This is a genomic window from Serratia bockelmannii (assembly GCF_051803255.1).
In the GTDB taxonomy this organism is placed as follows: Bacteria; Pseudomonadota; Gammaproteobacteria; order Enterobacterales; family Enterobacteriaceae; genus Serratia; species Serratia bockelmannii.
This window is the reverse complement of sequence record NZ_CP196512.1, coordinates 3,121,492-3,236,834: the sequence shown is the minus strand read 5'-3', so window position 1 is coordinate 3,236,834 and position 115,343 is coordinate 3,121,492. Positions and strand designations below refer to the sequence as shown.

87 protein-coding genes and 4 pseudogenes (2 of these 91 only partly in view) are annotated in these 115,343 nt (G+C 58.3%); 43 read left to right on the top strand and 48 right to left on the bottom strand.

Annotated elements, in window-relative coordinates; translation table 11 throughout:
• Positions 1-68: the start of a glutathione S-transferase family protein gene (locus ACSJLU_RS15390; RefSeq protein ID WP_049203978.1), read on the bottom strand. Its footprint begins 550 nt before the window's first position; only the first 68 of its 618 coding nucleotides appear in the window; it begins with the start codon at positions 66-68; its stop codon lies off the left edge, out of view.
• A gap of 98 nt (positions 69-166) precedes the next feature.
• On the opposite strand from ACSJLU_RS15390, the gene ACSJLU_RS15385 reads away from it, so the two are divergent.
• The 5 genes from ACSJLU_RS15385 to ACSJLU_RS15365 all read left to right on the top strand — a co-directional run bounded on the left by ACSJLU_RS15385 (position 167) and on the right by ACSJLU_RS15365 (position 5,060).
• Positions 167-1,078, top strand: a complete 912-nt coding sequence (locus ACSJLU_RS15385) for a LysR family transcriptional regulator (RefSeq protein ID WP_380824812.1) — start codon at positions 167-169, stop codon at positions 1,076-1,078.
• A 147-nt stretch (positions 1,079-1,225) separates the two neighbouring features.
• A complete protein-coding gene (locus tag ACSJLU_RS15380) occupies positions 1,226-2,023 on the top strand; it encodes an alpha/beta hydrolase (protein WP_060660544.1) in 798 nt (265 codons plus the stop codon).
• Between the two features lies 1 nt (position 2,024).
• Positions 2,025-2,396: a RidA family protein gene (locus tag ACSJLU_RS15375; protein ID WP_033643621.1), complete on the top strand. Its 372-nt coding sequence runs from the start codon at positions 2,025-2,027 to the stop codon at positions 2,394-2,396.
• A gap of 58 nt (positions 2,397-2,454) precedes the next feature.
• Positions 2,455-3,642, top strand: coding sequence for an amino acid aminotransferase (locus ACSJLU_RS15370; protein WP_380824816.1), 1,188 nt, complete (start codon positions 2,455-2,457; stop codon positions 3,640-3,642).
• 20 nt (positions 3,643-3,662) lie between these two features.
• Positions 3,663-5,060 (top strand): amino acid permease, encoded by a 1,398-nt coding sequence (locus ACSJLU_RS15365; protein WP_025303372.1) that lies wholly within the window; start codon positions 3,663-3,665, stop codon positions 5,058-5,060.
• Positions 5,061-5,110: 50 nt separating this feature from the next.
• On the opposite strand, the gene paaY is transcribed toward ACSJLU_RS15365, so the two are convergent.
• The 13 genes from paaY to paaA all read right to left on the bottom strand — a co-directional run bounded on the left by paaY (position 5,111) and on the right by paaA (position 16,405).
• Positions 5,111-5,707, bottom strand: coding sequence for a phenylacetic acid degradation protein PaaY (gene paaY / locus ACSJLU_RS15360; protein WP_021505794.1), 597 nt, complete (start codon positions 5,705-5,707; stop codon positions 5,111-5,113).
• A gap of 12 nt (positions 5,708-5,719) precedes the next feature.
• Complete coding sequence (gene paaX, locus ACSJLU_RS15355; RefSeq protein ID WP_043140497.1) at positions 5,720-6,658, bottom strand: phenylacetic acid degradation operon negative regulatory protein PaaX; 939 nt, start codon at positions 6,656-6,658, stop codon at positions 5,720-5,722.
• A gap of 79 nt (positions 6,659-6,737) precedes the next feature.
• On the bottom strand, positions 6,738-8,045 hold the full coding sequence (paaK, locus tag ACSJLU_RS15350; RefSeq protein WP_016927188.1) for a phenylacetate--CoA ligase PaaK: 1,308 nt from the start codon (positions 8,043-8,045) through the stop codon (positions 6,738-6,740).
• Positions 8,046-8,060: 15 nt separating this feature from the next.
• Positions 8,061-9,266: a 3-oxoadipyl-CoA thiolase gene (gene pcaF, locus ACSJLU_RS15345; protein WP_380824820.1), complete on the bottom strand. Its 1,206-nt coding sequence runs from the start codon at positions 9,264-9,266 to the stop codon at positions 8,061-8,063.
• Positions 9,263-9,703, bottom strand: a complete 441-nt coding sequence (paaI, locus tag ACSJLU_RS15340; RefSeq protein ID WP_016927190.1) for a hydroxyphenylacetyl-CoA thioesterase PaaI — start codon at positions 9,701-9,703, stop codon at positions 9,263-9,265. Before paaI ends, pcaF begins: the two co-directional genes overlap by 4 nt.
• Complete coding sequence (locus tag ACSJLU_RS15335) at positions 9,700-11,232, bottom strand: 3-hydroxyacyl-CoA dehydrogenase (protein ID WP_380824822.1); 1,533 nt, start codon at positions 11,230-11,232, stop codon at positions 9,700-9,702. The genes paaI and ACSJLU_RS15335 overlap by 4 nt, the downstream gene beginning before the upstream one ends.
• Before the next feature lie 2 nt (positions 11,233-11,234).
• Positions 11,235-12,026: a 2-(1,2-epoxy-1,2-dihydrophenyl)acetyl-CoA isomerase PaaG gene (gene paaG, locus ACSJLU_RS15330; RefSeq protein WP_380824825.1), complete on the bottom strand. Its 792-nt coding sequence runs from the start codon at positions 12,024-12,026 to the stop codon at positions 11,235-11,237.
• A gap of 3 nt (positions 12,027-12,029) precedes the next feature.
• Positions 12,030-12,803, bottom strand: coding sequence for a 2,3-dehydroadipyl-CoA hydratase PaaF (gene paaF, locus ACSJLU_RS15325; RefSeq protein ID WP_127146039.1), 774 nt, complete (start codon positions 12,801-12,803; stop codon positions 12,030-12,032).
• 8 nt (positions 12,804-12,811) lie between these two features.
• Positions 12,812-13,870, bottom strand: a complete 1,059-nt coding sequence (gene paaE, locus ACSJLU_RS15320) for a 1,2-phenylacetyl-CoA epoxidase subunit PaaE (protein ID WP_127146038.1) — start codon at positions 13,868-13,870, stop codon at positions 12,812-12,814.
• A gap of 13 nt (positions 13,871-13,883) precedes the next feature.
• Complete coding sequence (gene paaD, locus ACSJLU_RS15315; RefSeq protein ID WP_025303365.1) at positions 13,884-14,381, bottom strand: 1,2-phenylacetyl-CoA epoxidase subunit PaaD; 498 nt, start codon at positions 14,379-14,381, stop codon at positions 13,884-13,886.
• Positions 14,382-14,390: 9 nt separating this feature from the next.
• Positions 14,391-15,149 (bottom strand): 1,2-phenylacetyl-CoA epoxidase subunit PaaC, encoded by a 759-nt coding sequence (paaC, locus tag ACSJLU_RS15310; RefSeq protein WP_025303364.1) that lies wholly within the window; start codon positions 15,147-15,149, stop codon positions 14,391-14,393.
• An 8-nt stretch (positions 15,150-15,157) separates the two neighbouring features.
• Complete coding sequence (gene paaB / locus ACSJLU_RS15305; protein WP_004935173.1) at positions 15,158-15,445, bottom strand: 1,2-phenylacetyl-CoA epoxidase subunit PaaB; 288 nt, start codon at positions 15,443-15,445, stop codon at positions 15,158-15,160.
• Positions 15,446-15,466: 21 nt separating this feature from the next.
• Positions 15,467-16,405, bottom strand: a complete 939-nt coding sequence (paaA, locus tag ACSJLU_RS15300) for a 1,2-phenylacetyl-CoA epoxidase subunit PaaA (protein ID WP_033647856.1) — start codon at positions 16,403-16,405, stop codon at positions 15,467-15,469.
• Between the two features lie 317 nt (positions 16,406-16,722).
• On the opposite strand from paaA, the gene paaZ reads away from it, so the two are divergent.
• On the top strand, positions 16,723-18,789 hold the full coding sequence (gene paaZ, locus ACSJLU_RS15295) for a phenylacetic acid degradation bifunctional protein PaaZ (protein WP_049295901.1): 2,067 nt from the start codon (positions 16,723-16,725) through the stop codon (positions 18,787-18,789).
• A 43-nt stretch (positions 18,790-18,832) separates the two neighbouring features.
• On the opposite strand, the gene ACSJLU_RS15290 is transcribed toward paaZ, so the two are convergent.
• Both ACSJLU_RS15290 and ACSJLU_RS15285 read right to left on the bottom strand, forming a co-directional pair.
• On the bottom strand, positions 18,833-19,726 hold the full coding sequence (locus ACSJLU_RS15290; protein WP_025303361.1) for a Kdo hydroxylase family protein: 894 nt from the start codon (positions 19,724-19,726) through the stop codon (positions 18,833-18,835).
• Between the two features lie 479 nt (positions 19,727-20,205).
• Positions 20,206-21,759 carry a sensor domain-containing diguanylate cyclase gene (locus tag ACSJLU_RS15285; protein ID WP_127146036.1) on the bottom strand — a complete coding sequence of 518 codons (1,554 nt, stop codon included), beginning with the start codon at positions 21,757-21,759 and terminating at the stop codon, positions 20,206-20,208.
• A 160-nt stretch (positions 21,760-21,919) separates the two neighbouring features.
• Here ACSJLU_RS15285 and ACSJLU_RS15280 point away from each other — a divergent pair, with 160 nt between their 5' ends.
• Positions 21,920-22,114 (top strand): hypothetical protein, encoded by a 195-nt coding sequence (locus tag ACSJLU_RS15280; protein WP_043140533.1) that lies wholly within the window; start codon positions 21,920-21,922, stop codon positions 22,112-22,114.
• A gap of 15 nt (positions 22,115-22,129) precedes the next feature.
• Here ACSJLU_RS15280 and yjdN read toward each other — a convergent pair whose 3' ends face one another.
• Positions 22,130-22,549 (bottom strand): VOC family metalloprotein YjdN, encoded by a 420-nt coding sequence (gene yjdN, locus ACSJLU_RS15275; protein WP_025303359.1) that lies wholly within the window; start codon positions 22,547-22,549, stop codon positions 22,130-22,132.
• Between the two features lie 176 nt (positions 22,550-22,725).
• Positions 22,726-23,646 carry a Kdo(2)-lipid IV(A) acyltransferase gene (locus ACSJLU_RS15270; protein WP_043140536.1) on the bottom strand — a complete coding sequence of 307 codons (921 nt, stop codon included), beginning with the start codon at positions 23,644-23,646 and terminating at the stop codon, positions 22,726-22,728.
• A 628-nt stretch (positions 23,647-24,274) separates the two neighbouring features.
• Between ACSJLU_RS15270 and ACSJLU_RS15265 the strand changes: the two genes are divergently transcribed.
• The 3 genes from ACSJLU_RS15265 to ACSJLU_RS15255 all read left to right on the top strand — a co-directional run bounded on the left by ACSJLU_RS15265 (position 24,275) and on the right by ACSJLU_RS15255 (position 25,220).
• On the top strand, positions 24,275-24,472 hold the full coding sequence (locus tag ACSJLU_RS15265) for a glycine zipper domain-containing protein (RefSeq protein WP_025303357.1): 198 nt from the start codon (positions 24,275-24,277) through the stop codon (positions 24,470-24,472).
• Between the two features lie 14 nt (positions 24,473-24,486).
• On the top strand, positions 24,487-24,735 hold the full coding sequence (locus tag ACSJLU_RS15260) for a GlsB/YeaQ/YmgE family stress response membrane protein (protein WP_004935146.1): 249 nt from the start codon (positions 24,487-24,489) through the stop codon (positions 24,733-24,735).
• Positions 24,736-24,830: 95 nt separating this feature from the next.
• A complete protein-coding gene (locus ACSJLU_RS15255) occupies positions 24,831-25,220 on the top strand; it encodes a YidB family protein (protein WP_025303356.1) in 390 nt (129 codons plus the stop codon).
• Positions 25,221-25,223: 3 nt separating this feature from the next.
• Here the strand turns inward: ACSJLU_RS15255 and ACSJLU_RS15250 are convergent, their stop codons facing one another.
• Complete coding sequence (locus ACSJLU_RS15250) at positions 25,224-26,156, bottom strand: LysR family transcriptional regulator (protein WP_043140541.1); 933 nt, start codon at positions 26,154-26,156, stop codon at positions 25,224-25,226.
• 110 nt (positions 26,157-26,266) lie between these two features.
• Here ACSJLU_RS15250 and ACSJLU_RS15245 point away from each other — a divergent pair, with 110 nt between their 5' ends.
• On the top strand, positions 26,267-27,319 hold the full coding sequence (locus tag ACSJLU_RS15245; protein ID WP_342096426.1) for an SDR family oxidoreductase: 1,053 nt from the start codon (positions 26,267-26,269) through the stop codon (positions 27,317-27,319).
• 44 nt (positions 27,320-27,363) lie between these two features.
• Here the strand turns inward: ACSJLU_RS15245 and ACSJLU_RS15240 are convergent.
• From ACSJLU_RS15240 to ACSJLU_RS15230, 3 genes and pseudogenes are all read right to left on the bottom strand, one after another.
• Positions 27,364-28,370, bottom strand: a pseudogene (locus ACSJLU_RS15240) (NAD(P)H-quinone oxidoreductase).
• Positions 28,371-28,523: 153 nt separating this feature from the next.
• Positions 28,524-28,733, bottom strand: coding sequence for a hypothetical protein (locus ACSJLU_RS15235; protein ID WP_004935132.1), 210 nt, complete (start codon positions 28,731-28,733; stop codon positions 28,524-28,526).
• Between the two features lie 510 nt (positions 28,734-29,243).
• Positions 29,244-29,621: a hypothetical protein gene (locus ACSJLU_RS15230; RefSeq protein WP_025303352.1), complete on the bottom strand. Its 378-nt coding sequence runs from the start codon at positions 29,619-29,621 to the stop codon at positions 29,244-29,246.
• Positions 29,622-29,996: 375 nt separating this feature from the next.
• Between ACSJLU_RS15230 and cspE the strand changes: the two genes are divergently transcribed.
• Together cspE and dsrB are read left to right on the top strand one after the other, a co-directional pair.
• Positions 29,997-30,209 (top strand): transcription antiterminator/RNA stability regulator CspE, encoded by a 213-nt coding sequence (cspE, locus tag ACSJLU_RS15225; protein ID WP_004935122.1) that lies wholly within the window; start codon positions 29,997-29,999, stop codon positions 30,207-30,209.
• A 314-nt stretch (positions 30,210-30,523) separates the two neighbouring features.
• Positions 30,524-30,724, top strand: a complete 201-nt coding sequence (dsrB, locus tag ACSJLU_RS15220) for a protein DsrB (RefSeq protein WP_004935117.1) — start codon at positions 30,524-30,526, stop codon at positions 30,722-30,724.
• Between the two features lie 217 nt (positions 30,725-30,941).
• On the opposite strand, the gene rcsA is transcribed toward dsrB, so the two are convergent.
• Entirely contained in the window at positions 30,942-31,571 is a 630-nt protein-coding gene (gene rcsA / locus ACSJLU_RS15215) for a transcriptional regulator RcsA (protein ID WP_025303351.1), read from the bottom strand.
• 795 nt (positions 31,572-32,366) lie between these two features.
• Here rcsA and ACSJLU_RS15210 point away from each other — a divergent pair.
• Positions 32,367-33,008 (top strand): GNAT family N-acetyltransferase, encoded by a 642-nt coding sequence (locus tag ACSJLU_RS15210; RefSeq protein ID WP_080352506.1) that lies wholly within the window; start codon positions 32,367-32,369, stop codon positions 33,006-33,008.
• 12 nt (positions 33,009-33,020) lie between these two features.
• On the opposite strand, the gene ACSJLU_RS15205 is transcribed toward ACSJLU_RS15210, so the two are convergent.
• Complete coding sequence (locus ACSJLU_RS15205) at positions 33,021-34,436, bottom strand: pyridoxal phosphate-dependent decarboxylase family protein (protein ID WP_049296076.1); 1,416 nt, start codon at positions 34,434-34,436, stop codon at positions 33,021-33,023.
• A gap of 101 nt (positions 34,437-34,537) precedes the next feature.
• Here ACSJLU_RS15205 and ACSJLU_RS15200 point away from each other — a divergent pair, with 101 nt between their 5' ends.
• Positions 34,538-35,413, top strand: a complete 876-nt coding sequence (locus tag ACSJLU_RS15200) for a LysR substrate-binding domain-containing protein (RefSeq protein WP_342096425.1) — start codon at positions 34,538-34,540, stop codon at positions 35,411-35,413.
• Here the strand turns inward: ACSJLU_RS15200 and ACSJLU_RS15195 are convergent.
• Positions 35,410-36,795, bottom strand: a complete 1,386-nt coding sequence (locus tag ACSJLU_RS15195; protein ID WP_147823948.1) for a CoA transferase — start codon at positions 36,793-36,795, stop codon at positions 35,410-35,412. The genes ACSJLU_RS15200 and ACSJLU_RS15195 overlap by 4 nt on opposite strands.
• Before the next feature lie 724 nt (positions 36,796-37,519).
• Between ACSJLU_RS15195 and ACSJLU_RS15190 the strand changes: the two genes are divergently transcribed.
• Both ACSJLU_RS15190 and mgtA read left to right on the top strand, forming a co-directional pair.
• On the top strand, positions 37,520-38,218 hold the full coding sequence (locus ACSJLU_RS15190; protein ID WP_025303346.1) for an MgtC family protein: 699 nt from the start codon (positions 37,520-37,522) through the stop codon (positions 38,216-38,218).
• Positions 38,219-38,459: 241 nt separating this feature from the next.
• Complete coding sequence (mgtA, locus tag ACSJLU_RS15185) at positions 38,460-41,159, top strand: magnesium-translocating P-type ATPase (protein WP_025303345.1); 2,700 nt, start codon at positions 38,460-38,462, stop codon at positions 41,157-41,159.
• 48 nt (positions 41,160-41,207) lie between these two features.
• Here the strand turns inward: mgtA and ACSJLU_RS15180 are convergent, their stop codons facing one another.
• The 4 genes from ACSJLU_RS15180 to ACSJLU_RS15165 all read right to left on the bottom strand — a co-directional run bounded on the left by ACSJLU_RS15180 (position 41,208) and on the right by ACSJLU_RS15165 (position 44,177).
• A complete protein-coding gene (locus ACSJLU_RS15180) occupies positions 41,208-41,981 on the bottom strand; it encodes a DUF3307 domain-containing protein (RefSeq protein ID WP_025303344.1) in 774 nt (257 codons plus the stop codon).
• A 2-nt stretch (positions 41,982-41,983) separates the two neighbouring features.
• Positions 41,984-42,580, bottom strand: coding sequence for a hypothetical protein (locus ACSJLU_RS15175; RefSeq protein ID WP_025303343.1), 597 nt, complete (start codon positions 42,578-42,580; stop codon positions 41,984-41,986).
• 212 nt (positions 42,581-42,792) lie between these two features.
• On the bottom strand, positions 42,793-42,972 hold the full coding sequence (locus ACSJLU_RS15170; RefSeq protein WP_019453520.1) for a hypothetical protein: 180 nt from the start codon (positions 42,970-42,972) through the stop codon (positions 42,793-42,795).
• Between the two features lie 95 nt (positions 42,973-43,067).
• A complete protein-coding gene (locus ACSJLU_RS15165; protein ID WP_043140567.1) occupies positions 43,068-44,177 on the bottom strand; it encodes a YbdK family carboxylate-amine ligase in 1,110 nt (369 codons plus the stop codon).
• A gap of 151 nt (positions 44,178-44,328) precedes the next feature.
• Between ACSJLU_RS15165 and ACSJLU_RS15160 the strand changes: the two genes are divergently transcribed.
• The 3 genes from ACSJLU_RS15160 to arsC all read left to right on the top strand — a co-directional run bounded on the left by ACSJLU_RS15160 (position 44,329) and on the right by arsC (position 46,461).
• Positions 44,329-44,655 carry a metalloregulator ArsR/SmtB family transcription factor gene (locus tag ACSJLU_RS15160; protein ID WP_025303341.1) on the top strand — a complete coding sequence of 109 codons (327 nt, stop codon included), beginning with the start codon at positions 44,329-44,331 and terminating at the stop codon, positions 44,653-44,655.
• Positions 44,656-44,725: 70 nt separating this feature from the next.
• Positions 44,726-46,015: an arsenic transporter gene (locus tag ACSJLU_RS15155; RefSeq protein ID WP_025303340.1), complete on the top strand. Its 1,290-nt coding sequence runs from the start codon at positions 44,726-44,728 to the stop codon at positions 46,013-46,015.
• A 14-nt stretch (positions 46,016-46,029) separates the two neighbouring features.
• Entirely contained in the window at positions 46,030-46,461 is a 432-nt protein-coding gene (gene arsC, locus ACSJLU_RS15150; protein ID WP_025303339.1) for a glutaredoxin-dependent arsenate reductase, read from the top strand.
• A 25-nt stretch (positions 46,462-46,486) separates the two neighbouring features.
• Here the strand turns inward: arsC and ACSJLU_RS15145 are convergent, their stop codons facing one another.
• Genes ACSJLU_RS15145 through fdhD form a run of 3 tightly spaced genes read right to left on the bottom strand, consistent with a single transcriptional unit; the run spans position 46,487 to position 49,302 of the window.
• Positions 46,487-47,449, bottom strand: a complete 963-nt coding sequence (locus ACSJLU_RS15145; protein ID WP_439041002.1) for a Dyp-type peroxidase — start codon at positions 47,447-47,449, stop codon at positions 46,487-46,489.
• A gap of 34 nt (positions 47,450-47,483) precedes the next feature.
• On the bottom strand, positions 47,484-48,401 hold the full coding sequence (locus tag ACSJLU_RS15140; RefSeq protein WP_025303337.1) for a bestrophin family protein: 918 nt from the start codon (positions 48,399-48,401) through the stop codon (positions 47,484-47,486).
• A gap of 58 nt (positions 48,402-48,459) precedes the next feature.
• Positions 48,460-49,302, bottom strand: a complete 843-nt coding sequence (gene fdhD / locus ACSJLU_RS15135) for a formate dehydrogenase accessory sulfurtransferase FdhD (protein ID WP_025303336.1) — start codon at positions 49,300-49,302, stop codon at positions 48,460-48,462.
• A gap of 933 nt (positions 49,303-50,235) precedes the next feature.
• Here fdhD and ACSJLU_RS15130 point away from each other — a divergent pair.
• The 13 genes and pseudogenes from ACSJLU_RS15130 (at position 50,236) to umuC (ending at position 61,971) form a co-directional block, all read left to right on the top strand.
• Positions 50,236-51,180: an alpha/beta hydrolase family protein gene (locus ACSJLU_RS15130; RefSeq protein WP_049209434.1), complete on the top strand. Its 945-nt coding sequence runs from the start codon at positions 50,236-50,238 to the stop codon at positions 51,178-51,180.
• A gap of 278 nt (positions 51,181-51,458) precedes the next feature.
• Positions 51,459-52,400: a LysR family transcriptional regulator gene (locus ACSJLU_RS15125; RefSeq protein ID WP_025303334.1), complete on the top strand. Its 942-nt coding sequence runs from the start codon at positions 51,459-51,461 to the stop codon at positions 52,398-52,400.
• Positions 52,401-52,663: 263 nt separating this feature from the next.
• A pseudogene (locus ACSJLU_RS15120) lies at positions 52,664-52,855 on the top strand (DNA polymerase V); the annotation flags it as partial.
• A gap of 14 nt (positions 52,856-52,869) precedes the next feature.
• Positions 52,870-53,115 carry a hypothetical protein gene (locus tag ACSJLU_RS15115; RefSeq protein ID WP_049295892.1) on the top strand — a complete coding sequence of 82 codons (246 nt, stop codon included), beginning with the start codon at positions 52,870-52,872 and terminating at the stop codon, positions 53,113-53,115.
• An 84-nt stretch (positions 53,116-53,199) separates the two neighbouring features.
• A pseudogene (locus ACSJLU_RS15110) lies at positions 53,200-53,655 on the top strand (recombinase family protein); the annotation flags it as partial.
• Positions 53,656-53,730: 75 nt separating this feature from the next.
• The gene (locus ACSJLU_RS15105) at positions 53,731-54,102 is read left to right on the top strand and encodes a hypothetical protein (RefSeq protein ID WP_126502249.1); all 372 of its coding nucleotides are present in this window, start codon (positions 53,731-53,733) and stop codon (positions 54,100-54,102) included.
• Positions 54,103-54,415: 313 nt separating this feature from the next.
• Positions 54,416-54,595 (top strand): annotated as a pseudogene (locus ACSJLU_RS15100) (SOS response-associated peptidase family protein); the annotation flags it as partial.
• 194 nt (positions 54,596-54,789) lie between these two features.
• Positions 54,790-55,218 carry a translesion error-prone DNA polymerase V autoproteolytic subunit gene (gene umuD, locus ACSJLU_RS15095; protein WP_049209475.1) on the top strand — a complete coding sequence of 143 codons (429 nt, stop codon included), beginning with the start codon at positions 54,790-54,792 and terminating at the stop codon, positions 55,216-55,218.
• A 95-nt stretch (positions 55,219-55,313) separates the two neighbouring features.
• Positions 55,314-57,851, top strand: coding sequence for a TonB-dependent receptor (locus ACSJLU_RS15090; protein ID WP_380824848.1), 2,538 nt, complete (start codon positions 55,314-55,316; stop codon positions 57,849-57,851).
• A gap of 168 nt (positions 57,852-58,019) precedes the next feature.
• Positions 58,020-58,532, top strand: coding sequence for a sigma-70 family RNA polymerase sigma factor (locus ACSJLU_RS15085; RefSeq protein ID WP_025303329.1), 513 nt, complete (start codon positions 58,020-58,022; stop codon positions 58,530-58,532).
• A 17-nt stretch (positions 58,533-58,549) separates the two neighbouring features.
• Positions 58,550-59,467, top strand: coding sequence for a FecR domain-containing protein (locus ACSJLU_RS15080; protein WP_049204970.1), 918 nt, complete (start codon positions 58,550-58,552; stop codon positions 59,465-59,467).
• Positions 59,468-59,717: 250 nt separating this feature from the next.
• The gene (locus ACSJLU_RS15075) at positions 59,718-60,449 is read left to right on the top strand and encodes an energy transducer TonB (protein ID WP_261464319.1); all 732 of its coding nucleotides are present in this window, start codon (positions 59,718-59,720) and stop codon (positions 60,447-60,449) included.
• A gap of 205 nt (positions 60,450-60,654) precedes the next feature.
• A complete protein-coding gene (gene umuC, locus ACSJLU_RS15070; RefSeq protein ID WP_197837132.1) occupies positions 60,655-61,971 on the top strand; it encodes a translesion error-prone DNA polymerase V subunit UmuC in 1,317 nt (438 codons plus the stop codon).
• A gap of 27 nt (positions 61,972-61,998) precedes the next feature.
• Here umuC and aceE read toward each other — a convergent pair whose 3' ends face one another.
• Complete coding sequence (gene aceE / locus ACSJLU_RS15065; RefSeq protein ID WP_025303325.1) at positions 61,999-64,674, bottom strand: pyruvate dehydrogenase (acetyl-transferring), homodimeric type; 2,676 nt, start codon at positions 64,672-64,674, stop codon at positions 61,999-62,001.
• 154 nt (positions 64,675-64,828) lie between these two features.
• Between aceE and ACSJLU_RS15060 the strand changes: the two genes are divergently transcribed.
• The gene (locus tag ACSJLU_RS15060) at positions 64,829-65,266 is read left to right on the top strand and encodes a MarR family winged helix-turn-helix transcriptional regulator (protein ID WP_025303324.1); all 438 of its coding nucleotides are present in this window, start codon (positions 64,829-64,831) and stop codon (positions 65,264-65,266) included.
• Here ACSJLU_RS15060 and ACSJLU_RS15055 read toward each other — a convergent pair whose 3' ends face one another.
• Entirely contained in the window at positions 65,267-66,346 is a 1,080-nt protein-coding gene (locus ACSJLU_RS15055; RefSeq protein ID WP_089181047.1) for a transketolase-like TK C-terminal-containing protein, read from the bottom strand.
• A 491-nt stretch (positions 66,347-66,837) separates the two neighbouring features.
• On the opposite strand from ACSJLU_RS15055, the gene ACSJLU_RS15050 reads away from it, so the two are divergent.
• From ACSJLU_RS15050 to ACSJLU_RS15020, 7 genes are all read left to right on the top strand, one after another.
• Positions 66,838-68,001, top strand: coding sequence for a colicin-like pore-forming protein (locus tag ACSJLU_RS15050; RefSeq protein ID WP_439041001.1), 1,164 nt, complete (start codon positions 66,838-66,840; stop codon positions 67,999-68,001).
• Between the two features lie 304 nt (positions 68,002-68,305).
• Positions 68,306-69,487, top strand: coding sequence for an MFS transporter (locus ACSJLU_RS15045; protein WP_049209473.1), 1,182 nt, complete (start codon positions 68,306-68,308; stop codon positions 69,485-69,487).
• A 98-nt stretch (positions 69,488-69,585) separates the two neighbouring features.
• A complete protein-coding gene (locus ACSJLU_RS15040) occupies positions 69,586-70,542 on the top strand; it encodes a diiron oxygenase (RefSeq protein ID WP_025303320.1) in 957 nt (318 codons plus the stop codon).
• 14 nt (positions 70,543-70,556) lie between these two features.
• Positions 70,557-71,468, top strand: a complete 912-nt coding sequence (locus ACSJLU_RS15035; protein ID WP_025303319.1) for a class I SAM-dependent methyltransferase — start codon at positions 70,557-70,559, stop codon at positions 71,466-71,468.
• 21 nt (positions 71,469-71,489) lie between these two features.
• Positions 71,490-78,620 carry an amino acid adenylation domain-containing protein gene (locus ACSJLU_RS15030; protein ID WP_439041000.1) on the top strand — a complete coding sequence of 2,377 codons (7,131 nt, stop codon included), beginning with the start codon at positions 71,490-71,492 and terminating at the stop codon, positions 78,618-78,620.
• The gene (locus ACSJLU_RS15025) at positions 78,620-94,666 is read left to right on the top strand and encodes an amino acid adenylation domain-containing protein (protein ID WP_380824856.1); all 16,047 of its coding nucleotides are present in this window, start codon (positions 78,620-78,622) and stop codon (positions 94,664-94,666) included. The genes ACSJLU_RS15030 and ACSJLU_RS15025 overlap by 1 nt, the downstream gene beginning before the upstream one ends.
• Before the next feature lie 146 nt (positions 94,667-94,812).
• Complete coding sequence (locus tag ACSJLU_RS15020) at positions 94,813-95,547, top strand: thioesterase II family protein (protein WP_049204955.1); 735 nt, start codon at positions 94,813-94,815, stop codon at positions 95,545-95,547.
• 50 nt (positions 95,548-95,597) lie between these two features.
• Here ACSJLU_RS15020 and ACSJLU_RS15015 read toward each other — a convergent pair whose 3' ends face one another.
• The 4 genes from ACSJLU_RS15015 to ACSJLU_RS15000 all read right to left on the bottom strand — a co-directional run bounded on the left by ACSJLU_RS15015 (position 95,598) and on the right by ACSJLU_RS15000 (position 99,389).
• Complete coding sequence (locus ACSJLU_RS15015; RefSeq protein WP_049204953.1) at positions 95,598-96,014, bottom strand: RbsD/FucU family protein; 417 nt, start codon at positions 96,012-96,014, stop codon at positions 95,598-95,600.
• A gap of 48 nt (positions 96,015-96,062) precedes the next feature.
• Entirely contained in the window at positions 96,063-96,827 is a 765-nt protein-coding gene (locus ACSJLU_RS15010) for an SDR family NAD(P)-dependent oxidoreductase (protein WP_380824859.1), read from the bottom strand.
• A gap of 21 nt (positions 96,828-96,848) precedes the next feature.
• The gene (locus ACSJLU_RS15005; protein WP_016927236.1) at positions 96,849-98,084 is read right to left on the bottom strand and encodes an MFS transporter; all 1,236 of its coding nucleotides are present in this window, start codon (positions 98,082-98,084) and stop codon (positions 96,849-96,851) included.
• 270 nt (positions 98,085-98,354) lie between these two features.
• The gene (locus tag ACSJLU_RS15000) at positions 98,355-99,389 is read right to left on the bottom strand and encodes a LacI family DNA-binding transcriptional regulator (RefSeq protein ID WP_127146025.1); all 1,035 of its coding nucleotides are present in this window, start codon (positions 99,387-99,389) and stop codon (positions 98,355-98,357) included.
• A gap of 297 nt (positions 99,390-99,686) precedes the next feature.
• Between ACSJLU_RS15000 and kynA the strand changes: the two genes are divergently transcribed.
• Positions 99,687-100,529: a tryptophan 2,3-dioxygenase gene (kynA, locus tag ACSJLU_RS14995; protein ID WP_025303311.1), complete on the top strand. Its 843-nt coding sequence runs from the start codon at positions 99,687-99,689 to the stop codon at positions 100,527-100,529.
• A 23-nt stretch (positions 100,530-100,552) separates the two neighbouring features.
• Positions 100,553-101,020, top strand: a complete 468-nt coding sequence (gene sbmC, locus ACSJLU_RS14990; protein ID WP_043138732.1) for a DNA gyrase inhibitor SbmC — start codon at positions 100,553-100,555, stop codon at positions 101,018-101,020.
• 97 nt (positions 101,021-101,117) lie between these two features.
• Here sbmC and ACSJLU_RS14985 read toward each other — a convergent pair whose 3' ends face one another.
• From ACSJLU_RS14985 to tssF, 10 genes are all read right to left on the bottom strand, one after another.
• A complete protein-coding gene (locus ACSJLU_RS14985) occupies positions 101,118-101,816 on the bottom strand; it encodes a hypothetical protein (RefSeq protein WP_043138728.1) in 699 nt (232 codons plus the stop codon).
• Between the two features lie 53 nt (positions 101,817-101,869).
• Positions 101,870-102,247 (bottom strand): hypothetical protein, encoded by a 378-nt coding sequence (locus tag ACSJLU_RS14980; protein ID WP_380824869.1) that lies wholly within the window; start codon positions 102,245-102,247, stop codon positions 101,870-101,872.
• 175 nt (positions 102,248-102,422) lie between these two features.
• Positions 102,423-102,911 (bottom strand): hypothetical protein, encoded by a 489-nt coding sequence (locus ACSJLU_RS14975; RefSeq protein WP_071826121.1) that lies wholly within the window; start codon positions 102,909-102,911, stop codon positions 102,423-102,425.
• Position 102,912: 1 nt separating this feature from the next.
• Positions 102,913-107,334, bottom strand: a complete 4,422-nt coding sequence (locus ACSJLU_RS14970; RefSeq protein ID WP_380824872.1) for an RHS repeat-associated core domain-containing protein — start codon at positions 107,332-107,334, stop codon at positions 102,913-102,915.
• 2 nt (positions 107,335-107,336) lie between these two features.
• Positions 107,337-107,777 (bottom strand): DcrB-related protein, encoded by a 441-nt coding sequence (locus ACSJLU_RS14965; protein WP_025303306.1) that lies wholly within the window; start codon positions 107,775-107,777, stop codon positions 107,337-107,339.
• A gap of 54 nt (positions 107,778-107,831) precedes the next feature.
• Positions 107,832-109,760: a type VI secretion system Vgr family protein gene (locus tag ACSJLU_RS14960; protein WP_380824876.1), complete on the bottom strand. Its 1,929-nt coding sequence runs from the start codon at positions 109,758-109,760 to the stop codon at positions 107,832-107,834.
• A gap of 142 nt (positions 109,761-109,902) precedes the next feature.
• Complete coding sequence (locus ACSJLU_RS14955; protein ID WP_089196000.1) at positions 109,903-111,348, bottom strand: serine/threonine protein kinase; 1,446 nt, start codon at positions 111,346-111,348, stop codon at positions 109,903-109,905.
• 49 nt (positions 111,349-111,397) lie between these two features.
• The gene (gene tssH, locus ACSJLU_RS14950) at positions 111,398-114,052 is read right to left on the bottom strand and encodes a type VI secretion system ATPase TssH (protein ID WP_380824879.1); all 2,655 of its coding nucleotides are present in this window, start codon (positions 114,050-114,052) and stop codon (positions 111,398-111,400) included.
• Between the two features lie 56 nt (positions 114,053-114,108).
• The gene (tssG, locus tag ACSJLU_RS14945; RefSeq protein WP_049206010.1) at positions 114,109-115,179 is read right to left on the bottom strand and encodes a type VI secretion system baseplate subunit TssG; all 1,071 of its coding nucleotides are present in this window, start codon (positions 115,177-115,179) and stop codon (positions 114,109-114,111) included.
• Positions 115,176-115,343, bottom strand: partial view of a type VI secretion system baseplate subunit TssF gene (gene tssF, locus ACSJLU_RS14940; protein WP_025303301.1) — the 3' end only. It continues 1,719 nt past the right edge of the window; 168 of the gene's 1,887 nt are visible here — the last part of the coding sequence; its start codon lies off the right edge, out of view; its stop codon occupies positions 115,176-115,178. The genes tssG and tssF overlap by 4 nt, the downstream gene beginning before the upstream one ends.

Below are 115,343 nucleotides of genomic sequence, written 5' to 3'. Positions count from 1 at the left end.
CGCAGCAGCAACGCCACGCGATGAACGTGGCCGGAAAGCGGGGTGCCGTAGAGTGTGATGGTGGACATGGCGTTTCTCCTCAGTGCTTTTTGTCAGCATACTCTTGCGTTGAACGAGCGAAATCCGGCAATGTGGAAATTGATAATTTCACTTTTCGGAAGAATCTATGGATCGGTTAGACGAGTTGGCGATCTTCGTGGCGGTGGTGCAGCAAGGCAGCCTGGCGGCGGCCGGGCGCAAACTGCGGCGTTCGGCGCCGGCGATCACCCGGGCGATCGCCGCGCTGGAACAGCGTTTCGGTACCCGATTGGTGGAGCGAACGACCCGGCGGCTGGCGCCCACCGAAGCGGGTATGCGGCTGTTGGAACGCGCGCAACAGCTGCTGCAGGATTATCAGGCGGTGGTGCAGGATACCGCCGAAGCGCAGCTGAGCGGCTTGCTGCGCGTCACTTCGCCGGTGCAGTTCGGCCGCCGCTATGTGGCGCCGGTGGTGATGGCGTTTCTCGATGATTACCCGCAGATGCAGATCGAAATGGTATTGAACGATCGCAATCTCGATCTGATTGACGAAGGATTGGATATCGCGGTGCGCATCGGTCATCTGCAGGACTCTTCGCGCGTGGCGCGGCGGCTGGGGCAGGTCAGCCGGGTGACGGTCGCCAGCCCGGATTACCTGGCGCGCTGCGGTGAACCGAGCTCACCGGCGCAGCTGGCGGAACATGCCACTATCGTCGGCACCCAGCGGCCGTCGCTGCGCGAATGGCGCTTCGGCCCGCAGGAAAACGGCGAGCGGGTGCGATTGACTCCCCGGCTATTGCTCAACGACGTGGAAGCGCAACTGCTGGCGGTGCGCGCCGGCAAGGGCGTCGCCCGGTTGCTCTCGTATCAGGTGGCGGACGATTTGGCCGCCGGTACGCTGGTGCGGCTGTTGACGGATCACGAGCCGTTGCCTATGCCGGTACAGCTGGTGGCGCAGCAGGCGCAGCACATGCCGCTGAAGGTGCGCGCCTTTTGGGATTATGCATTTGAACGGCTCAGCGCCTTGCCGCAAATTCAGCCGGGTGGGCGGGGGAAATAAGCGCAAAAAGTTTCATGGGTTAAACTTTTTCATTATTCATCAGGTTTTATTTTACCGGGCGCGCATTGCTGATGCGCCCGTCTTGACAATAATGTTGCCGGTGCTAATAGTTAATTCACATCTTAAATAATAAACGAAGTTTAATATATGAAACCACTTGCGGGGAGTTATGACAACGGCGCCACGGTGGATAATGAAGCGGCTATTTTGACTTCATTTCAAACCCGCAGCGCGGCTGTTTATAAACAGACGCGCCATGAAAATAATATTGCTTATGGCAACGGTGAACGCGAAACATTTGATTGGCTCTATTCTGCAAAGCAGCATCAGGGGACGTTAATTTTTATTCACGGCGGCTATTGGCAATTTTGCGATAAGGCGGATTTCGCCTTTATCGCCGCCGGGCCGCTGGCGTTGGGTTTTGACGTGGTGTTGGTGGAATATGCGCTCGCACCGGCGGTGGATCTCGACGAAATATGCCGACAGATCGGAATGGCGCTGGATGCCATTCAGCGCCGCCTGCCGCCGCACTACGCCCATCCGGTTTATCTGTGCGGCCATTCCGCCGGCGGGCAGCTGGCGGCGCTCTGGCAGCAGCATGCGTTGGTGGATGCCGTCTTTCCCATCAGCGGCCTGTTCGAGCTGGCGCCGCTGCAACAAAGTTATGTCAATCGGGCGCTGCAGTTGACCACGCGGCAAATTGAAACGCTCAGCCCGGCGCGCCGCCTGCCGACGCGCGGCAAGCCGCTTACGCTGTATTACGGCGCATTGGAGCTGCCGGAACTGAGAGGTCAGTCGCAACACTATCATGCGGCGCTGCGCCAACGCGGGCTGCCGGCTGAACTGGTCGCGGTGCCAGGCGCCAACCATTTCACCATCCTGGATGCGTTGTTCGCCGCCGACGGCGCGCTGCTTCGCCAACTTGACCACCACGGGAACCACTGACATGCGCGAGATTGTAGAGACCGGGCTGCCGGATATCGGCCAGCCTTTTTCCTGGGCCACCCGGGGCGGCGGCATGCTGTTTACCGCCCACGGCCCGGTGCGGGCGGACGGCAGCATCGACACCGGCGCGCCGGAGCGACAGATTGCGCTGACCTTCGATAACCTGGCGCAGACGCTGAAGGCGGCGGGCAGCCACAGCGATAAGGTGCTGCAGGTGATCGTGTATCTTACCGACGTTAACGACGTTAAATGGCTCGATGATATTTACCGGAAATACTTTAATTATCCTTATCCCAATCGCTCCACGGTTATCGTCGAGAAATTGGTGGTGCCCGGAATGAAAATAGAAATTACCGTCAGCGCCATCGCCTGATTTAATTTCTTCTTAAGTTCGCCTTTATATTAATTCAATAACGAGTTAAGGATGTGTCATGTTTAAACAGATTGCACCTTCCGCGGCCGATCCTATTATGTCGCTGATGGAAGCCTATTTGCAGGACCCCAATCCGCAAAAAGTGAATTTAGGCATTGGTCTGTATTACGACCGACAGGGGAATATTCCGCTGATGCGCGCGGTTGAGGCGGCCGAACAGCGATTGTTGGCGCTGCGTCGCCCACATGGCTATCCGCCGATCGAGGGTTCGTCGCAGTTTGCTCGCCAGGTGCAGACGCTGCTGTTCGGTGAGCAACAGGCGGCCGAGATCGCCACGGTGCAGACCGTCGGCGGCTCCGGCGCGTTGAAGCTGGCGGCGGATTTTTTGCGCCACTTTCTGGCGCGCGGTGAAATTTGGGTGTCCGATCCCACCTGGGCCAATCACTGGGCGATTTTCGAAGGCGCCGGGCTGCGGGTGAATACCTATCCCTACTTTGATGAAGCGGCGGGCGGCCTGCGTTTCGCCGCCATGCTCGACGCGTTGGACAGCCTGCCGCCGGGCAGCGTGGTCCTGTTGCATCCTTGTTGCCATAACCCGACCGGCACCGATCTGACGGCGGAGCAGTGGCGCGCCACGCTCGCCGTGCTGCAGCGACGCAGCCTGCTGCCGCTGTTCGATATCGCCTATCAGGGCTTCGGCGACGGGCTGGAGGAGGACTGCTTTGCGTTGCGCGAAGCGCTGAAAACCGATCTGCCGTTTTTGGTCTGCAATTCGTTTTCCAAAAACGTCGCGCTGTACGGCCAGCGTCTGGGCGCGCTGTCGGTGCGCTGCGCCGACGCGGAAAATGCCGCCAACGTCAAAGGGGCGTTAAAAACGCTGATCCGCCGCAGCTACTCCTGCCCGCCGACGCACGGCAGCCAGATCGTGGAAACCCTGCTCGGCGACGCCGAACTTGGCGAGCTTTGGCGCAATGAGCTGGCAGAAATGCGCTCGCGCATCAAGCAAATGCGTGAACAGCTGGCCGCCGGGCTGGCGCAGGGTGGCTCTTCGCTGGATCACCGGCGTATTCGCGATCAGCGCGGCATGTTCAGCTATACCGGCCTGAACGAAGCGCAGCTGCAGACCCTGCGGCTGCGCTATGCCATCTATCTGGTCTCGCCCGGCCGCATGTGCCTGCCGGGGCTCAATCCCGGCAACATTGACTATGTGACCGCCGCCATTCTCGACGTCACCCGTACCGCCTAACTCCGCTCGGGAACCCAGCCATGCCACAGATGAATGATTTTGAGCATATCGCCCGCCGTCAGGGCGGGTTGAACAAGCATCTTACCGCCGGGCAGATGTCGATGCTGGCGATCGGCGGCGCCATCGGCACCGGGCTGTTTCTCGGCAGCGCCTACGCCATTCAGATGGCGGGACCGTCGGTATTGTTGAGCTACCTGATCGGCGGCGTCATTGCGCTGCTGCTGATGGGCAGCCTGGCGGAGATGACCTCCGAACACCCAACGCCCGGCTCGTTCGGCGACTACGCCGAATTCTATCTCGGCCCGCTGTTCGGTTTTCTGGTGCGTTATTCTTACTGGTCCTGTGTGGTGCTGGCGGTGGGTACCGAAGTCACCGCCATCGGCATGTACATGCAGTTCTGGTTCCCGGCGACGCCGACCTGGCCGTGGGTGCTGCTGTTCTCGGCGGCGGTGATCGTCGTCAACGTGATCGGGGTGAAGTCGTTCGGCCAGGTGGAATACGCGCTGTCCACCGTCAAAGTGACGGCGATCGTGGCGTTTATTCTGATCGGCATCGGCATTCTGGCATTCTCGGGCAACCCGGCCTACGGCCTGCGCAACCTGACCGCCGGCGGCTTCATGCCGTTTGGCGTCAAGGGCATGTGGTTCGCGGTGATCGTGTCCATCTTCAGCTACCTGAGCATTGAAATGATTGCGGTGGCCGCCGGCGAGGCGAAAAATCCGGTGATTGCGGTGAAGGCGGCGTTCAAGGGCACCATCGTGCGGCTGTTCATCTTCTACATGCTGTCGATCGCCCTGATGCTGGCCATCGTGCCCTGGCGCCAGTCCGGCACCGGCGAAAGCCCGTTCCTGATGGCGATGAACGTGATCCATCTGCCCGCCGCCGCCGGTATTTTCAACTTTATCGTGCTGGTGGCAGCGCTGTCGGCAATGAACAGCCAGCTGTACATCACCACCCGCATGATGTTCTCGCTGTCGCGTGCCGGGCAGGCGCCGGCGGCATTGGGGCGCGTCAGCCGGCGCGGCATTCCGGTCAATGCGTTGGCGATGTCGTGCATCGGTATCGTGGTGTCCATCGTGCTGAGCCTGGTGGCGCCGGAAACCTCGTTCGCCGCCATGATGTCTATCTCGGTGTATGGCGCCTGCTTTACCTGGCTGATGATTTTCGTCACCCACCTGTTCTTCCGCCGCCGGCATCGGCAGACCCACCTGAAGTTCCGCATGTGGGGCTTTCCCTATACCACCTTGCTCGGCGCCGGGCTGATGGCGGCGCTGATGATCTCGACGGCGTTTACCGAATTCTTCCGCATGACGCTGTGGTTCGGCATTCCGTTCACCTTGCTGCTGGTGGTGGCTTATCACTTCCAGAGCCGCCGCGCGGCTACACCGTCGCCGTTCAAGGCGCCGGAGGTGGAGTAATGAGGTGGAGTAATAAGGGGAGGGGCTGAGGCGCATCTCAGCCCCGGGGATTAAAGCTGGCTTTTCGGGATCAGGTGGTCGCCGAAGCTCAGGCGTTGGCGGCCCGGTTCGATTTCGGTCAGCGGCGCCACTTCGTGCAGCGAGGATTTGCAGCGCTGTACCAGATCCTGATACTCGCGGGTGCCGGCGATCTTCCAGGCCAGCTCCTGTTCGGTCAGATCGCGCAGCACGCGCGCCGGGCTGCCGACCACCAGCTTGTTGGCTTCGATCACCGCCGCGGCTTTGACGAACGCCATCGCGCCGACGATGGTGTTCTCGCCGATCTCCGCACCGTCCATCACCACCGCGTTCATGCCCACCATCGCGTTGCGGCGAATGCGGCAGCCGTGCAGGATGGCGCCGTGGCCGATATGGCCGTCTTCTTCCACCACCGTGTCCTGCTGCGGGAAGCCGTGCATCACGCAGTTGTCCTGAATATTGGCGCCGTCGCAGATTACCAGGCGGCCAAAATCGCCGCGCAGGCTGGCGTTCGGGCCGATATACACGTGTTTGCCGACGATCACGTCGCCGATCAGCACCGCCGTCGGGTGCACGTAACTGCTGGGGTCGACGACCGGCGTCAGGCCGTCAATCTGATACACAGGCATAGCGTGAGTTCCTTAAAATGTAGGGTCGCGCGGCAGGCCGCCGAAGCGCCGATAGTAGCCGGCGGCCGGTGCGGGCAGGGCGCCGATGGTGGTCTCCGCCAGCGCGCTGACGTACTCCGTCGCGGCGCGATCGACCTGCTGATAGAGATTGATGCACAGATTACGGGCGATTTGGCCCTCCCACTGGGCGGGCAGCAGCGCGTCCGGCAGCAGCGGATCTTTCAACACCACGCGACGGAAGAAGTGAATCAATAATAGCTTAATCTGGAAACCGCGCAGCGGCGTCAGCGCCGCCGGGTCGACTTCGCGCAGCAGCGCCATCAGCGGCCGGAAGGAGACGATAAACTCGTGATAGCCGGCCGCCACATCGCTGAGCGACCAGCAGTCGGCCACCAGTTTCTGCAGCGTTTGCTCGGAGCGGTTGTAGGGGTAATCGGCGCGAAAGTAGATCACCTGCTCACTGGCGTTCAATTCGCCGAGCAGCGCCGTCACGTCGGTTTGCGCATGGGTGGGGGCGGCCATCAGATTGTTGGCGATCTGCCCGAACCCGAGCCAGCCCAGCTCTTTTTTCAGCCGCGCGCGCGCGTTTTTTTCGGCGCATTCCAGCAGCAACAGCTCCCACTTGCCGTCCCAGGCGGGCTGCTCGCGCAGATAGATTTTCGATTCGGCGTGGCGGAACTGGCGCATTCCCTGCTCGGTCACGCGGTAGAAGCTGCGGCGGCCGATTTTCTCCACCGCCAGCCAACCCTCTTTCTGCAGGCGGAACACCGAGGTGCGCACGAAGCGATCGCCGAAACCGAAGGCCTCCAGCAGCGCGCTCAGGCTGCCGAGCCACACTTCGCCGCCGCGGTGGCTGAGCGCGTCGCCGTACAGCGAAATGATCAGCGAGGTGCCGCTGATCGGCTGCGCGTCGACGGCATGGCGAATGAACTCATCCAGTTTATGTTCCATATTTTTCCATGGGTTAGCCTTCGATGAGCCATAACATTACGCCTAATTTGGGGCGGCGTCATCCGTGACGCCGTGCGCCTCAGCGCGGCCGCAGATCGACCACGCGCTGCGCCTTGCCTTCCGAGCGCGGAATATCGCCGCAGTTGGCGATGCTGACGTCGGTGCTGACGCCCACGATCGATTTGATGTGGTGGCGCAGCTGGTGGCAGATATCGCAACGCTGCTGGTGGCTGAGGCTGAGCGCCGACTCCTTGAGCTCGACGCGCACCGCCAGCGTGTCCAGATGCCCGCTGCGGCTGACCTGCAGCTGGTAGTGCGGAGACAGCTGCTCGAACTGCATGATCTGCTCTTCCACCTGCGACGGGAAGACGTTGACACCGCGAATGATCAGCATGTCGTCGGAGCGGCCGGTGATCTTGCCCATGCGGCGCATCTGGCGCGCGTCACCCGGCAGCAGCCGAGTAAGATCGCGGGTGCGGTAGCGGATAACCGGCAGCGCCTCTTTAGTCAGGGTGGTGAACACCAGTTCGCCGTGCTCGCCGTCCGGCAGGGCAATGCCGGTTTCCGGGCAGATGATCTCCGGCAGGAAGTGGTCTTCCCAAATGGTCGGGCCACCGCCGCTCTCCAGACACTCCATCGCTACGCCCGGCCCCATCACTTCCGACAGGCCGTAAATATCCAGCGCCTTGATGCCCATGCGGGTTTCGATTTCGTGGCGCAGGGCTTCGGTCCAGGGTTCGGCGCCGAACACGCCGAGCCGCAGCGAGCAGCCGCGCGCATCGCCGCCCATTTTGCGCTCCAGTTCGTCGATCAGCGTCAGGCAATAGGACGGCGTCACCATGATGATGTCGGGCTTGAAGTCGAGGATCAGCTGCGCCTGGCGCTCCGTCTGGCCGCCGGACATCGGGATCACCGTCGCGCCGAGCCGCTCTGCGCCGTAGTGCGCGCCGAGGCCGCCGGTGAACAGGCCGTAGCCGTAGGCGACGTGCACCTTGTCTTTGGCGGTGGCGCCGCCGGCGCGCAGGCAGCGGGCGACGATATCGGCCCAATTATCGATGTCGCGCTGGGTGTAACCGACCACCGTCGGGCGGCCGGTGGTGCCCGAGGAGGCGTGGATGCGCACCACCTGTTCCATCGGCACCGCGAAGGTGTCGAACGGGTAGTTGTCGCGCAGATCCTGCTTGGTGGTGTAGGGGAAGCGCGCCAGATCGCTCAGCTGTTTGAGATCGTCGGGGTGTACGCCGGCCTGGTCGAATTTGCGTTTGTACATCGGCACATTGTCGTAGGCGTGGTGCAGCGTCCACTTCAGACGCGCCAACTGCAACGCTTCAATCTCATCGCGCGAGGCGAATTCGATCGTTTCGAGGGGCTGTGGATTTATTGTCATGGTTAGCCTCAGGGGTCAGACACGCTCAATGATCATGGCGATGCCTTGGCCTACGCCGATGCACATGGTGCACAGGGCGTAGCGGCCGGCTCGCCGTTCCAGTTCAAACAGGGCGGCTAGCGCCAGGCGCGCGCCGCTCATGCCCAACGGATGCCCCAGAGCGATCGCGCCGCCGTTGGGGTTAACCTGTGGGGCATCGTCCGGCAGGCCAAGCTGGCGCATCACCGCCAACGCCTGGGCGGCGAACGCTTCGTTCAATTCGATGACGTCCATCTGCGCCAGGCTCAGCCCGGCGATCTCCAGCACCTTGCGGGTGGCCGGCAGCGGGCCGATGCCCATCAGCCGCGGCTCTACGCCGCAGGTGGCGGTGGCGACGATGCGCGCCCGCGGCGTCAGGCCTTGGCGTGCTGCCATCGCTTCAGAGGCGACGATCAGCGCCGCCGCGCCGTCGTTCAGGCCCGAGGCGTTGCCGGCGGTGACGCTGCCGGGCTGACGGAACGGGGTTTTCAGCGCCTGCAACTGCTCGAAGGTGGTGTCGGCGCGCGGGTGTTCATCCTGGCTGAACAGGGTGACCGCGCCTTTTTTACCGGTGAGGCTGACCGGCGCTATCTCCTGCGCCAGGTGACCCAGCGCCTGCGCCCGGGCGGCGCGCTGCTGGCTGCGCAGCGCAAAGGCGTCCTGATCGGCGCGGCTGATGTTGAACTGCGCCGCGACGTTTTCGGCGGTCTCCGGCATCGAATCGGTGCCGAACTCGGCCTGCATCCGCGGATTGACGAAGCGCCAGCCGAGGGTAGTGTCGTACAGCTGCGTCTGGCGGCTGAAGGCGCTGTCGGCCTTGCCCATCACCAGCGGCGCACGGGTCATCGATTCCGCGCCGCCCGCCAGCAGCAACCCGGCGTCGCCGGCCTTGATGCTGCGTGCCGCCATCGCCAGCGCATCCAGGCCCGAACCGCACAGGCGGTTCACCGTGGTGCCGGAAACGCCGATCGGCACGCCGGCCAGCAGCAGCGCCATGCGTGCCAGGTTGCGGTTGTCTTCCCCGGCCTGGTTGGCGCAGCCGAGGATCACGTCGTCCAACTGCGCCCAATCCGCCTGCGGATGGCGTTCCAGCAGCACGCGCAGCGGCAGGGCGGCGAGATCGTCAGCGCGCACCTGGGCCAGCGCGCCGCCATAGCGACCGATCGGGGTGCGCACGCCGTCGCAGATAAATGCCTGATTCATGCCTGATCTCCTAAAATACTGTGGCCGAGGCGGTGCGCGCGGCCGCGGAACCAGGCGACGGTTTTGCCCAGTTGGTTGACGATCTCGACGTCGTACAGCCCGGTGGCTTTGCCTTGGTGGCGCACCGCCGCGCTGGCGGTGAGGCGATCGCCGGCCAGTGCCGGGCGGACGAAATCGATGCTGCAGCCGGAGGCCACCGCCGCCAATCCCTGGCTGTTGCAGGCGTAGGCGAAGGCGGTATCCGCCAGGCTGAACAGCTGGCCGCCGTGGCAGGTCTGGTGGCCATTGAGCATCTGCGGGCCGACGGTCATGCTGACCTGTGCGTACCCTGCATCGACGGCGTCGATATGCATCCCCATCGCCTGAGCGCAGGTATCTTGCTGGAACATCTGTTCGGCGCAGCGCTGAGCCAGCGCGCGCGGCGTATTGGCGTTCATCGTTCGGCTCCTGAGAAAGAGGCGGGGGAAGCGTAGCGGCGCAGCAGCGGCATCGGGCGATAGCGCGCTTCGCCGTAATAGCGTTGCAGGTTTTCCAGCGTCGTCAGAATGTGGCGCCAGCCGAGTGCGGCGCCCCAGGCCAGCGGGCCGCGCGGATAGTTGACGCCGCGCAGCATCGCCAGATCGGTATCTTCGGCGCCGGCGACGCCTTTGTTCACCACGTCGAGCGCTTCGTTGGCCAGCATGGCCAGAGTGCGCATCGTCAGCAGGCCGGGATAATCCGGCAGTTGAATGACCTGCTTGCCGAGGGACTGCAGCAGGCGAATCGCGTTGGCATTGTGTTGCGCGCCGTTTTGCGCAGCGCAGCTGATGGCGATGGCGGAGGCATGCGCATAGTCGGCACAGAGATCGAACAGCACCACGGGCGTTCCACGTTCGTCGGCCAGTTGGCCGGCGGTTTTACCATTGGTTAACATCATTGTAACGTCGTCGATCGTGAGGTACGGGCTGGTCTGGCCAGGTTGTTTGATCGCCCCCGCATTTTCGATCAACAGTTCCGCCAAATCGGCCAGCGAAGACCAGTCGCCGTGCAGCGTGACGCGTTGCGGCGGCGCGGCCTGCGCCGGCGGCGCAAAGGCGATCATCTCTGCGGCGGGCCGTTGCGCGTCGTAGCGGTAGAAGCCGCGGCCGGATTTGCGGCCGAGATGTCCGGCGGCCACCAGCTCCTGCTGCACCAGTGAGGGGGTGAAGCGCGGATCCTGGTAGAAGGCCTGATACACCGAGTCGGTCACGGCGTAATTGACGTCCTGGCCGATCAGATCGGTCAACTGCAGCGGGCCCATGGCGAAGCCGCCGGCGTCGCGCATGACTGCATCCAGGGTGGCGGCGTCGGCCACCCGTTCCTCCAGCGCGCGCAGGGTTTCGGCGTAGAATGGCCGCGCCACGCGGTTGACGATAAATCCCGGCGTCGAGCGGCATACAACGCTCTGCTTACCCCAGCGCTGCGCCAGGGCCTGCAGCGCGGCGAGGGTCTCTACCCCGGTCTCCAGACCGCTGACGATCTCCACCAGCTTCATCAGCGGCGCCGGGTTGAAGAAGTGCAGCCCGGCCATGCGCGCCGGGCGCTGCAGTGCCCCGGCGATGGCGGTGATTGACAGCGAGGAGGTATTGCTGGCGAACAGCGCCGTGGGCGAGCAGACCGCTTCCAGATCGCGGAACAGGCTCTGCTTGATCGCCAGATTTTCCGCCACCGCTTCAATCACCAGTGCGCAGTCGGCCAGCTGCTCGAGCGAATCGGCGCATTCGAGGCGCGCCAGCAGCGCTTCGGTGGTCGCGGCGTCGGCCTTGCCGCCGTCGACCCGCTGGCGCAGGCGGCGAGCGAGATCGTCGATCGCGCGCTGGGCGGCGGCGGGCGCGATGTCGAACAGCCGCACCGGATGGCCGGCGGCAGCGGCCACCTGGGCGATGCCGATGCCCATGGTGCCGGCGCCGATCACCGCCACCTGGCCATTAAGAAAGGGCGCGTTCATGGCTATTTCCCGCTGAAATTTGGCGTGCGTTTGGCGAAGAACGCGCTGACGCCTTCGCGATAGTCGTCGCTGCGGCCCCCCAATCGCTGCAGATCGCGCTCCAGATCGAGCTGTTGATCGAGGCTGTTGGTGGCCGAGCTGTAGAGGGCTTTCTTGATTAGCCCCAAACCGTAGGTCGGCTGGGTGGCCAGATGGCGCGCCAGCGTTTGCGTGCGGTCGGCCAATTCATCCGCCGGCACCACCTGCCAGATCATGCCCCACTCCAGCGCCTGCTGGGCGCTGATTTTGTCACCCAGCAAGGCCATGCCCATCGCGCGGGCGTGGCCGGCCAGCCGTGGCAGGAACCAGCTGCCGCCGGAATCCGGCACCAGCCCCAAACGGCAGAACGACTGAATAAAGCTGGCGTTGTCGGCGGCGATGACGATATCGCACGCCAGGGCCAGCGCGGCGCCGGCGCCGGCCGCCACGCCGTTGACTGCGCATACCACCGGTTTCGGCAGGGCGGTCAGGCGGCGGATCAGGGGGTTGTAGAAACGTTCGACCGACAGGCCGAGATCCGGCGCCTGTTGATCGGTGCTGACGTTGCGATCGTTGAGATCCTGCCCGGCGCAGAAACCGCGCCCGGCACCGGCGATCAGCAGGCAGCGCACGCTGTCGTCGCGCTCGGCTTGCGTCAGCGCTTCGCTCAGCTGGCGATGCATTTCGTCGTTAAAGCTGTTGAGCCGATCCGGCCGGTTGAGGGTCAGCGTCAACACGCCGGCGTCGAGATGGCTGAGAATCAATGCGTTATCCATAAATCAGCGCCCCTGATAGTTTGGCGTACGTTTTTCGAAAAAGGCGGCGATGCCTTCGCGGCGATCGTCGGTGGCGGCCAGGGTGACAAATTGCTGACGCTCCATCGCCAGCCCCTGGCTAAGGCCGATTTCCTCGGCCTGTTTCAGCGCCTGTTTGGCGGCGCGCAGCGCCAGCGGCGCCTGACGGCTGATGCGATCGGCAATCTGCTGCGTGCGTTCCAGCGTCAGGGCATCGACGCACACTTCGCTGATAAGGCCAGCCTGCAACGCAGTGCGGGCGTCGATGGCTTCGCCGGTCAGCACCATCTGGCTGGCGCGCGCCTTGCCGACGCAGCGGATCAGGCGCTGGGTGCCCCCGGCGCCCGGCATCAGGCCGAGGGTGATCTCCGGCAGGCCGAAGCGGGCGCTTTCGCCGCCGATGGCGATGTCGCAGGCCAGCGCCAGCTCGCAGCCGGCGCCCAGGGCATAGCCGTTCACCGCCGCCAGCAGCGGCTTGCTGAACTGCGCCAGACGCTGCCACAGCTGCGGACGGCGATCCGCCAGCGCGGCCGGCAGATCCTGCTGTTGCAGTTCGCGCAGATCGGCGCCGGCGGCGAAAAAGCGCGCCGCGCCGGCGATCACCACGGCGCCCACGCCGCTGTCGGCATCTGCCTGCTCCAGACGGGCAACCAGCTGTTCCAGGCACGGCGTGCTCAGGGCGTTGCGCGCCTCCGGGCGGTGCAGCGTCAGCGTGACCACGCGGTGTTGCTGCTGATGCAAAATAAAGGGGGTATCCATCGCGGCTCCTAGACGTCGAAGTCCAACACCACGCCGTCGCCTTTCGGCCACGACTGGCAGCTCAATACGTAGCCCGCCGCCAGCTGATCCGGCTCCAGGCTGTAGTTGACGCCCATCTCCACCTGGCCGGCCTTCAGACGGCATTTGCAGGTGGCGCACACGCCGCCTTTGCAGGCGTAGGGCAGATCGGCGCCCTGGCGCAGCGCGGCATCGAGAATGCTGTCGTCCTGTTCGCCGATCTCGATATCCAACCGGCGGCCGTCGAGCAGGATCGCCACCCGGGTAGCGTTGCGATCGCCGCTGTGGCGCGGGCGGGTGACCAGGCCGCTGGTGTTGAAGCGTTCGCTGTGGATGTGATTGGCCGGTACGCCGGCCTGCTCCAGCACGGTTTGCGCGTCGTCCATCATCGATTCCGGCCCGCAGATAAAGGCGTGGTCATAGTCGCGGAAATCCAGCAGCGCGCCGCCGATCGCCGCCAGGCGTTCACGGTCGATGCGGCCGCTGAGCAGCGGGCTGTCGAGACTTTCCTGGCTGAACAGGTACAGCGGCTGAAAACGCTGCGGGTAGCGGTTTTTCAGATCCGACAGCGCCTCTTTGAACATCATTGAACGGCTGTTGCGGTTGCCGTAGATCAGGGTGAAGCTGCTGCCCGGTTCGAGCAGCAGCGTCGCCTTGATGATCGACAGCATTGGCGTGATGCCGGAGCCGGCGGCGATCGCCAGGTAGTTGCCGTGGCGCTCTGCCTGCGGCTGGTAGCCGAAGCGCCCCTGCGGCACCATCACCTCCAGTGCGTCGCCGACTTTCAGCATGCGGTTGATGAAGCCGGAGAAACGGCCCTGATCAATCGCTTTTACGCCGATCTGCAGCAGGCCTTCCTGCGGCGAACTGCAGATGGAGTAGCAACGCCGCAGTTCTTCGCCGTTGACTAGCGCCTTGAGCGTCAGGTGCTGGCCGGGGGTATAGCGGTATTGGTTTTGCAGCTCTTCAGGCACCCGCAGGGTGATGGCTACGGCGTCAGGCGTTTCGCGCTCGATGGCGGCGACGCTCAGGCGATGAAAGACCGTCATGGTGTCAGCGCTCCTATATGCATTTGAAATAGTCGAACGGTTCCCGGCAGTCGCAGCAGCGGTACAGCGCTTTACAGGCGGTGGATCCGAACTCGCTGATCTTCTCGCTGTGGGTGCTGCCGCAGCGCGGGCAGGCGACCGGGCCGTGGGCATGCGGCCGATCGCAGGTGTGGCCCTGCGGGGGCGCTACGCCGTATTGCCGCAGCCGCTCGCGGGCGTCGGCGTTCATCCAGTCGGTGGTCCAGGCCGGGCTGAGGCGAATGTCCACCTGCACCGGGCTGAAACCGGCGGCCGCCAGCCGCTGCTCGATAGCGTTGAGCAAAAATTCGGTGGCCGGGCAGCCGGAATAGGTTGGGGTGAAGGTCACGCGCCAGCCGCTGCCGTCGCGTACCACGTCGCGCACCATGCCCAAATCGGTGATCGACAGCACCGGCAGCTCGGGATCGCTGATCTGCTGCAGGCAGTGCCAAATCTGCGGGATTTCGGCGGGTTGCAAACGAGTGACGTTCATCGCGGCCTCCTACCACTGACTGTTTGGGTAGGCGCGCTGCAGGAACTGCATCTCCGCCAGCAACGGGCCGAGGTGTTCGCTGTGCTGACCTTGCTTGCCGCCGTGACGGAACGCCTGCTCGGCGGGCAGCGCCAGCGTCGCCTGCCGCAGCGTCTCTTCCACCTGCGCTAGCCAGGGGGCCTGCAGCGTGCGCGGATCGACGGCGATGCCTTGTTCCGCCAACGCCAGTTCCAACGCGTCGGCGTGGAACAGCTCGGCGGTAAAGCGCCACAGGTTATCCAGCGACTGTTGGATCTTGCGGTGGCTGATGTCGTTGCCGTCACCGAGGCGGATCATCCAGCCGTGGCTGAAGCGCAGGTGATAATCGGCCTCCTTCAACGATTTGGCGGCGATGGCGGCGATCTGCGCATCGCGGCTGCGGCTCAGCGCCTGGTGCAGCTGCACGTGGTAGGCGTCGAGCAGGAACTGACGCACCAGCGTGTCGTTGAAACCGCCGTTCGGCTGTTCCGCCAGCAACAGGTTATGAAACTGGCGTTCGTCGCGGCCGAAGGCCAGGCTGTCTTCGCTGCAGGGCGGGCCGGCCAGTTCGGCGGCGTAGCCCAGGAAGTGGCGCGCCTGGCCGAGCAGATCGAGACCGATGTTGGCCAACGCCAGATCGATTTCCAGTTCGGGCGCGTGGCCGCACCAGGCGCACAGACGCTGGGCGAGGATCAGAGGCGTGTCGCCCTGGCGGAGCAAATAGCTGATGCGCGGATCGTTAACCGTCATGGTCGCCTCTACATGTTCTTGATGCCGTCGGGGATGGTGTAAAACGTCGGATGACGGTAGATCTTGTCTTCGGACGGATCGAAGAACGCGCCGCGATCTTCCGGCTGCGAGGCGATCAGATGGCGCGATTGCACCACCCAGATCGAACAGCCTTCGTTGCGGCGCGTGTAGGCGTCGCGGGCGTTTTCCAGCGCCATTTGGTCGTCGGCGGCGTGCAGGCTGCCGACGTGGCGATGCGCCAACCCTTGTTTGCTGCGGATAAACACTTCATACAGCGGCCATTCAACGTGGCTCATGATCTCGGTTCCTTATGTTGGCTATGCGGCGGAAGCGGCGTTTTTCGCGGCGTGGGCCATGGCGCCGTCGCGCACCCAGGCGCCGTCTTCCCAGGCGCGGCGTTTGGCCTGCAGGCGTTCGTGGTTGCATTGGCCGCGTCCTTTGATCACTTCATGCAGTTCGCTCCAGTCGATCTCGCCGAAGCGATAGTGGCCGGCGGCCTCGTCCCAGGTAAGACTCGGGTCTGGCGCCGTCATGCCCAGCGCCTCAAGCTGCGGCACGGTGTTGTCGACGAATTTCTGCCGCAGCTCATCGTTGCTGTGGCGTTTGATTTTCCACGCCATGCTCTGGGCGCTGTGAGGGGAGTCGGCGTCGCTCGGGCCGAACATCATCAGCACCGGCCACCAGAAGCGATCGATAGCGTCCTGCAACATGGCACGCTGCGTGTCGCTGCCGTTGGCCATCGCCATCACCGCCTCGTAGCCCTGGCGCTGGTGGAAGCTTTCTTCTTTGCAGATTTTCACCATCGCCCGCGCATAGGGGCCGTAGGAGGCGCGGCACAGCGCTACCTGGTTGACGATGGCGGCGCCGTCGACCAGCCAGCCGATCACGCCGATATCCGCCCAGTTGAGCGTGGGGTAATTGAAGATGGAGGAATACTTCATCTTGCCGTCGAGCATCTTTTGGTAGATGTCCTGGCGCGAACAGCCGAGGGTCTCGGCGGCGCTGTAGAGGTACAGACCGTGGCCGGCCTCATCTTGCACTTTGGCCAGCAGCACCGCCTTGCGGCGCAGCGTGGGGGCGCGCGTCAGCCAGTTGGCTTCCGGCAGCATGCCGATGACTTCCGAGTGGGCGTGTTGGCCGATCTGCCGAATCAGGTTCTGACGGTAGGCGTCCGGCATCCAGTCTTTGGCCTCAATGGCGATATCCGCCGCGATCTTGTCGTCGAAATGCTGCTGATATTGTGCGTCAGTTGTCATGCTCGCCTCTTGGTGATTCGTGTTTTTCACATTAGATATAAAAATGTGAATCACTTTAACTAACCATAAGGCTACAAGCTGATAACAAAAAGATCAAACGAGATTCATGTGGTTTTGCGAGCTCACTCACAAGGTTTTTTGTTATTTTATTGATTTAATTTGATAAATAAAATAATCAATTCCGTATTAATGACAGGGTAAGCGGCTTGAAAACGGGTTTTGTTCTGTTTTTGTTAAAATTTGATTTGGCGTTGACTGGCATTTATGTGATACGTAATTAAGCTGTAGGGTGAAAATTTATGAATTTTGGAGGGCACATGCAGCAGTTACACAGTTATCTATCTGGCGCCTGGGTGTATGGGCAGGGAGAGGGCCGCGAGATCCGTCACGCCGTGACTGGCGAAGCGCTGTACCAGGTCTGCTCCGACGGCCTGCCGTTAGCGGCGAGCCTGAGCTATGCCCGCAGCCACGGCGGCCCGGCGCTGGCGAACATGACATTCCAGCAGCGCGCCCAGATGCTGAAAGCGGTGGCCAAACACCTGCTGGCGCATAAAGAGGCGCTGTATCAGATTTCCTATCAAACCGGTGCGACGCGCAGCGACGGCTGGGTCGATATCGAAGGCGGCATCGCCACGCTGTTCGCCTATGCCGGCATGGCCGGCCGCGATCTGCCGGATGATACGCTGTGGCCGGAAGACGAGTTGATCCCGCTGTCGAAACAGGCGCAGTTCGCCGCCCGCCACGTGCTCACTTCGCGCCCTGGCGTGGCGCTGCACATCAACGCCTTCAACTTCCCGTGCTGGGGCATGCTGGAAAAACTGGCGCCGACCTGGCTGGCGGGCATGCCGGCCATCATCAAGCCGGCCACCGCTACTGCGCAGCTGACGCAGGCGATGGTCAGGCTGATCGTCGACAGTGGGCTGGTGCCGGAAGGGGCGCTGCAGTTGGTTTGCGGCGGCGTCGGCGACATGTTTGCGCACCTGGATTATCAGGATGCGGTGACTTTCACCGGCTCGGCGCAGACCGGGCAGCGGCTGCGTGCGCATCCGCGCCTGCTGGAAAAATCGATCGCCTTCACCATGGAGGCGGATTCGCTCAACTGCTGCGTGCTGGCGGAGGACGTGACGCCGGAGATGCCGGAGTTTGCGCTGTTCATCAAAGAAGTGTGCCGTGAAATGACCGCCAAGGCGGGGCAGAAATGTACTGCGATCCGCCGCATCATCGTGCCGGCGGCGCAGGTGACGGCGGTGCGTCAGGCCTTGTTGCAGCGCCTGGCGGGGGTGACGGTGGGCGACCCGCAGCTGGAGCCGGTGCGCATGGGGGCGTTGGTCAGCCACGAGCAGCGTGAGGATGTGCAAAGCAAGGTAGAGTTCCTGCTGCGCAATGGTTGCGAACCGCTCTGTGGCGCGGCGCTGGATAAGCTGGAGATCCTGGGCGACGGCGCGCGCGGTGGGGCGTTTTATCCACCGACCCTGCTGTATTGCGCCGATCCGTTCACCCATCAGGCGGTGCACGGCACCGAGGCCTTTGGGCCGGTGGCAACGCTGATGCCGTATGCGGATACCGAGCAGGCGATCGCGCTGGCGTTGCTGGGGCAGGGCAGCCTGGCGGGATCGCTGGTGACCGCCGATCCGGCGTTGGCCAAGCGCTTCATTCGCGCGGCGGCCTGCGCCCACGGCCGAATGCTGATTTTGGATGAACAGGCGGCGGCGGAGTCCACCGGCCACGGTTCGCCACTGCCGATGCTGGTACACGGCGGCCCGGGGCGCGCCGGTGGCGGGGAAGAGCTGGGCGGACTGCGTGCGGTGAAGCACTATATGCAGCGCACGGCGATCCAGGGCAGCCCGGCGATGCTGGCGGCCATCGGCGGTGAATGGGTGCGCGGCGCGCCGGTCGCCGAGCATCCGGTACATCCGTTCCGTAAATACTTCGAGCAGCTGCAGCTGGGCGACAGCCTGTTGACCGCGCGCCGCACCGTGACCGAAGCGGATATCGTCAACTTCGCCTGCCTGAGCGGCGATCATTTCTACGCGCACATGGACAAGATCGGCGCCGCCGATTCCCTGTTCGGCGAGCGAGTGGCGCACGGTTACTTTGTGGTGTCCGCCGCGGCCGGGCTGTTTGTCGATGCCGCCGTCGGGCCGGTGATCGCCAACTACGGCATGGAGAATCTGCGCTTTATCGAACCGGTGAAGATCGGCGACACCATTCAGGTGCGGCTGACCTGCAAGAAGAAAATCCGCAAGCCGCAAAAAACCGCCGAGGATCGGCCGCACGGCGTGGTGGTGTGGGATGTGCAGGTGTTGAATCAGGAACAGCAGCCGGTGGCGCTGTACAGCATCCTGACGCTGGTGGCGCGCCAGCAGGGGGACTTCGAGGCGTAATACGCGTTTGCCGCCGCCGGCAGCCCCGGCGGCGGCAATCTATTCAGATCAGCGGCTGACCGCGCAGCTGTTCCAGCACTTTCAGCGGCGAGCGCTGCGGATCCTGCATCTTGTTCACCGGCAACAGGAAGGTCTGTTCCAGCATAAACTGGCCGCCCATCGCGGCGTGCGGCGTTTGATCCGAGAAACAAATCCAGCTGCTGCCCGGCGGAAACGCCAGCGCCAGCTGCGGCCCCTGCTGCTGATAATCGCCGTCGGCCTTCATGGCGTCGTGCAACTGCAGCATCAGGTGGTCATAATGGCTGCGGCGGGTCTTGGTGATGCGCACCTGATGCTGCAGCCAGCTGCTGAGGGCGGAGTAGCGTGCGAGGCGCGGCATAAAGCGTGCCGCCAGCTCAGGGAACGGTTCACCGACGCGCCATTGGCGGTGCTCGCCGTGCGGGTTGATGTTGGTAAAAATGCGCAGAATGCGTTCGCCGTAGTTCGGGCGCGACGGGAAAGCGTCAACGTGCAGGCGGCTGTCGTCTTTGCGCCAGGAACTGGTCGCCCGCCAGGCGGAAACCGGGTGCAAACGCAGGCTGCCGGTCGGATGGTGCAGCGCCTCCTGATACTCGGGCAACAGCCCGGCGATCAGCTGGCGGCACGACTGGTAATAGCGCTCCAGCAGTTGCTGAACCTGCTGCCGGCGTTCCGCGACGGCGACGCCGGTCAGCTTGCCGGACAGCGGCTGATAGCTGATGTTTTTGCGCTTCGGATCGACCAACGTCGGATCCAGCAGTGGCATTTCCTGTTCAGACAGGGTGAAGGCCAGCTCGGGCAGAAACAGTACCTTGCCCTGTTCCAGTTCGCTGACCGCGCTGGATGCTTCCGCTGCCGCCCATTGTCGCAACGGCAGCGTCAGGACGGCCTGTTCACGCATAATATCGCCAGTAGGCATGAGATCTCCTCGCAAATCTATATCGCTTTATTCCCGTCTTTCAGGTTGCCGCGTGATTGGCTGCACTGGCTTGCGCAGTGGCTGGCTGGAGCGGCGTCAGCAGGCCGCTCAATTGCAACGTGAAATTTGTGGGTTCTATTATGGATGTATCAGCAGGGCGCAGTGCGCCGAAGCGTGCGATGGCTTCCTGATAGAGAGAATATTCCCAATAAGGATATCACCGGCAATACCAATGAAAAGTAAACGAGGGCTAAACGGGGCTGCGCGTAGGCACGAATAATCAAAAATGGCACGAATTGTCTGCGGAATGGTGTATTTTTTATCTTATTGAATTGTAATGGAAATAAATATGCTGCTTATTTATTGGCGTTATTTCATTCAAATAGCAGGGCAAACCGGGGAAATAATGTTGCGGAGTGGAATTATTTCATCTTGTCGGGAATAAATCGGGCCGCCAAATTTGGAGACCCGATTATTGATTAAGCACCGTAAATGCAGTTTTTGCCTTTTTTCTTGGCCTGATACAGCGCGCTGTCCGCCTCATTGATAAAGCTGATCGGCGTATCGTTATACATATGTGGCACTTTGGCGCAGATGCCGATGCTGATGGTGACGATACCGTGCGGGTTGCCCTGATGCGGGATCTTCAGATCGCGTACCGCCTGGATGACGCGTTCGGCGAAAATCAGTGCGCCCTGAATGTCGGTATCCGGCAGGATAATCCCCATCTCTTCGCCGCCGTAGCGCGCTAAAACGTCGTTGCTGCGGCACGCCAACCCTTTGAGCGTTTGGCCGATCTGCTGCAGGCACTGGTCCCCGGCGACGTGGCCATAGCTGTCGTTGTACTGTTTGAAATAGTCGATATCCAGCATCAGCAGCGCCACGCTGCGGTAGTTGCGCGAAGCCCGCGCCAGCTCGTTCTTCAGCGCGATATCAAACTGGCGGCGGTTGGCCAGCCCGGTCAGGCCGTCCAGCAGCGCCAGTTCTTCGAGCATCTGGTTGATGCTGGTCAGCTGATCGCGGGTGCGCATCAGCTCGGCTTCGGTTTGCATGCTGTGCTTGATTTGCCGCAGCAGCACCATGCCCATCGCCAACAGGATCATCAGCAGCGAGAGGCCACCGGCGGCGAACAGCCCGGCGTCGGTGCGCCAGTCCGCCAGCGCGTCGCGTTTCGACAGCCCGGCGGCGATCACCAGCGGAAAGCGGTTGACCCGCGAATAGCCGTAGATGCGCTCCACTTTGTCGTACAGCGAGGTGATGGTGGCGTTGCCGAATTCCGAATGCGGCAAAATTTCGCTGAACAGCACGCCCTTGGCGATGTTTTTACCGATCGACGCCGCCGAGTAGGGGCGGCGGTAAAGGATGGTGCCGTCCGCCAGCAGCAGGTTCAGCGAGGCGTCAGTGTTGAGGGCGAAGCTGTCGTAAAACTGGCGGAAATAATCGACGTACAGCGTCGCCAGCACCACGCCGCCAAAGCTGCCATCCGGGTGGTTGAAGCGCCGCGAAACGGGAATGATCAGATCGCCGGTGGTGCGGCTGCGGATCACCTTGCCGATGTACAGGCCGCTGCCGTCGCGGTTTTGATGGTATTTGAAGTAATCGCGATCGGCGTTGTTGGCGTTCTTGATGAATTTGCCCGAGGAGGTCGCCAGCCAGCGGCCGCGCGCATCGTAGAGAAACAGCCCATGCAGCTGCGGCAGGTTGCCGACCTGCGTCTGCATGACGCGCTGCAGCCGCGTCAGCTGCGATGGACCCAGCCCGTCGTTCTGGAGACGTTCGGTCAGATCGAGCAGATTGCCGTCCACCTGCATGAAAGTATCGTCGGCATGCTGCGCCAGCGAACGGGCGAGGTTGGCGGATTCATGCTCGGCGCTGCGCAGATCGCGCTGGTGCGCGTTCCAGATTTGCCAGCTGTTAAAGAGGATCAGCGTGGCGGCAACGATGATGACAAACACGCCGGCCTGAAATAATAATGGGGAGCTTTTAACGCTGCGCGGCGGCACGGCATCCTGTATGGGTTGCTGCTGAGTCATGTCACCCTTGTTGTTTGATTACTATTTAGTTCGAGTTAAGAGCAATCTTATATTTTATGCATAAACGCGCCAGACCTCTAGCCCTTAACGAGGCGATAAGGCGAAAGGGCGATCGCAACCCGCATTTGCGGCGGCGTGAACGCGAAGGAGTAAAAGGGCCATGTCGGATTACATCATTATCGCTTTACTGACGCTGGCGGTGTATTACCCCCTCACGCTGGGGGGGCTGGCGGTGATGATGTTCTTCGCCTGGCGGCGGCGCCGGTCGCCCTATTGGCGGTTGGGATTGGCGCTGTTGGCGCTGCTGTTCGTGCTGTTCGCCAAGGTGGCGTATGACTGGCACCGCTACAGCTAGCGGCGCCATGACGGGTTATTCGACGTTGATCATCCAGTTGACGCCGAATTTGTCGGTCAGCATACCAAAGCCTTTGGCCCAGAAGGTGGCTTGGTAAGGCATCGTCACCTGGCCGCCCTGCGCCAGATTGTCGAACAGTTTGCGTCCTTGCTCCGCATCGCTGGGGTTCAGCGACAGCGAGAAGCCTTTGTGAGAAGCGCCGCCGCTGTCATCTTGTGGGCAGCCATCGGAGGCCATCAGTACACCGTCGCCGATCAGCAGACGCGCATGCATGATCGCTTCAGGATTGGCGTCCTGCGGCCCGCCTTGGCGGGCTTCTTCGGGCATGTCTTTGAAGCGCATGACCATTTCAATTTTGGCATTCAACTGCTGTACATAGAAGTTAATCGCTTGCTCACAGTTACCGCTGAAAAACAAATAGGGTTGTACCAGCATGACATTGACCTCGGTTGTGGCCCGACAGGCAACGACCGGCCCTCGGGCAGGAAGAAATGGTTGCTGGCGGCAATAATTGCCGTCGGTGACTTATTAGTGTAGTTCCCCTGACGCAGAATGCTCGTGCGAGGTGAGCGCCTTCGCCGCCGGCAGGGCGGGCGAAGGCGCGAAGGCGGTTAATACAGCGAGGGTTCGCCGGGTGGACGGGTTTTAAAGCGGCGGTGCAACCACATGTATTGATCGGGTGCCAGCAGCACCTGTTCTTCCACCACGCGGTTCATCATGGCCGCCGCGCGCGTTTCATCGTCCAGCGGGAAGTCCGTCAGCGGTGGCTGTACGATCAGCTCATAACCCTGCGCATGCGGCAGGCGGCGCGGCACGAATGGCACGATCGACGGCCGCCCCATGCGCGCCAGGATATAGGTGCCGGTCGTCGTGGCGGCGTTTTCCACGGCGAAGAACGGTACGAACACGCTGCTTTGCGGGCCATAATCGTGGTCCGGCGCATACCACAGGATTTCACCCTGTTTCAGGTTGCGGATCATGCCTTTGATATCTTTACGATCGATCATGAATTTATTCGAGCGTAGCCGGCCGCGGGTCTGCACCCATTCCATCAGTTTGTTATTGTGCGGGCGATGCACGCCGATGCCGGGGTTTTGCATGCCGAAGATGCGCGCACCCAGCTCCAGAGTGAGGAAATGCAGGCCGATCAGCAGCACGCCTTTCCCGTCCTGACGCGCCAACTGCATGTTTTCCATGCCGCTCACCTTAAACCAACGGGCGATGCGCCAGTCAGGCCAGAACCAGGCCATGCCGACTTCGAACAGGCCCATGCCGACGGACTCAAAATTTTTGACAATCAGCGCCTCGCGCTCGGCGGCGAGCATCTCAGGGAAGCAGAGTTCTACATTGCGGCGTGCTATTTGTACCCGGCGTTTCATCAGGCGCATGGCTATTCTGCCAAGGCCGTGTCCGAGTCGATAAATGAGCGGGTAGGGCAGTAACACCAAGAGATAGAGTATTCCCAGCCCTATCCACAGCAACCAATAACGAGGGCGCAAGAATTTGCGCTCAAAGCGTTGGTTAGAAAGCATTTTTTCTATGATTCCTTTTCTTTCCCAATGGGACCTTAACCCAAATTTTTATAAGGCGAATAGTAGAACATTTCGTGCTAAATAGGATTTTCCATTAATGCTTTTTTTTCACTTTATTTAAGCGCAGGCGAAAAATGGAGTGAGATAGGATTTTTACCGAGGGAAGGGAAGATATTTTCCGCTATTTCAACCGGCTGGTGCAATTGAAAAATAAAGACACAATTAAGCGCATCGCAAAAGTGACAACTGCTATGTAACCTTAATGAAACAGTAACGCGACGGAACCGTCCCAAACGGCGGCCAGTGCGTACAGTAGCGCGAGAATCAGGACAAAGGGGGCATTGAACATGGATGTTTCCTCCATGAGGATTTGTTTAAAGTTTAGCCTCTCGAGATGACGGTAGGATAAAGTTAGATCGTTTTTTGTACGGTGAAATTCAGACGGACGGAAATGGGTAAACCGCTGATTTTTTACTATAGTCATAGTGTGAAGTTGTGCGTTTGTCGGCGTACGCCTCTGCATTGAGCGGCAGCGGGCAGGTTGCCCAGAGCAAGATCGCGGAGCGGACGGCGCCTGGCGCGAAACATGTGACGAGATTCTCAGAGGGTTGGTCTGTAAGGATTTGACATGTCATATGAAAATGACGAACTAAACGGTGTTGAGCAACCGAGCGACTACGTGAAAGCCACCGCCTGCGAAGTGCGCAGCGGTGTAAAAGCGGCGCTCGAGCAATCATGTGCCTGCCTTAAGGATAACCCTTGGGCGGGGATAGGCGCCGGCGCCGTCGTGGGCCTGGTAATAGGATTTCTGTTAGGCAAAAGGTAATAGGGAGAGTAAAGATGGGCATCATTTCCTGGATCATTTTTGGTTTAATCGCCGGTATCCTGGCCAAGTGGATTATGCCGGGCAAAGACGGCGGCGGCTTTATTGTGACCGTTATATTGGGGATCGTGGGCGCCGTCGTCGGCGGCTATATCAGCACCTTCTTCGGTATGGGCCGCGTTGACGGTTTTAACCTGGGCAGCTTTGTGGTGGCGGTAATCGGTGCCCTGGTGGTGCTTTTTGTCTACAGGAAGATCAAAGGCTAAGCAGCCGTTGCTCAACAGGGTCGCCGCGGCGGCCCTTTTTCGTGAAATCAATCCGGCGGTGCGGCGCGGGCCGTACCGGCTGAAAGGGGAATATCATGGGTCTGTTCGATAGCGTATTGGGTAACATTCTGGGCGGCGGCGCCAACGGTAAAGGCATCGACTACATCGCCATTATGCAGTGGGTTGAGCAACAAGGTGGCCTACAGGCCATTTTGGACAAATTCCGTCAGGGGCAGTTCGGCGATATCGTCGGTTCCTGGCTCGGCAATGGCGAAAATCAGCAGATTACCGGCGATCATGTGCAGCAGGCGTTGGGTAGCGATGCGATCAACCAACTGGCTGAAAAGCTGGGTATCGATCCTGCACAAGCCTCCAGCACCATTGCACAGTTCTTGCCAACGGTCGCGGATGCCGCCTCGCCAAATGGTGAAGTGCAGCAAGACAGCAACGAACTGGGCGACATGGTCGGCAAACTGTTCAAATAATGATTAGGCTCCCGGCATCTGGCCGGGAGCATTCACTCCGCTAATTCCCTCGATCGCCGTCAACGCTTGCTGCAGATGCGCCACCCAGGCGCGCACTTTCTCCGGAATAAATCGTAAGGCGGGATAGACCGCGTGCAGCGCCATGGGCGGGTAGCGGTATTCCGGCAAAACGGGCACCAGCGCCCCCGTCGCCAGCTGCTCGGCGATTAAAGGCCGTTGGGCGCCGCCGATACCCACTCCAGCCTCGATGGCGGCCAGCAGCGATAGCGTATTGTTGGCGCGGAACGTGGGCCGCAGAGCAACCATCTCGGGGCCGTGCGGCCCGAACAGAGTGAGCGTATCGCCGTCGTTCAAACCGCTATAACGAATGTGCGCATGTTTCGCCAACTCCGCCGGCGAACGGGGCGTGCCATGCTTGTCCAGATAGGCCGGCGATGCCACCAGCAGGCGTTGCAGCTCGCCCAAACGTTTCGCCACCATGCCGGGCGCATGGAGTTCACCGAAGCGCAGCGCCACGTCGATGCCTTCGCCGATCACGTCGGCGCGGCGATCGTCCAGCAGCAGTTCGATGGCGAGGTTCGGATGACGTTGCTGGAAAGCGATGGCCAGCGGTGTGACGTGCAACTGCCCGAATCCGGTAGGGGCGTGAATGCGCAGATTGCCCTGCAACTGGTGGTGCTGGTCGTGCAGTGCGTCTTCCGCTTCGTCGACCGCCGCCAGAATCGGTTTGAGGCGCTGATAATAACCGCTGCCGGCATCGGTCAGCGTGACCGCCCGGGTGCTGCGAAACAGCAGCTGGGCCCCCAGTTGCTGCTCCAGGCCGGCGATTTGCTGACTGACCGCCGGCTGCGTCAAACGCAGATCGCGAGCGGCGGCCGATAGACTGCCCAGTTCGGCCACTCGCATAAAGGTTTTCATTGCGTTCAGCTTATCCATGTCGATCTTGCCTATAGATTTTTCTTATAAGTGTTAGTGGAAATCCTCTTCTACCGCAAGTATTACTAATCAATAACACTCAGGGTATCGATAACCTGAGGAGTGGCAAGATGAATGCAAAGCTACAGGCATTGGTGATCGGCGCCAATGGCGTGATTGGGCGCCGATTGATTGAGGAGCTGATTGATCAAGGTTGGCAAGTGGTGGGCGTCTCGCGCCGGGGGGGCGAACCGGCGTCTGGGGTGCGCCACCTTCAGGTTGATCTGCTGGATGCGGCGGCGACGCGGGACGCGCTGCGGCCGCTGAGCGCGATTAGCCACGTTTTCTATGCCGCCTATCAGGATGCGCCGGACTGGGCGGGGCTGGTGGCGCCCAATCTGCAGATGTTGCAACACGTCGTCGAGGGGCTGGAGCCGGTCGCGCCGGCGTTGGAGCATATCAGCCTAATGCAAGGTTACAAAGTGTATGGCGCGCATTTGGGGCCGTTTAAAACGCCGGCGCGCGAAAGCGACGCCGGGCATATGCCGCCGGAGTTTAACGTGGCGCAGCAGCAGTATCTGGCGCTGTGCCAGGCAGGCAAGCGATGGCGTTGGAGCGCCATTCGTCCGAGCGTGGTGGGGGGCTTCTCTCTTGGCAATCCGATGAACCTGGCGTTGAGCATCGCGGTTTATGCCTCAATCAGTAAAGCGCTCGGGCTGCCGCTGCGCTTTCCCGGTAAGCCAGGCGCTTACCACAGTCTGCTGGAAATGACCGACGCCGGGCTGTTGGCGCGCGCCACGCTTTGGGCGGCGACCGAGCCGGCGGCGGCCAATCAGGCGTTTAATATCAACAACGGCGATCTCTTTCGCTGGAGCGAGATGTGGCCGAAAATCGCCGCTTACTTCGGGCTGGAATGCGCGACGCCGCTGCCGATGCCGCTGGAGAGCACGATGGCGGACAAAGCGCCGCTGTGGCGAGAGCTGGTGCAACGGCACCAATTGACCGAACCAGACTATCGCGCGGTGGCCGGCTGGCGTTTCGCCGACTTCGTCTTTTCCTGGGACTATGACATGTTCGCGGATGGCAGCAAGGCGCGGCGTTTCGGTTTCCATCAGTTTGTCGAAACCGAAGCCATGTTTTTCTCGCTGTTCGAGGAGTTCCGCCGCCGCCGCATCATTCCCTGAGCGTGGCATCGGTTTCCCCGCAGCACAGGCTGCGGGGAATGGCCTCAGAACGTCAGCATGATCTTGCCGATGTGCTCGCTGGACTCCATCAGCGTATGCGCGGCGGCGGCCTGCTCAAGCGGGAAGGTTTTAAAAATTTGCGGTTTCAGCACGCCGCGCTCCAGCAGCGGCCAAACCTTCTCGCGCAGCTCGGCGGCAATCTGCGCTTTGTCCGCCACGCTGCGCGAGCGAAGCGTCGACCCGGTATGGGTCAGGCGTTTCAACAGCAGCGGCATCAGATTGAGCTCTTTTACCACGCCGTTTTGCGTGCCGATTTGCACGATGCGGCCTTCCATCGCCGCAGCCTGATAGTTTTTGGCGACATAATCGCCGGCGATCAGGTCGACGATGACGTCGGCGCCTTTGCCGTTGGTGGCGTCTTTGGTACGTGCGACAAAGTCTTCGCTGCGGTAATTAATCGCCACGTCGGCGCCCAGCGCCAGGCTGGCCTGACGTTTCTCTTCGGATCCGACGGTGGTGATCACCTGGGCGCAGAAGGCTTTCGCCAGCATGGTGGCGACCGTGCCGATACCGGAGGTGCCACCATGGATCAACACGGTTTCGCCGGCTTTGAGATGACCGCGCTGGAACACGTTGACCCAGACGGTAAAGAAGGTTTCCGGCAGTGCGGCGGCCTCGGTCAGGCTCAGACCCGCCGGTACCGGTAGCGCATTGCTTTCATGCACGGTGCAGTATTCCGCATAGCCCCCCCGGCGATAAGGGCGCAAACCCGATCGCCGAGCGCGAAGTGGGTCACGCCTTCACCGATGGCCACCACTTCGCCGGCAATTTCCAGGCCGGGGATATCCGAGGCGCCGGGCGGTGGCGCATAGTTCCCCTGGCGCTGCAGCACGTCGGGACGGTTAACGCCAGCGGCGGCGATTTTCACCAGCAGTTCGCCCGCCTGTGGCTCGGGTACCGGGCGTTCGGTGACAACCAGAACCTCGGGGGCGCCCGGTTGGCTAATCTCAATCGCTTTCATCGTGCCGGGCTGCGCTGCATTTGTTGACATGGTCACTCTCCTCATCGTGGCGGACGTGGTTATCAGGCTGAACGCCCGCAATAAAGTCTGCTGTTAGCTTAGCGAAATCGAAGGAGGTGCGCGTGGTCGAATAGAGCGGTTTTGCGAGGAGGAGAGGACGCCGCCGCGATGGGCGGCTGGATATCAATCGTTAGGGGGGATGCGGAAGCCTTTCAACGAGACGATAAAATGTTCTTTCCCTTTGGAGATCTTGGCGCCTTTATCGCACCACAGGCTGGCAAGCTGGAAGAAGTCATCGCTGCCGATATCGTAGGCCAGTTCGATTTTCTTGGCTGTGCCGGCGCGGATGAGCTTTTCTGCTTCCTGATGGTTTGCAGCTTTAATTATGGTCATGGGCGAAATCCTTGGTGTTAAGCCAGAGCGGATAATCGCGAATCATCATATGGCCATAGTGTGACAATTTTGTGATGAAAACATGACGGTCCACGAAGGTGCGGCGTGCGGCGTGCCGCGCCTTCGCGGTGAAAATGCGTTATCGATTACCGATCGTGCGGGCGAACGAATGTGCTTTTTTTCTGAGATTTGAAATGCTTATAGAGCGAATAGCCCGCAATGCCGGCTAAGACAGCCAAGAGGGCAAGGGATCCTGTGGCCATGAACATCACCTCCGAATAAGAATGGCAAGGAGGCGTATTTGTGACATTCATCACTTTACGGGGCAATGAGAGCAATCTGTAATCGGGAAACTGGCATGAGGGAGGAGCAAAAAAAAAGCGCCTATAGGGAGGCGCATAAAGATTTGCAACACAGCTTGTTGTGTTCAACACCAGGAGGAGTGGTGAACTGGCGCTATTCTATGCAGCGGCGAGGGCGGCTGATATAGGTATTGCTCCGAAAGCGGCGCTACCACTCATAGCCCAACTGGATGTTGTAATCGGGATCCTGGTTGGTGGAGTAAGGATCGGATTGGCGGCGGCGATCGGTTTTCTTCACCGGGCCTTCATACGCGGGATAAGGTTTGGTGCGCGGTTTGCTGCAGCCCGGATGATCGCATTCGATATCGACGCGAAAGCCGTTCTTGTCGCGTGCCTCTGCCCAAGTAATCGGCGGTTTCGCCGCCTTAGGGGCTGGCCCTGACGGTGCTGTCGGCTTGGGAGCGGGAGTCACACTGGGTTCTGGAGCTTGATAATTCAGCTCCAGTGCACTCTGCGGAGCGCTGTAAGCGGCAAAGGCCAGCAGGGCGGCGGCACTGGCAGTTGGTAAGGTAAGCCATCTCGGCATGATGAATCTCCCTGAATGATTTCTGTAGGCAACTATAAAACAGCAGAACGAGAATTACTATCATTTACCTTGGCTGTTACGGGGGGCCAGGCGGTGATTCTATCGACCGACAGGGTCAAATCCTGTGCGTTTAGCCGAGATTCACGCCCCATCACGGCGAAAAAGGTTGCTATTGCCGCTCGCTCATGAGTTAATGATGTCGGCCTGTGGTACAGACCTATTTATGCACGACATTTTGAGTAAAGTAGTTCAAATTTAAAGCGTTATCCCGGATAGCCCTTCTCTGACGAATTTCCTTTCCAGTGCCTCCATAAGTAACTGATGACCGGCTATCTCGCCCATGGCGGCTAACATTATTATTGAAGGAAATTAGACATGTCCAACATGATCAAAGGTCAAGTGAAGTGGTTCAACGAAGCTAAAGGTTTTGGTTTCATCACCCCAGCAGACGGCAGCAAAGACGTATTCGTACACTTCTCTGCTATCCAGGATCAAGGCTTCAAGACCCTGGCTGAAGGCCAGAACGTACAGTTCTCTATCGAGAACGGTGCGAAAGGTCCATCTGCGGCTAACGTTACCGCTATCTAATTGGCGTCTACCGCTGATTGAAAAGAACCCGCTGCGGCGGGTTTTTTTATGCCTGCAATTTGGCAGCGCGTAAAAAAAGCCCGCAAGTCTGCGGGCAAAAGTTCCTTGTTACTTCATTTGCGAGCGCTTCTCTGGGGGAAACGCCTGAAGACAGGCTACGCGAGACCGGCTTAAGATTCTGCGGCCAAACCGTTAAGAAAGTGAAAATCCAGGCGGCTGCTACGCTGATAGCAGAGGCCGGCAGGGCTGGAGTGGTGTCCATCGCCCTCGCTTTTGTAATACACTGACGGCAATCGCAAATAATGGGGAAGGGTATGCAGGTTAACGATCGAGTGACGGTAAAAACAGACGGAGGCCCGCGGCGTGAAGGCGTGATTTTGGCCGTAGAGGTGTTCAACGAAGGCACCATGTATCTGGTTTCTCTTGACGACTACCCGGCGGGCGTATGGTTTTTTAATGAAATCGACAGCCGTGACGGCACGTTTGTGGAGCCCTGCCGCGAGCACGGGCAGTAACTTAGGTTAATCTCATTAATTTGCTAATGAAATTGTCCATTTTGAGATTATTTCATTGCGGTAAGATTTTTTTTATCGACGGCAAAAAAATACCCGTTGCGCTAGCGGGGGATAACGCAGCAGGTATTTTTTTGTGGTTCCAGCGGCTGCTATCCAGATGACATTATCACCGGGTATTTAACGGCTGGTAAAACAGAGCGGGGGCGTTCTCTGTGGTTCAGCGGCTATTGACGAATATTCCACTGGTCAATGTATCGGTCAAACGAACAACGTGATAAATGATCTGCTTGTTGTGCGTTTTTATTTTCCGCTTGATGTTTCCCTTGTGGGAAGAGACCGTTTTGGCCTTTATTTGCATCTGGTCTGATATCTGGATGGTACCTTGACCGGACATCCACATGCGTAGCATGTTCGATTCAGTCTGGCTCAGCGTTACCGGCGTTTGATCCAGAGAGGATTTCTCCGTACGGAGGGACGTTCTCTCGAGATAGTGACTAAGTAGCTGATTCATAGTCTCTGGTTTGATGGATTTTGACGATATGATGACGTTCTTGCGAACATATAAATAATCGTCGAAATGTACGTTGGTAATGGCCATGAAGATGAAGAATAACGTATCCGGGTGCAGTGAAATCACCCGTTTTATTCGCTCGGTGGCGTTTGCTTCGTGGATGAAGCAGTCCTCGTTAATAAACACCAGGCTCGGATTTAACTTGCTGCATTTTTCATGCAGGCTGTCAATGTCCTCGATGGCATTAATATGGCGCCTCTTCACGCCATGCGAAGTCAGATAGTCGGTTAACCCCAATCTGGTATAGCTACATGAATCCATGATAATCGTTGGCATATCGCACCCCCACTTAAATCCGTTTTACTGCGGTAATATGAGAAAAAGCCTAAAAAGCCGAAAGGCAAAATGGAACAATAATTCAGTGTAGCGAGTGTTCTATCAATAAACACGACGGCACTCAATGATATTTTCATACTAAACTTATTAATTGCATGAATCTATAAGTTTGGCTTAAGTCAGGGCGATCTGCTGCTCGTCCAGCTTAGGCATGTTGAGCCTGATTTGCGCTTGGCGCCCGTGCCTGTCTGCATTGCTTGCCGCTAATCTGTTCATCATGTCACGAAACAAAATTTTAGTTTGCTAGGAAAAGTCTTAAAAAAAATTCATGTGTCGTTTTTTTGATGTCTTTCAGCGCGTTTTTTGAGTGGTCAAAAATCGCTCCCTCTGGTGTTTTTGACTTTTTACATATAAAAATCATTATCTTATAGATGTTTTTGCTCTCTATGCTAATGATAAGCACTTCTTTTTTTATCATAACAACAAACAAAAGTTAACATTATGACCGGAATGTGTAGCTTAATTGTTGCTATAAATCACCGTTTTACAATGAGTTATATAGATATTTATTTCGCATGAAATAGTTTTCGTGAATGTTTAACGGTGATTGAGTGATTTCTCTAAACTATCATCCTGCAGTCCGATCCACGGGGAGGAATGGCAGGTCGGAGTTGTCTCTGGCCCGCGTTGGTTTTAACTTGCCTCTCCACCTTTCAAAAACAGGATGTCGCGGTGAGACAGAATCAGTATGGGCAGCCGATAGGTGAGGCCCTTCCTCATTGGCAGCCGGCAGGCATACCCGGGCACACGCCGCTGCAAGGGCGGTTTTGCCGCCTCGAACCGCTTAACCTCGCGCGCTGGGGGGATGCGCTTTATCAGGCTTACCAAACCGCTGAGGACGATCGTGACTGGACCTATCTGTTTTGGGAACGGCCGCAGTCGCACGCAGATTTCCAGCGTTATCTTCAGGCGCAGGTGTCCAGCGCAGACAGAAACACGATGGTGGTGATCGATCAGACGAACGGGCACGCCGTGGGAACCTGCGCTTTTTTACGCATCGATCCTGGCAACGGCGTGGCCGAACTGGGCACCATCAACTGGTCGCCGCTGATGAAGCGCAGTGCGCTGGGTAGCGAGGCGATTTTCTTGATGCTGCGGCATCTTTTCGACGATCTTGGCTACCGGCGCTGCGAATGGAAATGCGATAGCCTCAATCTGCCTTCACGCCAGGCCGCCGAGCGCTTGGGTTTCCGCTATGAAGGCACGTTCCGCCAGGCCGTCGTTGTTAAAGGACGCTCGCGCGACACCGACTGGCTGTCGATCGTTGATGGAGAATGGCCGGCACGATACGCGGCGTTTGCCGCCTGGCTGTCGCCGGATAACATCAGCGAAGACGGGCGGCAAGAACGTCGTTTGCAGGCCTTCCAACGCGGGTAATCGCCGCGCGCGTTAGGCCGTTTCCGCCAGGCAATGGCGCAGCGAGTCCAACGTCAAGCGGATGTCCTGTTCCTCTGTCATCCAGTTGACCAGCGCGGCGCGGATCCCCGGCTGGCCGTTGTAACGCGTAGGGGTGCAACGCACCACGCCATGCCGGCTAAGGCGTTCGAGAAAGCGATCGCGCGCCGCTTCGCTCTCACCCTGTGGATGACTGAGGGCGAAGCACACCACGTTCAAATTCACCGGCGCCAGCAGATGGAAACCGTCATCGGCCGCTAACGCCGCCCCCAGCGCCTGCGCCAGTTCGACGTTGCGCTCGACGATATCTCGTATACCGCTGCGACCATAGGCTTTCAGCGTCAGCCAAAGCGGCAAGGCGCGGAAGCGGCGCGAATTTTCTGGCGTCAGATGCAGATAGTTGTCTGGCCGCAGCGTCGGTGCTTCCAGGTAAGCCGAATGGTTCTGAAATACCTGCATTTGCAGATCCAAATGGCGGGTAAATTGGATCGCGCTGTCATAAGGCACATTCAGCCATTTATGCGCATCGACGGTGATGGAATCGGCATGCTGCCAGCCCTCGAGCTTTGAGGCGTATAGCGGTGAGCAGGCCGCCACGCCGCCGAATGCCGCATCGACATGCAGCCAAAATGGATAACGTTCCCGCAGCGCCAGCAGCTGCGGCAGATCGTCGAAAGCGACAGTGTTGACCGTACCGGCGCTGGCCAGTACCAACGTTGGCTGGCCAGCGCCGGCGGCGAGCTGCCGCGCCAGCGCTTCCATATCCATGGCTTCAGACTCCGGCAGGCTGGCGACGATCGTCAACGCCTCGCGGCCGATGCCGAGCATGCTGAGCGCCTTCACGCTGCTGGAATGCGGATTGGCCGCCAATACCCGGATGGGGCCCAGCGCCGCCAGGCCTTGTTGGGCGATATCCACGCCTTGCTGTTGTCCCAGCCACTGCCGGCCAATGGCCAACCCGGTGAAATTGGCCATGGTCGCGCCGCTGACCAGGCTGCCGCTGAACGTTTCCGGCAGGCCCAGCAGGGATTTCAACTGCGTCACGGCCGCCAGCTCGATCGTGGCTGCAATGGTATCATGGCTGAGCAGGCTATTTTGGTCTGTCACGCTAACCAGCCAGTCCGCTGCGACCGCCGCCGGGGTGCCGCCGCCGGTGACGAAGCCGAAATAACGCGGGCCGGCGCTGGCGGAAATGCCGGCCTGATAACGTTGCCAAAAGCGCTCCAGCGCTGCCAGGGCGCCTTCGCCGTTTTCCTCCAGCCGATCGTCGCCCGGTTGCAGCTGCTGATGCTCGAGCGGTGGGCAGACCGAGCGTTGCTGCAGTCCGGCCAGGAAATCCTCCGCCAACTGGCGGGTGTGGTCGAGGATCTGCGGAAACTGCGCGAGGTCCTGTTGTAAACGTGGGTGCATGGTGGCTCCGAAAGCGTCAGGGATGATGGGGTAAACATAGAGCATTTGCCTGCCGGTCAAAATCGATGAAAAATAACCTTTTTGGATAGCCTGGTTAACCAATGATGAATGAACGCATTCCCTTGCATGTCTTGCCGACCTTTGCGATCGCCGCCAGGTTGGAAAATTTGCGCGCTGCGGCGCAACAGGTGCATTTGACGCACGGCGCGGTCAGCCAGCAAATTCAGTTGCTGGAGCAGGCGGTCGGCTATCCGCTGTTTGAACGGCGCGGGCGCGGTGTACGCCTGAATGCCGCCGGGCGAGAGTTGCTGGCGGCGGTAGAGCCGGCGCTGCAGGCACTGCAGCAGGGCGTCGCCCGCGCCCGGCGTGCGGCGACAAGCCAGACGCTGCGCATCAGCGTGTTGCCGTCTTTTGCCCATTATTGGCTGTTGCCGCGTCTGCCTGCTTTTCATGAGGCCTGCGCCGATATTGCGCTGGATATCGATGCGTCGCTGGCGCTGCAGGATCTGTCGCAGCGTGGGTTCGATGCGGCGATCCGCATCGGCAGCGGTCAATGGGCGGGGCTGCAGGCGCAGCGCATCGCGTCGGGTGACGTGCTGCCTGTCGCTTCGCCGGATATGGCGCGAGAATGGGGGGCGGCGTTCGAGAACGGTGGCGATATTCCGTTGCTCGAGCACGACGTCAGTCCCTGGCGCGACTGGTTCAACGCGCAGGGGCGGCCGTTATGCGGGCGGCAACAGGCATTGTTCAACGATGCCGGATTATTGATTCGCGCGGCGGAGCAAGGGTTTGGCATCGCGTTGGCGAAAAAGCTGCTGGTGCAGGATGCCCTCGATGCAGGGAGGCTGGTGGCGTTGGCCGCGCCCCTTCGCCTGAGTGATGACGACGTTTACCTGGTGTGGCCGCAGACCGCCGGGTTGACGCCGGCGGTTACCCGCTTGCTGCAGTGGCTTCAGCGACAGTTGGCGGCGATTTAGCGGCGTAGCCATTCCGGTTGCGAGGTGCCGAGCGTAGTCGCCGGCAGCGCCCATTGCAGCGCCGTACCCTGCAGGCTTAACGGGGCGCGCAGGCGTTGCGCGGCCCCCCAGTAAGTCAGTTCTGTTTCCGGGTTCTCGTCGGCGGGGCCGGCCGGTGCCAGCGGTTCCGGTCGATAATCTGCCGAACAGGGGTGCGCCAGCAGCAGTTGCGCCGTGCGCGCCAGCGACAGCCGCGCGTGGTAGCCGGTACCGCGGCTCAGGCGCTGTGTCATACCGGTCAGCACCGCTGCCGCCATCAAATAGCCGGTGGCGTGATCCAGAGCCTGTACCGGCAGCGGCACCGGCAAACTGGCGCTGCGCCAAACCATACCCGCCTCCGCCAACCCGCAGCTCATCTGTACCAGGCTGTCGAAACCGCGCCGGGTCCGCCACGGCCCGCTCCAGCCGTAGGCATTCAGGCAGACGTCGATCAGGCCCGGCGCCAGCGCGCGTCTTTCCTCCGCGCCATAGCCCAATTTCTCCAACGCACCGGCACGGTAGCCGTGCACGAGCACGTCGGTGTTTTTCAGCAGATGTTCAAACGTATGGCGATCGCGCGCATTGGTCAGGTTGAGGCGTGCGCTGCGCTTGCCCAGCATCACCTCGTGCTCGACGCCGGGTTCATCCCAGCCGTAGGGATCGATGCGCAGCACGTCGGCGCCCAAACCGGCAAGAAAACGGGTGGCGATCGGCCCGGCGAGAATGCGCGTCAGATCCAGCACCCGCACGCCGTGCAGCGGCCGGGCGACGGGTAGCGCCCAGCCCGGCGGTGGCGCTTCCGGCTGCAGCGAGGCGTGGATAAGCGGTTCGAGCGCTACGCTTTTGCCTTGAATATGTTGTCGCCACGCGGCCGCCGAGCGCATTTGGGCCGCGCAGCCGCCGGCCTCGATCACGGCTTCCTCCAGCTCGCTTTTTTTCCAATCCAGCACACGTTCCGCCAGCGTGCCTTTATCCGATGCCGAACCCAGCACCTGTTCCACCGCTCGCCGATGGTGCGGCGCATTGGTATGCAGACGTATCCAGCCATCCGCCGTCGCGTAGTCGCCGGCCAGTGCGTCCCAGGCCGCAGGCAGCGTCCATCCCAGCGGCCGCAGCGTCCAGCCGAACCAGAGCGAGGCCAGGCGTTGATCGATCCAGACCTGCGGCGCGTCGGCGGCCTCGTAGCGAAGCAACTCGGCGCAGGCCAAACCGGCGGCGCTCCAGGCGGCGGTCGCCAATTCTGTGACGGGAAAAGCCGAAGGCAATGCGCCGACGCCGCTAACGGTTAACCGGTCGGTAGGGGCGGGGCGCTGCCCCAGGCTTTGCCAAATCTCGTCGAGCAGAGTGTGGATCAGAGGCGTCATCGGCCACTCCTTACGGATCGTCGGAAATATAGCCTAGCGTAGCCCACCGTCGGCGACCTTGCTAAGGCGTAACGTCGAATGTGCGGCCGTCGGCCAGTTTGGCGCGCAGGCTGTGGGCCGCGATGCCAGCGAAAGGCTGCGCGTAAAGTTGGCGGCCAGCGTCGAACCGTCGCTGAAGGTCGTCTGCTGCACCCAGCCGTCCCGATCGAGCTAGCGGAAGTCCAACAACGCTTTGTCCCACAGAGCCTGATGCAGCGGCCGGAAGGCGGCGTCGGCGCCCAATGTTGGCACCTTCTATTTGTGACATCGAAATATAATCGCCGTATTCCAGTTTATTTTTCGTTTAATAAATTAGCCTTTACTTCATTATCCGACGTCACTATACTCAGCCAAAATTTCGGTGGAGAAACCCAATTGGACAGTTGTAGTTGTAATAAAACAAATAAGGCAAGCTGACCAATTCTCTTCTGATTTGTTGCTTGCCGTTATCGGCGGGCAGCACCCCTCTCCAGTTATTTCTGAGCTGTGCATACCCGAGTAATAAACGTTTCCTGATGCCTGACGGTTTCAGGTGAATCGAGTTGGACGTTATTATGGTATTTTGCAGCCACAGCCTTTTCCCTCCAGGCACGACACGCTGATTCGCTGATTTATTTTCAGCGCGCTTTCGCGTGTGCTAAACAGCACATGATTTTATCTCCTGCGGTTAATTAAGGGGACAGTCATGGCTATGACTCCTTTCGTTTTAAATTTATTGCTGGCGATGTGCCTGGGCGCGGTCATTGGCGCCGAGCGCCAGTGGCGCCAACGCATGGCCGGCCTGCGCACCAATGCGCTGGTGGCGACCGGTGCGGCGGTCTTTATTCTCAGCTCCATGTCCACCGATCCGGCCAGCGCCGGCCGGGTGGCTGCGCAGATCGTATCTGGTATCGGTTTCCTCGGCGCCGGCGTTATCATGCGTGAAGGGCTGAACATTCGCGGCCTTAACACCGCCGCCACGCTGTGGTGTTCGGCGGGGATCGGCGTCCTGTGCGGCCTGGGCCAGCATTGGGATGCGGTGGTTGCTACGCTGGTGATCCTGTGCGCCAATATCCTGCTGCGCGAAGCCGCGCAGCGTATCAATCTGCAGCCGCACCAGCAGGCAACCGATCTGGAACTGTGCTATCGCATTCAGGTGACCTGCGGCGAGCAGGACGAAATTCTGGTGCGCACCCTGATTCTGCAGGCGCTGAACGGCGTGGCCTTGCGGCTGCAATCCTTGCGCAGCGCCGATATCTCCAGCCCGGGGCAATTGGAAGTGTGCGCGGAAATTACCGCCACGCCGGCCGCGCAAAAAGAAATTGAGGGTATTGTCTGCCGCGTCAGCCTGGAGAAAAGCGTGAGTGCCGTTCGCTGGCGCGTCGCGTCCGAATTACCGGTCTGATTAATTATATAAATATTTATTAACTTGATTATATGCTCAGGTTATTCGGGCTCGCCTGAATAACGCGGAGCATTAAGGAGGCGTTATGGACGATGACCCCGGAAGGAAAATGATTCCAGCGTGGCTGACAGGGTAATTCCGCCATTTAGTCACGCTAATAAAAAATTCCAAGCTGCGCAGAGTCACCTGTTTATCGGGCGGGGCTTCGCTGTGCGCAGAACGAAAATAAGAGAATAGCGTTATGACTCAGATTAATGAAAGAACGCGTCGCCGTGATAAAGACGCGGTGACCTACGCCATTGCGCAAGAGGCGACCAACAGCATCGCTCAAACGCTGGCGAACCTGAAGTGCAACCGCAACGGCTTGACCCAGGACGACGCCGATGAGCGGCTGGAACAGTTCGGCGCCAATCAGGTCGCCCATGACAAGGCGCCGCATGCCCTGATCCAGCTGATCAAGGCCTTCAACAACCCGTTTATCTTCGTGCTGATGGTGCTGGCTGCGATCAGTTTCTTTACCGATTATTGGCTGCCGCGCCAGAGCGGTGAAGAAACTGAACTCACCGGCGTCATTATCATCCTGACCATGGTCACGCTGAGCGGGCTGCTGCGTTTTTGGCAGGAATACCGCACCAACAAAGCGGCGGAAGCGTTGAAGTCGATGGTGCGCACCACCGCCACGGTGCTGCGCCGCAGCAGCTACAGCGCGCATCCGCTGACGCTGGAAGTGCCGATCCGCGAACTGGTGCCGGGGGATATCATCCAGCTCTCCGCCGGTGATATGGTGCCGGCCGACGTACGCCTTATCGCCTCGCGCGATCTGTTCATCAGCCAGGCGATTTTGACCGGCGAAGCGATCCCGATCGAGAAATACGATGCCATGGGCAACGTGGCGCAGAAGTCGAGCGAAGGGGAAGTGTCCAGCGAGAACGCGCTGCTTGAGCTCTCCAACATCTGCCTGATGGGCACCAATGTCGCCAGCGGCACCGCTACGGCGGTGGTGGTGGCGACCGGCGGGCGCACCTACTTCGGCTCGTTGGCCAAGTCAATCGTTGGTTCGCGGGCGCAAACCGCGTTCGATCGCGGGGTGAACAGCGTCAGCTGGCTGTTGATTCGCTTCATGCTGGTGATGGTGCCGGTGGTGTTGCTGATCAACGGTTTCACCAAAGGTGACTGGAGCGAGGCGGCGCTGTTCGCGCTGGCGGTGGCGGTCGGCCTGACGCCGGAAATGCTGCCGATGATCGTCAGCTCCAATCTGGCGAAAGGGGCGATCGCCATGTCGCGTCGCAAGGTGGTGGTGAAGCGTCTGAACGCCATTCAGAACTTCGGTGCTATGGACGTGCTCTGCACCGACAAGACCGGCACGCTGACCCAGGACCGCATCATTCTCGAGCACCACATCGACGTTACTGGCGCCAGGGATAACGAAGTGTTGCACCTGGCCTGGCTGAACAGCTTCCATCAGAGCGGCATGAAGAACCTGATGGATCAGGCGGTGATCCGTTTCGGGCGCGGCAAACCGGGGATTGAAGCCCTGGGGCGTTTCAGCAAGGTGGATGAGCTGCCGTTCGATTTCGTGCGCCGCCGTCTGTCGATCGTGGTGGCGGATGAGAATGGCAAGCAGCAGCTGATCTGTAAGGGCGCGGTGGAGGAGATGCTGGAGATCGCCACCCACGTGCGTGAAGGCGACAAGATGCTGGAGCTGGACGACGCGCGCCGTGCGGCGTTGCAGGCGCTGGCCCGCGAGTACAACGAAGACGGTTTCCGCGTGCTGGTGCTGGCGACGCGTGAGTTGGATGCGCAGCGCCCGGCCGAACCGCTAAGCGTGGCCGACGAGCGCGACATGGTGGTGCAAGGGCTGCTGACCTTCCTCGACCCGCCGAAGGAGAGCGCGCAGCAGGCGATCGCCGCGCTGCAGGAAAACGGTGTGACGGTGAAGGTGCTGACCGGCGACAACCCGGTGATCACCTGTAAGATTTGCCGCGATGTAGGCCTGGAGCCGGGCGAACCACTCTCCGGGCTGCAGATTGAACAGATGGATGACGAAGAGCTGGCGCGCGAAGTTGAACAGCGCACGGTCTTCACCAAGCTGACGCCGCTGCAGAAATCGCGGGTGCTGAAAATGTTGCAGAGCAACGGCCATACCGTCGGCTTCCTCGGCGACGGCATCAACGATGCGCCGGCGCTGCGCGATGCTGACGTCGGCATTTCGGTCGACACCGGCACCGACATCGCCAAGGAATCGGCGGATATCATCCTGTTGGAAAAGAACCTGATGGTGCTGGAAGAGGGGGTGATCAAAGGGCGCGAGACCTTCGGCAATATCATCAAGTATCTGAACATGACCGCCAGTTCCAACTTCGGCAACGTGTTCTCGGTACTGGTGGCGAGCGCCTTCATCCCGTTCCTGCCGATGCTGGCGATCCACCTGTTGATTCAAAACCTGATGTACGACATTTCCCAGCTGTCGCTGCCGTGGGACAAGATGGACAAAGAGTTCCTGCGCAAACCGCGCAAGTGGGACTCCAAAAACATCGGGCGCTTTATGCTGTGGATTGGGCCGACCTCGTCGATCTTCGATATTACGACGTATGCGCTGATGTGGTACGTGTTTGCCGCCAACAGCGTGGAACACCAGGCGCTGTTCCAGTCCGGCTGGTTCATTGAGGGGCTGTTGTCGCAAACGCTGGTGGTGCATATGCTGCGCACCCAGAAGATCCCGTTCATTCAGAGCACCGCGGCGCTGCCGGTGTTGCTGACCACCGGGTTGGTGATGGCGCTCGGCATCTACATTCCGTTCTCGCCGCTCGGCGCCCTGGTTGGCCTGCAGCCGCTACCGTGGGAATACTTCCCGTGGTTGGCCGCTACGCTGGTCAGCTACTGCGTGGTCGCGCAGTTGATGAAGCGTTTCTACATCCGCCGCTTCGGCGAGTGGCTGTAAGCCGCCTCGGCGTTCACTTCGGGGGCGAAATTCTTCGCCCCTGCACTACTACAGCAGTTTGTTGACCAGCAGGCCGAGCATGATGGTCAGCGTGAAGGAAAACAGCGTGCCGAGCAGCACATACTCGGTGCGCATCTTATCGTCGCTCTGGCGCAGATCGCCGAAACGGAAGATAGATTTGGCCGCCAGCAAAAAACCGATCGCCGGAATTTGCCCCAGCAGCACGAAGGTCAGGATCAGCGTTCTCTCCAGATAGCCAATCTGTTTGCCCGCGCGCAGCAGCGAATCGTTGTCGGCCTTGGCCGAAGGCGGCATTTGCGGCGTCCAGTGCGCCAGTAGTTGCCCGATCAGCAGGCTCATCGGCAGATAAATCAGGCTGTAGGCCACCAGCACCAGGCCAATTTGCCAACGCCCCAACTGCTGCCCCAGCGCGGCGAGCAGTTCACCGGCATTCGGCGTCAGCCCCAGCCACAGCAAGGTGATCACCGCCAGATGCAACCCCTGATCGAGCAGGAAACTGCGGGCCGGGCTCAGGCGGGTCATGACGGTGACTTTCAGCAAATCGATCAGGTAGTGGCTGACGGCGATGACCAGCAGGCTGACCAGCACCTGAAGTGAAGAAAGCCCGCCGTGCAGCAGGCCGAACCCGGCCACCACCCAGGCGGCCAGCACCCCGTGCAGCAACGCGTGCAATACCAGAAAACGCGAACGCGCGCGATGTTGGATTTTGTCTTCCACCCAACTCAGCGGCTGCAGCGGAAAATCCGCCAGCAGATGGACGAGCAACAGCCAGGCCAGCAAAGGCGCATAGGTCAGATCCATAGTCAGACGATCCTGTTAATGGCGTGAATAAACCGCATGATTTCCTCGTAGGCCGCGCGTTTCAGTGCGGCGGAGACCGTGGAGGCGGCTTTTTGCAGCTGGTCCGCCACGGCGGCGCCGCTGTCGGCGAACATTCTCATCTGGACGATGCGCGCTTCGGTCTGCGACAGGCGGCCAATCACATGATCTAACATCGGCAGCAGATCGCTGACAATGGCGTTTGTCCGATCGTTGTCGGTTTTCAGAGCCAGGCGGCAATTTTTCGCCATGGCGTCCAGCGCGCTGCCGGAGTTGATAAAGGCACTGCCGTAACCCGCGGCGTCGGGCCGTTGGCTGCCCAGCCCGACGGCGACGCGCGCATCCCAGTGCGCGGCGCCCATCGCCCGCAGCGCGAGGCGAATATATACCGCCAGCAGCAGCCCGTCCTCCGGGGCGGCCTGCGCCTGGAAGGCGTCGCCGCGAAAGATTTCCACCTGATGAAGCTGCCCGTCGCGCTGCAGCCGATCGAGCAGGCTGTGCAGCTCGTTGAGGTAGTTGACGGTATCTGATCGGCGAGAATCGACCAGATCGCCGCTGATTACGCTGATTGGTGTCGACATAGCGTGTTCCGTTGCTTACCGAGGGATGACTATAAATTCGCACCTGGATACGAATATGTCAATAATTCGTCTTTGGATACGAATTTGTAGGGAATTCGCCTGTGAGAACGAAATGCGGTGGCGTGAGGAAAGGGGACGAACGGCCGGGAATGCGCGGGCCTATCAGGCTCGCCACCGGCGGTGTAGAGGGAAAATGGCCGGCAACCGGCCGTTCAGAAACTTTTAACCAGCACTTCACGCGGCATTTCGCTGCCGTGCTTCAGCAGGTGCTCAAACGATCGTTCGCTGCTTTTCAGCTGTTGCAAAAACTCCTGCGGCGACAGATCGTGTTTTTTGCCGCTCATGTAAGCCAGCGCCAGTTCTTTTGCCTGATAGCGGGAGAAGTTGTACATGGTGTCCTCGATACGGTGAATGTCAGTGCTCACGATTGTAGCGAAAGAGCACATAATGAACAGTGGCTTTGGCGTATGGAATCGATAGCCGAAACTTAACTTGCCGGTTGCAACAGCTCATCGCACAGGCGTTTGATCACCTGAGCCTGCGGCAGGCCGTTGTGCAACATCTGACGGATATGCTCCGAATCGCTGATGCCCTGGCGGACATGGCGCTCGACGGCCTGTAACACGGCCCGATCCTCCCGCCGCTCGGCGAAATCGCTCAGCGCCTCGAGGGTGTGCAGGATGTGGGCGGTCAGGCTGCGGCGGCGCAGCGTCGTGGGATCGACGTATTCGGCGGCGAAACCGCTGCGATAGGCGTTGATCTTGTTGTAGTGGGTGAAGGCATCGTATTCCGGCGCGATCGGCGTCCGGCGTTGCAACAGAAAATCGGCCAGCAGACGGCAGTAACCGACCAGCAGCACGGCGTGCGCGAGGCGCAGCGGCGTATCGCAGATGCGGATCTCCACCGTGCCCAGCTCCGGTTTCGGCCGTGCATCCCAGTAAATATCCTTGACGCTTTCAATCACGCCGGCGGCGTTCAACCGTTCGTAGTAAGCGTTGAATTCGCGCCAGCTGTAGATGTGTTCCAGGCACCCGTAGTTGGGGAAAGAATTCTGGGCGCTGAAGCGGGAACTGGCAAAGCGCGTGTCGACCCCCTGATACAGCGGCGACGAGGCGCTGAGCGCGATCAGCTGCGGAAAATAGGGCGTCAGCGCATGGCACAGGTACATCGCCTCGTCCCCGTCGTTGACGCCGAGGTGAATGTGTTGGCCGAATACGCAGGCCAGCTTGGAGAGATAGCCAAAACGGCTGGCCAGCTGCCTGTAGCGCGCGCTGTCGCTGATGACCTGCTTGCGCCAGTCGTTGCTCAGGTGCCGACCACCGCCGCAGACGTCACAGCCCAGGCGCTGCGCGCTGCGCCGGACGGTATGGGTCAGGGCGCGCAGCTCGGCGTGCAGCTCATCGAGATCGCGGTGCACCGAGCTGTTCAGCTCCACCATCGATTGGGTGAGCTCATGCTTGACGCGCCGGCGGTCGCCGACCGCGCTGACCACCCGGTCGGCCCGATCCGCCAGATCGTAGTGCTCGGCATCGACCAGCTGTAACTCTATTTCGGTGCCGATGGAGAGCCTTTCCGAACGTTTGAATGTGAGCGGCATGGTACCTCCTTCCTGCAAGAACGGCATAAAGATAAGTATATGTCTCGGTGAGGAGGGCAACGTTTTGCATTTTATATTTGTTTTTTCGAATATGAAGATGGTATCTTCACGAGCGATTTGTGGAGAAGATAAAGGTTAACGGGAGTGCGACATGACGTCATTGACGCCGCTGAAGCTGTTTAAAAACCTGTCTGACGAGACGCGTCTGACGCTGGTGCTGTTGCTGCGCCACGCCGGCGAGCTGTGCGTTTGCGAGTTGTCGGGCGCACTGGCGCTGCCGCAACCCAAAATCTCAAGGCATCTGGCGATGCTGCGCGAAAGCGGGCTGTTGCTCGATCGGCGCGATGGTAAATGGATACATTATCGCCTGTCGCCACATATGCCGGCTTGGGCCGCGGCGATTATTGAGCAGGCTTATCAGTGTCGGCCAGAACAGATGACGAAGTTAGCGCAACGTGTGGCGAAAGGTTGTCCGTAACGGTAAAAAAATTTACGTAAATACATATGAAAAATCGAATATGTAAACTTAAAAAGGCGAAAGAGCAGCGATGATAGTGGCAGGGGCGATCTTTATTCTGACGTTGATCTTGGTCATCTGGCAACCGAAAGGGCTGGGCATCGGTTGGAGTGCGTCGTTCGGGGCGGGATTGGCATTATTGAGCGGTGTGGTGCACGTCGGCGATATTCCCGTGGTGTGGCAGATAGTCTGGAATGCGACCGCGACCTTTATCGCCGTCATCATCATTAGCCTGTTGCTGGATGAAAGCGGCTTCTTCACCTGGACCGCCTTGCATGTCGCACGTTGGGGCAACGGCAAAGGTCGATGGCTGTTTACCTATATGCTTCTACTGGGGGCCGTAGTGGCGGCGCTGTTCGCGAACGATGGCGCCGCGTTGATTCTGACGCCGATCGTGATCGCCATGCTATCGGCGCTCGGTTTTCGACCTGCTGCCGTGCTGGCTTTCGTCATGGCGGCGGGCTTTATCGCCGATACTGCCAGCCTGCCGCTGGTGGTGTCCAACCTGGTGAATATCGTTTCCGCGGATTTCTTCCGGCTGGGCTTTACGGAGTATGCGGCGGTGATGGTGCCGGTCAACCTTGCCGCCGTCGCGGCGACGCTGGTGATGTTGCATCTGTTCTTCCGCAAGGATATTCCGCAGCGCTACGCATTGACGCGTTTACCGGTGCCACGGGAAGCGATTCGCGATCGTGCGACTTTCCGAACCGGCTGGGCGGTATTGGCACTGTTGCTGATTGGCTTCTTCGCCCTGGAACCGCTCGGTGTGCCGGTAAGTTTGGTCGCTGCCTGCGGCGCGCTGGTTCTGTTGGCGGTGGCGAAACGCGGGCTAGCGATCGATACCGGTAAGGTGTTGCGCGGAGCGCCCTGGCAGATCGTCATTTTCTCACTGGGCATGTATCTGGTGATCTACGGGCTACGCAACGCAGGCTTGACCGATTGGCTTTCCGGTGTGCTGGACGCATTGGCGCGGCAGGGGCTGTGGGCAGCGACGTTTGGCACCGGCTTCCTGAGCGCATTTCTCTCTTCCATCATGAATAACATGCCGACGGTATTGGTGGGGGCGTTGTCTATCGACGGCAGCAGTGCGGAAGGCGTCATCAAACAGGCGATGATTTACGCTAACGTTATCGGCAGCGATCTCGGCCCCAAAATTACCCCGATTGGCAGCCTGGCGACGTTACTGTGGCTGCATGTGTTGGCAAAAAAGAACATCGTCATTACCTGGGGCTATTATTTCCGCGTGGGACTGGTGATGACGCTGCCGATCCTGTTCGTCACCCTGGCCGCGCTGGCGCTGCGGCTGTCCGTTTTGTCCTAACCGGAGAAACCGTCATGAGCAGTATCAAGATTTACCATAACCCGGCCTGCGGCACGTCGCGCAACACGTTGGCGCTGATCCGCAACAGCGGCGCTGAGCCTGAGGTGATTTTGTATCTGGAAACGCCGCCCAGCCGCGAACGGTTGATTGCGTTGCTGGCCGAGATGGGCATGACGCCGCGCGCGTTGCTGCGTAAAAACGTCGCGCCTTACGCCGAGTTGAAACTGGACGAGACTCGTTGGAACGATGATCAACTGATCGACTTCATGCTGCAACAGCCGATCCTGATCAATCGCCCCATTGTGGTGACCCCGCTTGGCACGCGTTTGTGCCGTCCGTCGGAGGCGGTGTTGGAGATTCTGCCGGATCCGCAGCGTGGCGCTTTCAGCAAAGAGGACGGAGAGCCGGTGATTGATGCGCAGGGCCACAGGATAACCAACGGCTAATCGCTGTGGCCCGCATTTCATTCAATCAGTGCAGTTCGGCGCCGCTGCGGTCGGCCAGCGCTTCCAGCAGCGGGGCGGAAGGCACGAAGAACAGGGTGCCGGTCACCGCGTGGCTGAAATCGAGCAGCCGATCGTAGTTGCCGGCCGGGCGGCCGATGAACATGTTTTCCAGCATCTGCTCGATCGGCTGCGGGGAGCGTGCATAGCCGATAAAGTAGGTGCCGAATTCGCGCAGGCCGGGGCGGCCGAACGGCATGTTGTTACGCAGAATTTTCACCTCGTTGCCTTGCTCGTCGGTGATGGTGGTCAGCGAACTGTGCGACGACGACGGTTTGACCGCTTCATCCAGCTCGATGTTGGACTGCTTATGGCGGCCGATGATCTTCTCCTGCGTTTCCACGCTGAGCGAGTTCCAGCCCTGCATGTCGTGCAGGTATTTTTGCACCAGCACATAGCTGCCGCCGCTGAACGCCGCGTCTTCGTCGCCGATCACCGTGTAGTCGAAGGCTTCGTGCCCCTCCGGGTTCTCCGTGCCGTCGACGAAGCCGATCATGGCGCGCTGATCGAAATAACGGAAGCCGTGCACCTCTTCTATCACCGTCACGGCGTCGCCGAGCTTGGCGGTCAACTGAGAGGCCAGTTCAAAACACAGATCCATTTCATCGGCGCGGATGTGCAGCAGGATGTCGCCGGGCGTGGCGACGGCGACGCGCTCCCCGCTGCCGATCGGGCTGAACGGATGCAGCTGGCGAGGGCGCGGTGCGCCGAACAGCGTATCCCAGGCTTCGGAGCCGAAGCCGCAGACGCAGGTGAGATTGCCTGCCGGCGCGCGTTTGCCGACCGAACGCACCACGGCGGCAATGTCGCCGCACCAGGCGCGCACCGCCGCTAGATGGGCGGGAACGGGCGACAGGGTAGCGACGATGAAGATGGCATGGCGCGTCACCGGTGTGAATACGGCTTGCGGCAGAGGGTTATTTGCATTCATTGCATTCGGCTCCAGTGTGTTCGGGTGAAATCGGTCAGATCAAATTAAAGTGCTCGTCGGGTTTCATCGGCGGTGGCAGCGGGCTTTGGTCGTTCATTTCCAGCAGGTTGCGCTCGATGGTGTTGCAGATGGCGTTTAACGGCAGATGGTTAGCCGACACGCCAAACGGATCCTCCAGCTCTTCGGCCAGTGAGTCCCAGGATAAGAAGGTATAGGAAATGAACACTGAAACAAACGGTGTCATGTAATGCAGATCGGTCACCAGGGCAAAAGGCAACAGGCTGCAGAACAGGTAAACGGTGCGCTGCAGGATCAGGGTATAGGCGAACGGCACCGGCGTGCTGGCGAGCCGTTCGCAGCCGCCGAGGGCGTGGGACAGTTCGCTCAGCTTGTTGTCGAGCAGCTCGAAAGTGATGTCGCTCAGCAGCCCCTGTCGGCGCAGCTTGCCGATCTCCTGGCCCAGCATCAGCAGGATGCGGTTGGTCGGCATCGGGCTGGCGATCACCTCGGCCAGCTCTTGGCTGCTGAGATTGTGGTACAGATCGGCGGTCGGGTCGGTGCCGCGCAGCTGATGCTTCAGGCTCCAGCTGAAGGCGATCAGCAGCTTGGCAACCTTTTGCTGCACCGCCGATTCGTCCGGCAGCAGGCTTTTGATCTGGCGCAGCAGGGAGCGCTCGGTAATCAGCAGCGAGCCCCACAGGTTGCGCGCTTCGACAAAGCGGCTGTAGCCGGCGTTATTGCGAAAGCCGAGAAAAATGGCGATGGCGATGCCCAGCAGGCTGAACGGTGCGATGGTTAAATGCACGCCGAGCTGTTCGTACCATTGGTAGCTGATCACCGCCACTATCGACATCAGCACGTTCAGCGACAGGCGAAAGGTGATCTTTGATAGCACGGAACCGTGCCAGGCGAACAGGCGAAAAAACCAGTTCTGATTCGGGCGAATTATCATGACGTGGGTGCTTCCTGGTGTCCTGCTATTGAGAATAGTCGATTCTTATCCGGCGGCGTTAGGCCGCCGTTGTCGATTGCCAGAGCCGCTGCGGATGCGTATAAACGGTGGCGCGCCCCGGTTTGCTGAAGCCCACCAGCGTCAGGTTGCTGCGTTCGGCCACTTCCACCGCCAGGCGGGTGGCGGCGGAAACGGCGAACAGGATCTCGACGCCGCACATGGCGGATTTTTGCACCATTTCATAGCTGGCGCGGCTCGACACCAGCGCCGCACCCTGCAGCCACGCCTGTTGGCTGCGGTAGCCCAGCAGCTTGTCGAGCGCCACGTGGCGGCCGACGTCTTCACATCCGCCGCTGAGCGCGCCGTCCGGCTGGATCCAGGCCGCCGCATGGGTGCAGCCGGTCAGTTTTCCTACCGTTTGCACCTCCTGCAGCTGCGCTAACGCCCGGTCGAGCAGCGCCAAATCGAAACGTTGCGTGAAAGGCAGTGGTGCGATGGGCTGAGCAACCTCCTGCAGCTGTTCCACCCCGCAGACGCCGCAGCCGGTGCGGCCGGCCAGGCTGCGGCGCTTCTCTTTCAGCTGCATAAAGCGGCGGCTCGAGAGTTCCACATGCACTTCAATGCCGTTGCAGGCCGGTTGCTGGCGGATGTCGTAGATGTCGTCGGGGGAGGCGATAATGCCTTCGGACAGCGAAAAACCGATGGCGAAGGCCGCCAGATCTTTCGGCGTCGCCATCATCACCACGTGGGAAATGCCGTTGTACACCAGGGCGACCGGTACTTCTTCCGCCAGCCAATCCTGTTGCGCCTGAGCCAGATCGTTGCGCTGCCAGACCGCGTGGCGCGACAGGCATTCCTGTTTGATATCGTCGGTTTCTGCGAGGAGTAGGTGCTTGTTCATAACGTTCTCGTGACTGTCGGTGACGAGGCGCCGACGGGGATGAATTCTTATTAGCAGGTGTGGGGATTATACAGGATTCTGATCCCGCTCGCGTAGGGAATCACGCCCTGCAGGTTATCCACAGTTTTGGTGGATAACGTGTGTGCAAGGCAGAGTGAAACCGTTAGCAGGCGTAAAAAAATCGCTAAGAAAATTATTATATTACGCAGAGGACTGCAGCGTATGGCGACTTTTGGCGATGGATGCCGCTTTGCGCCACGAACACAATGACGGTATTAAAATACAGTGCTTTAGAAAGTCAGGGGGCATGGAGAAGAGGCGCATTTTTTAATCAGCAGGTTTATCCTGTCGTCGTTTGCTCTGGCAATGAGCCTTACGTGATTAAGCGCCGGTGCAAAAATGTCAAAATTGGTACTCGACGATGCGGCATTGCGGCGAGTCTGCGCTTGAACAGCCGCGGCACTTTTTCTTCTGACAAGCCACCAGAGTGAACATAACCCTATCGATATAGTCACCGTGATTTCAAATGAGCCGCTGACTTATCAAATTGAAACGTTGTCGGCATTTTATGTGGGTTTTTACGTCATGGAATTTTTTGGCGTTATTAATAATGACTTGTGATTTGTGATTTGTGACTTGTGACTTGTGACTTGTGACTTGTGACTTGTGACTTGTGACTTGTGACTTGTTATTGGTGTAAGTGATTTTTTTTATTATCGCTGAGGTCAGCCTCTGTTTGATTGCTGCTTCTGTCTTTTTCTCATCGCCCCCTATTGTTGTTGTTTAGTGAAACAATACGTTTATATTTTTGCTATTTATCGCAAACAATATCCTTACTAGTATCCATCTCAGCTAAGCAATACAGCGCATCTGCGAACTATTGATTAACTAATATGCACTTTAACCAATATATTATAAATGGAGCACAATATCATGACACAGACAACGTCTACGCCAAGCCGTGAAGAAGCCGATACCATCGTTGAAAGCATGGTTGCTATTTTCAGTAAACCTATCCGTTCTCCGGTCATCGGCAAACCCACTGACTTCGGCTTGCAGTATGAAGACGTCTTTTTCCCAGCGTTGGACGGCGTGCCGCTGGAAGCGTGGTTCATCCCTTGCGTAGGTTCCGACAAGGTCATCATCTGTAACCACCCTGTGTGGTGCAGCCGGACTGGCCTGCCTGCCGACCGCGAGCCGTGGCGTTCCATCGGCGCTGCAGGCGGTAACGATTTTGCTTTCAGCTTCCTGCCGGACTATAAAATTTTGCACGATGCAGGCTACAACGTACTGGCTTACGACCTGCGCAATCTGGGTCTGAGCGGCGAAGCTAACGGCGGTATCGGCAGCATCGGCGTGCTGGAAGCGCGCGACGTCGTGGGGTCATTGAACTATGTCCGCAGCCGTCCTGACCTGAAAGGAAAGAAAATCGGTTTGTTCAGTCGCTGCATGGGCGGTAACGCGACGTTCTTTGCGATGGCGAAATATCCGGAGCAGTTCAATGATGTCCGTTGTGTGGTTATGCCACAGCCGATTTCCATGCGTGCCGCCGTCGGCGTCGCGACGGAATTGGCCGGCATCCCGGACCGTCTTGATGAAATTGACGAACGTCTGGCGATGGTCACCAGTTTCCATCTGGATGAGATGGACCCTTCCGTGCCTGCGCGGACCAACACCAGCGTTCCCACCTTCATCTATCAGGTACATGACGACGTGATGACCCGGCCATCCGATGTGCAGAACATTTTCGACAGCATGCCGGTTAAAGAGAAACAGCTGCACTGGATCCGTAATACCACCCACCGCTGGGATGGTTATCTGTACTTCCAACGCGAGCCAAAGCTGATGTTGGACTGGTTCAATAATTACATGAACTGAGGGTGAATGGATCTTTTAAGCAGTATTTATTTTTAATGTGATGAATAAGTGAGTGTGTCCACATGGAGTTATAAAAACTGCATTTCACCATCACCTTTTTATTTCACGGAATTCTCCTAGGGCATCGCTCGTTTTGGCGGTGCTTTTCTTTCTTTTTTTTGTTATTCAATTAATATATTTATTTCTGGTTGTGACGGAATAGTCGTTCTGGATAATATTTTGCGGTGGCATAACGTCTGGACCTCCCCATGAATATGCAAAACGTTAGGAGATATCGCATGAATACCCTGGAAAATCTGAGGATTTTTTTGCGTGTGGCCCAGACCTGCAGCTTCACAAAAACGGCAGACGATCTGGGGGTGAATAAGAGTCGAATTTCCATTGTTATCCGCCAGCTGGAAGACGTGCTTGGCGTACGCCTGTTACATCGAACCACCAGGGCAGTACATCTGACGGAAGACGGCTTGGCGTTTTACGAACGCGCAGTAGAAATACTCTCTTCGGTAGATGACCTGCAGACGATGTTTGTCGAAAGGACAGAACTGAAAGGCAAGCTGAGGGTGGATATGCCTACGGATATAGCCAACAGCATTATTATCCCTAAACTCCCCGATTTTTTTTCCCGCTATCCCGGCATTACGCTGGAATTATCTTGTACCGACCGGCGGGTGGATCTGGTACAGGAAGGCTTCGACTGCGTTGTCCGGGCGGGTGCCGTTTACGATAAGAACCTGGTGGCGAAACTGATTGGAGAAATGCCCGTATTCAACCTCGCCAGCCCGGATTATCTGGCGAGAAAAGGCACGCCATACAGTATCGATGACCTTCTCAAGTATCAGCATGTGGCCGTGCACTATACGCCGAATATTGGTAGTAAGCCGATGGGCTGGGACTACCTGAAAAACGGTAAATATGAATATTTAAATCTGCCAGGATCGCTGAAGCTGAACAATGCGCAGTCGTTTATTGCTGCTGGGTTGGCGGGGATTGGCTTAATCCAGTCACCGATGCTTGGCGTGCATAACCACGTCGAGCGTGGCGAGCTGCTGCAGATTCTGCCTGATTGTGAGCCTGAGCCGATGAAGTTCTGGTTCGTCGTCGCGCATCGTCATAATTTGTCCCGTAAAGTTAACGTATTCATGGATTGGATAACCGAGCAGCTCGCACCGTGGCTTACGAAGAAGGGCGCGGTACGGGATAACACGCCGATTAATCGCTGAATATCACGGTCTTCGGCACCGTTCGCCATGACAGTGCATGACTCACCATGGCTATCGATATGCCGTGGGGGCGAGTGCCAGGTTATCCACAGTTTTGGTGGATAACGTGTGTGCAAGGGGCAGTAAAACACTTAGCAGGCGTAAAAAAAAATCGCTCAGAAAATTATTATATTACGCGGCAAAGCGCGATCCGCAGGGGGATAGGGGGGTTGCACGCGTTCGCGTTTTATTTATGCCTTACTGTATAAATATACAGCTTGGTTATGATTATGCTGAGTACTTTAAGGTTGTATGCTTTTTCACCAGTTGAGCCCCTGACGTTACCGCTGTTTGCCGATCGCGTGGCCTGCGGTTTTCCCTCCCCGGCGCAGGACTATGTCGAGAGCCGGCTGGATATCGGCAAACTGCTGGTGCGGCATCCTAATGCCACTTATTTCGTGCGCGCCAGCGGAGAGATGGAGCGAGCAGGATGGATCAGGCACTGAATTTTTCACTCAGCTATGCGCAGCTGACCCGGGAAGCAGAAGATGCGATTAAAAAATGCAATCTGAACCAGGGCGGGATGGGTTACACCCTAGAGTTGGGTAAGGCTTCTGTCATTCTGAGTTTCTGGTACGGTCTGGCGCTGCAGGGCTATCCGGGCACAATAATGGATGAACGTGTTGATGCCGACCGGCTGCGCCTGCATGTCCTCATCTATAAGAGAGAGGAGTGACATCGTGGCAACGGTTAACGTCCGCCGGCCGTCGCCGCTGCAGCGACGGATGCTGATTGTGCTGGCCGCCCCCAAACGGTAACTGATATTTTGCTGGTTGAGCAGATAGACCGCCTGACCCGTCTCAGCAACAGTGACTGGATGACGTTGAAAAAGCAGATTGAGCAGCATGAGTTACGGATTGTCAGCCTGGATGTCCCTACCTCATGGCAGGCGCTGTTAGAGAAAGATCCTCCACAGGCGGGCCCGATCACCCGTGCAGTAATAACCGCCATCAATAACATGCTAATCGACCTGATGGCCGCGATGTCACATAAGGACTGGTTGAGTCGCCGCCAACGGCAAAAGCAGGGAATTGAACGGGCGCATACGTTGGGTAGATACCGGGGAAAGCAGGCAGATCAGGAACGACATCAGAAAGTCCTGTACTACCGACAGATTAAGAAACTGAGCATCCGAGAAACAGCAGACGCGACAGGCTACAGTACTTCCCAAGTTTGTCGCATTCAGGCCTTCTATAAAGAAGTTGAGACTGATTAAAAAGCAGCCTTAATGTACAATAATTTTCGATATCCCAACTGACCCCATGAACAATCAATGAGTTAGAGGTGAAAGATGATTTCATACAAAAAAATCATACCTGCTCTTGTCATATTCGCTTTATCTAATGCTGTGGCATATGCGAATGATTTCGACAAATCAAATGAAGCGATGGCAATTTCAGCAATAGGTTTTTCTGGCTCAAATGCTCGTGTTGCACATGATGTTTGTGGGGCAACCAATGAGAAAATTGATAAATATAAAAAACAAATAAAAGACTCATTAACTAGAACATTAAAGTATGAACAGTCAGGATTCGATACGCATTGGGATAATGGTTGGAAAAATGCTGATTTTTTGGTTAAGTCATTAAGTAATGATGAAGCCTATAAAAAAGAATATTGCCGAGAGGTTTTAGATGGAATTAATAATCCTGAAATGAATTAAGGATTATTCCTTATTCGGGGTTCTACGCCGGAACCCCAGATTTTTCCGTCCGCTAAAATTATCCCCGGTTGAGCAGCTTTATACCGTCAGCTCGCAGTGGACCATCAGGGGAAATGTGGCGGTACAGCGTTTGTCGGGTTATCCCAAGCTCCTGGCATAACGTACTGACTTTCGTCTCTGGCCGTCCCATTGATGCCATTGCCAGTCGCAATTTTATTGGCGTCATTTTGTAAGGCCGTCCGCCGTTCCTCCCGTGGGCTCTTGCTGAGGCAAGGCCTGCCGCTGTTCTTTGCGGCGCTGTACGCAGCAGAGACCGACGGCCGCGCGCGACTGGCTCGACACCCGCTTAGTCCCGCCCTCTGGTCAAATGCAGGCTGACGTGTGCAGCCTGCAGGCAGAGGATTTCGTCTGGCAACCGGTATCGCCCGCCGTCGGCGCCGTTCGCAATGACAACCCCTCACTCATCCTGCCCATCGATACGCCAACGGTCTGAGTGCCGCATTATCCACAGTTTTGGTGGATAACGTGTGTGCAAGGGGCAGTAAAACACTTAGCAGGCGTAAAAAAAAATCGCTCAGAAAATTATTATATTACGCGGCAAAGCGCGATCCGCAGGGGGATAGGGGGTTGCACGCGTTCGCGTTTTGTTTATGCTTTACTGTATAAATATACAGTTTGGTTGTGATTATGCTGAGTAATTCAAGGTTGTATGCTTTTTCACCAGGTGAACCCCTAACGTTACCGCTGTTTGCCGATCGCGTGGCCTGCGGTTTTCCTTCCCCGGCGCAAGACTATGTCGAAGGTCGGCTGGACATCGGCAAGCTGCTGGTGCGGCACCCCAACGCCACCTATTTCGTGCGCGCCAGCGGCGAATCGATGATCGACGGCAATATCCGGGATGGCGATCTGCTGATTGTCGACAGCGCCCTGACGCCGGAGCACGGCAATATCGTGATCGCCGCGGTGGACGGCGAATTCACCGTCAAAAAACTGCAGCGTCACCCCGATGTGCGGCTGTTGCCGATGAACCCCGCCTACGCGCCGATCGTGTTCGACGACGAAGCGCAACTGGAGATCTTCGGCGTGGTGACCTTTATCGTCTACGCGGCCCGGTGACTTCGGCATTTTTTTTCACTTTTTTCTGCCCGATCTTTTCGTTGGCGTGACCTCTCTACTGAGTTTCCAGTTCATTACACTCAGGGGAATCCTTCATGGCCATAAAAAACAAGAACGGCGCAGGGCGTACGTTCACATCAGCCAAACGTACCGCCGGGAAGCGGGTCGCTATCGGGGTAGGGTGCGCATTATCGGGCATGCTCACCTCCGCGATGGCGGCGCCCGGTGCGTCGGTGCCACCGGCGGCGGTCGAGCAGTCCGCTATCCTGCCTTTCGCCATTCCCGCCGGTGACCTGGCGCCCGCCTTGCAGACGGCGGCCGCTAAGGCCGGCGTGATAGTGATTTTCACGCCCGAACAGACGCGTGGAAAAAACACCGCGGGCCTGCAGGGGCATTATCGCCTCACCGACGCGTTCGATACGCTGTTGGTGGGCAGCGGATTGCGCGCTCAGCAAACCGCACAGGGATATCGGTTGGTCGACGCCGGGCCGGTTCAGCCGTTGACGATACCGGAACTGTCGGTGGTCGGCGGTTTGTCCGACAGCGTCGCCGCCGGCCGTTCGGTGTTGGATAAAGAAGACATCGAACGCGTGCAGGCAGACAATATCGCCAGTTTGCTTGATCGCTTGCCTGGCGTAGGGATGGCGGGCTCGCCGCGCCCGGGCGGCCAAAGCCTGAATATCTGGGGCATGGGGGACATGGAAGATGTGAAGGTCGTGCTGGACGGGGCGCCGAAGGGATTTGAGAAATATCGGCAGGGCTCGGTATTCATCGAACCCGAACTGCTGAAAAAGGTTGAGGTCGATAAGGGGCCGCACAATCTGTTGAACGGCAATGGCGGCTTTGGCGGGACCATTACGCTGGAGACCAAAGATGCTGGGGACATGCTGCTGCCGGGCGAAGATTTTGGCGGCTTGCTGAAGTACAGCTACCACACCAACGATCGTCAGGGCATTTACAGCGGTGCCTTGTACGGTCGTACGCCGGAAGGATCCGCCGACGGTTTGCTCTACATGAGCAAGCGTGACGGCGGCAACCTGAAGCGGCCGGACGGCACGCGTTTTGCCTATTCTGCCAACGATCAGGCTTCCTACCTGTTAAAAACCAATATTTATCTGAGCGAGGCGCAAACGCTGACGCTGTCGGCGATGCGATCTGATTCCGATGGCTGGCAGCCTTTCGCCGCCAAGCGGGACGATATCGCCGCGCCCAGCCAGGCGGATATCGATAAATATGGCCGGGAAGAAGCGTGGCGCCGCATTCTGGTGTATCGCGACCAGACAGACACCAATTACTCGGTGAAATGGAATCTGGCGCCGGAAGCGCAGCCGTTGCTGAATCTGACGCTGTCTTACGCCTATTCGAAGACCGAGCAGCATGACAAGCGGCCGGATTCCGCTTCAAAGTTCAGCTATCTCGGTACGCTGGGCAATGAAAGTTGGGTGAACTATACCGATCGGCAGTTTGACGTCAGCAATGAAAGCCGTTTCGCCAGCGGTCCGCTGGAGCACAAGCTGTTGCTCGGTGCGCGTTGGCATAAACATCAGCGCGATACCCTGATGTATTACCCTTCGCAGGTGAAAAATGCCAGTTACAACTACGGCTATTTCCAGCCGTACTACATGCCGGCGGGCGAACAGGAAACCCGCAGCGTTTATCTGCAGGATGCGGTCAGCTTCGGCAGCCTGACCGTGACGCCGGGCGTGCGTTACGATCATGTGACCAATACCGGGCAACCGAACCGGGCGCCGCGCTATAACGACAGCGATCCGCTCGTGGGCCATGATTACAGCAGCGTGACCTATACCGGCTGGTCGCCGCATTTGGGCGTGATGTGGAAAGCGACGTCGAATCTGTCCCTGTTTGCCGACGTTAGCCGCACCTGGCGCGCCCCGGTGATCGACGAACAGTACGAAGTGCAATACGCCGCTTCCAGCGTGCCCGGTACCAGCCGCGGCCTGCAGGTGGAACGCATGACGGGCGTTCGTCTCGGCGCGGTGCTGGACTTCAACGATGTGTTGATGGCGCGGGACAGCCTGCAGATCCGCACTACGCTGTTCCGCAATCGCGGCAAGGACGAGATTTTCTATCGTCGCGGCGTAGTGTGTGACGCCGCACGGCACGGGGGCCAATGTGGGCAACCGTTGTCGAACTATCGCAACTTGCCGGGCTATACCATTGAGGGCGTGGAGCTCGAATCGTTTTATGACAGCGAAAGCCTGTTCGGCAGCCTGTCGTTCTCCTCGATCCGCGGCAAACGCGACGCTTCACCGCGCGATCCGTGGGGCAACGAAACCTGGATTGCCGAAATTCCACCCGTTACGGCACACGCGATGCTGGGCATGAAAGTGCCGCAGTGGGACATGGCCTTCGGCTGGACCGGCGATTTCGTACGTAAACAGGATCGTTCACCGGCCGACGGCGATCCGATGGCCGTTGTCTGGGCCCTGCCGAAAACCTCGGGTTATGCATTGCACGGCCTGTTCGCCTCGTGGCAGCCCAGCGGCTTGCACGGCTTCGAAGCCCGCGTGGCGGTGGACAACCTGTTCAACCGCGATTATTACCCTTACCTGGGCGAATCGGTGTCCGGCGTAGGGCGCAACATCAAGTTCAGCGTCAGTCAGCGTTTTTGACGCTCCTGTCTGCAGGGGCCATTTAGGCCCCTTTTCACGTTTCCTCCCCCCGTATTTCCCTACTTTTTCGCCGTTTATAAATCATCAGCAATCGCTTGACACAGAAGTTACAATTTTAAAATAATAATAATTATCATTTTCAATCTCATTATCAATTGGTGTCACCGAATGGCGAGGAAAGAGGCCGCGGCAGCCAACGGGTTTGCTCAACAGCTTTACCTTGAGCATCACAGTTGGCTATGCCATTGGCTGCGACAGAAGGTTGGGTGTGCGCATCACGCCGAAGACCTGGCGCAGGATACTTTCATCAGTATTTTACTGAGCCCGCAGTTGCTCGCCATTCGGCAACCACGCCCCTTCCTGGCGACCGTAGCGCGCCGGCTGGTGGCGAATTATTACCGGCGTAAAACAATCGAAGAGAGCTATCTGCAGGCCTTGAGCGAGTTGCCGGCGATCGAGGCGCCCTCGCCGGAAGTTCGTCAACAAACCCTCGAAATGCTCGAACAGTTGGATCAGGCGTTGGACGGATTGCCGGCGCACGTCCGCGAGGCTTTCCTGTTGGCGCACCTGCAGGGCATGCGTTATTGCGACATCGCTGAACGTTTACGGGTGTCGACCAGCTCGGTGAAACAATATCTGCAGCGCGCTAATTTGCACTGTTTCTTTGCATTGGCGGCGTAACGGCAGGTGCGGAACCCATGATGGAATCGGATATCGATCGGCAGAGCGCGCGAGAGGCCGCCGCGTGGTTAACGCAGCTGATGTCGGAAGAGGCAAGCGACGCGGATAGGGAAAACTGGCGACGTTGGTATCAGGCGAAACCGGAAAATGAACGCGCCTGGCGGCATATCGCCGCGTTTTCATCCCGTTTTTCTCTGCTTAACGGGGCGGCGGCGCAGCGTAGTCTGTCGCAGTTGCCGAACCCGCAACGTCGCCGGTTATTGAGAAGCCTGGCGGCCATCGGCGTGGTGGGGACGGTTGGTGTCGGTTCGGGCGCGCTGCCATGGCGCCCCTGGCTGGCGGATTACCGTACGGCGGTGGGGGAACAGCAAACCGTCGCGTTGGCGGATGGCGCGCAGTTGATGCTGAACACGCAAACGGCGGTCAACGTCAGCCGTCAGCAGGCCACATTGCTGGAAGGCGAAATGATGGTGAATCTGCCGCCGGAAAGCGGTGCGTTGACGGTGAGATTGCCGCAGGGCGAGCTCATGGTGCAGGCTGCTCGCTTCAGCATTCGCCTGTGGGAAACTTACAGTGATATCGCCGTTTATCTTGGCCGGGTCACGATCCTTTCACCGGCGCATCGGAACGCGGTGCTCAACGCCGGTCAGGGCGGCAGATTAAGCCGGCAAGGCATTGGCGAACCGTATCGCGTGACGCAAGAGCCCGGTTGGCGGCAAGGCATGCTGCTGGCCGACAACATGCGGCTGGACGACTTCCTGATGGAACTGGGGCGTTATCGTCAGGGCGTTATTCGCTGCCGGCCGGAGGTCGCCAGCCTGAGGCTCTCCGGTGCGTTCCCGCTGGCTGACCCCGAGCGCGTCATCGCGGCACTGCCCGGCGCGTTGCCGGTTAGGGTAAATATGCTGTCAAAATACTTCATCACCGTATCCTAAAGTTTTTTACTCTGCCATTAGGGCATTTCCTTTTCTATTGACCTGTTCTTTCTCGTTACCTGCCCGGTGCCGCGTGCCTAAACGACCTTTCTGACATACCCCGACTGCCGTTGACCGCTGCGTACGTTGGTCTGTTTTACGCTTAACCTGAGTACCGCTCCCTATGTTCAATCACAACGTATTATCTGGCGATTTCTCTTTACCCCCTACAGGCGGGCGATGGCGCTGGGCTACCGCCAATGTGTTGGCGTTGGGTCTGCATGGTGCGTTGTTGCTTGGCCTTGGTTATCACCTGGTGCCACCGTTGCTGCCCGCGGCGCAACCGATGGTGTTGATGATGGTTGCCGAGCAGGCTGAATCGACACCCAATACGGAGCCGATGCCAACCGGCGTGCGCCAGGTACAGGCGGTGGCGCAACGGCAGGCCAATCGGGAACCGGAGGCGGCGATGCCTCCGCTGATTCATGCACCGCGTGCAACGGAGCGGCAGAGCAAGGCCAAAGGGCAACGGAACGACCCCATCAAACCGAAGACGGAACCGCCGCGCCCAAGGCAAGAAGAACAGGAAAAAATGGCGTCTGCAAACTCAAGAGCATCAAGCACCAGCGCGCCGCCGTCTCTGGATGGAAAGCGTGTTGCCGCGCCGCAAACCAGCGTGGCGTCGCAGCCGAGTCAGGATGCCTCGGTCTGGAGCGGCCTGCTGTTGGCGCATTTGAGCCGTTTCAAACGCTATCCCGCCCTGGCGGTACGCCAGCAGCGCCAGGGTATTGTTCAGGTTGCCGTGACGTTGGATCGACAGGGAAACGTGCTGGGCGTGAAGCTATTGCGATCGAGCGGCGTTGCTTCGCTCGACCGGGAGGCGCTTCAGTTACCGCAGCGCGCTTCTCCACTGCCCACACCCGGCAACGAGATCGCAGCGGGGCAGGCGGAATTCAGCGTGACCATTCCGATTCGTTTCGATCTGCGTGAAGTTCGCCGTTAATGAAAAACTCGGCTCCAGGTAAACGGAGGGCTGAGTTAAAAGCCAAAGTGCATCAAACGGATAGCAGCGATGAGGTGGTTTCTACTTGATCGTCGCCAGAAAAATACAAATACTGTATGCATGAACAGTAACCTGGTGCCGTTATGAATAACAACCCACTGACGATAACGCCAGTCTGGCCTCTGGCGATGAAGGGGCAGTAGCCATGTTCGCCCTGGTAGACGTCAACAGTTTCTATGCTTCCTGCGAGACCATCTTTCGGCCCGATCTGCGGGGGCGGCCGGTGATTGTACTGTCCAACAACGATGGCTGCGTGATCGCCCGTAGCGCCGAGGCGAAGGCATTGGGCGTGCCGATGGGGGCGCCTTATTTCAAAATCAAAGAGGAGATGCGCCGCCGCAACGTTGCGGTGTTCTCCTCCAACTACGCGCTGTACGCCGACATGTCCCGCCGGGTGATGGACACGCTGGAAGAGATGGCGCCGGCGGTGGAGATTTATTCGCTGGACGAAGCCTTTCTGCGGCTGGACGGCGTGGCGCACTGCGAGGCGCTGGAGCCATTCGGCCAGCGGGTGCGCGATCGCATCCGGCGCGAGCTGCATTTGACGGTCGGGGTCGGCATTGCGCCGAGCAAAACGCTGGCCAAGCTGGCCAACTTCGCCGCCAAGAAATGGCGCGGCACCGGCGGCGTGGTGGATTTATCCGATCCGGCGCGCCAGCGCAAACTGCTGGCGTTGCTCCCGGTGGAAGAGGTGTGGGGCGTGGGGCGCCGCCTGACTCGCCAGTTGCAGGCGATGGGTATTCACACCGCGCTACAGCTGGCGGACTGCGATACCCGGCTGGCGCGTAAAACCTTCAGCGTGGTGCTGGAGCGCACGATACGCGAGCTGCGCGGCGAATCGTGTCTGCAATGGGAGGATGAGGCGGCCGCCAAAGAGCAGATCATCTGTTCCCGCTCGTTCGGCCAGCGGCTGACGCACTACCCGCACATGCGCGAGGCGATCTGCAGCTACGCCGAACGCGCCGCCGAAAAGCTGCGGCAGGAAAAGCGCTATTGCCGCAACGTGTCGGTGTTTATCAAAACCAGCCCGCATTCGGCGGGTGAAGGGTATTACAGCAATATGGGCACCGCCCGGCTGCAAACCCCGAGCAATGACAGCCGCGACATCATCGCCATGGCGGTACGTGCGCTGGAAAGCATCTGGCAGGAGGGGCGACGTTACCTGAAGGGCGGCGTGGTGCTGGGAGATTTCAGCGCCGCAGCCATGGCGCAGATCGATCTGTTCGACGACTGCCCGCCGCGCCGCAACAGCGAGCGGCTGATGGCGACCCTCGATCGCCTGAATCAGGAAGGGCGCGGGCGCGTGTGGTTCGCCGGGCAGGGGATCGTCAAACCGTGGCAAATGAAGCGCGACATGCTGTCGCCGGCCTACACCACCCGGCTGGCGGACATTCCGGTGGTGCGGCTTGGGGAGCAGGCGCCGTGCTCCGCCGAATCGAAGGAAGAAAAACGCCGCGGGTGACAACCGGCGGCGTGGGTAGGCTGAGTGTTACTTCACCGCCGCCGGATCCGGCTTATCGGGGGCGATGCCATACAGCGCCATGGCGCGGTTGACCTCGCTGCGGGCGATACGGCCTTCGTCAGCCAGCAGTTTCAACGCGGCGAGCGCGATGAAATGGCGGTTGACCTCGAAGAACTCACGCAGCGCCTCGCGGGTGTCCGAGCGACCAAAGCCGTCGGTGCCCAAGGCGATAAAGGTGCGGTCGGGCAAGAACGGTTTGATCTGATCGCCGACGATCTTCATATAGTCCGTCACCACCACCACCGGGCCGGGATGCGCCGCCAGCAGGCTCTGAATATAAGGAACTTTCGGCGGATCTTCCGGATGCAGCAGGTTCCAGCGTTCGGCCGCCATGCCGTTGCGGCGCAGCTCGCTCAGGCTGGTGGCGCTCCAGATATCGCTGGCGACGCCAAAGTCCGCCGCCAACAGCTCCGCCGCCGCCAGCGCCTCGCGCATGATGGCACCGCTGGCGACCAGCTGAGCGCGCGGGCTCTCTTGGTTTGTCGTTTCGCTCTGTTTGAGCAAATAGGCGCCCTGGATAATCCCGTCCTCCACGCCCGCCGGCATCGGCGGCTGCGGGTAGCCCTCGTTGAGCAAGGTGATGTAGTAGTAAATATCCTCTTGTTCAACGAACATCCTGCGCATGCCGCTCTGGACGATCACCGCGAGTTCATAGGCATAGGTCGGATCGTAGGAGACGCAGCTGGGGATCACCGAAGACAGCACGTGGCTGTGGCCGTCGTCATGCTGCAAGCCTTCGCCCATCAGGGTGGTTCTGCCGGAGGTGGCGCCGAGCAGGAAACCCTTGGTGCGTGCGTCGGCCGCCGCCCAGGCGAGATCGCCCACCCGTTGCAGCCCGAACATGGAGTAGAAGATATAGAACGGGATCGTCGCGACATCGTGGTTGCTGTAGGCGGTGCCGGCGGCGATCCAGGTCGATATCGCACCGGATTCGTTGATGCCTTCCTGCAAAATCTGGCCGTCTTTGGCCTCTTTATAGTAGCTGAGCTGCCCGGCGTCTTGCGGGGTATACAGCTGGCCGAGCCAGGAATGGATGCCAATCTGGCGGAACAGGCCTTCCATGCCGAACGTGCGCGACTCGTCCGGCACGATGGGCACGATCAGTTTGCCGATGTTGACGTCTTTGAGCAGCGTGCCGAGGATATTAACGAAAGCCATGGTGGTCGACATGTTGCGTTCGCCGCTGCCCTTCAGGAGGCCGTCGAAGCGCGATAGTTCCGGTATCGCCAGCGGAGCGGATTGGCCGAAGCGGGCAGGGATGTAGCCGCCCAGCGCGGTGCGCGTCGCGGTGATGTACTTCGCCGCCGCGCTGTCGGGTTCGGGCTTCAGGTAAGGGATCTCTGCCAGTTGGGCGTCGGAGATGGTCAGCCCTAAACGGTCGCGGAAGGCTTTCACCGCATCCTGGCTCATTTTTTTCAGCTGGTGGTTGATGTTCTGCCCTTCACCGGCTTCCCCCATGCCAAACCCTTTGACGGTTTTGGCCAGCACCACCGTCGGCCTGCCCGGGGTATGCACCGCCTGATGGTAGGCGGCGTACACCTTTTGCGGATCGTGGCCGCCGCGGTGCAGCGCCCAGATCTCATCGTCGCTCAGGTCGGCGACCAGCTCGAGCAATTCCGGATACTTGCCGAAGAAGTGCTCCCGCACATAGGCGCCGCTTTGCGACTTGAAGGTTTGGTAATCGCCGTCGACGCACTCCATCATGCGTTGCATCAGCAGCCCGGAGCGGTCTTTTTGCAGCAGTTTGTCCCAGCCGCTGCCCCAGATCACCTTGATCACCTGCCAGCCGGCGGCTTTGAAGGTGCCTTCCAGCTCCTGAATAATCTTGCCGTTGCCGCGCACGGGGCCATCCAGCCGTTGCAGGTTGCAGTTCACGACGAAGATCAGGTTATCGAGTTTTTCTCGCCCGCCCAGCGCAATCGCCGCCAGCGATTCCGGCTGATCCATCTCGCCGTCGCCGAGAAACGCCCACACCTTTCTCCCCTGGTGCGGTTTCAACTCGCGGTATTCCAGATAGCGCATGTAGCGCGCCTGGTAGGCGGCGGTCAGCGGCCCCAGCCCCATCGAAACGGTGGGATATTGCCAGAAATCCGGCATCAGCCGCGGGTGCGGGTAGGAGGAGAGGCCGCGGCGCGCGGATTCGCGGCGAAAGTTGTCGAGCAGCTCCTCGTCGATGCGGCCTTCGAGATAGGCGCGGCCATAAATGCCGGGGGCGGAATGGCCCTGGATATACACCATGTCGCCGGCGAAATCATCGGTGCGCCCACGGAAGAAGTGCGTGAACCCCACATCGTAAAGCACCGCGGCCGATTGGTAGGTGGCGATATGCCCGCCGACGTTGGAATGTTTGCCGGCACGCAGCACCATCGCCATGGCGTTCCAGCGAATAAACGCATTGATGCGCGCTTCAGCGGCCAGATCGCCGGGATACGTCGGTTGCTTATAGGCCGGGATCGTATTCACGTAGGGCGTGGTGACCATGCTGAAGAAATCACCGTGTTTTCGCTGATCGGCTTCGGCCATTCTTTCCAACAAAAAATGCGCGCGTTCACGGCCGTCGATGTCAGTGACACCTTCAAATGCCTCAAGCCATTCAGCCGTCTCTTGTGGGTCAAGATCTGCTTTTACCGCGGGTTGGTTCATAAAAGCTCCAAATGTACTTACCTGATAAGGCGCTGAGCGATACAGGGATTCAGTGAATTGCAAATGCAAGAGTTGCAAATGCAATAATAGCGAAAGCCACTCTATCCCTTTACAATTGCAATTGCAACTCACCGGTTTTGACGAGAAAAATGACATGACAGATAAACAACCCGACCTGTGGTTCTCCTTTGTGCGCGCGCATCGGGCGATGATCAGAAAGATAGAGGCGAAGTTGTCGGAAGCGGGGCTGCCGGTTTACGCCTGGTATGACGTGTTATGGGGATTGGAAAGCGGGGAAAACGGCACACGCCGCATGCATGAGCTGGCGGACGTGTTGGTGATTGAGCGTTACAACCTGACCCGCCTGATGGATCGCCTGGAAAAAGAGCGGCTGGTCACGCGTTTTCGATCGGATGACGATCGCCGGGCCTCCTTCGCGACTATCACCGAGGAAGGCAAGGCCCTGCGGAAAAAGATGTGGGAGATCTACCGTTCGGTGGTCAACACCCACTTTCTCAACCAGTTCAGCGAAGAAGAGGTCGCACGCTTCTCCGACGCGTTGAACAATGCGATGCAGCTGGCCAGAGAGTGATCAGGCATCGGGCGTGATGTGCAGAACGCGCAGCGCATCGGCGATCAGCGCCGAAGGGATTTTCTGCTCGTCGGCCAGCAGTTTAAGGGCGCAGAGCGCAATCCATTCCGCCTGCGGGTAGTGGATTTCGCCGCGCACCCGTGAATCTGAGCCCACCGCGGCAAAGCGCGCGGGAATGAATCGCCTGAGCTGATTGGCAATCAGGTGCGAGTAGTCGGTAACGGCGACGACGGGGGCATTCCCGGTACCCAGGCACGTTTTCAGATGGCATTCGCCGCCGCTGTCCTGGCGCTGCATGTCGGCGAGTTCGGCGTCCTGCGCCAACCGCGTGTAGCTGGGGCAACTCCAGATTTCAGACGCAATCCCCCAGTTTTTCAACACTTTGGCCGCCTGCTGAACGCGGGCGAGCGCTCGGCCAGCGCCGCACAGACGAACCTGCAACGGCGAGTCTGCCGCGGCGGCGACACGATACATTCCCTTGAACGCCTGTTCTGCGACAAACGGTTCCCCTGAAGAGAGGGGGCCATTGTCTGCGTTGGTCGCGAGATACACCATCTTCCTCGTTCCCTCCAGATAGAGCGCGTGGAGGGCGTGATGGAGTATCGCGCCGGTTTCTCGGGCATTGGCCGGATCGAAAGGCAACCAGCCCGGCATGGCCGTGAGCTGAAGCGGGAACCAGGCCTGAACGCCTTTGGGCAAATCGGCACTGCCAGTATCCGCATCGCTGATGAAAATCCCTTTACGATTGGTTTCCGGCTCAAGCCCGCGAAGCATGTCCACCGAGGGCGTGTTGACGAAGTAAAACAGCGGCTTCTCATAACGCTCTGATTGATGGCCAAACCAGAGCGGCCAGGCGGTGGCGTAGTGGGAACTCGGTGGCTCGGCGCGCCTTCTGCCGTCGATAAGCCAGATGTCGCCGCTGGCGTTAAGTTCGTCCAGCGTTTGCGCCGTCCAGGCGCTGGAAGAAGGGCGCGAGGCGCCGGCTTTTTGGCTGACGGAGGTCATCTTGCGGATACAGGCTTCGGCCAGGGTTTTGGTTCTGGCCGAGGCGGCGGGCAGTGTTATACGTTGAGGCGACATGCGGAGTACCCTTTTTTAGTTGCAAGTGCGATGATTGTAATTGCAATTCATGACGTATGCCAATGACTTCTGAACAGGCCGCCGCCGTCCAGGCGTGACCTGCGGCGGTATATTCAGGTTCTGCGGAAGGGAGCCTATTTGTTTCACCGACCAGACAGCCGTCATACGTTGTCCTTATTTCTGCGTTTTTTTATAAATGGCGGGCAGCTAAAAACGGTTTGCCAATATTACTCAGGCACGCGTTAGTGAACGCTAAACGAGGATATCGGCATCTTAAAAATAAAACGAAATAAGGATGAAAGCATATGCCTGGATTTAATTATGGTGGCAAAGGGGATGGGACTAATTGGAGTTCTGAACGCGGTACGGGCCCAGAGCCGGGGGGTGGCGATAAAGGCCATTCCGGCGATCGCGATCGCGGCGGCGCCGGCGTTGGCAGCAGCCCGGAACAGCAACAGATAGCGGCGATCCAAAACGATCCGGCGCTGCGCATGAAGCTGGCGGCGGTGATTAAGGCGGCGCGCAGAATTAACCCGGATGCGAAATTGCATATTGAAAGCGTCAGCCCATCCGGCACGCTGAGCCTTTCCGCCACCGGTTTGACGGCCGATCAGGCGAAGCACATTGGCCTGGGGGGACTGGTGATGGGGGTCAACGCCAAGGGGGTGACAGTGGCGATCGGGGATATCGAAACCGGCCATGCGCGCAAGCCCTCAACGCCTGGCAAAGGCGGCAACAATGGCCTGAATGCCGGGCAGATCGGCGCCTCTTCGTTAGGCAGTTTCGTGACAGACTCGCATCGCGATCGGCCCGTCAGCGGCTGGCATGGCAACGGCAAAACCGGCGAATTCTCGACGACCCGCACGACCGGGAGTTACTACGGTTTTCATCATTTGAAGGTGGAAAAGCAAGACGGAGTGGCGACCTACAGCCTCTACTATAAGGCCAATAAGAACCGGCCCGCGTTTATCGCCGTGGTGAGAGGGGATAACCTGAATGCCATGGAGGTGAAATATGCCAACGGCAAGCCGGTAAAATCGCCCGGCTCGGTAAAAACGATCGTTAAGGACTTCGTCGAATATCAAAATGCGGAATTAAAAGCCATCAAGGATGGCGTCAGCCTGGCCGCAGGTATCAATAAAGATATCGCGGAAAAGATCGGCGCGAAATACGCCAAACTCGCCAAGGATTTGGAGGCGGGAATTCAAGGAAAATATATCCGCAACGTGCAAGATGCGGAGAAAACCTACGAGCAATTGACGAAGGGCCTGAACAAAAAGCTCAAGGCGCAGGACAAAGCGGCGATTGTCGCCTGGCTGAAAATGATCGATGCGGAACAGTATGCCCGCAATGCGCGGGTATTGGGCAAGGTCTTCACCGGGGTGGACTGGGCGATCAAGGGCGCGGATCTGGTAAACGCTGCGATTGAAGGTTTCTCTACCGGCAACTGGAAAGCGTTCCGCAACCAGCTCGAAGCGCTCGGGTTGTCGCTCGGCGCAGGGTATACGCTCTCCGTTATCGCCGCGTTTTTCGCGCCGACGCTGGTGTCGTCGACGGTGGGCATTTTCGCCTTCGCTTACCTGTTTGGCTGGGCCACCAGCTATATCGATGCGGCCCTTGCAGGAGAACTGGAAAAATTCATCCTCGAGATGTAACAAGCTCATGACAGAAGAGGGGGCATGCCCCCTCTTTTATGGGGTATGAACGCGCCCTGAACAATGCATTAGCATGTCTCATGTAGTTCTTAAGTTGATGATTTTTATCTGTGTAGTTCGTCTTATGTAGCCATCTCCCCGTCATCGGATAATTTCATTATTTTTCTTCCTGTTATGTGATTTTCTTCACGTAAAACACTATTTATCATCCTTTATTCATTAGTGATATTTACATATAACAATTGTTCTCCTAGTTTGTTCATGGTTATTAACATTCGGATTAATGTTCTGTTGGAGTATGGATATGTTGACAGGAAAGTGGGTGCCTCTGCCCTTTATCCTTGTGGTTTCCTTATTGGCTGGGTGTATTGAAGTGGATATGTCCGTTCCCAGCTTTCCGGATATGGCTGCCAGTTTCGGTGTTTCTGAAGGGCATATTCAGCGTACGATCACCTATAACTTCTTGGGATTTGTGTTTGGCGCGTTGATTTATGGCCCACTGTCAGAGTCGATTGGTCGACGCAAAACCATGTTGATCGGTGGGGCTATCATGCTGTTAGGTGCTCTGGGATGTACCTACGCCACTTCAATCGATCTTTTGATGTTGTCCCGCTTTATTCAGGGGTTGGGGGCTTGCACGCCGGTGGTAGTGGCTTACGCGATCATCGCAGACCGTTATCAAGGGGCGGCCATGTACAGCATGATCGGTCTGGTTAATGCCTGTATCTCGATTTTCATGTCGCTAGCGCCAATCGCCGGTGGTTGGATTAATGAGCATTGGGGGTGGAGAGGAAACTATGCGGTTGTCGCGGTGATCACCGCAGCGGCGGTACTGCTGGAATTGTTGTTCCTGCCGGAGACGAAGAAAGAAAAAACGCCATTCGATCTCAAAGCCATTGTGGGAAGCTATGCCCGGCTGACGGCGAGTTTCCAATTCATGCGATTATCGTTGATTCCTTCACTTTTCTTTGCTGCTTATATGGTATTCATAGCCTCCAGCGCTTTTCTTTACCGTGAAACCTTTGCGTTCTCGCTGTCGGCATTTGTCGTTCACTTTTTTATTATCGTGGCGTCATTTTCAATCCCTAGCCTCTTTTCCGCCCGTATTATCGCCGCGTTTGGTGGCGATCGGCGCGCTGAGAAAATCGGTATGGCGTTAGCCATCGTCAGCATTCTCGCTCTACTGACGGCGACAACGCCTTGGGCTATTACCCTGCTGATGAGCCTGTTCTGCTTCGGTTTTTCTATCTGCTATCCGACGCTGTTCGCACGTTCCATGAGTGTCTACCCGGAAATTTATGGTGTGGCGGCCTCCTATATCATGAGCATGCGCTCGCTGCTGGTTGTGGCTATCACGGGGATGGCCAGCTACGTCTTTATCGGGCGGCCGGAGGAAATGAGCTATGTGATGGCGAGTGTGATAGGCGTTGTCGTGTTGTTGTCTATGTTGAGTATCGTGGCATCCCCAAGCAAAGCTGAAGAATAAATAATCGTTTTCGCGTGACCCCCGGCTAAATATTTATATTTGGCCGGGATCGGCATGACTTTTTTAAATACATGTATTCCTTCATCTGGAGAATATCTATGGAAAACGAAACCATGGTTTCGAAGGGCGGTTTGTCTGCCGCCTATACTGATAAATGGGAACAGCGCGCATCAATAAGAACCCGCCCCGGTAAATTTATCGACTTTACTATTCCTGGCGCATTTTTCCCCGAGGAGAATCAGCCGATATTTTTGGCTGACATGATGAGCGGCATGGACAATGAGAGGAAGTCAAAAATACTTACTCAGTCATTGTTTAAATACCTCAATGATATCGTTAATCTTGAGATCAAACTCATTAACTCAGCATGCAATAAAATTATCTACGGCGATCTCGCTGTCAAATTTGACGAACAGATTAAATTGAATGCCTATACCGTCATCATCGATGAGTATTACCATGTTTATATCGCCAGACATATGATCAATCAACTTAGAGAGCATGATGCCGATCTCGGTGCGCTGAGTTACCCGGATTCTGACGCCTATGTGGCCGTTACAGAGGTGATGAAACGGTTACCTGAGCGCTGCCATGACATTTTCGAGATCATTGCGGTGTGCATTTTTGAAACGACCCTGGTGAGAGAGTTGGTGGAGTTCTTTAATAGTGACGGCGTTCATCCATCGATTAAATACTATGTTAATGACCATATGAACGATGAGTCCAGACACTATATTTTCTTTCTCGAATTACTTGGCTATATCTGGACGAGGTTGGATGAAAACGATCAGGCGATGATCGGCGGGCAGATCGCTGATTTCGTAAAAATGTATTTGAATGTTGAATCAGAGAAACAGTTTAACATTGAGCTGTTATCGAAGATAACTCATGATTGCGAAGCCAGCCGGGAGTCAATCAATAAGGTTTATCGCGGTTTTGAAGTGACGCCTGATGTCCCCATTGTTAAAAACGTGCTAATGGCTTTGAAACGAACCGGCATTCTGAATTCGCCGATAGTGCGCCAGGGATTCGAAAATATTGGTTGGATAATTTAATCATGGAGATGGGTATGGATAGTTTCGCCTCGCATAAAACACATTCTAAACTGGCCTATTTGACTGAAACAAAGATGTTGGCCGATGAAATAAAAGCGCGTTTACGGAATAGCAATTCGCTTATTCTTCCATTAGAGAGAAATCTTGAACTGGTCGATCAATTGACGGAGTTTGAGCTTGGTCGTTTCCTCCTGCATAACCGCGGCCTCAATGGCTACTGGACGTCTTACATTTTCCAGCATCCCGCCGGAAAACCCGCCGAACATGTTTTGGAAGACTGGCTTCTGAATCGCTCGTTGCTGTGCCGGGCGCGCGAGCGTTACTACCGTTATCAGACCTTGCTGGCTGAGTTGATTACGCAGGCGGAGACGCTGGCTTCAATCCCGTGCGGGGTGATGGATGATTTATTGGATTTGGATTACAGCGGCCATGGCGCGGTGCAATTGACCGGCATTGATCTTGACCCGGAGTCACTTTATCACGCCAACGAAAAGGCCAAGCGCGTTGGCATGGCGAACCGTTGCCGATTCTCGCAGCAGAATGCCTGGGAGTTAAAAGAAAAAAACGCTTTCGATGTGATTACCAGTAACGGCCTGAATATGTATGAGTCTGACCCGGACAGGCTGGTGGCTTTGTATCGTCGGTTCTTCGAGGCATTAAAACCAGGGGGAACCTTGTTGCTCAGTTTCCTCACGCCACCGCCGGAAAAGAACGCGCCCACCGGTGAGTGGGATAAATATGAAACGCCAATGGCGGACCTTTTGCAGGAGTTTGCGATCTTTGGCGACATTATTCAGGCTACCTACCTTAATTTCACTTCAGAAGCAGAGATCAGGCAACAGATAACCCAGGCAGGGTTCACGGTTAAAGATATCAACTACAGCTCACGCGGCGTGTTGCCGATCCTCGTGGCGGTAAAACCCTGATAACCCAAAAGAGTAATATCCATGAAGATTCTGAACATTCTTGTCAACCACACCGTAGAACCGTTGCGCAGCCATATTGTCCGTTACTTGCTGGATGCCGGCCACTTTGTCTACTTAATCGGTCTGAGCGACGCTGAGCGAACGCGCTGGACAGGTTCGCAGCACAACCTCTTTTGCTATTCCGACGTTGGCGATCAGCGTATCGACTATGAGCTCTGTCTCGAAGAAAGCGCCTCGGTGAGAGGCCCCATCGTCCGGTTAGCCGTTTTCGCCGATCGACAAAATGTGTTGTTCCAGATTCATGCTGAAGAAGACGGGAATATCAGGGCGTTAGCTGAGCGTGAGCTGCCGTGGCGGGAAGCCCGCCGAGCGTTGTCGCAGACGGTGTTGGGCGAGTTGTTCATCGATGGCGTGGTCATGCTCAGCCGTGAGGCGAAAGATCTGGATATTGCTCTGCCTGAAGGGCCAAACCGAGTTACGGATTGGCTGGTTGCCCAGCAGAGGGTACAGCAAGAGCAGCGAGCGCTGGAAAACGATGAACCGCGTTATGGCTGCTTCAACCTGAGGGATGAAGTGTCTGCCGTTAACGATGCTGCAGTGGTTCAACGGACCATCGATGGCGTTGCGCAGCCGCAACAGGCTTTGCTGTTGGCTTTCCAGTTGCAGTTTCTGCTCAACGCACGGCGGCCTGGGCTTTATGCTCTGCAATTGCAAGATAGGCAACGCAGCAGCAAAGTATTACGGTTACTCAACGGAACGGAAACATACGCCGAGCTCTCTCCTTGGTTAGTGCGGGTACTGCAGGGGGACCCGGCGAACCCATTCTACGAATCCCATCATGACGGCCGTTTTTTATCTGTGGTTGGTGTAGATGTCATCATGGATGAGGGGGATGTCGACGCGGCAGCGGCCCCGATCAGGATCGTATGGAACAGCACGCGCTGTACGCTCAGTTTGCAATTTTACGGCGAAAACCCCTTTTTCGACGTTGTAGCCGCAAATATCGATGAGTTTATGGCGGCGCTCGCCACATTCATGCGTAATGAAGGGGATATAGATGCGTTGACCGGCGTGTCTGAAAATAGCTACCAACGTTATTATGCGAAAATTAATGCCACGCAATGTGAATATCCGAGACAGACTATCGTCGGGATGTTTGAACAACAGGCAAGGGCGCTTAACGATCACCCTGCAGTGATAACGAAAAATGAAACGCTCAGTTATCGAATGCTGCAGCAACAGGCCAGTCGCCTGGCCGACTATCTGCAACGGCAATATGGGGTAGCGGCAGGCGACAAAATTGCCTTGATGATGCCGCGTGAGGCGGAGTTGGCAGTATGCCTGATGGCCGTGCTTAAGCTGGGATGCGCCTATATTCCGATCGACAAAAATGCGCCCGTAGTGAGGACCTATTCTATTTTGGCCGATGCCCAGCCGGCGTTAATCATCGGTGCGCATGCTCAGTCAGCTGGCAGCCTGCCGCAAGGGCTGAGTTATTTGGATTGGCGTGAATATGCCGCTTCTCCTTTCGCTGGGGCCGACGGTTGCAACGAATTCCCCTCCCAGGCTGAGGCTTCAGCATTGGCCTATATTATTTACACCTCGGGAACGACAGGTAAGCCTAAAGGGGTTGCCGTAGAACATCGCAGCTTTGTGAATATCGCCAGCGATATTTCTCGACGCATGTCTGTGACGCATCAGGATCGTTTTCTGGCGATCACGACGTTGGCATTTGATATTTCAACTCTGGAAATATTTATGCCGCTCATGTTTGGCGCCACGGTGGTATTAACCGACCAGAAGACGTTGTTGGCGAATAATGACTTGCCGCACTTTATCGCGAGTCATTCCGTGAGCCTGATGCAGGGGACGCCTTCTTTTTGGCATCAGGTCGCGCAGCAATATGCCGAGACAACGCTACCCGTTCGGGCATTGTGCGGGGGGGAAGCGGTGCCGCATGCGGTGGCGCGTTGGTTGTCAGAAAACACCGAGCGTGCGTGGAATGTGTATGGGCCAACCGAAACGACGGTTTGGTCTACCGCGGATGAACTGTTGCCTGGGGTTGATAGCGTCACCATTGGGCGCCCGCTGGCGAATACCCAGTGCTTTATCTTGGACGAACGGCGGCGTTTACTTCCTCCCGGCGTGATCGGGGAAATGTATATTTCGGGGTTGGGTGTTGCGCGCGGTTACTACGGCAATGCGCGTCAGACGCAAGCAAGCTTTTTGCCGAACATATGTTCCAGCACGCCGTCAGCCTGGTTCGGTCGCATCATGTACAAGACGGGCGATCGCGTGCGTTGTTTGCCCGACGGCAGATTTGAATACCTCAGCCGATGGGATAACCAGATAAAATTGCGGGGACATCGGATCGAACTGGGTGAAATAGAGTCGGTTTTGCGAACCTACCCAGGGATGCAGCAGGTTGTTGTAAATTTACAGCCGGCCAAGGAAGAACAACAGGCGTTCCTGGTTGCCTATTATCAGGCCAAATCGCCGGTGGCACGCCAGCAACTGCAGGATTATCTGGTGACGCTGCTTCCGGACTACATGCTCCCCAGCGCTTATATGTACCTGCCTGAGATCCCCTTGAATATGAATGGCAAAGTGGATCGTAAAGCCTTGCCGCAGGTACAAGCGCAAGATAAAGCGCATTACGTAGCGCCGGGAAACGAGTTCCAGCGATGCCTGTGCCAGCTATTCCAGGATGTATTGGGGAGCGAAAGCGGACGAATCGGCATTACCGACGACTTTTTTGCTTTGGGAGGCAACAGCCTGTCGGCCATTCGCTTGGTAAATCGCATAAACGGTACGCTTCAGTGCGATCTGAAAGTTAAAGATATTTTCGAAAGAAAAAATGTGGCCAGGTTAACGCCATTGGTGGCCGCCGGGCGCGGCAGTTTTCTTTACCAAGACTACCAGATTGCACAATGTGATGAGACCCATCTGTACCATCCTTTCCCGCTGAATAATGTTCAGCAATCTTATTATCTGGGACGAATGAAAAGTTTCGATCTCAGCGAGGTCTCTACCCATATTTATAATGAATTTGTTTTCGACCATATTGATCACGAAAAATTGGAGCGTGCCTATAATCAACTTATTGCACGCCATCCTGCGTTGCGCACCGTATTTGAAGAGGGAGAACAGCGATTTTTAAGTGCGGCAGCACATTACAAAATAGGCTACCACCCCCTGAGAAATGAAGACGAGCTATTGGCTTTGCGCGCCGAGTACTCGCACAAGGTTTACAAACCGGATTGTTATCCGCTGTTCGATATTTTCCTGAGCGAGTATCAAGGGAAATACCTTCTGCATGTCAGCTTTGATGCCATTATCATTGACATGACCAGTTTTGAAATATTATTCGGCGAGTGGATTGCGTTATATCACGACGAAAATCTGGCGCTGCCGCCGCTGGATATCAGCTACCGCGATTATCAGCTGCAGTACGAGCGCCTGCGCGGCAGCGCATTATTTGAGCGGGCGCAGCAATATTGGCTGCAGAAAATCGATGATTATACGCTGGAGGTCGGATTGCCGCTGGCCGCGCATCCCGCCAGGATCGATAAGCCGAGCTTCCGGCGTTTGTCTGCGACGATATCCATGTCGAGTTGGCAAAAGATCGTCGACAAATGCCAGCGCTTCAATATTAGTCCGACCGCTCTGATCCTTGAGCTCTACAGCAGAACGTTATGTTATTGGTCTGGTCAAGAGAGCCTTTGCCTTAATTTAACGCTGTTCAACCGTTTGCCGTTACATTCTCAGGTCGAGCAAATTATTGGCGATTTTACCGTTTTAAGCCTGTTCAATTACCAACGTCAAAATGGCGTTGCGATGAGCGAACAGCTATCGGCTATCCACCGCACCTTGCTTAATGACGTCGATAATAATTTATTTGACGGCATTGACGTACAGCGTTTATTGAAACAGCGGCGGAATCTGCCCGCCAATACGGTTATCGCGCCGGTGGTGCTGACCAGCGTGCTTGGCATGAACAATAAAGCGAGCATGTTTGAATTGCCGCTTAATGAAGGATATCGCGGCGTTCAATACGCAATCTCCCAAACGTCTCAGGTGTGGCTCGACCATAAAGCCTACGAAAACGATGAAGGGTTCGTTGCCGAGTGGGATTATGTCGAACAATTATTTGATGAGAAAACCATCAAGGCCATGCACGAAGGCTATTGTTCTCTGATTCGATGGGTGGCAGAACACGATTGGGAAACCATGTCATTCCCGCAGCCTGAACTGCCGGCGGAACATGCGGAAGCGGTCATGCGCTGGAATGCCACGCAAAGTACGGTGTCGGAGCAAACGCTGCACGGGTTGTTCCTTTCCAGTCTGGAAACGCCGCAAACGGCCGAGCGCATTGCGGTGATCGAAACCGAAGGCGAACGCCACTTTACCTACGCCAGGCTGGAACAGGACAGCAACACGCTGGGGCGTGCGCTATTGCGGCATACCAAGGGCGAAAAGGGACGTATTACCGCTATTCTGCTGGAGAAAGGGTATGCGCAGGCCGTCTCAACCCTTGGGATCATGAGAAGCGGCGGCGCTTATCTGCCGTTGCACATCGAATGGCCATGGGAGCGCATACGCGACATTCTGCAGCAAGCCCGGTGCGATATCTTGCTGCTCTCTGCTCAGCAGCGTCATGACCTGGCACATGAGCTGTCGGCGTTGCCTTCGGATATCACGATTTTGGTGTTCGACGAGATAGTGGCGCCGGCGCAGGAACGTGCGTCGACGGAGGTTGCCTGGCCGATCGTCAGGGCTGACGATCTGGCCTACATTATTTTTACCTCTGGCTCTACCGGTAAACCGAAAGGGGTAGCGATCGATCACCAGGGGGCGGTCAATACCATCCTGGCTGTTAACCAACGTTGGTCGGTCGGCCGGGAAGACCGGATACTGGCGCTGTCCGAGTTGAGCTTTGATCTGTCCGTTTACGATCTGTTTGGCTTGTTGGCCGTGGGGGGCGGTGTGGTGATCCCTTCCCAGCGAGAGACCAAAGCGCCGCAAGCTTGGGTGGCCGCGCTGCGCCGACATAACGTGACCCTCTGGAACTCGGTGCCGCAATTAGCGGGCCTGCTGGTTGACGAAGTCGAACCTGCGACGCAGGCGCTAACCCGGTTACGGCTGTTCCTGTTGAGCGGCGATTGGTTGCCGCTCAATTTGCCTCATCGCCTGAAAACCCAATCGCCAGACAGCAAGATGGTGAGCCTGGGGGGCGCGACGGAGGGCAGCATCTGGTCCATTTGGCATGAAATCGATCGGGTAGACGCGAGGTGGAAAAGCATTCCTTATGGCGTCGCCATGCCGAATCAACAGATGTGGGTGCTGGATGAGTGGGGGAGTGCTTGTCCTTTCGGCGTAACCGGAGAAATACATATCGGTGGGCTCGGCGTTGCTCAGGGATATTGGCAGGCTGAAACGCTGACTCGAGAACGCTTCATTTATCATCCAACCTATGGACGCCTGTACAAAACCGGCGATCTGGGTCGCTGGTCGGCGGAAGGCTATATCGAGTTCCTCGGCCGAAGAGATGCCCAGGTCAAGCTTAACGGTTATCGCGTGGAGCTGGAGGATATCGAGAATAACTTGAGCCAATTACCTGGGATCCGGCAGACGATCGTGCGGCTCAGCGAGGGTGACCTCATGGCTTACGTTGTTCCCGAGGCGCAACAGCCGGTGCCGCTCTATTTTGCTAACCGCGACGCATTCGTGCTTTCGCTGCCGGCGTTACGTCAAGATCTGCAACCTTCGCGAGCGATACCCTATCCGCTGGATGAAGCGGTTTACCGTGCCCGCAAGAGCACGCGCCAGTTTACCGCGGAGGCGTTATCCGCCGAAACCATCAGCAGTCTGTACGAAGCGCTGCCGGGGTGGTTGACGCAACAGATGGCGCAAGAGGGAAGCGCGCTGCCGCCTGCGTCTTTGGCCGGGCTGTTGGCCGTATGCGCCGCTTTCCGTTCGCCGCAGCGCGCGTTGCCAAAATATCGCTATCCTTCGGCCAGCAGCCTCTATGCGGTGCAAGTGTATCTCGGGCTCCCGGCGGCGATGGGAGAATATGCCGCGGGTTATTACTACTACCATCCGCTGGAACAGCATTTGTACCAGGCAGAAGCGTCGGGAGAACACACCGGGCCTTATCTGGACTTGGTGGTTCGGTGGGAAACCATCACCGCGTTATATGCCGAGCGCGCATTCGCTTTGGCGCAGATAGAAGTCGGCCACATGTTGGCCTTGCTGACTGAGCATCTCCAGTCTTTGGGCGTCGCTTATTACGTCAAGCCTGCTGACGCCGTTTCACCTGACGAGGGGGCATTAGCGTGTCGGATCCACCTCGGCGTTTGCGCCGTCACTTCACCACCGCAAGTCAGCGTCGATTTCAGCGTGATGGAAAACGAGGGGGGAACCTATGTCGCTCGCGCGTCAGGGCGACACTATTGCCTCGGTGAGACCTCCGTGCTGGCCGAATCATCAGACGTGTACGGGGTGTTGCAGTCGTCTCAGGTGTTGTTGCAGGCCCATGGCGCTAAGAACGCGTGCCATTATCAGGCCAGTGGCTGGATGATGCAGCGATTTGGCGCGCTCGCCGCCCAGCGGCGAATTGGCGGCTGCATTCTTGGCGTCACGCCGGCCGAGGACACGTTGTGCAGCATGGCGATAGGGTATGCGCGGGCCGAGGATGAACCGGTCTTTGACGTTCCTGCGCTCACTGTCTCGATGACCCAGGCGATCAGACGGCATTTGGCGCGTCGTTTGCCGGACTATATGTTGCCGCAGCACGTTACTTTGATCCCGGAAATCCCCTTGTCTAACAACGGTAAGGTCGATACATCACGCTTGCCGAAAGTCGTCAAGCACAGCGAATGTCTGGCTCCGCGCAGCGATGATGAGATACGGATGCGCCGACTTTGGGCGGAGCTTCTGGACAAGCGTGAAGAGCGAATCGGTTGTGACCAAAGCTTCTTCACTCAAGGGGGGAATTCGCTTCTGGCTATGCGACTGGTACGCAAGATCAACCTCGCGACGGGAACCGAGATGCGTCTGGAAGACCTCTACAACAACAATACGATTCAGGAAATGGCGGCGTGGGTCGCCGGGCAACCTTGTGGCAACGGCAGAGAAGAAGGGGCGCTGTAATGATGTTGACGGATTTATTGAACAACCTGAAAAAAAATAACATTTTATTGTGGGCTAAAGCGGACGATCGGTTGGGTTTTTCTGTCGACAAGGATATCGGCTTTGATGCCGATCTGAAGGCTGAAGTGGCGGCACGCAAAGACGAATTGTTGACGCTGTTACAGGACAATGGCGTGACCAGCGAACAACTCGCGAAGGAAACGTCTTTTCTGAGGCTACCGCCAAGTAGCTGGCCACTTGCGCTGGACTCAATTCAGCAAGGCATGTATCTGCAAAGCGACATCGACGGCTTGCCGTATACCTATACGGTACCTTTGTTCATTGGATTGCCGCAGGTGGATATCGCGCGGTTGCGAAACGCGCTGCAAACCTTTTTACGGCATCAGCCCCTGTTGCGTCAGTCGATTGATAGCGATATGAAGCGCGTTTTTCTGGCGCCTGAGCAGTTTGCACTGGAAGTAGAAAGGATTTCCTGGTCCGAGCTGGAAAGTAAGAAACGGGCGTTGGCACAACAAACCTTCCCTATGCCGGAAGGGCAGTTTGCGCGCTTTGTGCTGCTGGTGCGGGCTGAGACGCAAGAGGCCGTTTTGGCGTGCGTTCACCATCATATGCTGTCTGATGCCCCTTCCGTCCAGCATTTTGCTCATCAACTGTTGAGTGCGTACGCCACACCGTCTGTATCGGCGCAGCCTGAAGCGGGGTACCTGGATTACTCCGCATATCAACAGTGGCGGGTGCGGCAAGATGATGTTCAGGCGTTCAGAACATCGTTGGCCGCCCGTTTGAATCAGGCGGAACCGCCGGCATTGCGACAGCGCCATCTCTCTGGCGTGGAGAATCGTGCCTTTGCCGTGCAGGCAGGATTGACGTCGGAGGTTGTCGAGCGTTTGACGCAGGCATGCGGCGAACGGGGACTGACGCTCTATTCTCTGTTGTTTACGACGTTCGCCCATGTATTACGGACCTTTAGCGGCCAGGACAGCGATTTCCCTATTGGACTGACAGTGATGAATCGCCCCGAGGCGTTCAGCCGCGCCATTGGGCCGTTTATCAGCACCCTGCCGGTCATCGCCGCATTGCGCGCAGACCAAAGCGTGTTGAGCAATGTCAAAAGCATTCAGCACGATATTTTGCAGTTGCAGGAACATCCGTGGGTGAACATTGGGCACTTGGCGCCGGAGATCGACGGTGGCGCGGTGCGCATCAATGAACTGGTTCAGCTGCTATTTACCTTCCATAACTTTGAAAACGGCGATATCGCCGTCCCCGGCGTGGAATATCGTCTGGAGCCTTATCCCGATCTGGCGGAAAAGTTTGGCATGTCCTTATTTGCCGCTCAACGAGACGGTCAAATCGATTTCACGTTAACCGCGGCGGAGAATCGTTACGAAGAGGACTACGTTCGCAATATTCTCGAGGCGTTAGTTTATGCGCTGGGCCAGTTTGATCGGCAATCCTGGGAGACGCCGCTCGAACAAATCGATTTAATCACGCCAGCCCAGCGTCGGCAGGTGCTGTCTGAATGGAATGACACGCGCTGCGATTATTCAGAAGATGAGCATATCGCGTCTTTATTGGAAGCGCAGGTAGCGCTGACGCCGGACAATATCGCCTGTGCGGATCGGCATCGGCAATTGACGTATCGCCAGTTGAATCTACAAGCCAATCAGTTGGCGGCCGCCTTATCGTCACGTGGGGTGGGGCATGGCGCCTGCGTTGCGCTGTGTCTGGATCGCAGCGTCGAGCTGTTGGTCGGTATTTGGGCGATCCTGAAATTGGGGGCCGCCTATTTGCCTGTCGACCCGGCATTCCCCGACGATCGTCTCGATTACATTCTACAGGATAGCCGGGCCGACGTAATTATCTGCCATCAGGCCTACCGACACCGGGTGGCGGCGCCAGGGCGGCGGCTGGTGGTGTTGGATGATGAATCGCTGCGCCACGAGCTTGAGTTGTTGAGCGATGAAAACATGGCGCGTCAGATATCACCGAACGATCTGGCCTATGTCATCTATACCTCCGGGACCACAGGGCAGCCCAAGGGCGTGATGTGCACGCACCGCGGTTTGATCAACCGTATCCAATGGATGAATAAATCCTATCCGCTGACGGCAGCCGATCGGGTGTTACAAAAAACGCCGTACATTTTTGACGTCTCCGTATGGGAACTGATTTGGGCCTCTCTTTACGGCGCCAACATCGTTTTTGCCGATCCGGATGGCCACAAGGACGCGGATTATCTGATTGAGCTGATCGAGCGCGAAACCATCACCGTACTGCATTTTGTGCCATCCATGCTGGCGGCTTTTACCGAGACATTACAGGGCATTCAACGCGATCGAAACGTCAGCTTGCCGAGCTTGCGCTACGTGTTCTGCAGCGGTGAAGAGCTCAAACTGACCCAGGTCAAAGGGATTAAGCAGTGTTTGCCTCATATCGCCCTGCACAATCTTTATGGGCCAACCGAAGCCTCCATCGATGTGCTGTATTTCGACTGTAACGATCCGGATATAGATAACGTCCTGATCGGGCGGCCGATTGATAACATGAAAGTGTTGGTCCTGGACAAAGGGCAGCGGCTTTTGCCGCCCGGTGCGGTGGGTGAACTCTACCTTTCCGGCGTCGGACTGGCGCGCGGCTATCTGAATAAAGCGGCGCTGACGGCGGAGAAATTCATCGTCAATCCGTATTGCACCGAATGGGATGAGCGGGCGGATGACTATGCCTGTTTGTATAAAACCGGTGATTTGGTGTATCAGCGGAATGATGGGCAAATCGTTTATGTTGGCCGCAATGATTTTCAGGTGAAAATACGCGGATATCGCATTGAGTTGGGTGAAATCGCCCAGCGTCTCGAAGCGTTTGACTTGGTGCGCCAGGCGGTAGCGCTGGTTTATCAACAGCCCCATCCCCGCCTCGTGGCCTATTACACGGCGCAGGCACCGTTGCCGGAGGCGACGCTACAACACTTTCTTGCCGCCGCCTTGCCCGAGTACATGGTGCCGGAGACCTTTATCTGGTTGAAAGAATGGCCCGTCACGGTGAATGGCAAACTGGATCGGCGTGCGCTTCCTGAACCGTCTCTGCCGGTCGTACAGGAACGTGTCGCACCGCAGTCGGAGAGGGAAGCGCAGATCGCCGCCATTGTTGCGGAAATGATGGGGATCGATGAAGCGCATTTCAGCTGTGAGGCTAACCTGTATCAGTTGGGGCTGGACAGCATCATGGCGATCAAGCTGGTGAGCAAATTGCGCCAGGCGATGGGCGTATCGATCCGGGTGAAAGACGTGTTCGCCAGCAAAACCGTGCATGCACTCCATTTACGTCTCGCTCAGCATCAGCAGCAGGTGATGATTGAAGGCAAACGGGAGCAGGGCGTATTGGTTGGCGAGCTGCCGCTGCTGCCTGTCCAACGCTGGTTCTTTGACTGCGCATTCCCTTATCCGAGTTATTGGAACCAGGCGTTTCTGCTGGATGTGCCGGCGCTGGACGTCGAACGCCTGCGCGAAGCGCTGCACGCATTGATTCAACATCACGATGCGCTACGCCTGACGTTTACGTCTGAGGATTCGTCGCATTGGCGCCAAGGCTATCAACCGATGACGGACGCCATCGAACTGCGGTGTCATCATGTCGAACGCTCGGCACCGCAATGGCAAGAGGCCCTGTCCGCCGTGCTGACCGAATGGCAAAGCGATATCGATCTGGCCGACGGGCCGCTTTATCGTTTTGGTTATGTCACGGGGTTCGACGAGGGGCGAGCCCGTATTTTCTGCGCTTGCCACCATTTGGTGCTCGATAGCGTCAGCTGGGGCATTCTGGCCCGCGATCTGGCGAACGCCTACCACGGTGAAAGCCTTGGAGATAAGGGAACGAGTTATCGTCAGTGGACTGAGCACTTCGAGCAATATTGTGCCAATCACGCGGAAGAGGCGTCTTACTGGCGGGCCAGGATGGCGGACTACCGCCCCGTTGCGTTGCCGGCTGCGCGCGGCGCTACGATGGCATGCAGCCGCCTCGCGTTATCAATAAAAGTGACGCAGGCGCTGCAAACCGAGGGTTTACGTGCCTTCAATGCGAAAGTCGACGAATGTTTGCTGGCGTGTGCAGACGGCATGCTCGCTCACTGGTTTAACGGAGAGCTGACCCATGTCACCGTTGAAGGGCACGGACGCGAAGAGATTGATGCCGCTCTGGACGTTCATCGTTGCGTCGGGTGGTTCACGTCACTTTATCCCTGTGCGCTCTCATCCTCTCCCGATCCGGCAATGCGTTTGCAGGCGGCCAAAGCGCAACTGCGCGGCGTGCCTCATCAGGGCGTAGGATTTGGCGCGTTTGCCCGTGAGCTAGGGTTGCCGCTGCCCAATGTTTGTTTCAACTACCTGGGACAGCTGACTTCGCCGGATGAAAAGGATTGGGCGCTGGTCATGTCGCCGGTCGGTGAGACGCGCCATCCTGACAACGGCTTGCCTTTCGGTATTACGCTCTTTAGCTACATAGAGCAAGGTCGGTTGCAGCTCGAAGTCGTCAGCGGTCTGTCCGGTGAGCAAAATCAACAGTTGCTGGAGGCCTGGGAGGCGGCTATAGACACGCTGATAGCGTGCTGTGAACGGCAGGGAAGAACCCAATACGGCCTTGGCGATTTCATCAATGTTGCGGATGAACGCGACTTACAGCATTTACCTCTGCAGGGCGGTGCCGAAAACGGCGACTGCTTTGCCATGACCGAGATTCAGAAAGCCTATCTGGTTGGGCGCTTTGAAAACTATGAGATCGGCAACGTCGCCAACCACATCTACAACGAGTTCGTGTATCCGCGCCTTGATGACGAACGTCTGGAGCTGGCGATTAACCGATTGATCGCCCTCTGTCCGGTGCTGCGCACCGTGTATGACGCGGAAAGCATGACTCAGCGCTTCATTTCGGTGTCGCAGGCCGGCCATTATGCCTTGGCGGTGAATGACCTGCGCCTCGACGATGAGGCTACCGCGCTGGCGCGCGTGCGCAAGCGTCTGTCCCATCAGGTCTATCAGGTCGACCGTTTCCCGTTGTTCACTTTTGAAATCAGCCGGCTGCGCGATCGCGACGTGCTGCATATCAGTCTCGATCTGATTTTGCTGGATGTGCAAAGCCGTCTGGCGCTGTATCAACTGCTTAATGCGCTGTATCGGGGAAATGTCTTGCCGCCGCTGGCAACCGTGAACTTCAAAGACTACCAGGAGCATCTGGCCCATCTGAAGGCTTCCCGTTGGTATCAACGAGATTGCGCTTATTGGCAGGACAAGCTGGCCGATATGCCGCTGCGGCCAAACTTACCGCTCAAGGTGCCGTCGGCCACGGTTGAACACCCGCGCTTTGCAGAGCATACGCTATATATAGACAAACAAATTTGGCAGGATTTCAAACGGCAAGCGCAACATTATCAGGTCTCATACTCGTCGGTATTGCTGAGCCTCTATGGCTACCTCATCGCGCGATATTCCGGCAACAGCGAGTTTCTCATTACCATGACGCTGTTCAACCGCTACGCGGTTTGCGAGGACGTAAACGACATTTTGGGTGATTTTACCTCGACCAACCTGTTCCACTTTCGCGATGCCGGCGAGGATCTGTTCACCACCATCGAGACGACGCATAAGCGCATGTGGGACGACATTCAGCATGCGTTGTACAGCGGGTTGGATGTGCAGCGCGATCTGGTGAAACTGCACGGCCTGGATCGCCATTCGGCGGTGTCGCCGTTGGTCTTCACTGGCGTCGTAGGGCAACAAACCGGCGATTGGGATAAACAGGCGTATCTGGAAGACAGCGAGGCGCGCGAGCAGCGATATTGGTGTGCGCAAACCTCTCAGGCTTGGATCGACCTGCAGGCTATTGAAGTCGATGGCCGCTTTATGAGCAAGTGGCTTTATGTCGAACAGCTGTTTGATGAAGAAACCATTGCGCATCTGAATCGCGCCTATTGCCGTCTGATCTCGCTATTAGCGCAGCAGCCTTGGGAAACGCCGGTGGGATGCGAAAACTATTTGCCTGAAGCGCAAAGAGAAATGATGCAGCGGGCAAATGCCGTCACTCAGCCTCTCAGTGAAGAAACCCTGTTCAGCGCGTTCGATCTGTTGGCGACGCAAGCACGGCATCGAGAAACGATCGCGGTGTATGACGGGGAAGCGGCGATCGGCATGACCTATGGCCAATTGAAACAAGACAGCGATGCGTTGGCGCAGCAGGGGATGGGCTCATCTGCGCCGCTGATTGCCGTATTGGCGGAAAAAAGCTACGCCCAGGTCTGTGCCTGTCTGGCGATCATGAAGGCCGGCAAGGGCTATCTACCGTTGCATGTGGAGTGGCCGGCGGGGCGCATCGCCGATATTTTACAACAGGCCGGTGTAGAACAGCTCTGGCTGACCCGGGCACAGTCGGCGCGTGTGGATATCCGGACACTGAGCGAAGCGGGTTATCAACTGCTGGTCATCGAGGATATGCTGGATGAGGCGACCGCTTTGCCACCGTGTTTCGGCTTGCCGCACGTCAGCGCCGCCGATGTGGCCTATGTCATTTTCACTTCCGGTTCCACCGGGCGGCCAAAAGGGGTCACCATCGATCACCGTGGCGCAGTGAATACGCTGCAAGCGGTAAATCGACGCCTCTCGCTGACCGCTGAAGATGCCTTGTTCGCGCTGTCTGAATTGAGCTTCGATCTCTCCGTCTATGACATCTTCGGCGCGCTTAGCGTCGGTGCGGAGATCGTCTTACCGGCTCAAGAGAGCGTAAAAGATCCGGAGCGGTGGTTGCCGCTGCTTGCTGAGCGTGAAGTCACCGTCTGGAACAGCGTTCCACAGCTTGCCGGGCTGCTGGCCGATGCCGTGGCACGGCAGGGATGCTCACTGCCAAGGCTGCGCGCATTTTTAATGAGCGGTGATTGGATCCCGCTGAATCTGCCGGAGACGTTGCGCACACTTTGGCCGCACGCTGACTGCATCAGTCTGGGCGGGGCGACTGAGGGCAGCATTTGGTCCGTTTGGTACCCGATAGAGGCGATCGATCCGGCCTGGCGCTCCATCCCTTATGGCACCGCGATGCCTCATCAGGCGCTTTATGTTTTGGATCCGCAGGGACAGATGTGTCCGGTTGGCGTGACCGGTGAGCTCTATCTTGGCGGGATGGGGGTGGCATTAAATTATTGGCGAAATCCACAGCTCACGGCGGAGCGTTTCATTTCGCACCCTCGTCACGGACGCCTCTACAAGACGGGCGATTTAGGGCGCTGGCATGCGGCAGGTTATGTCGAATTCCTGGGGCGCAACGACTTCCAGGTCAAGCTGCGCGGGCATCGAATTGAGCTCGGGGAGATTGAAAGCCGGCTTCTGCAATGCGGCGGGATCCACCAGGCCGTGGCGCTGGTGATGGCGCAGCCGGCACCGATGCTGGTGGCTTATTACGTCGGCGAAGCGAACGCTGACGAGAAAATGCTCCGTTCGCGACTGGCTGAACAATTGCCGGAGTATATGGTACCGGCGCATCTTATCGCTTTGGATGCCTTGCCGCTGACGGCGAATGGCAAACTGGATCGCAACGCCTTGCCGCTACCCGCAGCCGAAGAGCAGGCGACTTATTGCCCGCCGCGTGACGACCGTGAACATCAACTGTGTCGGCTGTGGGGCGAGATCCTGCACGTGCCGGCGGATGAACTCAGTACCCAGGCGGATTTGTTCCAGTTGGGTATCGACAGTATCGCCAGTATCCAAATGGCGGGGCGGTTAAGGCGCGAATTGCAGCTGGATGTCACGCTGAAAGAGTTGCTGACGTATCGCACCATCGCATCGTTCTACGACACTCTGCTCGGCCGTCAAACCGTTGGCGGCATCCAGACCGTGCAGCGCGAAACGGGGGCCTTGAGCGGCGCAGTTCCGCTGCTGCCCATCCAGCAATGGTTCCTGGCACATGATCTGCCGCATCCGCAGCAGTGGAACCAGTACGGGCTGTTGGTGGCGCCTGGCATGACAATGGCCCGTCTGCAATGCCTGTTGCCGCGCCTCGTGGCGCAGCACGACGCGTTCAATCTGCGCTTCGAAAAAGATACCCAGGGAGAATGGCGCCAATGCTACCAGCCGCAGGCTGCGCTGCCGCCATGCCACGCTTTGGACATTCGCGCATTGTCGCTGCCGGAAGACCACCCGGATTTTGACGCCGCGCTGTTGCAGCGTTTTGCCGACTGGCAGCAGGCGTTCGATCTGCAGAGCGGGCCTTTGGCCGCGTTCGCCGTTCTTGAAGGGTACGCGGACGGCAAGGCCAGGGTGTTCGTCGCTTGCCATCACCTGATTGTCGATGCGGTCAGCCTGCAGGTGATCGTCGACGATTTACGACGCCTGAGCCAAGAGGAAACGCTGCCGGAGAAGGCCAGCAGCTATCGCCAATGGGTGAACCATCTGCGGCAACGTGCGCAAATTACCTCTCATGAACGTGAAGAGTGGCTGGGGCAATTGCCGGGCAGCGAAGTTCATGCGTTGCAAGCGCTGGGCGGAACCGCGACGACGCGTCATGCCCTTGCGTGGGGAGAAGGGCCATCCTGTCGCTTGATGCAGCACCTCGCCATGTTCGGCATGCAGCCGCAGGACATGGTGGCCTGGGCGGTTGGCCGCGTTTTGTATGATTTGACCGGACAAACCGCCTTTAGCCTATGGTTTGAGGGGCACGGTCGGCAAGCGGATGAGCGAACGCTGGATATCTCCAGGACGATGGGCTGGTTCACCAGTCGTTATCCCGTGCGTTTTAGCTATCAACGCGATGCCAGGGAGCATTTGCTCGCGGTGAAAAATAATCTGAGACGTTGGTCGCAGCGGGCGGAAAACTTCGGTGTCCTGTGTGGTTTGCCCGTGGTGAAAGAGGACGGCATCAGCATCAACTACCTGGGCAAGATGGAGGCGGCGGGAGACTGGGCGCTGGATCACCACTTTGTGGGGCTGCATCGCCATGCCTCCCAGGAAGGGACGCATCTGATCGATATCGTCGTGTTGAACGTTGGCGATCGTCTTGAATTGCGGGTCGAAAGCCGGCTGCGGGAGCATGACGCGGCCTGGTTGACGCAGCGGCTTATTCGAGAGTTGGAAGATGGCCTGGTATCAATGAATTGGCCATCCTGGCGTTGGTTAACCGAATCGGATGTCGATTTCGCCCTCCCGCAACCCCATCTGGATCGGCTGCAACATGCGCAGGCGGTTGATGCGGTCTTCATGGCCAATAGTCTGCAGCAAGGGATGTTGCACCATTCGCTGGCCTTTGGCGACGCCGATCGGGTGTATCGCGTGGCTACGCGCTGGGATTATCACTGTGCGATCGAGCCCGAGACGTTCAAGCGGGCGTGGCAATGGGTGCAACAGCAGTTCTCCTGCCTGCGGTTGCGGTTCGATTGGCGCGGTGAAATCGTGCAGGTCGTGGATCATGAAGGGCGCTTCCCTTGGCACGTCCATGACATCAGCCATCTGTCGCCTGAAGAGCGGGAACACGCCTTGCACAGGCTGCAGGAAAGTGAGCAGCAGGCCAGCTTCGATCTCCAACAAAGCGGACTGTACCGTGTCTGCCTGGTCAAACTGGCGGATGATCACTTCGCTTGCCTGTTCTGTGTACATCACGCCATCCTCGATGGTTGGAGCAGTCCGCTGCTGGTGGGGGCGCTGCATGACGCTTACCTGGCGTTTTCTCACGGACGTGAGCCGGCGGACAGACCGGATCTCTTTGCTTCAGTGCAGCGCTACATTCAACGGCATCGCGATAGGGACACGGATTTCTGGCGCGACTACCTGAGCTCGGTCGACACCTCGCCGGATCTGAGCGGATGGCGCCGTCCGGATGCGGAGTCATCGGCGTTAGCAGCCATTAAGAGCGTCTCTGCTGCAGGGATTTGCCGCTGTGAACTGAGCGCCGAAGAGCGCCGGTGCGCGCTCGAAGCTGCCCAGCGCCAAGGCATGACCCTGAACGCCTTGCTGCAATACGCCTGGCACAAGGTGCTCGCACTCTACTCCGGTGCTGCCGTGACCGTGGTGGGCACCGTGGTGGCGGGAAGGATGCTGCCGTTGAATGGTATCGAAAACACGCTGGGCATGTTCCTCAATACGCTACCGTTGAAGGTGGAGCATCAAAGCGATGTGCCTCTGATTCAGCAGGCACATCGGTTGCAGCAAGATATTAATGAAGCCAATACCCGATGCCTGGTCGATCTGGCTCATCTGCAGCCTGCGGGCCAGCGCCTGTTTGACTCGTTGTTCATTTATGAAAATTACCCGCAGCCTGATGAAGACCGCCACCGCGAACTGCGTCATCAATTCGTCGGTCGCAATGAGCAGAGGGATTATCCATTGGTCGTCAGCGTGGAGGAGGAGCCGGACGTTCTGCTGATTAAGCTGGAATATGCGGCAGAGTACTTTGATGCGGCGATGATGCGGCAAGCGATGGCACTGTTAAAGGACATCGTCGGCCACATGGCGAAAGACGCGAGTACGGAGACGGTGGCGATAGCTCCGGTTTATTGTGAGCCGGAGCAACCTTTGATGCTTCCTGCGCCGGGGAATGCCGCTACCTTATCGCAGGTGTTGGCGCACTATGCATGCAGCCGGTCAGACGCTTCGGCGCTGAGTGACGGCGAGCGCAGCTGGAGCTACGCCCAGCTTGACGCAGAAGTGACGCAACTCGCCAATCTCATCGCCGGCCGCCTTGAGAAGACGCCGCACGCGCCTATTGCCTTGCGACTGCACAGCAAAGTCTTGACGGTCATGGCCTTGTTGGCGATAGGACGACTGGGCGCAGCTTATGTGCCGCTGGACAAAGACTATCCGCAGGAGCGTATCGATTTCATTCTGCGTGACAGCCAGGCTATCGCCGTATTGACGATGTCTGGGGATGAAGGGGCCGAGTACGGTATTCCGTCTATTCCCTTGTTCGGCACCGCGGGAGAAGCGCTGTGGCGCAAACAGGCCACGATGCCGACGTTCACACCTGCGGCGGAGAAGACCGCCTACATACTTTACACGTCCGGCACGACGGGTAAACCCAAAGGGGTTAGCGTGGGGCATGGGGCGCTGCTCGCCACATTGCGAGGTTTCTGGCAGCAGTACTTCCAGGGCAGGGAAGCGCTGAAAACGTACAGCATGACCAACCCCGTTTTCGACATTTTCGGTCTTGAATACGGTTTGCCGTTATTGAGCGGCGGCTGCGTTACCTTGGGAACTCACCATGTCACTGGGCTGGATTGCCGTAAGTTCGATTTCATCCAGTCAACGCCCAGCATGCTGGAAATTGTCCTACCGGTATTGCAGGGGGACGAGGAATGTTTACTTCTGGTCGGCGGTGAAAAGCTTGAGCCGCATTTGGCGCAGAAGGCCCTGGCTGTTTTCACGGGGCTCGTCAATGTCTACGGTCCGACGGAAACCTGCATTTGGTCAACCGGTAAACATTATCGGCGTGCCGCGACGGATCGTGTTTTAACGATAGGCCGCCCTTTACCGGGAGAACGTTGTCTGGTGTTGGACCCGGCCGGCAGACCTTTGCCTGTCGGGGCCATCGGCGAGCTCTATATCGGGGGCAGCGGCGTGGCCGAGGGTTATCACAACCAGCCTGAGCTGACCGCCTCACGCTTTGTCTCACTGTCGTTTGCTGAGGGGATATGGTATCGCAGCGGCGATCGCGCGCGCATTTTGCCAAATCGTGAAATAGCATTCCTTGGGCGGCAGGATCAGCAAGTCAAGTTGCACGGCCATCGTATTGAGAAGGGCGAGATTGAGCAGGTTATATTGCAGCACGAGTCGATCTTGCAGGTTACCGTGCAAATATGCCAAGTGGCGGGGGATGGGAACGTCGGTCAGGCGTTGGTTGCCTATTATGTGGCGCAGGGCGAAATTAACGCCGGGCAGTTGAATGAACACGTCGGTCGGCAACTGCCGGGGTATATGGTGCCTGCCTATTGGATTGCGTTGTCTGCTTTGCCGCTGAACGCTAACGGCAAACTGGATGTGCGTGCGTTGCCGTCGGTTGACGCCGGTGAGGCATCTCCAGCGGCGCAGAGCGAAATCGCTACGCCGCTGGTGAAGCAGTTGCAGGTTATCTGGCAAGAATTGCTCGGTTGCGAGGCGGTGGGCGTCAATACCTCGTTCTTTGAACTGGGTGGGAACTCCATCATGTTGACCCGGCTCTATGGCATGTTACCCGACCAGGTTCAGCAAAAAATCGGTCTGATAGATCTCTTCCGTCTGCCGACCATTGCCCGCATTGCCGCGCATATCGAAGGTCGCCAACATGAAGCGGCGCCGGCACCGACGACTGGACCGATCAATGCCCGGGACGATATCGCCATTGTGGGGATGGCGGGCCGTTTCCCAGGCGCGCAAACGCTGGCGGCATTCTGGCAACGGTTATGCGATGGCGAGGCGTTTATTACGCATTACTCGCGCGAGGCGCTGGCGGCATCGGTTGACTCCGCACTGCTGGATCATCCGCATTATGTTCGCGCCCAGGGGATGCTCGACGATATCGATCGCTTTGACGCCGATTTCTTCGGCTGTACGGCTCAGGAAGCGCGTCTGATGGATCCGCAGCAGCGAATTTTCCTGGAATGCGCCTGGCATGCTTTGGAAGATGCGAACTGCGATCCGCAGCGCTTTGCCGGTGATATCGGCGTCTATGCGGCCATCGGCAACAGCAACTACGAAAGAGACGTTGTTCTACCGAACATGCCTCAGGCTGATTTGATCGATCATTACCAGTTGATGATTCATAACCAATCCCACTTCCTGGCGACAAAAACGGCGTACAAGTTGAATTTGACCGGGCCGGCGATGACGATCCAAACGGCTTGTTCATCCTCGCTGGTCGCTGTTCATCAGGCTTGTCGCGCCTTGCAGGCGGGCGACTGTCAGGTCGCATTGGCAGGCGGCATCTCCATTGGTCAATTAGCGCGCGGTGGTTACCTGTACCAGCCAGGGATGATCTTCTCACCTGATGGTCACTGCCGTCCGTTTGATGCGCAAGCGGCGGGAACCATTGAAGGACAAGGGGTAGGTATTGTCGTGCTGAAACCTTTGGCGCAAGCGCTGGCGGACGGTGATGCTGTGTATGCCGTTGTGAAAGGGTCGGCCGTAAATAATGACGGGCGGGATAAAATGGGATTCACTGCGCCAAGCGAGAGCCGTCAACAGGCGGTGATTGCCAAGGCATTGGCCGATGCCGATGTCACGCCGGCGGACATTTCCTATGTCGAAGCGCACGGCACCGGCACGCCATTGGGCGACCCTATTGAAATTGCCGGGTTGAAAGCGGCCTTCGCCGGACAACAGGCGGAACACGCCTGCGCAATCGGCTCGGTGAAAAGTAACCTGGGGCATTTGGATGTCGCGGCAGGCATCGCCGGCTTGATTAAAACGGCGTTGTGCCTGCAGCATCGCACGTTAGTTCCCACGCTACATATGCAGCGTGAGAATCCGGCATTAAAACTGGCTGAAGGGCCGTTTTATGTGAATGTTGAAACCCGCAACTGGGAAAGCGCCACAGGGCTCCGCACCGCCGGCGTCAGCGCTTTCGGCATTGGCGGCACCAACGCGCACGTTATCCTTCAGCAGGCGCCGAACACGCCGACAACCGCACCTCAGTCCGCTCAGCGCAATATGCTGTGCGTTTCTGCGGCGGATGACGCAGCTCTCGAACGGATGAGTGAGGCTTTGGCCGATCATTTGGCAACGCATCCTGAGCATTCGATGGAGGCGGTTGGCTATGCCCTGATGGCGCAGCGACACCGCTATGCATGCCAACGGTGGGTATCCGGAGATTCACGGGAAGCGGTCGTCGCGCGGTTGCGCGAGAAGGGCGAAACGATGGCCCGACCTGCGTTCGAGGCGCAGGTGGCCTTTATGTTCCCGGGCCAGGGCGCACAATTCGTCGGCATGACACAGGCGTTATATGACGCCGAACCGCAATTCCAAGTGGAGGTCGATCGTTGCCTCGCATTGCTCGAGCCGATGATGGGCGGTGAAATAACGCGGGAAGACGTATTGGCGAACGGGGAAAGCGTACACCACACCGCAATCACTCAAGTGGCGCTGTTTGTGTATGAATATGCGTTGGCGCAGTGGTATCGCTTCCTCGGTGTTGAGCCGACGGTGATGATTGGTCATAGCCTGGGCGAATATGTTGCCGCATGTATCGCCGGCGTATTTTCACTGGAGGATGCGCTCAAGTTGATGCTCAAACGCGGTGCGCTATTGGCGCACACCGCACCGGGGGCGATGCTGGCTATCAAACAGTCGGCGGAGGGCGTAAGCGAACAGGCTGCCGCGTTGGGCGTCGATATCGCCGTCGTTAATGATTCGGGAAGCTGTGTCATTTCCGGCGCGGCGTCGGCAATCGCCTCTTTGCAGGCGAGCTTGATCGCCCAAGGGGTATCTTGCCATCCGGTTAAGGTTTCGCACGCGTTCCATTCGCGTTTATTGGAGCCTGTGTTGGCAGAGTTTAAGGCCGCACTGCAAGAAATTGCCTTCAACGAGCCGCAGTTACCGTTTATCTCCAATTTGACCGGCCAGTGGGCAACGGCGGAACAGGTTTGTCAGCCTGAATATTGGGTGCAGCACCTGCGGCATACGGTGCAATATGACGCCGGCCTGCGTACCTTGCTTGAACGCCGTGCCGATGACAACTGGGTATTGCTGGAAGTAGGGCCGCGTCAAATTCTGAGTACGCTGGCGTCGCGCCATCCGGCATTGGGGAATGCGGCCGTTGTCGTTTCTTCACCGCGCAACGCTACGGATGAGCGGCAGGCTGCGCAGATGCTGTGGCGTTCCGTTGGCGTGCTGCATATGTCAGGTGTGGAAATCAACCAGGAGCGTTTCTGGCGGTGTACGGGGCAAGCGTCTTTGCGTCTACCGGCATATCCTTTCGCGCCTCAGCGGCATTGGTTCGGTGTGATGAATTCACCCGCTCATTCGCGGCCGGCCCCGGTTCCGGCGGAGGCAGCCGTGCACCAAGGGGATATGCAACAACGGGTGGCAATGTTGTTCAACGAGGTTCTGGGGTGTGAGTCGGTCGATCCACAGCGCGGGTTCTTCGAACTGGGCGGCGACTCGCTGAGCGCATTGCAACTGATTGGCCGCCTGCAAAAAATGACCGGTATACGTCTTGAGCTTATGGCCATGGAACAGCCGAGCGTCGTGCAAATAGCGCAATCGCTGGAGGCTCATGCGACAGCGAAGCCTCAGGGCGAAAGCGGTTTGGTGAAGCTGCGCGACGGTGAGGATGAGGGGATGATGCCACTTGTGTTGATCCACCCCATCGGCGGCGACATCTATTTCTACCGGGAGTTGGCTCAATGCTTGGGAAGCAGCAGAACGATTTATGCCATACGTTCACCTCTGCTGAATGGCTCGGGCGCCTTCGAGAGCATCGAACAATTGGCGGGAGAGTATCTGGCTTTGCTGGAGCCGCATCTTGAGCGAGGCGAATGTTGCCTGGCCGGTTCTTCGTTCGGCGGTATTATCGCGTTTGAAATGGCGCGGCAGTACCAAGAGGGAAAACATGTGTCTCTGCCGGTAGTGATGATTGATTCCCCAGGACAGGGAAATCTGCCTGCGGCCATGACGGATGAACAGATTTTGGACTACCTGCTTTCATTTGGCCTGGTGTCACTGGACATTGATTGGGATGCCTGGAAGGCGATGACCCAAATGGCGGATAAAATCCATTATTTATCTGAGATCACCAAAGGAACTGCGGCCGAAACGCTCTTTTCCTCGGCGTTCTTACCTCGTTACTTGAGCACCTGGCAACGGCATAACGTGATGATGCAGCGTTACCACCCGCATGCGTTGATGAGTGATGTGCTGTTTTTCTCTCACCGTGAGGTGATTGCAGATTTTCCTGAAAATCAAAGCAAGTTCTGGCATCCCTGGGTGTTGGGCCGCTTCGAGGTGCAGGAGATTCCGGGGAACCACCTGACGATGAACGCGGGAGAAGGCGCGGCAATGATGGCGGAAAAAATGACTTCGTGGTTAGGGCATTGGACGCTGGCTTGATGGCGCAGCGTGTTCGCTATACCTGAGGGGAAATCAGCGGGATAAACTATCCCGCTGATCCCGCTACGGTATTGATTTTGATTACGCCGCTCCCGTTCTCCGCGGTGGCGGATAGCGTCATATTCTTGCAAAGCAGAGGAAGCCGTATGTGGTTTGAGCAAATAAAAAGGGGTACCGGTGGGGATGATGAGCATATTTTATTTTGTTTCCCTTATGCCGCCGGAAATGCCGAGGTATTCGTGCCATTCTCTCACTACGTCAATAGCAATACGTCCGTGTACGCCATGCAACTGCCCGGCAATGGGCGCCGCTTTTCAGAGGCGTTGTGCAATGATGTCTGCAAAATTCTGGATGAGGTTGAACGAGAAGCCACGAGCCTGATGTCGGGAAAACCGTACTCATTTCTTGGTCACAGCAATGGCGGATTATTCGCCTTTGAATTGGCGAGTCGTTTTATCGCTCAGGATAAACCGCCGGCGCGAATTTTTATCGCCGCAGAAGCACCGCCGCACATTACGGATTTTAAGCATGATCCGATGCATTCAGATGATGATGAAATGGCCGAAGTATTGCGTCGTTATGGCGGAACTCAACCTGATATTTTGGATGACGTTGATTTCAGAAGCTTATTTTTTCCTATTATACGCAACGAGCTGTCGATTAATTTTCATATGAAACGGGCGTTGAAGGAGAAGACAATCAATTATCCTTTGGTGTTGATTCACGGCAGCCGCGACAGCACTGTTTCCAAGACGGACATGGCGGCTTGGGCGCGCTATACAAGCGCGCATATCGGTCTGCACACCGTTTCGTCGGATCATTTCTTCATCAATCATCAGCCGAAAGAAGTGGCGGATATCGTGAATCAGCAGCTGGCGTAAAGCGCAGGTATGGCGGTTGGGGCACAACCGCCATTAACGCAATGGCGTCATCACACCACCGGCGCCACCGTCAGCAGCAGGTTGGCGAAGCGGCGCTGTTCGCCGGAGGCGATCACCAGCAACGTCCGATCCGATTTGACCGCGGCGTAAAACGCCTCGCGCGGCAGGTATTCGATCGGGCAATGTTCAGGCAGCAGCTGCCGGTATTCGGCTTCGATAGCGTTGGTGAAGTCCGGCGGGCAGGCCATCAGCGCCGCGCTTTCCACGTTGATGCAGGCCAGCAGTTTTTCCAGGATCGGCGGAGCGGCGAGCGTGCCGGGCGCCAGGTTCAGATAGACCACGGTGGCGTCTTTCGGCGCGTGGGTCATGCAGGCGTAGTTGCCGTCGGCGATCAGCACCTGGGTTTTATGCCCGCATTGCGCCAGCGCGGCGAGCAGCGGCGGGTGGATGATGGCGGATTTAATCATAAGGCGATACCTGAATAGGGGGCGGCAGCCGTGCCGCCCGCAGCTGAATTACATGCGGTAGATGCCGCCGTTGATATCAAGAGTGGCGCCGGAGATGAAGCCGTCGTATTCCGCCGCCAGAAAGGTGATGGCGCGCGCCACGTCGTCCGGCGTGCCTGCGCGGCCCAGCGGGATGGCGCGAACGGTTTCCTCCGCCGATTCTTGGGTGGTGTGGCGATTATGGAAGCGGGTGCCGAGGATCAGGCCGGGCGCCACCGCGTTTACCCGGATGCCGTGCTCGCCCAGCTCTGCCGCCAGCGAGCGCGTCCAGGTGAGCACCGCGCCCTTGGTGGCGGAATAGACCAGCGAGCCGGAGTGGCCGCCGGCGCGGCCGGCCTGCGAGGCCAGGTTGACGATGCTGGCGCCGTTTGCCGCCGCCTTCAGGAACGGTAGCGCGCTCTGCGTCACGTTCAGCATGGTGGTCATGTTCACGTCGATCACGGTTTGCCAGAAGGCGCGGTCGATCTCGCCCAGCCATTTGCGCCCGACGATGCCGCCGACGTTATTGACCAGAATATCGATGCCGCCGAGAAACTCGGCGCCGGCCGCGACGCAGCCCAGCGTTTCGTCGGTATCGATGAGATCGGCGTAGCCGTAAGCGGCTTTTTGCCCCAGAGAATGGGCCAGCGCCACCAGCGCCTTGGGGCCGCTTTCGTCGCTGTGATAGTGAAAATAGATGTCGCAACCGGCCTTGATCAGCCGCTCCGCAGTGGCGCGGCCAATGCCCTGTTCCGCTCCGGTGATAAAGACCTTTTTGCCCGCAAGATCGCCCATGATTGACTCCTTATTGGTTCGTTAAGAATTGATGACGCCTTCACGCTGTTTGGCGCAGTAGAAAATGCAGATCAGCCCGGTGGCCAGCAGGCACGAGGCCAGGAAAAACAGCCCCGGCGCGCTGCTGCCGGTCAGATCGTTCAGCACGCCCACCGCATAGGGGGCGACAAAACCGCCGATATTGCCGATGCAGCTGACCACCGCCAGCCCGGCGGCCGCAGCCGCGCCGGTGGAGATATTGGCGGGCATGGATAAAAACGGCGGCACGGCGGTGTAGATACCGATGGCGGCGATGCACAGGAACGACAGCGCGACGAGCGGGTCGTATTTAAAAAACGTCACCGCCCCCATCAGGCCGATGGCGGCAACCACCATGCTGAGGCCGGCAAATACGCCGAGCTTTTTGGTTTTGCTGGCCCACAGGCTCCACGGATAGACCAGCAGCGCGGCCAGGCCGTAGGGAATGAGCGCCAGTAGGCTGACGCGGAAGATATCGCCGCCGGAGAGGGCGCTGATGATCGACGGCAGCCAGGTGCCGAAGCCATAAATGCCGCACACCATGCCGAAGTTGAGCAGCGCGTAGAGCAGGTATTTCTTGTTTTTAATCCCCTTCAGGAAGTCAGCCAGCGTGATTTTAGAGCCGGATTTGGAGCGGCCGGCGTTGCTCATCAGCCAGGCTTTTTCCTCCACGTTCAGATAGCCGACGTCTTTGGGGGAGTTCTTGATCAGGAACGGGATCAGCAGGCCGATGACGATCGGCGGCAGCCCTTCGAGGATAAACAGCAGCTGCCAGGGGGCGAACCCGAACCAGTCATGCTGAATATTGAGAATAAAGCCGGAAATCGGCGAGCCGACCGCGTTGGACAGCGGCTGGACGATGATAAACATGCCGAGAATTTTGGTGCGGTATTTCTCCGGAAAGAAAACCGTGAAGTAATACACCACCGAGGGAAAGAAACCGGCTTCGCACACGCCCAGCATAAAACGGCAAATATACAGCTCCAGCGGCGTGCGCACAAAACCGAGCAGGGTCGCGAAGATGCCCCAGGAAATTAATATTCTGGCGAACCAGATACGCGGGCCAAATTTAATGGTGCCGGCGTTGCTGGGTATTTCAAACAGGAAATAGCCGATAAAGAAAATCCCGGAGGCGAAGCCGAAAGCCGAGGCGGTCAATCCCAGATTATCTTCCAGCGCTTTGGCGGCGTAGGCCATATTGTTGCGGTCGAGAAAGGCCAGGAAATACAATAAGATCATGAGGGGGACAATATGCAGCGTCAATTTCCTGATGGCGCTGCGTTCAATATCCGTTGGCATTGTTTTTTTCATCATGGTTTTTCCCATGTGGTTAATCGGAATAATAGCGGCCCAGCCCAAAGTCATGAGCGGCGTGCTGAATAACGACGTTGCGTGCATAAAAGCGTCGCGCCGTTTATTTATTGCGACGATTCTATTTTTTCTGCTTTTAGCTGCGACGATCCGGACGATGCCGGCTGCGCATCGTCTGGGAAAATCGTTTTTACCGTATTAACCGGCGGCTTTGACCGAGCGCCGGCTGATGACCGACGGCGGGAAGAGAAACTCGCCGGGCGGTTTCAAATCATTGTTGATACGGCCGATCAGGCGTTCGACCATCAGCTGCGCCATCTCCGCCAGCGGTGGGCCAATCGACGTCAACCCCGGTTCGGCCAGGCCGGCCAGCGCGATATTATCGATGCCGATCACCGAGATGTCTGCGGGCACCTGGATGCCGGCGGCGCGCAGGCCCACCATCAGCCCGATGCCCAGCGCATCGTTAATCGCCACGATGCCGTCCGGGCGCGGTGCCAACGCGAGAACGCGCGGCGCCAGCGTCAGCCCCAATTCGAACATTTCCGTGTCGCCGTAGGCGCTGTTGGCTTTGCCTTCGATCACCCGTTGGCGTTCGCTCAGGCTGTGCCCCAGCGCGCTCAGAAAACCGTCGATCTTGTGGCTGCGCCCGACGGTTAGCGTCGCTTCGGTGGCGAACACGATGTGTCGGCAGCCGCGCTCGAGCAGGTGCTGCGCGGCCAGGCGCCCGGCGGCGATATTGTCCATCGACACGCTGTCGAACAGTCGGGTATCGGTGGCCATCGGCTCGGCGAACGGGCTGTCGTAGCTGACAATCTTCATGCCTCGCTCGGCGGCCCGAACAAAATGAGTCTGGCGAATGTCGCTCGCCGCTACGATGATGCCGCGCACGCCGTGCAGGAACATATCGTCGATAAACGCGGCTTCTTCCTGTTCCTGGCGGTAGGCGTTGCCGAGCAAAACGCGGTAACGGTGAACCCGCGCCGCGCCGTCGACCGCATGCGCCAGCGCCGAAAAGCTCGGGTTGACGATCGACGGCAGTAGCAGGCCGATGATCTTCGCCTGCGGCGCGGGCACCGCCGCTCGGGCCGGCCGGTATCCCAGGGTTTCCATCGCCCGTTCGATGCGCTCACGGGTCTGCGCGCTCATCTGGTGGCTGCGATTGTTCAGCAGGTTCGACACGCTGCTGATGGACACGCCGGCCAACCGCGCCACATCACGAATATTTGCCATTTGCCGATACCTTGCTGCCTGCCGTTAGCCTGCAATCTATAAGGGAAGCCGGCCGCAGGCAAGCTGGAACCGGGGCGCTGCGCACATGGGATTGCGCATTTGTGAGAATCGTCAGGCGGCAGCCGTGTTGTTTACTAAACAACACAGGGGGAGAGGGGCAATGTGTTAACGCAGATGAGTGAGATCTGCGAAGCACCTCTCGTTTATCGCCCTTCGGGGCGGCGGGTTCTGTACTATTGTTTTCTCTTTGCGGCACGTTCCAGGCCGATGGGGCGCTGGGCGCAACGGAGAGAACAGATGAACAAACGGGAATTAGAAAGCGCGATTGTCACCGATTTTTCCAAACGCATGAGCTATGGCGACTACCTGTGCCTGGACTCGCTGCTGGACTGCCAGCACCCACTCTCCAACCCGCCGCATCATGACGAAATGCTGTTCGTGATACAGCACCAAACCTCCGAGCTGTGGATGAAGCTGATGCTGCACGAGCTGCAGGCGGCGGTGCGGCTGGTGCAGCAGGACAAACTCAGCCACTGTTTCAAAATCCTCGCGCGCGTCAAACAGATCCAGCGGCTGCTGTTCGAACAGTGGGCGGTGCTGGAAACGCTGACGCCGTCGGAGTACGTCGAGTTTCGCGACGTGCTGGGCAGCTCATCGGGCTTCCAGTCGCACCAATACCGATCGATCGAGTTCCTGCTCGGCAACAAGAACGCCGCCATGCTGGCGGTGTTTAGCAGCGATGCGGAAAAGCACGCCGCGCTGAAGGCGATCCTCGAAGCGCCGAGCCTGTACGACGAATACTTGCTGTACCTGGCACGCCACGGCCTGCCGATCCCGCAGGAGTGCCTCGAGCGTGACTGGACGCAGCCCTACCAGCGCAACCCGGATCTGCTGCCGGCGTTCAAAGTGATCTACGACAACCCGCAGACCTACTGGGAAGCCTATGAAATGGCGGAGAAGCTGGTGGATATCGAGGAGAGTTTCCATCTGTGGCGTTTCCGCCATATGAAAACGGTGGAGCGGATCATTGGCTTTAAGTCAGGTACCGGCGGTTCCAGCGGCGTCAGCTTCCTGAAAAAGGCGTTGGATCTGACCTTTTTCCCCGAGCTGCTGGACGTGCGCACCGAAATCGGTGCCTGAAATAACGTGGGAGGATAAGGGCGATGAGCGTGAGGATTATCGATAAAGCGGCGGAGAAGGTGGTGGGAGTGAGAGTCGTGGGGCCGTATCCGCAGACCATCCCGCAGGGCTCGCAGCAACTGCTGGCATGGCGGAAACGCCAAGGCGTGCCGTTTGGCAAATGGCTGGTGCTGTATTGGGACGATCCGGCGGAAGTGGCGCCGGAAAAGCTGCGTGCCGACGTAGTGATAAGCGTGGCGGACGATTTCGCGCTGCCGGCGGGCAGCGAGGGCGTGACCGTGCAGACGCTGCCCGCCGGGCAGTATGCGGTCTACCACGTGCGCATCAGCGATGGCGATTTCGAGCGGGTGTGGGGCGAGTTCTATCAGAAGCTGCTACCGGCCAGCGGCTACCAGCCGGTTGAGGGGGTGAGCTATGAGCACTATCTCAACGACTGCGAGGCCGACGGCTATTTCGACCTCGAGATTTACCAGACGGTGAAGAAGTGGTGAGGGGGCTAACGGCGCGGTAGCATATCAAAAGGCTCTTTGGGAGCCTTTTGATGGGATATTTAAAGATTCATTTAAAAGAGGAACAGTCATAAGATAATTATTCCATGTCTATATCATAGAATGTATATTTAAGGTTTTTTATAAAATCTATTGTTTGCAGTAAGCGAACGTCTATCTTTTGATATGCCAAACAATCCTTCTCTAACTGGTTTATTATGGATAAACATCTTTCATCTTGCTCGTCCATGGCATCATAAAAATCTTGGTTGCACAAATCTAGCATTCTTAAGAATAACGAATCGGAAATTGTCTCATCTGATGGTGGTGTTTCCCCTGGGATATGATGGGTCGCACTGAGCAATAAAAACCCATGATACGAAAAATCACAGCCCAACAAGAAATAAAGACCCTCTTTGATTGGTGTCTTATAAACGATGACCGATGTATCCGATGCGACAATTAAAATGTTCTCTTTGGATTGGAAAACTGCTTCGTCTTGAATAGTGACGTGAGATACGAAGCTACCGATACATTCTGATAATTTTATTTCTCGTAATGAGTCAACATCAAGGGCATGACGCTCGCTTGATGCTTTAAAAAAAGAAGGAACGCTCAACAACAAAAAAGAAAGCTCGTTTGTTTTCTTGTTGATTAAAAACCAGTCAAGGGAGTCCATTTCACTAAAATTACTGCTTCCAAAGAAATTACTGATATCATTTTCTAACTCATAGATATCACTGTACTGGCTTTTCATTGATATATTAAAGTTGGCGATATCCCAGGAAATATTCATCATCTGTTACCTCAGAGTGTTATAAAGATTTCAGTGGGGTCGCCTCTAAGAGAGCGCTAGTGAAAAATGAAACCCAGCAACTTTATCTTATATCTTGCTGGTTGTGATTCACCCGTCGCCGTGATTATTGTTATTCTGTTTTTGTGCATTTCCGGCTCTACATTCTGAATGTAGATATCCAGATTTTCATTTTTATATGAAGGTATTGGGTCATATGGGTACTCTATGACTTTTATCCCGCTTATTTTTTCTGCGATCGCCTTCCTGATGTTTTCATCTATATCCCATATGGGTATCGCAGAGCTGTTATCATAAAGTACTTTTTCGTTAGAGTTAGGGATGGATACTTCTTTTTTAAATAAACGAAACTGCTCTTCGTTACCATCAAATAGTTGCCTGTTTGATGGGGTAATGACAATTTTCTCTTTGTTCATAATATTTAAATAGATCTAGTGAATAAATGATTCATGCCTTTATTGATTGTTAGTGTGCGAAGTGAAGATGTAGTTATTTGCGATATTCGAGGGGGGGTGAAAAATCACACACACTCTGCATTATGGAATGAGTGTGTGAATTTTTATATAATAATGTGGATGAGTTTCCTCTTTTTTAATAAATTATGTTATTCCTTTTGCAATATTTTCGCCATTCATCCTCAGTATGAAATGCACTGCGATAGTTGCACACTATTGTTCCCGTTAAATTATGTGGGTCATAAGCAGCGTCAATATGCCCCCATGAACCACTAACTGGAAGTTGTATATGAGTTTTTTCATAAAACCATGTTCGAAGATTTTTGGTAATAGCACCTTCTACTTTTTTTTGTATTCCCATCATGAGTTTTTCAGGCGCAAAACGCCAACTGCAAAGCACTGCATCTGTAATGAAGGCCCCGGAGAAGTCGGCAATTATATATATATCGCCGGCTTTTTCTTTTTTTGTACTGATTATTGTTCTGTATGATGTAGTCCTACCATCTGACTTTTCTGGCCAACCCTCCCACAATCTGGAGCCTTTTATTAGCATTTCTCGGGTTGTCGCTGTACCTAGCGTTATTCCCGCGAGTTCTAGTGTTCCGTCATAAGTATCTAGTTGCATTTTACAATCCAATTTCAAAAGGCTTATCAATTGGCTCAAGAACAGTTTTATAGTTAGAAAGGAAAAATTGAGTTCCTCCGCCTTCGCCGAATCTCGTTGGGTCTTGAGATATCGCTTTACCTGTTCCTGCAATCGTTTCTCTTTTTACTCTATATGCTTGTATTTTAGATCTATAACCAAATTTTTCATGTGGAAGCACCTGCAAACTTTCCCATAGCTTGGCTCTACTGCCACCTGCAGCATCTAGCGTCGCCTTGTTGAAGTAAAAACCAGATTGCCCTGGAGCGCCGCCATAAACAATGTCACCTTCTTTCAACATGATATTTGACCAAGAGTCTCGTCCTTTGTAGATACCTCGACCTTGCCATTGTCGACCAAAAGCTGCCTGATTATGATCGTTGGCTTTGGTTGCTGCGCATCGTGGCTTCCATCCCCAAGGATCCACCCAACCCAGCGGATTCGGCGCGTATTGGTACAGGTTGATCCCGCCGGCCAAACCTATCGGATCGTGCTGGGTAAATCTGCCGATATCCGGATCGTAATAGCGGAACAAATTGTAGTGCAATCCCGTTTCCCGATCCAGGTATTGCCCCTGCAGGCGCAGGTTTTGGGAATAATCCAGATCTTGCTGATTTTCCTCATACTTTATGCGGCCCCAGGCGCTGCTGTGACTCTGCCAGCGCAGCGTTCCGTCGCTGTCGGTCAGGCTTTCCGGTTCGCCGTTCGGCGCCGTGTGGAAGTAAAATACTTGGGCCGGCGTGTGGCCGTCGATGCGCGCCAAAGGTTCATAGCTGCCCTGATCGGCATAGACATAGGTGAGGGGCATGCCGTCGCGAGTTTCCTGCAGCAGCCGGAAACCTTCCCACAAAAACGTGGTGGTTTGGCATTTGCCGGCCGGTTGGCGCAGATCCTGACTTTGCCGCCACACCCGCTTTTGCGTGCGCCGCCCGAGCGGATCATAGTGGAACTGCACATGCTGCTGGGCTTCGCTGCGATGTTGGCTGTAGCGCACCACCTCGCAGAGGCGATGATCGGCGTCGTAGAGATATTGCCAACGGTAGTGGCCTTTGCGTTTTTCCACCGTGCGGCCAAAGACATCGTATCGGTAATCAATTCCCTGATAATGCAGTACGCGGTTGTGCCGCTGGCGGAATTGCCCCTCATCCAGCAGGTTGGATGCCGGATCGTACCGGTAGCGCTCGGTATCCGGCAGCGTGCCGTCCCGGCTCAGCAATCGACCGGTGGCATCGTACTGATAACGCTGGTAGGAGAACGGGTTGGCGTTGTGTTCTTCGCGCGTCAGGTTGTTTTGATAGTCGTAGGACCACTGGCGCGAGCTGCTGGCCGGCGCCGGGCGCTGGCGGTTGTCATTGAAGATCTCCCGCCGGTCTTTGCGCCCCAGCCGATCATAATGCACTCGGCTGGTCAGGCGACCCTGCGTACGGCTCAGCTCGCGGTGCAGATTGTCACGCTCGAACTCGCTGAGGGTGATATCGTCCAGCGCCAGCTGCAGCAGGTGGCCGCTGCCGTAGTACAGCGCGCGCAGCGCGCGTCCGTCGGGCAAGGTGGTTTGCGTGCGGTTACCCATCGGATCGTAATCATAGCGCAGCGTACCGTTGGCACCTTGTTCACGGGTTACCCGCCCCAGCAAGTCATAGTCAAAACTGACCTCGCTCTGAGCCGTTGTCGGCTCGTCATGCCATGCGTTGCCGCGGTCACTGGCGGCATGCAGCAGTTGGCCGAGCGGACTGTAGCGGTAGCGGGTTTCTCCATCGGGCGTCTGTTTGCTCACCAGTTGGCCGGCGCCGTCATGGTTGAAATAGTGCGAGAAGGCGGCGGAGGTATTGGCGGCGAAGCGGCGCTCGACGACCCGGCGGCATTCGTCGTAACGATAGCGGGTGCTGACGCCGTCCAACCCGATTTCTTCCTGCAACAGATTGCAGGCCGTCCAATGGAACAGGTAACTTTCGGCATTCTCGTTGCGCAGCGCCGTTAATCTGCCGCGGGCGTCGTAGTGGCGCACCACCTCGCCATCGAGCGGATTGCGCGTGGCCAGCAGGCGGCCGGCTGCGTCATAGCGATAATGCGTCAGGCGCCCATCGGCCCCCTGATAGCGATCCAGCTGGCCCTGCGCGTTCCAGCTCAGCGTCTCTTGCCAGCCCTCGGCGCGCTGCAGCTGTGTCAGGCGGCCGGCGGCATCGTAGCGGTAATGGACGCGTTCGCCGGCGGCGTCGGTCACCTCGCTGAGCCAGCCTTGAGCCGTATATTTGTAGAGGGTTTGTTTGCCGGAGCAATCGCGGGCGCGCAATAATTGCCCGTGCTCATCATAAGCGAAATGGCTGATGCCGCCGTTGGCGTCGACGGCTTGCACCACCTGGCCATAGCCATCGCGCAGGTAGCGCTGGGTATGGCCGAGCGCATCGATCTCGGCAATCAAGGCATGGCGCTCGTCGTAGTAGAAATGCTGTGTGGCGCCGTTGGGCTCCTTGACGCTGATCGGCAGTGCGCGCTGCGGTAGCCAACCGGTGAGGCGGATATGGCCGAGCGGATCCTCTTCCTCGACCAGATTACCGGCTTCATCGTAGCGGAAATGCCAGCCGTGGCCGAGCGGATCGCGCGTGGCGATCAGCATGTCTTCGTCATTCCATTGGTAATGCCAGACCTCACCACGCTCGTCGGTATATTCGACGATCAGCCGTTGGGCGTTCCAGCGGTGCTGGTGCCGCAAGCCGTCATTCTCGGTGACCGTCGTTAACCCGGCGGCCAAATCGTAGTCGATTGTACAGCCGCCGCCGGCGCTGTCGCGGTGTTCCACCACGCGCCAGTCGTCGAACATCGCCCAGTGATACTCGAAGCTGGGCCCACCGGCCTGTTGGTGGCGGGTCAGCAGGTGTTGGGCGTTATAGTGAAATTCGCGTGTGACCAGGCCGCCGGCGTCGATCACCTGATGCAGATCGCCGCCGTCGTCATAACGGTAGCGCACGCGTGGTTCGTCGTTATGCCGCAAGGCGGTGACGCGATCGTCGAAGCGCGGATCGCCGTATTCCAGCCGCAATGTCATGGTGCCGGCGCTGTCGACGATGTGGCTCAGGCGCTGTCGTTCGTCGTAGTTCAGCAGCAGCGCATTATCGTACTCATCGCTCAACGACACCAGCCTCAGGCGGGAAGGGGTCTGCGGCAGCGGCACGAACAGCCGCCAGACGCTGCCGTCGGTGTCGGCGATCAGCAGCTGTCCCTCTTCACCGCGGCGGAACATCAGCCCTTCACCGGCGCTGAAGCTCGGCTGGTTCACCTCAGGCAGCGGGAAGCGTAGCTCACGACCGGTTTCATCATGCAGGCAACACTCAATGACGCCGTCCCGGTCGTTAAGATCGACCCAAATTTCAAAAGGCGTGCGCCAGCCGTGGCCAAACAGTCCCTGATAGCCATTGCGGCTGTTGTAATTGCGCTGCCAGATCAGCGGAAAGCGCGCCGGCAGCAACAGGTCCAGATCTTCTTCGTCGTTCAATACCTTGGCGCCGGTGGCGGCATGCACCGGGTTAAAGGCGGCGTGGATCGCTTCGCCGAGGGCGTTAACGCCCGCCGCCGCCAGACCGCCGCCGATCATGCAAGGCAGGTTCTTAACCAGCTTGGCCGGATTACCGAGCAGCAGCGGCAGCACGGTCAGCGCCAAACCGATACCCGGCAGCTTGCCGCTCTTGATGTCGCGTACCACCACCGTGCCGCCGCCGATCTGCACATTTTTGGAGACGTCGGTCGAGACTTTCGCCTCGCAGGTTGAACGGTCATTGCTGCGTACGGCCGGTTGGCCGTTGATAAATACTTTACTGGAGCCTTCCGCCAGGTATTGCGGAAGCGGGTGTTTGTCGCAGCTGATTTTATCTTCTTCCAGCGGTTGGCTGGGCTGGCTGGGGCCGGCGACGCCGGGCTGCCATAGCTGCGAGAGGATATTACCGCCGGCGGCCAGCAGCTCGGCGCCATAATCCCAGAAGCTTTGCGGCGGCTGTGGCGCCGGTAACGCTTTGATCTCTGCGGGCGTGAGTAAACGACCTGCGGCGCGTGCCGCCGGTTTGGCGTTGGTGAAGACGTTGGGGGAGCCCGTGAGAATGACGCCGGAGACGGAAGGCGGGAAGAGCCAGTTGGCCACGGCGTCGCAGCCGTTGCTGATATGTTCTCCGACGCCGGTCAGGCTGGTGGCAAAACCGACGATCAGCCCGGCGCCGACGCAGCCGGAGGCCGCCGTCGCCGCTGCGCCGAGCACCGCCACCCCTGCCAATGCCGGCGCTGCGGCGGCGGCTGCTGCGGACACGGCGGCGGTCGCCACCGCATACACCGCGACTTCGGCGACGGCGCTGGCGATGTCCGCCAACGCGCTGGTGTGGATCAGTTCATCATCCTTTCTTGCTGCCCAGATCTCAGCCATGGCTATTGTTCACTGTGTTCGGTCAAGACCAGCGACGCTTTCACCTGCTGCCAGTGAGCGTCATCCTCGGGGGTGAAGGGGCGCATGGCGGCATAGGTGACGATCAGTAACGTCTGGCTCTCGTCCGGCTGCACCGCCAACTGATGCTGATGATGGTGGTGTCCGGCGCGGATAAAGCGACTGGTGACTTCAATCGCCTTGAGATGGCCCTGCGGCCCGGCGCTGATGCGCCGGCGCGGCGACTGTTGCAAATCGCTGATCTGAGGCAGCAGTGCTTGCCACTGCTTCTCGAATTCGTCCTCCAGCGTGGCACCTTGCGGAATGATGCCGCGGGTGATGACCAGCGAGGCGCCGGTTTGCGGGTTTTTGAGAATATTGACCGTGCAGTCCTGCCAGGCGATGGCGGGGAGGGTGAAATGGCCTTCCTGGAAAAGGTAATCCATGGATGTCCTTGCAAGTAATCAGGGGAAAGGACGCGGCGCAGGGCCGCGTCGGCATCAGGATTTCGGGAACAGCTGATCGACGGCGCTCTGGATTGCCGCCTGATGGCCACCGCCCGGTGCGGCGGTGCGCGCGGCGCCGCCAGGCTGGTTGAGATCCAACTGGCCGCCGGTATTGATCTCTCCGTCCTCTTTCACCGTGATATTGAAGCTGGTGCCGGTGATGTTGATTTGGCCGTTCGCCAGCAGCTCGATCACGCTTTCGCCGCACTCGAGCCGCAGCGATTCGCCGGAGCCGAGGGTAAAGGCGTTAACCACGGCGTCGCTGCGCGTTTTGCCGGTCAGCGCGGAGGATTCGCCTTTGACGCCGGTTGCCTGATTGAGCACCACCCGTTTGATCTGGTTACCGCCCACCAGATGCGTGTGGTCGTTAGCGATGGTGTGGCTTTCATCGTTTTTCACCTGGGTGTCCATGTTGCGCTCCGCCTGGATCCACACCTGTTCGGCGCCGGCCTTGTCTTCGAAACGCAGGGCGTTGGCGTTGTCGGCGGTGCCGTCCTTGGTGCGGCTCATAAAGCCCATCTGGGTGGCGGCGGCCGGCAGCGCCCACGGCGGCATGCTGGCTTCGTTATAGACGCGCCCGGTGACGATCGGTCGATCCGGATCGCCGTTGATAAAGTCCACCACCACTTCGTCGTTGACGCGTGGGATCTGCACGCCGCCATAGCCCTGGCCGGCCCAGGCGCTGGAGACGCGCACCCAGCAGGAGCTGCCGTCGTCTTTTGGCCCGAAGCGATCCCAGTGGAATTTCACCTTGATGCGGCCGTATTTGTCGGTCCAAATCGATTCGCCGGCCGGGCCGACCACCCGGGCGGTCTGCGGCCCGTGGGTTTTCGGCCAGGTGGCCTGCTGCGGCGGGTGCCAGGGCACGTCCGCCGGTAGCACGATGAAGTCGATACGGTGTTCGCTGCTCTGATCGTCGCCGCTGGCATAGCGGTTCTCTTTCAGATGGTAGTTGGCCTGCAGCGTCAGGTACTCGCGGTTGTCGTCGGCGTGCGGGGCGTTATACAGCGTAAAGGTGCTGCCGGGAGCAATGCCCAGCGCGGTGGCGGTACCGCGGATCTGCTGATGTTCGGCCTGCCAGGCCTCCTGGCGCACGCGGGCGTAGAACTCCCCCTGCTGATGCTCGGTGTAGCGGCCCGGCCAGTCGTAAACGTCGATCTGCCCCGGCGTCGGCGAGACCGGGTTTTGCCGTGCCTGGAACAGCCAGGCGTTCGGCTTGCGGAAATCGTAGTCGTCCAGGCTGTAGATACCCGGCGTGACGCGATCGGACAACGTCCACTGGCTGATGCCTTCCTCGCTGGTGCTGCCGCCGGACGGCGTCAGGTGGTAGGGGATCATCTCATAGCCGGGATAGGGCTGGTGGTGGTGGGGGGCGTCCCCGAGCACCAGCGTGTGTTTGCCCATCTCGTGTTTGAAATAGTAATAGATGCCCTCCAGCTCCATCAGGCGGCTGATGAAGTTGAAACTGCTTTCGTTGTACTGCACGCAGTAGCCCCACAGGCGATAGTCACCGGTCAGCTGATCTTCCAGCTGCACGTTGTGCTCCGCCAGCAGGGTCTTGACGATCTGCGGCACCGTCTGTTCCTGGAAGATGCGGAAGTTACGGTCCTTGGTCATCGGCCAGAGATCCGGCTGCACGTGCAGGTTATACACCGCGTAGCGCGTGCCGCCGATCTCTTCGCTGCTGACGGCGATGGCGGTGATCTTGCCGTTCAGGTAGCGCGGGGCGCTGAGGAAGCCCTGGGTTGGGATCTCCAGCGTCAGCGGTTGGCCGAGCAGCGCTTTGCGATCGAGCCGCGCGTCGGTGCTCAGCAATTCAAGAGAGAAGTCAAAAGGGGTGGAAAGCGCTTCGATACCGTCCAGTGAGCGGAACAACAGTTGCTCCTGGCCCAGCGGCGTGTGCGCAATAATGCGGTCCAACATGAGAACGTCCTCTGTGATTGACGTCATGCCCTGCATACTCCGGCTTTGCAGCGGCCTTGCCGCGCGGCCAATGAGGATGGGCAGTGGTGCGTCAGTCTCATGAAATAGGGAAACCCCGCCGAGGCGGAGTTTCAGAACGGGATTAACCGGCGGTGGCCGGATTGACCAGCCAGGTGCCGGCGGTGTCGATGCTGAGTTGCTGCCGGCGGAGTCGATCGTCGTGGCGGATTTCCAGCTGATAGCGGCCTGGCGCCAGGTTCAGGCTGGCGAAGCCGTTTGCGCCCGGCGTCACCTGCTGCGGCTTGCCGTCGAGGCTGACCTGTTCGCCCGGTTGCAGTTTGAAGTACACCAACGCCACCGGCTGCGGTGGCGGTGCCACCTTTTCAGGTTCCGCGGCTGCAGGCTGCGCGGTTTGCGGCGCGCTCGGCTGCTCCGTCAGGGTTTTCTGCGCCGGCGACGCCTCAGTGTTTTGGGTCACGGCCTGGGTATCGTCCTCGCCGCCGCTCAGCCAGGCGACGGCACCGATCACCAGCAGCGCCGCGACGCCGGCGCCGGCCATCATCGGGCGCGAGAATTGGGTGCTGCGCGCGGTAACGGCGCCGGCGGCGGCTGCAGCGGCAGCCGGGTTGGCGGCGACCAGCAGGTTCTCCGGCGCAGCCGCCGGGGTGCTGATGATTTCGTTCTCATCGGCGATTGGCAGATGCAGCAGCTCGGCCATTTCATCGATGGTCTGCGGGCGGTCTTCCGGCTTCAGCGCCAGCGCGCGATCGACGGTGCGCAGCAGCTCCGGCGAGTAACCGGCGGGGCGGCGCTCGGCCAGCGGCTGGTAGCTGTCTTCGATGCTGCGCACCACGCTGACCGGCGGCGGCGAACCGACGATCAGCGTGTGCAGCACGGCGCCCAGCGCGTAGATATCGGTCCAGGGCCCCTGTTCGCCGTCGCTGTTCTCGGTGTACTGCTCGATCGGCGCGAAGCCCGGTTTGAGCATGATCTCCGTTTCGTCTGACAGGTTGCCGATCTCTTTACGTGCCGATCCGAAGTCCAGCAGCACCGGCAGCTGGCTTTCCTGGATCTGGATGTTATCCAGCGAAATGTCGCGGTGCAGATAGCCTTCCTGGTGGATGGTGTTGATGGCGCTGAACAGCGGCGGCAGCAGCCGCCGGATCCACGCCTCGTCGATTTTCTCCGGTTGCTGCGCCTGCAGGTTCTTCAGCGTGGTGCCGCTGTAAAACTGGGTGCCCATGTAGGCGGTGCCGTTCTCTTCCCAGAAGCGCAACACGTGCAGCAGACCGGGGTGCGAGAAGCGCGCCAGCAGACGCGCCTCCTGAATAAAGCTGTTCAGCCCGGCCTGGAAGGTTTTGCTGAAGCGTTCACCGCGCAGCCCGATGCTGAGATCGTCGTTGCGTTTCGCCAGCGAGGTTGGCATGTACTCCTTGATGGCGATGGTGCGTTCCAGTTGGTGATCGTAGGCGCGGTAGACGATGCCGAAGCCGCCTTCGCCGATCGCTTCCTGGATCTCGAATTCATTGAATCGATAGCCGCTCGGCAGGCTGTTCGAATTCGGTTTGGTTATCCCGGTTCCCGACATAGTGATGACTCTCTGTGTTCAAAGGGCCGCCGTCTCGGCGGCCGCGGCGTTATGCCTGAAATTGACAAATGAATTCGTGGTTCTGCAGCGCGATATGCAGCTGGCGATAGCGCTGGTCGTTGGCGCTGCCGGTCAGCAGGGTGTGGCTGATCTGTGGCAGCAGGGTGTTGGTCAGGATGGCGTCGACCATGCGGCCGCCGGACTCCACCTCGGTGCAGCGGCTGACGATCTGCTCGATGACCGCGTCGTCGAAGGTGCAGACGATGTCGTGATTCTCCGCCAGGCGACGCTGGATGCGGCCCAGCTGCAGGCGCACGATGTTGCCCAGCGTGGCGTCGGTCAGCGGGTAATACGGCACCACCAGCAGGCGGCCGAGCAAGGCGGCCGGGAACACCGACAGCAGCGGCTGGCGCAGCGCGCCGCTCAGCGCCTCCGGCTCCGGCAGCAGCTCCGGATCGCTGCACAGCCCGGCGATCAGATCGGCGCCGACGTTGGAGGTCAGGATGATAATGGTGTTGCGGAAATCGATATGGCGGCCTTCGCCGTCCTCCATCCAGCCCTTGTCGAACACCTGGAAGAAGATCTCATGCACGTCCGGGTGCGCCTTCTCGATTTCGTCCAACAGCACCACGCTGTAAGGGCGGCGGCGCACCGCCTCGGTCAGCACGCCGCCTTCGCCGTAGCCGACATAGCCGGGGGGCGCGCCTTTGAGCGTCGAAACGGTGTGCGACTCCTGGAATTCGCTCATGTTGATGGTGATGACGTTCTGCTCGCCGCCGTACAGGGTTTCCGCCAGCGCCAGCGCGGTTTCGGTCTTGCCGACGCCGGACGGCCCGGCCAGCAGGAACACCCCGACCGGCTTGTTCGGATCGTCCAGCCGCGCCCGCGAAGTGCGCACCCGGCGGGCGATCAGATCCAGCGCATGGCGTTGGCCGATCACGCGCTGGTTCAGGGTGTCGGAGAGCTGCAGCACCGCCTCAATCTCGTTTTTCACCATGCGGCCCAGCGGGATGCCGGTCCAGTCGGCCACTACCGCCGCCACGATGTTGGCGTCGACGGCGGCGAAGATCAGCGGCGCTTCGCCCTGCAGCGCGCTCAGCTGCTGCTGAAGTTCGCCCAGCTGGGCGCGCAGCGCGTCGGCGTCAGGGGCCGCCTCTGTTTCTTCGCCGGTAGGCTCCGCTTCCTGCTGGTGCAACTGGGCGCGTAGCGTGATGATCTCTTGGATCAGCGCCAGCTCCTGCTGCCAGCGGTCGGTCAGCTGTTCCAGCGCCTGGCGCAGCGCGGTCAGTTGGGTTTCAATTTCCTGCGGGCGCAGGGGATCGCCAATGCCGACTTTGGCCTCGCGGCGGGCGATATCCAACTCTATCTGCAGCGCATCGATGCGGTGGCGGCAGTCTTCGACCTGGGCAGGCTCGGCGTGTTGGCTGACCGCCACGCGCGCGCAGGCGGTATCCAACAGCGCCACCGCTTTGTCCGGCAGCTGGCGGGCAGGAATATAGCGATGCGACAGCCGCACCGCGGCGTCCACCGCTTCATCCAGCAGCAGCACGCGGTGGTGTTGTTCCAGCGGACTGACGGTGCTGCGCAGCATCAGCAGCGCCTTGTCTTCGCTTGGCTCGTGCACCTGCACCACCTGGAAACGGCGGGTGAGCGCCGGGTCTTTCTCGATGTATTTCTTGTATTCCGACCAGGTGGTGGCGCCGATAGTGCGCAGCTGGCCGCGCGCCAGCGCCGGTTTCAGCAGGTTGGCGGCGTCGCCGGTGCCCTGGGCGCCGCCGGCGCCGATCAGGGTGTGAATTTCGTCGATAAACAGAATGATCGGCGTCGGGCTGGACTGCACTTCGTCGATCACCGCCTGCAGCCGTTTTTCAAACTCGCCTTTGACGCCGGCGCCGGCCTGCAGCATGCCAATGTCCAACAGGCACAGTTTCACGTCGCGCAGCTGCGGCGGTACGTCGCCGGCCACGATGCGCAGCGCCAGGCCTTCCACCACCGCGGTTTTGCCGACGCCCGCCTCGCCGGTCAGCAGCGGGTTGTTCTGGCGGCGGCGCATCAGGATATCGATGATTTGCCGGATTTCCTCATCGCGGCCGGCCACCGGGTCGATCTCGCCGTTGCGCGCTCTGGCGGTCAGATCCTGGGCATACTGCGCCAGCACGCTTTCACCGCTGCGCGGCGCGCCGGATACGTTCTCGGCGCCGCTTTCCGCCGGCGCATCCTGGGCGTTTTCCGCCGAGTGAGCGGTGATGGCGGCGAACTGATCCATCAACAGATCGGCGTTGATGCGCTCGAACTGCGGGGAAATGGCCTTCAGCAGATGGCGCAGGCTGTAGGTTTTCAGGATACCGAGCAGCAGGTGGCCGCCGCGGATGCGCGCCGCGCCGAATTTCAATGAGCCATAGACCCAGGCGCGTTCTACCGCGCTGTCGATGTGCTCGGACAGATCGGAAATGGCGCTGGCGCCGCGCGGCAGGCGATCGAGCGCCTCGACGATGTCGCGCGCCAATTGCGCCTCGTCCAGCGCGAAGTGGCGAACGATTTGCTGCAGATCGCCGTCCGGCGATTGCATCAGCTGATGCAGCCAGTGCGCCAGTTCGACGTAGGGGTTACCGCGCAGCTTGCAAAACGCCGTCGCACTTTCCAGAGAGGTGAATAACAGGCTATCCAGTTTGCCAAATAATACCGAGCGGCTGATTTCAGACATGGTTTTCCTCAGGTCTCAGAGTGGCCTGGCGCCGCAGGGCGCCGGCCGAAATAGGGTCAGAACGGGTTTTCCAGCGGTTCAGGGCTGAAGATCAGATCGTCGAGATCGCGCTGTCGCCGATGGTCGGCCAGCCAACTGCTCAGGCCCAACCGCTGCGCGCCGCCGAGCTGGATGCCGTGCGCCTGTTCCTTCGCCAGGATCAGGCGCACTTCCCAGACGAACTCGATGCCCAGGTATTGGCGCACCCAGTCGCGCAGTTGCCGGCACAGATCGGCGCCGGGCAGAAAGCGGTCATAGTCCCGCTGCGGCATCGGCCCCAGCTCGATGCGGAACTTGTGCTGGATATCCCGCACCGCGATGCCGAGAAAAGCCGACTCGCCGAGCCGTGGCGCGCCGCGTCCGGCCTTGAGCCGCGCCTGCTCGCGCGGTTCTACCCGCAGCCAGTGCGGCACGTTCTCGACGATGCGCACCGGCACCTTGAAATACTGCTGCAAAATCTTGCTCAGGCCTTCCGGATCGCGGCTGTGGCGAATCAGATGACCGGCCATAAAATGTTTGGCGTGGGCGTTGATGCTGTCGCGTTCCTGCTGCGCCGGCTGGCCGAGGCCGATCAGGCTCGACAGGTACTCGTCGAAGCGCCGGTTGTCCGGGCGATCCAGCGATACCGTCGGTTGCGCGTCGGCCCAGGCGCGGTAAAACAGCAGCGTCAGCCGGTGATGGAACAGATTGGTGAACGCCAGCAGGGTGGTGTCCTGATGGTGATACACCCGTTCGCGCACGTATTCGGTCAGGTGCAGCGGCAGCGGCCCGTTGGGGCCGAACAGACCGAAACTGAAGATCGAAACGTCGTGCAGCGGGCTGTTGGCGCGCGGCGTCACCTGCGCCAGCGTGGAGGGTGCGAACGACAGCGAAGGTTCCTGCCCCAGGCGCAGCATCTCGTGGCGCGGCAGCGGCGCGCGTCCCAGCAGGTAGGGCTGGCCGCCCTGGGCGTCGATGCGGCGCAGCAGCTGAAACAGATCGTGCTTGTAAGGCGCGCTGCGCAGCCGCGGCCAAAAGTCGTCCGGCAGGCGATACAGCGCGTTGATCTGCGGCGGCGCCAATTCGGTGGCGATCATCTCCGCGTTCATATCAGCGTCCTTTTGCCCATGCGCGCCTGCCAGTAGGCGATTTCGCCGCGTTGCTGGCTGGAGAGCGTCATCTCGGTGAAGGTGTTCATCGCCACCAGGCGCGAGAACAGGCGCTCCAGCACGCTGCCGAGCAGGTAAGGGCTGTTGCCCGAGAACGCCTGCTC

What these genes read in the sequence shown, in the direction of transcription:
- ACSJLU_RS15050 (WP_439041001.1), top strand. Translation starts at nt 66,838, where the DNA reads ATGAAGCTGGCGGCGGTGATTAAGGCGGCGCGCAGAATTAACCCGGAT.
- pcaF (WP_380824820.1), bottom strand. Translation starts at nt 9,266, where the DNA reads ATGAATCAGGCATTTATCTGCGACGGCGTGCGCACCCCGATCGGTCGC.
- paaI (WP_016927190.1), bottom strand. Translation starts at nt 9,703, where the DNA reads ATGAACGCCAATACGCCGCGCGCGCTGGCTCAGCGCTGCGCCGAACAG.
- paaG (WP_380824825.1), bottom strand. Translation starts at nt 12,026, where the DNA reads ATGGATAACGCATTGATTCTCAGCCATCTCGACGCCGGCGTGTTGACG.
- ACSJLU_RS15365 (WP_025303372.1), top strand. Translation starts at nt 3,663, where the DNA reads ATGCCACAGATGAATGATTTTGAGCATATCGCCCGCCGTCAGGGCGGG.
- ACSJLU_RS15170 (WP_019453520.1), bottom strand. Translation starts at nt 42,972, where the DNA reads ATGTACAACTTCTCCCGCTATCAGGCAAAAGAACTGGCGCTGGCTTAC.
- ACSJLU_RS15040 (WP_025303320.1), top strand. Translation starts at nt 69,586, where the DNA reads ATGGAAAACGAAACCATGGTTTCGAAGGGCGGTTTGTCTGCCGCCTAT.
- rcsA (WP_025303351.1), bottom strand. Translation starts at nt 31,571, where the DNA reads ATGCCAACGATTATCATGGATTCATGTAGCTATACCAGATTGGGGTTA.
- paaD (WP_025303365.1), bottom strand. Translation starts at nt 14,381, where the DNA reads ATGAACGTCACTCGTTTGCAACCCGCCGAAATCCCGCAGATTTGGCAC.
- paaF (WP_127146039.1), bottom strand. Translation starts at nt 12,803, where the DNA reads ATGGATACCCCCTTTATTTTGCATCAGCAGCAACACCGCGTGGTCACG.
- ACSJLU_RS15155 (WP_025303340.1), top strand. Translation starts at nt 44,726, where the DNA reads ATGATAGTGGCAGGGGCGATCTTTATTCTGACGTTGATCTTGGTCATC.
- ACSJLU_RS15060 (WP_025303324.1), top strand. Translation starts at nt 64,829, where the DNA reads ATGACAGATAAACAACCCGACCTGTGGTTCTCCTTTGTGCGCGCGCAT.
- ACSJLU_RS15045 (WP_049209473.1), top strand. Translation starts at nt 68,306, where the DNA reads ATGTTGACAGGAAAGTGGGTGCCTCTGCCCTTTATCCTTGTGGTTTCC.
- ACSJLU_RS15260 (WP_004935146.1), top strand. Translation starts at nt 24,487, where the DNA reads ATGGGCATCATTTCCTGGATCATTTTTGGTTTAATCGCCGGTATCCTG.
- ACSJLU_RS15165 (WP_043140567.1), bottom strand. Translation starts at nt 44,177, where the DNA reads ATGCCGCTCACATTCAAACGTTCGGAAAGGCTCTCCATCGGCACCGAA.
- paaZ (WP_049295901.1), top strand. Translation starts at nt 16,723, where the DNA reads ATGCAGCAGTTACACAGTTATCTATCTGGCGCCTGGGTGTATGGGCAG.
- ACSJLU_RS15125 (WP_025303334.1), top strand. Translation starts at nt 51,459, where the DNA reads ATGAATACCCTGGAAAATCTGAGGATTTTTTTGCGTGTGGCCCAGACC.
- ACSJLU_RS15375 (WP_033643621.1), top strand. Translation starts at nt 2,025, where the DNA reads ATGCGCGAGATTGTAGAGACCGGGCTGCCGGATATCGGCCAGCCTTTT.
- ACSJLU_RS15080 (WP_049204970.1), top strand. Translation starts at nt 58,550, where the DNA reads ATGATGGAATCGGATATCGATCGGCAGAGCGCGCGAGAGGCCGCCGCG.
- ACSJLU_RS15195 (WP_147823948.1), bottom strand. Translation starts at nt 36,795, where the DNA reads ATGACGCCTCTGATCCACACTCTGCTCGACGAGATTTGGCAAAGCCTG.
- ACSJLU_RS15085 (WP_025303329.1), top strand. Translation starts at nt 58,020, where the DNA reads ATGGCGAGGAAAGAGGCCGCGGCAGCCAACGGGTTTGCTCAACAGCTT.
- ACSJLU_RS15175 (WP_025303343.1), bottom strand. Translation starts at nt 42,580, where the DNA reads ATGTCGACACCAATCAGCGTAATCAGCGGCGATCTGGTCGATTCTCGC.
- ACSJLU_RS14985 (WP_043138728.1), bottom strand. Translation starts at nt 101,816, where the DNA reads ATGATGAATATTTCCTGGGATATCGCCAACTTTAATATATCAATGAAA.
- ACSJLU_RS14955 (WP_089196000.1), bottom strand. Translation starts at nt 111,348, where the DNA reads ATGTCGGGAACCGGGATAACCAAACCGAATTCGAACAGCCTGCCGAGC.
- ACSJLU_RS15000 (WP_127146025.1), bottom strand. Translation starts at nt 99,389, where the DNA reads ATGGCAAATATTCGTGATGTGGCGCGGTTGGCCGGCGTGTCCATCAGC.
- arsC (WP_025303339.1), top strand. Translation starts at nt 46,030, where the DNA reads ATGAGCAGTATCAAGATTTACCATAACCCGGCCTGCGGCACGTCGCGC.
- yjdN (WP_025303359.1), bottom strand. Translation starts at nt 22,549, where the DNA reads ATGCTGGTACAACCCTATTTGTTTTTCAGCGGTAACTGTGAGCAAGCG.
- ACSJLU_RS15280 (WP_043140533.1), top strand. Translation starts at nt 21,920, where the DNA reads ATGTCGGATTACATCATTATCGCTTTACTGACGCTGGCGGTGTATTAC.
- ACSJLU_RS15250 (WP_043140541.1), bottom strand. Translation starts at nt 26,156, where the DNA reads ATGGATAAGCTGAACGCAATGAAAACCTTTATGCGAGTGGCCGAACTG.
- mgtA (WP_025303345.1), top strand. Translation starts at nt 38,460, where the DNA reads ATGACTCAGATTAATGAAAGAACGCGTCGCCGTGATAAAGACGCGGTG.
- ACSJLU_RS15010 (WP_380824859.1), bottom strand. Translation starts at nt 96,827, where the DNA reads ATGGGCGATCTTGCGGGCAAAAAGGTCTTTATCACCGGAGCGGAACAG.
- ACSJLU_RS15180 (WP_025303344.1), bottom strand. Translation starts at nt 41,981, where the DNA reads ATGGATCTGACCTATGCGCCTTTGCTGGCCTGGCTGTTGCTCGTCCAT.
- paaX (WP_043140497.1), bottom strand. Translation starts at nt 6,658, where the DNA reads ATGGAACATAAACTGGATGAGTTCATTCGCCATGCCGTCGACGCGCAG.
- ACSJLU_RS15030 (WP_439041000.1), top strand. Translation starts at nt 71,490, where the DNA reads ATGAAGATTCTGAACATTCTTGTCAACCACACCGTAGAACCGTTGCGC.
- ACSJLU_RS15090 (WP_380824848.1), top strand. Translation starts at nt 55,314, where the DNA reads ATGGCCATAAAAAACAAGAACGGCGCAGGGCGTACGTTCACATCAGCC.
- ACSJLU_RS15105 (WP_126502249.1), top strand. Translation starts at nt 53,731, where the DNA reads ATGATTTCATACAAAAAAATCATACCTGCTCTTGTCATATTCGCTTTA.
- paaB (WP_004935173.1), bottom strand. Translation starts at nt 15,445, where the DNA reads ATGAGCCACGTTGAATGGCCGCTGTATGAAGTGTTTATCCGCAGCAAA.
- ACSJLU_RS15270 (WP_043140536.1), bottom strand. Translation starts at nt 23,646, where the DNA reads ATGCTTTCTAACCAACGCTTTGAGCGCAAATTCTTGCGCCCTCGTTAT.
- ACSJLU_RS15200 (WP_342096425.1), top strand. Translation starts at nt 34,538, where the DNA reads ATGATGAATGAACGCATTCCCTTGCATGTCTTGCCGACCTTTGCGATC.
- ACSJLU_RS15380 (WP_060660544.1), top strand. Translation starts at nt 1,226, where the DNA reads ATGAAACCACTTGCGGGGAGTTATGACAACGGCGCCACGGTGGATAAT.
- ACSJLU_RS14965 (WP_025303306.1), bottom strand. Translation starts at nt 107,777, where the DNA reads ATGGATTACCTTTTCCAGGAAGGCCATTTCACCCTCCCCGCCATCGCC.
- dsrB (WP_004935117.1), top strand. Translation starts at nt 30,524, where the DNA reads ATGCAGGTTAACGATCGAGTGACGGTAAAAACAGACGGAGGCCCGCGG.
- ACSJLU_RS15035 (WP_025303319.1), top strand. Translation starts at nt 70,557, where the DNA reads ATGGATAGTTTCGCCTCGCATAAAACACATTCTAAACTGGCCTATTTG.
- paaA (WP_033647856.1), bottom strand. Translation starts at nt 16,405, where the DNA reads ATGACAACTGACGCACAATATCAGCAGCATTTCGACGACAAGATCGCG.
- ACSJLU_RS15015 (WP_049204953.1), bottom strand. Translation starts at nt 96,014, where the DNA reads ATGATTAAATCCGCCATCATCCACCCGCCGCTGCTCGCCGCGCTGGCG.
- ACSJLU_RS15160 (WP_025303341.1), top strand. Translation starts at nt 44,329, where the DNA reads ATGACGTCATTGACGCCGCTGAAGCTGTTTAAAAACCTGTCTGACGAG.
- aceE (WP_025303325.1), bottom strand. Translation starts at nt 64,674, where the DNA reads ATGAACCAACCCGCGGTAAAAGCAGATCTTGACCCACAAGAGACGGCT.
- ACSJLU_RS15285 (WP_127146036.1), bottom strand. Translation starts at nt 21,759, where the DNA reads ATGACTCAGCAGCAACCCATACAGGATGCCGTGCCGCCGCGCAGCGTT.
- ACSJLU_RS15245 (WP_342096426.1), top strand. Translation starts at nt 26,267, where the DNA reads ATGAATGCAAAGCTACAGGCATTGGTGATCGGCGCCAATGGCGTGATT.
- tssG (WP_049206010.1), bottom strand. Translation starts at nt 115,179, where the DNA reads ATGAACGCGGAGATGATCGCCACCGAATTGGCGCCGCCGCAGATCAAC.
- paaY (WP_021505794.1), bottom strand. Translation starts at nt 5,707, where the DNA reads ATGCCTGTGTATCAGATTGACGGCCTGACGCCGGTCGTCGACCCCAGC.
- ACSJLU_RS15190 (WP_025303346.1), top strand. Translation starts at nt 37,520, where the DNA reads ATGGCTATGACTCCTTTCGTTTTAAATTTATTGCTGGCGATGTGCCTG.
- ACSJLU_RS14975 (WP_071826121.1), bottom strand. Translation starts at nt 102,911, where the DNA reads ATGCAACTAGATACTTATGACGGAACACTAGAACTCGCGGGAATAACG.
- paaK (WP_016927188.1), bottom strand. Translation starts at nt 8,045, where the DNA reads ATGACAATAAATCCACAGCCCCTCGAAACGATCGAATTCGCCTCGCGC.
- ACSJLU_RS14970 (WP_380824872.1), bottom strand. Translation starts at nt 107,334, where the DNA reads ATGGCTGAGATCTGGGCAGCAAGAAAGGATGATGAACTGATCCACACC.
- fdhD (WP_025303336.1), bottom strand. Translation starts at nt 49,302, where the DNA reads ATGAACAAGCACCTACTCCTCGCAGAAACCGACGATATCAAACAGGAA.
- ACSJLU_RS14960 (WP_380824876.1), bottom strand. Translation starts at nt 109,760, where the DNA reads ATGTTGGACCGCATTATTGCGCACACGCCGCTGGGCCAGGAGCAACTG.
- ACSJLU_RS15055 (WP_089181047.1), bottom strand. Translation starts at nt 66,346, where the DNA reads ATGTCGCCTCAACGTATAACACTGCCCGCCGCCTCGGCCAGAACCAAA.
- ACSJLU_RS14980 (WP_380824869.1), bottom strand. Translation starts at nt 102,247, where the DNA reads ATGAACAAAGAGAAAATTGTCATTACCCCATCAAACAGGCAACTATTT.
- cspE (WP_004935122.1), top strand. Translation starts at nt 29,997, where the DNA reads ATGTCCAACATGATCAAAGGTCAAGTGAAGTGGTTCAACGAAGCTAAA.
- sbmC (WP_043138732.1), top strand. Translation starts at nt 100,553, where the DNA reads ATGAGCGTGAGGATTATCGATAAAGCGGCGGAGAAGGTGGTGGGAGTG.
- ACSJLU_RS15020 (WP_049204955.1), top strand. Translation starts at nt 94,813, where the DNA reads ATGTGGTTTGAGCAAATAAAAAGGGGTACCGGTGGGGATGATGAGCAT.
- ACSJLU_RS15145 (WP_439041002.1), bottom strand. Translation starts at nt 47,449, where the DNA reads ATGAATGCAAATAACCCTCTGCCGCAAGCCGTATTCACACCGGTGACG.
- ACSJLU_RS15230 (WP_025303352.1), bottom strand. Translation starts at nt 29,621, where the DNA reads ATGCCGAGATGGCTTACCTTACCAACTGCCAGTGCCGCCGCCCTGCTG.
- ACSJLU_RS15005 (WP_016927236.1), bottom strand. Translation starts at nt 98,084, where the DNA reads ATGATCTTATTGTATTTCCTGGCCTTTCTCGACCGCAACAATATGGCC.
- ACSJLU_RS15115 (WP_049295892.1), top strand. Translation starts at nt 52,870, where the DNA reads ATGGATCAGGCACTGAATTTTTCACTCAGCTATGCGCAGCTGACCCGG.
- paaC (WP_025303364.1), bottom strand. Translation starts at nt 15,149, where the DNA reads ATGACGGTTAACGATCCGCGCATCAGCTATTTGCTCCGCCAGGGCGAC.
- ACSJLU_RS15140 (WP_025303337.1), bottom strand. Translation starts at nt 48,401, where the DNA reads ATGATAATTCGCCCGAATCAGAACTGGTTTTTTCGCCTGTTCGCCTGG.
- ACSJLU_RS15335 (WP_380824822.1), bottom strand. Translation starts at nt 11,232, where the DNA reads ATGAACGCGCCCTTTCTTAATGGCCAGGTGGCGGTGATCGGCGCCGGC.
- ACSJLU_RS15385 (WP_380824812.1), top strand. Translation starts at nt 167, where the DNA reads ATGGATCGGTTAGACGAGTTGGCGATCTTCGTGGCGGTGGTGCAGCAA.
- ACSJLU_RS15130 (WP_049209434.1), top strand. Translation starts at nt 50,236, where the DNA reads ATGACACAGACAACGTCTACGCCAAGCCGTGAAGAAGCCGATACCATC.
- ACSJLU_RS15255 (WP_025303356.1), top strand. Translation starts at nt 24,831, where the DNA reads ATGGGTCTGTTCGATAGCGTATTGGGTAACATTCTGGGCGGCGGCGCC.
- paaE (WP_127146038.1), bottom strand. Translation starts at nt 13,870, where the DNA reads ATGACGGTCTTTCATCGCCTGAGCGTCGCCGCCATCGAGCGCGAAACG.
- ACSJLU_RS15370 (WP_380824816.1), top strand. Translation starts at nt 2,455, where the DNA reads ATGTTTAAACAGATTGCACCTTCCGCGGCCGATCCTATTATGTCGCTG.
- ACSJLU_RS15205 (WP_049296076.1), bottom strand. Translation starts at nt 34,436, where the DNA reads ATGCACCCACGTTTACAACAGGACCTCGCGCAGTTTCCGCAGATCCTC.
- tssH (WP_380824879.1), bottom strand. Translation starts at nt 114,052, where the DNA reads ATGTCTGAAATCAGCCGCTCGGTATTATTTGGCAAACTGGATAGCCTG.
- kynA (WP_025303311.1), top strand. Translation starts at nt 99,687, where the DNA reads ATGAACAAACGGGAATTAGAAAGCGCGATTGTCACCGATTTTTCCAAA.
- umuC (WP_197837132.1), top strand. Translation starts at nt 60,655, where the DNA reads ATGTTCGCCCTGGTAGACGTCAACAGTTTCTATGCTTCCTGCGAGACC.
- ACSJLU_RS15025 (WP_380824856.1), top strand. Translation starts at nt 78,620, where the DNA reads ATGATGTTGACGGATTTATTGAACAACCTGAAAAAAAATAACATTTTA.
- ACSJLU_RS15265 (WP_025303357.1), top strand. Translation starts at nt 24,275, where the DNA reads ATGTCATATGAAAATGACGAACTAAACGGTGTTGAGCAACCGAGCGAC.
- ACSJLU_RS15290 (WP_025303361.1), bottom strand. Translation starts at nt 19,726, where the DNA reads ATGCCTACTGGCGATATTATGCGTGAACAGGCCGTCCTGACGCTGCCG.
- umuD (WP_049209475.1), top strand. Translation starts at nt 54,790, where the DNA reads ATGCTGAGTAATTCAAGGTTGTATGCTTTTTCACCAGGTGAACCCCTA.
- ACSJLU_RS15235 (WP_004935132.1), bottom strand. Translation starts at nt 28,733, where the DNA reads ATGACCATAATTAAAGCTGCAAACCATCAGGAAGCAGAAAAGCTCATC.